Below are 92,110 nucleotides of genomic sequence, written 5' to 3' on the forward strand. Positions count from 1 at the left end.
ACCAGACAGCACGCGTTATCGTTGACGACCATCGCCAGCAAGCCGGCTCCTACAAGGGTCAGTGTCAACGGTGCGGATCAAGGGAGGGATATGCCGGACCTGGTGCAGGCACAGCGACCGTTCCCGATCATGGGCACCTGTAGCTGAAGCAAAACCTGTAGGAGCCGGCTTGCTGGCGATGGGCGCAAGGGCGCTACGTTGAACCAGACAGCACGCGTTATCGTTGACGACCATCGCCAGCAAGCCGGCTCCTACAAGGGTCAGTGTCAACGGTGCGGATCAAGGGAGGGATATGCCGGATTTTTCTAAAATCATGGCACTTTGGTTTGATTGAACTACCGTCAAACAATAAGAAGTCATAACGGCTCCAGTTTCCAAGTTAGCTTCAGTGATCAGATTGGCAAAAGGAGTTAGCTCACTATGATCATGGCAGGCGTATTCCGGCTCTGTACCTGCATGGCCGTTTATTTTTCGGGGGGGGGCAGGTTGGCGGACAGTACCGTCCGTAACTGCCAGCATCACTCTGCCGGGCACTCCAGATAACCGCCTCACTAAAAACCGTTTTAGCAAAGGTCGCTCGCTGTCCAGCCAGATCAGCGAACTGCGCCCGCTCGTGTGTTGCCCGCAAGGAATAACGCCAAAGCCACGGATAAGTGGTCTGGCGCATTGGGGGGGATAGTCCGATCCCCGTGAAGTGATCAGAGACAACTTAGTCTGCCTATAGATGGCCTATCCAGTGAGGATGCACTAAATGAGCCTTCGTCCCGCGCCCGCTTTCAAGCAAATTATCCATGGCCTGTTCTGGACGGGTCTCAGCGTGAATGCGGCTCAGGCCGCACCTGCCAATTGTTCGCAACTGGACAGTTGGTCGACTACGTTCGAGGTCGGTCAGGGGCTGCAGAATGAAATGCGAAGCCCCGTTCCGATAACGCAACTGGCGGTGGGTGACCCGAAAATTGCCGACGTGCAACCCAGCGGCAGCAACGCGTTCATACTAACGGGCATGACACCGGGGACCACCAGCCTGATGGTCTGGACTGCCTGTTCGAAAACGCCGCGCCAAAGCATGGTGTTCGTCAAGGGTAAAGCCACATCGGCACTGACCAGCGCGCCGTCGGTGCCCTCCGACGACCCGCTGCTGCCGAGCCAGGTGCAGACCGATATCCGTTTCGTCGAAGTCAGCCGGACCAAGCTCAAGGAAGCCTCCGCCTCGATTTTCGGCACCCGTGGCAACTTCCTGTTCGGCTCGCCGAGAACCTTGCCCACCATCGGCGGCATTGTCACGCCGGCGATTCCGGTGAATAACAACAACTTCAACCTCACATTTGCTACCGGCAATACCCTGGTGGCGCTAAATGCGCTGGAAGGCAGTGGTTTCGCCTACACCCTGGCTCGGCCAAGCCTGGTAGCGCTCAGCGGGCAGAGTGCGAGCTTCCTGGCCGGCGGTGAAATACCGATTCCGGTGCCCAGTTCAGGCAGCGATAACGTGTCCATCGAGTACAAGGAATTCGGTATCCGCCTGACTCTGACGCCAACCATCATCGGGAAAAATCGTATCGCGCTGAAGGTGGCGCCGGAAGTCAGTGAACTGGACTTCACCAACGCCGTGAGCGTCGCCGGCACGATAGTCCCGGCCCTGAGCGTGCGCCGTACCGATACCAGCATCTCCCTGGCCGACGGCGAAAGCTTCGTCATCAGCGGCCTGATCAGCTCCCGCAACAACTCCCAGGTGAACAAGTTTCCGGGGCTGGGCGATATCCCGGTTCTGGGCGCATTTTTCCGCGACAACACCATCAACCGTGAAGAGCGCGAACTGCTGATGATCGTCACCCCCCATCTGGTCCAGCCACTGGCTGCCAATGCACAACTACCGTCATTGCCCGGTGAACAGCTGCGCAATTACGACCCGAACTTCTACCGCATGTTTTTCCTGGAAAATGGCGACTTCGACAGTCTCAGCGGGCTCTCGCAATGATCAGAAGCCTGAACCGGACTTGCCTCACCCTCACTCGTAACGGTGACGTTGAACGCCTGCCGGGCCAGTTTCATAGCCATTGGCCGGGCGTTCAACCTGTCGTAGCCAGAGGACATTCGATGAAAGCAGTCATTGCAATAGCGGCGACATTAATGCTCGCAGGCTGTGCCAGTAATGGCCTGTCTTCGCGACCGGCCAGCTGTGCCAAGCCCGGTTCGGAGCAGGAACTGGCCCTGAACCTGGCCGACAACATGGCCGACGAAGGCCGTTTGTATGCCAGCCTGGCGAACCTGGAAGGTCTGCCCGACAACCTGGTCCAGGTTCGCCTGCGCAAGGCTCGGGTGCTGCGCATGATGGGGCGTAGCGGCGACGCGCAGCCGTTGTACGAAAGCTTGCTCGGCACCTGTCTGACGGCTGAAGGGGAACATGGCCTGGGCCAGTTGGCCGCCGCCAAAAATGATAACGCCACCGCTGCCACTCACCTTGAGCGTGCGGTGAAGATGGCCCCCACCGACGACAGGATGCGAAATGACCTGGGGGTCGTCTACCTCAATCAGCGACGGATCCCTGAAGCACGCTTTGAGTTCATGACCGCCATGGAGCTCAAGCAGGCAAACACACTGGCGGCACTCAATATGGTGACGCTGCTGATCTACCAGGATAACTGGAAGGCGGCTGCTGACCTCGTGACCCGCGCCGACTTGAGCCCCAAGCAAGTCGCCGAGGCTCAAACCCGCGCGGAAAAACTCAAGGCCTCCGCCAAAAAAGTGGTGGCTTCCGAGGGGAATCGCAGGACAGAGGTAGCCGATGCCTCTTCCAGTGCGAACCAGTAAAACGTACGAGGAGTCGAGATGAATACCAAAAGGCTGTTGATCGTGTGCATGGCTTGCCTGTCCACCACTGCCTGGGCTATTGAGCCGGGCCCCTCTTCGCCGTATCAACAAGGCACCGAACAGTGGCTGCAGTTGCAGATTCGAGGTGTGGTTGCCTCCCCTGAACTGCAAACCGCTTCGGCCGCCGAACGTGACCTGGCCATGCAGCGCTGGCTGAATAGCTTCAACTACCCGATTCCGGAGTTTTATGACCAGGATACTGGGGGAGAGATCACTAGCGGCAACTGAGGCATGTCGATGGGTGATCAGCCTCTGGCGTAGTCCAGAGTAGCCTGGCTGCAAAGCCGGGCTTGATGTCGTGTGCAGGAAAACGATGGTCTCTACACATCAGGATTACCCTGCTGCGGGAAATGTGTGGATCCATGACAGGAAAGTGCAGATCAGCCTCGGGGGGCAAGGCCATCGCACTCGATAGCCTCTGCCCGTTTTTACCTCACCCGAATACTTTGAGTACCCCGATCAAGGCCGGGCCGATAGCGACCAGAAAGAAGCTCGGCCACAGACAGAAAATCAGTGGAAATATCAGCTTGGTACCAATTTTCGCCCCCATCTCTTCGGCGGCCTGAGTACGCCGATCACGGAATTCATCGGCATAGATGCGCAGGGTATCGGCCACGCTGGTACCAAAGCGGATACTCTGCGCCAACAGGCTGACCAGCCCTTGTACGTCATCCAGGCCAGTGCGCACAGCCAGTTGTTTGAGCGCCGCTGTACTGGAAATGCCCGCGCGGATTTGCGCATTGACCAAGGCCAGTTCTTCAGCCAGTTCGACCTGGCTGACTGACATCTCCTCCGCCACCCGTTCGATCGTGGTGGGCAAGGCAAGGCCCGACTCCACGCAGACGACCATCAGATCCAGCGCATCCGGAAACGCGGCACGCAACCGACCTTGTCGCAACTGCTTGCGCTTGGCGACATACAGCGCTGGCAGCAACCATCCGATACCTGCAGCCAAGACCACCGCCAGCAGCCCCATGGCGAGGGAAACCCTGGGAATCATCGGCAATAGCAGCAACGCAATACCGACTAATAACAGCGGCGTCATCAAGCGCACAGCCCAGTACATCTGCACCGCCGAAGAGGACCGGTACCCTGCATGCGTCAACAATGTCTGGGTGACGGATGTCTGAGCCGATTCGGCCGAGGCAAAACGCTGGCCGACCCGCTCCAGTAACAGTTGCAGATTACCCGGGGCTTCTTGCCCGGCGGTGTTGCCTGAATGACCACGCTTGATCAGCGCCAGACGACGCTGTACCGGATCCTGAAGCCCCATCACCAGCAAGCTCACGGCGACAACCGCAAGCACCGTACTCAAACCGATCGCGCCGAGGAACAACAGGCGCCCCACCTCCTCGCTCCCCGTGACCCGACTGAACAACCCGAGCAAAAAGTCCATGACCTGTACCTCCCGGTAGCGAATACCGCTTAAACCTGAATCCGAATGATTTTGCGTATCCAGAAAATCCCGACCAGCATGGCGCAAAACGCCCCGATGATCAGTTTGTGGCCGATGGGATCATTGAGCAGCACAGGCATGTAGGTGGGGCTTGTGAAAACGATCGCAATCGCCAGCACGAACGGAATCGACACCAGCACCCAGGCTGACATCCGCCCTTCGGCCGACAGGGTCCTGATCTTGCGCTGGAAGCGAAAACGCCCGCGGATCAGGCGACTCAAACGCTCCAGCACCTCGGTCAGATTGCCGCCGGTCTCGCGATGGATGAGGATTGAGGTCACCAGCATCATCACCGTCATGCTCGGCATCCGCTCCAGCAGGCCGAGCATGGCCCGACGTACATCGTTGCCGTAGTTGATATCAGCGAAAGTCAGGCCAAACTCCTGAGCGACCGGCCCCTTATGCTCCTCGGCGACCAAGCGCAGGGTTTCGTTGAACGGGTGCCCGGCGCGCAGGGCACGGCAGATGGCATCCAGTGCATCCGGCAGGCCTTCCTCAAACCCGGCGAAGCGTTTGCTACGGTCACGAGAAATTTTCAGCAGTGGTAGCCAGAACGCTCCGAAGCCCGCCAGCAACGCCATCCACCAGACTGACGAGATCATCCAGATCGAGAGGCTTGCACAGGCGCCCAGGAACAGCCCGAGCAACAACACCCGATAAGCACGGTATTCATGACCGGACTGCTCGATCATCTGGGTCAGGCTCGCCATAAAGGGCAACTGCTCGAGCATGGCCTCCAGTGGCGTCAAGCGCGTCAGGTATTTCTGTCGCAACACCGTCTGCATATTGGGCAGATTGTTGGCTTTCTCCAGAACGTGCAAACGGCCGCGGATACGCTTGCGCATCTTGCCGGCCTCGCCGAACACCGGCACCACCACCCCCTGAGACAGGAGGAACACAGCGATAAACACCATGCCGAGGAACATCAGAATGAATTCACCAGGAATATTGCTCATGACTGCCGTGCCTCCATCCATTCAGGCCTGAACATCGTAAGCGGCAACTCGATGCCGCGCTTGGCCAGCACATCGCGGAACGCGGGGATCATGCCGCTGGGACGATAATCACCCAGCACTTCGCCGTTTTCGCCCATGCCATGGCGCACGAAGGAAAAGATTTCGGTCATGGTGATGATTTCGCCCTCCATGCCGTTGATTTCCTGCACGCTGACCAGTCTGCGCTTACCATCCTCTTGGCGTTCCAATTGGATCACCACATCAATGGCCGAAGCGATCTGCTGCCGCATGGCCTTGATCGGAAAGGTCGCCCCGGTCATCGACACCATGTTCTCGACTCGCCCCAACGCATCGCGTGCAGTGTTGGCGTGGATCGTGGTCAACGAGCCGTCGTGGCCGGTGTTCATCGCAGTCAGCATGTCCAGCGCCTCTACGCCGCGAACCTCGCCGATCACTATGCGGTCCGGACGCATCCGCAGGCTGTTGCGCACCAACTCCCGCTGGCTCACTTCGCCACGGCCCTCGATGTTCGAAGGCCGGGTTTCCAGGCGCACCACATGGGGTTGCTGCAGTTGCAGTTCGGCCGAATCTTCGATGGTGACAATCCGCTCGTTTTGCGGAATGAAACTGGACAGCACATTGAGCATGGTGGTCTTGCCGCTGCCGGTACCGCCGGAAATCAGCACGTTCAAGCGCCCACGGACAATCGCCTTGAGCAGCAGGGCAATGGCCGGGGTCAACGTCCCCACCTGGATCAGACTGTCGGTATTGAGCAGGTCCACCGCAAAGCGCCGAATCGACATGCTCGGGCCATCGATGGCCAGCGGCGGGATAATCGCGTTGACCCGCGAACCGTCCTTGAGCCGGGCATCCACCAACGGCGAGGACTCGTCGATACGCCGCCCCAGGTTGGAGACGATACGGTCGATGATGTTCAACAAATGCTGATCATCGCGAAAACGCACATCAGTCCGTTGCAGTTTGCCGAAGCGCTCGACATAGACCGAGGCAAAGCCGTTGACCAGAATGTCGGACACGCTGTGATCGGCCAGCAACGGTTCCAGAGGCCCCAGGCCGAGCACCTCGTCGGTGATCTGCTTTATGATCAACTGGCGGCTGACGGAACTCACCGGTGCCGAATGCTCATCGAGCAGGCGCTGGCAAATATCGCGAATCTGCCGAGCAGCCTCGGCCTGCTCAAGGGAGTCCAGCAAGGACAGGTCCATGACCTTGAGCAACTGCTGGTAGATCTTTTCCCGCCACTCGGACTCCACCGGGGTGACCTGGCTTTTGGTTTCGTATAGAACGTCTGGTGTCACACGTTCCCACGCCATTATTTCCTCTGGCGGATCCAGCAGATCGTCGTGCGATTGGGCAGCGACGGGTTTACCGGACTGTTTGCGCAAGCGGTTACGAAAGTCGCTGATCATGGGTCATCCCCCGAAAAAACGGTTGAAGGTGCGTTTGAGCAAGCCTTTGTTGCCGGCCACCTGTTGACCGACCAGGTCCTCGGTCATGTCGCGCAGTGCAGCAGTAATCGCTGCCCTCGGCGCATGCAGCCCCAACGGCACACCAGTGTTCTGACTCTGGCTGACCAGATTGAAGTCGTTGGGTAATTTCGACAGATTGGTGCAACGTAGCGCCTCGCCAACATCTTTCAGGCTGATCGCTGCGGCCTTGTCATAACGGTTGACCACTATCTGCAATTGATCCCCGCGCACGCCCAGGTCATCGCGAAGAATCCGCACCAGAGAGCTGGCATCGCGCAGATGGCTGACGCTCTGTTGCACCACCACGTACACCCGATCCACCTGCTCCAGCACAGAACCGGTGAGGTGATCGATTTGCCGCGGCAGGTCGACCACCACCCAGCCATAACTGGCGCGGGCCAACTGCAAGAGGGCGTCAAGTTGCTCGGGCTGGGCATCCTGCGGCAAACACAGCTCACCAGCCCGACCACCCAGCACATGCAAGGTCGGGCTGAAGTGACTGCAAAAACCGCGTAACGCGACGCTGTCCATGCCGTCGATCTGATGTAACACCTCCAGTTGGCTGTGCGTCTGCGCCACATCCAGACAATGCGTCACGCTGCCAAATTGCAGGTCCATATCCAGCAACAGGGTGCTGCCGCCTTTCATGCTGAGCTGTTGTGCCAGGTTGCAGGCCACCATGGTTCCGCCGGAACCGCCCTTTGCGCTCATCACGGCGATCAATTTCCCGTCAGCCCCACTGCCGCTCCGAACCTCCGTGAGCAGCCGATTCATGGCGGCGACCAGTTCGGTCTCGGCGATGGGCTCCGGCAGCACGTCCCGCGCACCGGCCTGCATCGCCAGGCGCATGGCTTCCTGTTCGCTCAGCAGTCCGCACACCAACATCGGCGGACGCTCGTGGGCCGGGCGTTGCAACAGCGCCGACAACTCCTCGCGCCACAGGTGGCTGACGCGCAACAGCAACAGATCGGGCATACGGTCCAGGCTGTAGAGCGGGTCAACATGCCCATTGCTCACCAGGCGAGTGCTGACCTCAAGGCCAGGCATGCGCTGACAGACACTCTGCAGATCGCGCAAAGAGGTGGCATCACGGCTACTGATCAGCAACCGCAAACCGGTTTTGCCAGTCGAACTGGATATCGGCGTTTCCTTCATATTCAGCATGGTGTGATCTCCCCGGAATCGGAATGACGCCCGAGACTTTCGCGTGGCAACGTTGCCCTGAATGCAGGCAAGGTAATGGGCACGCCTAACCCGGGAATAAACAGATTGAAAACGAAGTTTTGCAGACTCAACTGGACATAGCGGATGGCACGAAAGCCGTTGACGCTGACCAGGTCAGCGGGGTTGGCCACCAGAGCGCCATTTGCGTCCAGATAGGTCAACGTCAGATTAGTGGTGGCCAGATTGCTGATCAGCTGGCTCGTACCTGCATCGGTCGCGGCATTGAAGATTGCCCGCCGCAACACCACCGGATCGCTGATATCGCAGACAGCTGCCAGGCGCGCACCACGGCGCGCGGCCTCATCCAATGCATTGACCGTGAAGTACAGGCGGCCCATTTCCAACACGCCAAACAACAGCGTGAACACCAGCAGACCAACGAAGGCGAACTCCACCGTATAGGTTCCGCGCATGTGTTTTCTATTCATCACAGTGCCCTCATCACGGTAGTGGCAACCAGCGGAATGCTCAGCGCAATCTGATTGCCAAACAAACCCGGAATCGAGCCGCCACAATTGCCACTGCCAATCACCGGGCAGAACGTATAGGTGATGGTGACTCGCACATGGTCGGTGCCCACCGCGGCGACGACCACGTTGTCAGGCGTCAACCCGGACAACACAGCGGTGCCGGTGTTGGCAGGCACGCCATACACCGCAACGTTTTTCGTCTGGGCCTGTAGCGCATTGCTCAGAGAGACCGCACCCAGCGTCGAGTTCCAGGCGTGGCCTGCGACAAAACGGTCGGCATCCCGGCTGGCCTGCAGCAACACGTTGTACTGATAGAGCATGCGGCCGATCTCACCGAGGCTCAGTAACAGCAGCAGCAACACCGGCAGGACGAGGGTGAATTCCACCATGGCCAGGCCTTGCTGGCGCTGCGGAGGTTTAAACGCGTGAAGTCTCATGACGCCTCCTATGAGTCAGTGCTCGGAGTACCGCTGCCGTTGAGATAGGTTTTGTAGAGCTGGATGATCTGTGGGCCGGAATCGGTTGACGGCGTAGGGCCGGCCACGTTGTCGCCTTCGCACTCCTTCACGAACTGCCCGAAGATCTGAGCGTCCCCGCCACCGCCATCCATGGGTTGCACCACGTAATAGCAGCCGAAACCGAGGACGGGGATCGAGGTTGAACCGCCTTGTTTGCCCGTGCAGTTGCCCACCACAATTTTCATCATCCGGCGCTCGAACACGCCATGACTCTCACAACCACTGCCAGCCCCTGCCACACACGCGGCAACGCTCGCACGCCAGTCGTTGTAGTCAAATATCGCGTCGCTGCCCGCCGTGAGATTGCCGTTGCTCGAGGTGACGGTTTGCCCCTTGTACTTCGCCTGTGCCGGTGTGACCGAGTCGTCGTAAGTGATCGCGGGGTTGCTGGACGCGGTCACCAGGTCCGGCGGATAGTCCGAGGCACTGACCGGGCCGTTGTAAATGCCGAAGCGTGTGTTCAAGCCCTGGGAGGTAGGGCCGACCTTGTTGCCAGGTGCGGTCTGGACGTTGTCCCCCACAGCGCGGCAGACCTTGCCGCCTCCGGCCAGGTCCTCCCTGACCGTACTGCCGCCCGAACCAAAATCGAGCAACTGAAAGTTGCCTGGACCAATGGGCGACGAATTGCCGGCAGCCGTCTTCAATACCTGCAAATCACCAAACTGGAATCCCCAGAACATGCCTGCGCCAGGGTTGTATTGAGTCGGGTCGCCACAGACCATCAAAGGCGAGAGATCACAAGGACTGGTAGGGCTGGGTCCGGCAGTGGCGATTGCCGCCACTGCTTTGGCCCCCAGGCCGCCAGAACCGAATACCTGGGCGAAATTCCAGAAAAATCCGGTCAGGTTATAGCTCGGTACCGATACCCGAACGTATTTGGCATTCGCTGGCCCGGGATAGGAGAACGGCCCATAGACACTGCTTGCCAGTTCCACCACCGCGAATGTGGCTGCGTTGCCACCAACCGCCGTTGCCAATTCTGTGTTGCCCGTGGCATTCGCATTTTGCGTCAGCGTATTGAGTGCGGCAGTCCGCGTCGTACTGGCAATATTGGCACCACCTTCCACCTGACTCAGGGTTTTGGCGCCACTCAGGGCCGCGGCGTCCACCGCATTCTGCAAGCGCGTTTTGTTCAGCATCATGTGCCCGCCGTCCAAAGCCAGTGCGGCCACCATGCCAATCGCCGCCAACGCGATCACCATCAATACACTCACCGATCCTTTCTGGCGCCTTGGCGTCGCAGTGAACGGCTGCTGAATACGACGATTCATCATCAAGCCCTCATTTGCCAATACTGATGCGGATCGGCTCCGCCAAGACCTGGTGTCCAGGACCTGTTACGCCCTGTCAGCGAATGTTGACGACTTTGGTTTCGACCCCGCGGATGACGGTGATAGCCCCACCACTTTCGCCGCTGCTGCGTTGCACCACGCGTTTTGGCACCGTGGCGGTGGCCACTGCCATGACCGGTGCGGCAGGTGCAACAGGTGCAACGGCCGCGATTTTTTTCTCGGTGTTCAGCGGATTGCGCAAGGTCAATTGCAACTTCCCTTCCGTTTGCGCCGTGACCAGGGTTTCAGCCTCTGCGGTCGTCATTTCCAGCGTCACTGCACGCACCACCACCGGTTGGGTCTTGTCGGTACCCGCCGTCTGGTCTACCGCCAATACCCGCAAGTTTTCGAGGATGGTCCTGGACACGGCGCTATTGCTGCCGGCACTGGTGGTTTTGGTCGCGAGTACATCGACCCGGTTACCCGGCAACAGGAACCCGCCCACACCGACCACATCGTCCACCCGTACCGAGATGGCACGCTTGTCTGTCGCAATCAGCGAAGCCAGGGTGCTGCCACCCAAGTGCTCACTCAGACGCGCACCGCGCACAATGTCGCCCTTCAGAATGTCGAACGTTGCGATCTTGCCCACAGCCTTTTCGCTCAAGTCGAAGGCGTCTTCCGGGATCGTATCCATGGGCATGCGTACGGTCGTGACCTGCTGAGCCTCGACCATCTGCCCGAATGGAATCTCTACCGTGGCGACCACTACGCTTCGAAGGTGATCATCCGGGCTGGCATTGAGCCGGGCGCTCAGCCAGGAGTCAGCCATCCATGCAGCACCAAGGCCCATGACCAGGGAAACGCCTATCAGGGAAAGAGTACGAGAGCTCATGTCAGTATCTCCGTATCAAAGAAAGTCGAGCTGGACGAAGTAGTTGTGCCAGGCCCATTCCAACTCTTGCGGTGACAGTGGTCCGGAACCGCCCATGTAACGTTGACGATCGAGCGCCATGCTCAGGAGATCTCGGGGATGGCAAGGCACCAGGGGCATGCCTTCACTTGCATAAAGCCTTTGCAGCACATAACGCACCAGCAACTGGTCATAAGGCACGCCCAGACGCTCGCTTTCCTGACGCCAGATCTTTTCGTACTCCTCGGGCTGCAGATAACCGAATTGCAGCTTGTAGCCAATCCGGCGAAGAAAGGCCTCATCGGCCAACTCCAGAGGATTGAGGTTGGTGGAAAACACCAGAATCAGATCGAACGGCAGCTCGCAATGCCGACCGCCGCCCAGGTTGAGATAATCGCGCTTCTCTTCCATCGGGACGATCCAGCGATTCAACAGCTCGGCGGGCGGCATGCGCTGGCGCCCCATGTCATCGATGATGAACAGGCCATTGCTGGCCTTGAGCTGCAAGGCAGCCTGGTATTGACGGGTGTAAGGGTCATAGCGAACGTCCAGTTGCTCCATGCTCAACTCACCGCCAGTGACGACGATCGGGCGTTTGCAGCACAGCAATCGACGGTCGATCCCTTCGTTGAGCATCAGGTTGTTCTGTTGAACGTTATCATCGAGCCGCTGATGCACTTGCGGGTCATAGATCTCGATCACGGATTCGTTGATGACGATGGCATGAGGCACCCAGATGGCCTCGTTGAACAGACGGATCAGCCGACGGCTGATATAGGTCTTGCCAGTACCCGCAGGGCCATAAATCATAATGGCGCGCCCGGAGTTCATCGCCACACCTAACTGATCGAGCATGCTGTCGGTGAGCACTACGCCAGCAAAGGCATTGCGCATATCGTTGGCGTTGATGCGACCATGGTGAATGGTTTGCAGTTTGATCAGGGACCGGTAGGTGCTCACCGGGAAGGGTGCCGCGCCGATGTAGCCACTGCGCGACAAGGCATCGCGGGCGGCGCTGCGCCCGCGTTCGGTCAGGCCATAACGCAGCATTTGCCCACTTGTCGTTTGCGACCCCAACTGGCCAAGCACCTCGACACGACCGTCCTTGCGCAGAAACGCCAGAACCTCATCCAGTACAGCGCCGGTCAGCGCCAGGCGCTCCACCAGCCGCGGCATGTCCAGCACGCCAGCGTCATACAAGTGTTTGCATACCAACTCGCCGAGGAAACTGTCTGTCAGACCAGTTTCGCGGATTGTGCACGGCTGGGGAGCCAGTCGTTGCACCGCGGCTCGAGCGCTGGGGTAGGCATCACTATCGACAATGATGTGCATGACTAACCTCCGAATCCACCGGCAACCAGTTGCCAGTAGACGCTGATTAAAGTGCCTATCAAGATTGCAACCGAATAAGGGAAAGGCTTGCCGGCTACTTCATCTGAAGTTGGCGCCAGATAGGCCTGCGCCCTCAGAATCAACCAATAACGTCCCAGGGTCTGAAGCAGTTGGCCGCGATACAGCACAATCAAAAAACCGCACACGCCACCCGCTATCAGGCTGAACAAGGCAGCCCACAATGCAAAATGGAAGGGTAGAAAACTGCCGACCATGGCCATTAACTTGACGTCGCCGGCGGCCATGCCACCCAAGGCGTACATCGGCAGAAACAGTGCAAAACAGACCAGGATGCCCAACAGGCTGTCAGCCAATCCGCTGACGCCACCTAAATACATTTGACCGCCCAGTCCCAGGGCAAGGCCCAACAGGACCAGCATGTTGGGGATACGGTGGCGACGCAGATCGCTCACCACCGCCACGCCCAATAGTCCTAGCAGTAAAACCGTCGTCACCAGCAATTCCATGGACATGGCGCATTCCCCCTACCGGGATTATCGTTAGCAGGCAGCACCTTTGACCGCCGCGCACAGTGCTGTAATCCTGGTGTTCACGGCGCCACCCAAAAGAATAAACATTGCGGCCACCGCTACCGTAACTAATCCACCGGCGACGGCGTATTCCACAATGGTCAGGCCATCTTCATCTTTGGCGAACTTGGCGATTGAAGTTCTGATGGTTAGCAGAGTCATTTTTGTATACCTCACTTCAACTGTGATACGGATCAGAAGTGCGTTGGCGGGGACACCATGAAGTCCATTGAGTTGCCCGATCTATCAGAGAGACTGTAAAACTGGTTGCTCTATGGATATCACCGCGCCCCACCACAGTAAGTGGCTGTCATCAGCAGGCGGCACCTTTGACCGCAGCGCACAGCGCTGTGATTCTGGTGTTCACGGCGCCACCCAAAAGAATAAACATTGCGGCCACCGCTACCGTAACTAATCCACCCGCTACCGCGTATTCCACAATGGTCAGGCCATCTTCATCTTTGGCGAACCGGGTGATTGAAGTTCTGATTGTTTGCAGATTCATTTTTTTGTACCTCACTTCATCGGTCATACGACTCAGAAAATACATTGGCGGGGACTGCGCGAAGTCCATTGAGTTGCCGGTCTATCAGAGAAACTGTAAAACCGGTTGCTCCATGAACATCACCGCGCACCACCACAACGGGTTACTGTCATCAGCAGGCAGCGCCTTTGACCGCAGCGCACAGCGCTGTGATTCTGGTGTTCACGGCACCGCCCAGAAGAGTGAACATTGCGGCAACAGCTACCGTGATTAATCCGCCGGCCACCGCGTATTCCACAATGGTCAGACCGTCTTCGTCTTTGGCGAACTTCACTACCGAAGCCTTGATTGTTTGCATGTTCATTTGGCCCACCTCACTCGAATGTTGTTTTTTCTGAGGCAGAACTTTCTGTGCTGCCTGATGCAACCCTAGTCAGTAAGCAGGCATAGGCGTTAGGAGGATTTTGCACATCATTAGGACTTTTTTGCGGAGCGGCCGGATACGGGGCATTGGCCTTTGCAGAAGTCACGAGAGGGGTAAACAGGGCATTGAAACGCAACGGCAATTGTCATTGATTCAGAAGCGACAAGTGGTTAAACCCGGGATCGTCGACAACACACCCGCAAACACTCGGCCCGGTCAGCCGCCCAGGAAACGCATATATCGAATAGATCTGTAACTCGTCGTTCCTATAAGGATTCAATCTGCAAAGTGATGGCGCATTGACAATACTCGAGAAAAGAGTCACCCAGACCTGCAGAGTAGAGACATGACGTCCAATTTGACCAAAAGGCCATCGCTCCTATGGTTCGATCTGACTCATGATCGATCCACGAAAGAACTGATCGCGCAGTTCGAGGGTACTTGCGACTGCAAACTGGCGAAAAACTCCATGCTGCCCATCGGGGAACAGGCGGACATGATCTGCATGCATTTCGATCGCCCCGACACCCCAGGCTTGAGGCTGTTGCTGGAGATCAAACGCAGCACACCGGCCATCCCGATCACCATGTTCACCGTGCAGCACTCAGAGGAACTGGCCGTCTGGGCCATGCGTTCCAGCGTCTGGGAATACATGGTGCTCCCGCTCTCGCTCACAGAGAAGAGTCGCTACCTGACTGCTGTAGTTCAGCTCTGCGAGCTGCGCCGAAATGTTACAGACCTGCGCAAGACGCTGCTGGTCGACCACTCCCCAACCCTGCCCGACAGCATCCGGCTGACCTCAGGGCACCAAAAACACCAGGCACTGAGCAATGTCATGCTGTACATCGAACAACACTTTCGAGACAGCATCGATCAAAGGGAATTGGCGCAGCGCTGTGGCATGACGACATTTCGCTTCAGCCGCCTGTTCAAGGAAGCCAATGGACTCGGCTTCACGGATTACATCTTGAACAAGCGCATGAACTTCGCCAAAGAACTGCTCGACAACAGCCAGATGCCTATTACCAGCATCGGCTATGAGGCCGGCTTCAAGGATCCGTCCTACTTCGCTCGTGCCTTCAAGCAGTTCGCAAACTGCACGCCCAGTGAATACCGCTTGGCGCGTCAAGAAAGAGCAACTGCAGCAGCGCAACTGGCGCAGGATGAAAATATCACTGAAGCGCTCGAAAGCCTGATAGAAAGCCTCAGCGGTTGATCGGCACCCGCAAGATTGCGCCCATGCCGGGCGTACATGAAAAAGGGGCAGACTTCACAGTCCGCCCCTCGGCTTCTTACTCAAAACCGCGAAACACTGCGCATCGCATCCACCAGATACCGCATCGCAATCCGGTCACTCTCCGACAACTCGCGATACCGCTCCACCAGTTTCAACTCCTCGGAATTAAGCCGACGCCTTCGCCGCCCGATGCCCAGGCAAGGGAAGATCCCCAACATTTCGGTGATGCCTTGTACTTTCGACATGGACGATGTCCCTCTTTACGTCAAAAAAGAAAACTTCAAAAACCGCATCGCCCTACCCTTTTTCAGCGGTCACCTCGTGCCAACTGAATCCCACCGGCCTGAGGGCGGAAACCGGTCATGCCCATAGAATAGAAACTATCCGGGTGCTGAAAAGCGGTTTTTAGAGTAATTAGTCGAAAAAAGCAGAAACGCCCTGTAAATCAGAAATCGCTGTGGGAAACGTTACCGGAAATGTCTTGTTTCACAGCCGAGCCATCGTCACGCCATCAATCATTTTTGCTCTGCCACCGAACGGTTTAAGCTATTTGGCATCTGTTTAAAGTCCGTTGCGTTTGGCCGAAGGCATGTCCGAACCTCCATTTTTGATCCAGCACGTGCCAGGAACGGCGCGGGATTGTTCACGACAGGTTGTACTTATGCATCGCAGGAATTTGCTCAAAGCGTCCATGGCCATCGCTGCCTACACCGGTTTGTCCGCCACAGGCCTGCTGGCCGCCCGGGCCTGGGCGGGTAATGGCACCGCTGATGGCGAGGCTCAGGCCTTTGATTTCGAAGCCCTGAAAATCCAGGCCAAGCAGCTCGCCGGCAACCGCTACCAGGACACCAAGCAGGTGCTGCCGCCGACCCTGGCGACCATGACCCCACAAAATTTCAACGCGATCCGCTACGACGGCAATCATTCCCTGTGGAAGGATTTGAAGGGTCAGCTGGATGTGCAGTTTTTCCATGTCGGCATGGGTTTCAAGCAGCCGGTGCGCATGTACAGCGTCGACCCCAAGACGCGTCAGGCGCGGGAGGTGCATTTCCGCCCTTCGCTGTTCAACTATGAAAACACCACGGTCGACACCAAGCAGCTCACGGGCGACCTGGGGTTTTCCGGGTTCAAGCTGTTCAAGGCGCCTGAGCTGGACCGGCATGACGTGTTGTCGTTCCTCGGCGCCAGTTATTTCCGCGCGGTAGACGCCACCGGCCAGTACGGTCTGTCGGCCCGTGGTCTGGCGGTCGATACCTATGCCAAGAAGCGCGAGGAATTCCCGGATTTCACCAAGTTCTGGTTCGAGACCCCGGACAAGGACAGCACCCGTTTCGTGGTGTATGCCCTGCTGGATTCGCCGAGCGCGACCGGTGCCTATCGATTTGACATCGATTGCCAGGCCAGTCAGGTCGTCATGGCAGTCGATGCCCACATCAACGCGCGCACCGCCATCGAGCAGCTCGGCATTGCGCCGATGACCAGCATGTTCAGCTGCGGCACCCACGAGCGCCGCATGTGCGACACCATTCACCCGCAGATCCACGACTCGGATCGCCTGGCGATGTGGCGTGGCAATGGTGAGTGGATCTGTCGTCCACTGAACAATCCGGCCACCCTGCAATTCAACGCGTTCGCCGACACCGACCCGAAAGGTTTCGGCCTCGTGCAGACCGATCACGAATTCGCCAATTATCAGGACACGGTCGACTGGTACAGCAAGCGTCCAAGCCTGTGGGTCGAACCTACGACCGCGTGGGGCGAAGGCTCTATCGATCTGTTGGAAATTCCTACGACCGGCGAAACCCTGGATAACATCGTCGCGTTCTGGACCCCGAAAAAACCGGTCGCGGCGGGCGATTCCCTGAACTACGGCTACAAGCTGTACTGGAGCGCTTTGCCGCCGGTCGGCACGCCGCTGGCGCGGGTCGCCGCGACCCGTTCGGGCATGGGCGGCTTCACTGAGGGCTGGGCGCCGGGCGAGCATTACCCGCAGGTCTGGGCACGCCGGTTTGCGGTGGACTTCACGGGCGGCGGGCTGGACCGCTTGCCTGAAGGCACGGGCATAGAACCGGTGGTGACATGCTCCAATGGCGAGGTCAAAGACTTCAACGTGCTGGTGCTGGATGACATCAAGGGCTACCGGATTACGTTTGACTGGTTCCCGACCAATGACAGTGTGGCCCCGGTGGAGCTGCGGTTGTTTATTCGCACCAATGACCGGACGCTGAGCGAGACCTGGTTGTATCAGTATTTCCCGCCGGCGCCGGAGAAGCGTAAGTACACCTGAGAGCAATTTGGTGTCTGAACGGGCCTCTTCGCGAGCAAGCCCGCTCCCACAGTGAATCTTCATGGGACACAAATTTTGTGTACGACAAAGATCAAATGTGGGAGCGGGCTTGCCCGCGATGACGGCCGAACAAACACCAAAAATCCAGAGCAGGAATGCAAAAAACCCCGGTCAACTGAACCGGGGCTTTTTGCTTTTACCGCATCACTCAGTCACGCAAATCCGACTCATGAATCGGCTGATCCCGATGCGTCGCGCGCTGATACTGCGCCGGCCAGATCGCCTTGCGCCCTCCCAGGTCGTCATCGGCATGCAACGGCCAGTACGGATCACGCAACAACTCACGGGCGAGGAAGATGATGTCCGCCTGACAGGTGCGCAGAATGTGCTCGGCCTGCGCCGGCTCTGTGATCATTCCTACAGTGCCGGTCGCAATGCCTGACTCCTTGCGCACACGTTCGGCGAAGCGGGTTTGATAACCGGGACCTGTAGGAATTTCCGCGTTGGCCGCCGTACCGCCCGAGGAGACGTCAATCAGGTCCACGCCCAAGTCTTTGAGGCGTCGCGCCAGTTCAACGGTTTCATCAGGGTTCCAGCCGTCTTCCACCCAATCGGTGGCCGACACACGGACGAACACCGGTAACTCCTCTGGCCACACCGCGCGGACCGCTTTGGTGACTTGCAGCACCAGCCGAATACGATTCTCGAACGAACCGCCATATTGATCGCGACGCTGATTGCTCAGGGGCGAAAGAAACTGGTGCAGCAGGTAACCGTGGGCGGCGTGGACTTCGACGACTTTGAAACCGGCGGTCAGTGCCCGTTTCGCCGAGTCGACGAACGCTTGGACAACCTCGGCGATCTGGCCCTCATCGAGCTGCTTCGGTGGTGTGTGTTGCGGATCGAAAGCGATTGGCGAAGGGCCGACCGGGGTCCAGCCGCCGTCTTCCGGTTTGACGCTGCCGTGCTTGCCGATCCACGGCCGATGGGTGCTGGCCTTGCGCCCGGCGTGGGCCAACTGAATGCCGGCGACGGCGCCTTGGGCGGCGATGAAGCGAGTGATGCGTTGCAGCGGCTCGATCTGTTGGTCATTCCACAAACCGAGGTCTTCGGCGGTGATGCGTCCATCGGCGGTGACGGCCGTGGCTTCGGTAAAAATCAGACCGGCGCCGCCGACAGCACGGCTGCCGAGGTGCACCAGGTGCCAGTCATTGGCCAGGCCATCGACGCTGGAATACTGGCACATCGGTGATACGGCGATGCGGTTTAGCAGGGTCAGTTGGCGAAGGGTATAGGGTTCAAGCAGCAGACTCATGGGGCACCTCTCGTCTCAGTGGGCAGGCTCCAGGGTTCTGTTTGAAAAGTCGACGAGTGACAGGAAAAAAGTGCAGCACCCGCCCCCGCGGGCAAAAAATTGACAAGACGTCACAAGGCCAATCAAGCAGTGCTTAGAGCCTAGTCGACAATGGGGGATGAGGGAGGGTTCCGAGAGATTCGGCGTGAGGGAAATCGCCATCGCTAGCAAGCCGGCTCCTACAGGATGTGCGCAAATCCTGTAGGAACCGGCTTGCCGGCGATGGGGTCAACGCGGTTCGATGTGGGCAATCATCAGCTGAACCGTCTCATTCCCGCGAAACTCGTTAAGGTCGAGTTTGTAGGCCAGTTCCACCCATTTGATCGTCGGATTCGGCCAGATATCGCGGTCAATACCGAACGCGATGCCGTCCAGCTTCACCGAGCCGCATTCGCTTTTCAGCACCACTTTGAGGTGCCGTTCGCCAACAACGCGCTGCTCGACCAACTGGAATACCCCATGAAACAACGGCTCCGGGAAGTGCTGTCCCCACGGACCGGCATGACGCAGGGCGCGGGCCAGTTCAAGGTGAAACTCCTCGACCGCCAACGTCCCGTCCGACAGCAGTCGCCCGGTCAGGTCTTCCTCGCGCAATTGCCTACGCACTTCAGCGTCAAAGGCTTCGGCAAACAGCGGAAAATTCGCTTCCGGCAACGTCAAACCTGCCGCCATGGCGTGGCCGCCGTACTTGCTGATCAGGTTTGGATGCTGCGCCGCCACCACGCTCAAGGCGTCGCGAATGTGGAAGCCCTGAACCGAACGCCCCGACCCCTTGAGCATGCCATCGCCCGCATCGGCAAAGGCAATCGTCGGACGGAAATAGCGCTCTTTCATACGCGAAGCGAGGATCCCGATGACGCCCTGGTGCCACTCGGGATCGAACAGGCACAGGCCGAACGGCATCGACTCAACCGGCAAGTCCTTGAGCTGGGCCAGCGCCTCGCGCTGCATGCCTTGCTCGATGGATTTGCGGTCCTGGTTCATGCCATCGAGCTGAACGGCCATTTCCCGGGCGAGCCCGGCATCGTCGGTGAGCAGGCATTCGATGCCCAGGCTCATGTCATCCAGCCGCCCCGCCGCGTTCAGGCGCGGGCCGACGATGAACCCGAGATCGGTCGAGGTAATGCGCGTGTGGTCGCGCTTGGCGACTTCAAGGATCGCCTTGATCCCCGGTCGTGCGCGTCCGGCGCGAATTCGCTCCAGGCCCTGGTGGACGAGAATCCGGTTGTTGGCGTCCAGCGGCACCACGTCGGCGACACTGCCGAGCGCCACCAGATCGAGCAACTCGCCGATGTTCGGCTGCGGTTTGCTCTCGTACCAGCCGAGGCTGCGCAGACGCGCGCGCAGGGCCATCAGCACATAGAAAATCACCCCGACACCGGCCAATGCCTTGCTCGGAAATCCGCAACCCGGCTGGTTGGGATTGACGATGGCATCGGCCAACGGCAGTTCATCACCGGGCAAGTGGTGGTCGGTGACCAACACGCGAAGACCCGCCTTTTTCGCCGCGGCCACCCCCTCAACGCTGGAGATGCCGTTGTCCACGGTGATCAACAGCTGCGGTGTGCGGGTCAGCGCCACTTCGACGATTTCGGGTGTCAGGCCGTAGCCATACTCGAAACGGTTCGGCACCAGATAGTCGACATGCGCCGCGCCCAGCAGGCGCAAGCCCAACATGCCGACGGAACTGGCCGTCGCGCCGTCAGCGTCGAAGTCGCCGACGATCAGAATCCGCTGCCGCTGCTCCAGGGCTGTCACCAGCAAATCCACCGCGGCATCAATGCCTTTAAGCTGCTGGAACGGAATCAGCCGCGCCAGGCTCTTGTCCAGTTCAGCCTCGGACAACACGCCCCGAGCCGCATACAGGCGGGTCAGCAGCGGCGGCAGATCACCGAGAAATGGCAGGGTGTCGGGCAACAGGCGAGGTTCGATGCGCATGGGGTGACAGATGCTTCTCTTGAATACGTAGGATAAAACCGGATGACGCGGTGAAAAATCAGCCGCGTTCGCCGCTCAGCCACTGCAACTGGACTTCGTGCTGACCACGGTCGTCGGTGACGAAAATCGTCCCTTCGCTGATCATCACGTCCCACTTGATAACGCGCGGCATGTCTTTGGCCAGGGTTTCCAGGACTTCCTGCGGCACAGCAGCGATGTGTACGTTTTTCAGGTTCTTGATCGCCGGGATCACTTTGGTTTCCCAGACGCGCAGGCTGCCGTAGGCCAGCAGACTGGTGCGCTCGGTGCGGCGGGAGCACCAGGTCAGGCGATCAGCGTCTGGCTGGCCGACTTCGATCCAGTGCAGGACACGGTCGTCGAGGCTCTTTTCCCACAGGGCGGGTTCATCCACGTCTGACAGACCACGGCCAAACGACAGCTGCTCGTTGTACCAGAAGGCGTAGGCCAGCAGTCGCACAGTCATGCGCTCTTCGGTTTCCGACGGGTGACGGGCGATGGTCTGCTTCACCGTCTCGTAAATGCTGCGATCGAGGTCGGTGAGGTTCAGTTCAAACTTGTAGGTCGTGGACGGCTGGGCCATGAACGGGCTTCTTGATACGTGGAAAGGCGGCAAGTCTAACCGATGCGGCAGACAATCAACGAATTCGCGACCATCAACCGTGAGCGACTGACAGCGGGCTGTGCTAAAACGCTGTATCAGCCAAGTCCTTGTCCTACAGGATCCACCAGTATGCCGTTCACCGCCAAACCACTCTCAGGCCTGAAAGTCATCGAATTGGGCACGTTGATCGCCGGGCCGTTTGCCTCGCGCATCTGCGGCGAATTCGGTGCCGAAGTGATCAAGATCGAATCCCCCGACGGCGGTGATCCGCTGCGCAAATGGCGCAAGTTGTATGAAGGCACGTCACTGTGGTGGTTCGTTCAGGCACGCAACAAGAAGTCCCTGACCTTGAACCTGAAACACCCGGACGGCCTGGCGATCCTGAAAAAGCTGCTCGGTGAAGCAGACATCCTGATCGAGAATTTTCGCCCCGGCGTGTTGGAAAAGCTCGGTCTGGGTTGGGACGTCTTGCACGCACTGAACCCAAAACTGGTGATGGTGCGCCTTTCGGGTTTCGGCCAGACCGGGCCGATGAAGGATCAACCGGGTTTTGGCGCCGTCGGTGAATCCATGGGCGGCTTGCGCTACATCACCGGTTTCGAGGATCGGCCACCGGTGCGCACCGGGATTTCCATCGGCGACTCGATTGCCGCGCTCTGGGGCGTGATCGGTGCGTTGATGGCTTTGCGTCATCGCGAGGTCAACGGCGGTCTCGGTCAAGTGGTGGATGTGGCGCTGTACGAAGCGATCTTCGCCATGATGGAAAGCATGGTCCCGGAGTTCGACGTGTTCGGCTTCATTCGCGAACGCACCGGCAACATCATGCCCGGCATCACCCCCTCCTCGATCCACACCAGCGCCGATGGCAAACATGTGCAGATCGGCGCCAACGGCGATGCGATTTTCAAACGTTTCATGCTGATCATCGGCCGTGAAGACCTGGCCAATGACCCGGCGCTGGCCAGCAACGACGGGCGTGACAGCCGGCGCGACGAGATTTATGGAGTGATTGATCGCTGGGTCAATTCGCTGCCGCTGGACACCATCATCGAGCAGTTGAATCAGGCCGACGTTCCCGCCAGCCGGATCTTCAGTGCCGAAGACATGTTCAATGATCCGCAGTACCTGGCGCGGGAAATGTTCCTGAAAGCGAAGCTGCCGGACGGCAAAGATTTCAAGATGCCGGGAATCGTGCCGAAACTCTCAGAGACACCCGGCAGTTCGCAATGGGTCGGGCCGCAGTTGGGCGAACACAATACGCAGGTACTCAACGATCTTGGCTATGACAAGGAACAGATCGCAAAGCTGCGTGAAGACGGGGCCATCTAGTCTGAAGTGCCTGCTTTCGCTGCTTATCACTCACCACCGCGCGAGGGCGGTATACGCGCTCGCGGCCGTGTTGATGCTCGTTGTTCCAACGCCATCAGCGATGGCACAACCCAAGGAAACCATGGTCTGGCTGTTGCGGGATCTCCCCCCGCTGACGATTTTCGAAGGACCGAAAAAAGGCCAGGGCGTCATCGATCAACTGTTACCGCTGTTGATCGCCGGCATGCCGCAATACGAACACACCTTGATGCGGGTCAATCGCGCTCGCGCCTTGCAAATGCTCCACGAGCCTTCCCTTACGTGTGATGCAGCGTTGAACCGGAGCAAGGAACGCGAGCGCTGGATCGCATTTTCCATTCCGGTGTTTCGGGCGATGAGTAACGGCGTGGCTGTGCGGCGCGTTGACCGCGAGACCCTTGCGCCCTTCATCCAGGACGGTGAACTGGACCTGACTGCCTTCCTGGCGAGCGGCGGCGAGAAGCTGGGCATTATTGCCGAGCGCAACTACGGTGAGTACCTCGACGCGCTGCTCAAACAGGCACCGGCTGACTCGCTCACCCCGCACTACGGCAACGACGCCTTGGGTAGCCTGTTGCAAATGCAACGTCTGGGGCGCTTGCGGCTCTTGCTGGGGTACCGCCCGGAAATCCGCTACCAGGCTCAGCAGCAAGGGATCGCCGAGGATGAATTGCTGTTTTACCCGATTCGCGGCGCGGAGAAATTCCTGTCCGGTTACATCGGCTGCACCGACACGCCCAAAGGCCGGCAGGCGATTGTCGAGATCAATCAATTGCTGCGAAAACTGCCCCATGAGTGCTTAAGTGAGGCGTACGCCGCGTGGCTCGACCCGGAAAGTCGCGGCGCCTATCTGGAAGAATCCAGGCAGTATTTCGAGCAACAGGCGCAGCCATGACAAATCGCGGGCAAAAAGAAACCCCGAGAAGTGGGGAGACATCTCGGGGTTAAACGTGGTCTACAAAAAGACCAGTAGCAGCAGGGTTACAAGCACCGGAGCACAATGCTTGATCCTGCTGTTACATGCTCTGACTGACCTTGGGCCCGTAAGGTTCCCGTAAAAAATAATTCACTTACGGCCGGCCCAGGACCTTGTCCTGTGCCGCATTGCGCAATGCCGCGATTACGCAGGGTTCCAGGCGTCCTTCGGCAATCATCAGATCGCGATGCAACCCGTCGACGACATCCGTGAGCAGACGTTTGTCGCTCAACTGAGCCTGATTGAATGCCCGTTCGACCACGATGGCGCCGGTCGAGCTCTTCAGTGTCACCAGGCATTCGCCGTGGGTGCCTGATGGGGTCAACGTTACCTGATACGGGCTCAGAGCCTCACCGAGCAATAGACTGATACTTTCCATCTCGATCACCACTCAATAGTCCGAAAACGAAGTGCCTGGGGCGTGTTCACAATAAGTGACCATTGGCCCGAGAAGAAAGTTCTGGATTTCAGTTGCAGACGCATCGGCGTCTCTGGTTGATGGAGCATGCATGGGGGAGATGACAGGTTTGTGTATGGCCTGGGTTTTGGTGGTTGATCGGGATCGGGTGGATATCCGTTTCTTCGGTGAGGGCGGCTATTGAGCCCCTTGGAGGAGCGCCAAGCGTGGGGAAAAGCAAAAGCGTACGCGATGTCCTGTAGGAGCCGGCTTGCTGGCGAAAAGCGTCCGGACGACGCGTTCATTCAGGCAGCCCGCGTTATCGTTGACGTCCATCGCCAGCAAGCTGGCGCCTACAAGGGGAATGCAGATGTGTTTGGATAAATACGCTCCCCCGTAGGAGCCGGCTTGCTGGCGATAGCGGTGGATCAGGCAATGAGTGCGTGACGGAACGGACGCCATCGCCAGCAAGCCGGCTCCTACAGGGGAGCGGTGTGTATATCCGGAGGGAGTGGCCGTAGCAGAGAAGGAAAACGCGTACGCAAAATGAGCCAGGTCGGCTTTCAGGCCGCCTCGGCGGCTGTCGCGGTAGCCGCCCACGGCCATGGATGGCCGATGGCGGCGGGCCTGCGGAGCAGGACCGAAGCGAGGCACCGGGGGCAAGAGCCCTTTGGTTACTTTGGGCTGGGCCGGCATTCCGGCTTTTCCAAAGTGACTCGCTGTAAAAGCGAAACCAATAGCCGCCGTTACCGCAGCAACGGATATGCCCCCAATCAATCCATCCGATTACAACGGCTTGCCACGATTCCCATGCTGACTGACAAACGCCTGAACAGCCTTCAAGTCATTCGGCAACACCGTGCAACGCTCATCCCGCTCAAACAGATCAGCCAAATGCGCCGGCAATTCCAACGCCTTGCCGACACCCGCCTTCTCCACCGCATCCGGGAATTTGACCGGGTGCGCAGTGCCAAGGATCACCATCGGAATATCCAGACTACGACGGCATTCACGCGCAGCCTTCACGCCAATGGCCGTGTGCGGATCCAGCAACTCACCCGTCTGCTCGTAAACCTCAGCAATGGTTTCGCAAGTTTGCGCATCATCCACAGCCAGCGAATCAAACAGCTTGCGCGCTTCAGTCCAACGCTCCTGTTCAACGCTGAAACCACCGCCCTGCTTGAACGAATCCATCAGCCCGGCGATCGCCGCACCGTTACGACCGTGCAGGTCGAACAGCAAGCGTTCGAAGTTCGACGACACCATGATGTCCATCGACGGCGACAACGTGGCGTGCAGGGTTTCCTTGACGTACTGATTGCCGCTCATGAAGCGGTGCAGGATGTCGTTGCGGTTGGTGGCAACAATCAACTGGTTGATCGGCAGCCCCATGTTGCGCGCCAGGTAACCGGCGAAGATGTCGCCGAAGTTGCCGGTCGGCACCGAGAACGACACCGAACGCGCCGGGCCGCCCAGTTGCAGGGCTGCGTGGAAGTAGTAAACGATCTGGGCCATGATCCGCGCCCAGTTGATCGAATTCACCGCCACCAGGCGCGTGCCTTTGAGGAAGCTCTGGTCGGCGAAGCTCGCCTTGACCATTTCCTGGCAGTCATCGAAGTTGCCTTCGATGGCGATGTTGTGGATGTTCTCGCCGAAGATGGTGGTCATCTGGCGACGTTGCACTTCGGACACCCGGTTGTGTGGGTGCAGGATGAAGATGTCGACGTTTTCGCAGTGCTTGCAGCCTTCGATGGCGGCCGAACCGGTGTCGCCGGACGTAGCGCCAACGATCACCACGCGCTCACCGCGTTTTTCCAGCACGTAGTCGAGCAAACGGCCGAGCAGTTGCAGGGCGAAGTCCTTGAACGCCAGGGTCGGGCCGTGGAACAGCTCCAGCACCCATTCGTTGCCGTTCAACTGACGAAGCGGCGCGACGGCGTTGTGCGAGAACACGCCGTAAGTCTCTTCAAGAATCTTTTTGAAATCGGCATCCGGGATGCTGCCGGTGACGAACGGGCGCATCACCCGGAAGGCCAGCTCGTGATAGGGCAGGCCGGCCCAGGAAGCGATTTCTTCCTGGGTGAAACGTGGCAGGTTTTCCGGGACGTACAGACCGCCGTCGGTGGCGAGACCGGCCAGCAGGACGTCTTCGAAATTCAGGGCCGGTGCCTGGCCGCGGGTACTGATATAACGCATGACTGGCTCCAATAGACAGTGTTCGCAAACCCGGGCCCGCACGCAGGCCCGGTGAACGATAACGGCTTAGTTCAGGTGCTCGACGCGGATCCGTACGACCGGACCGACCACGCCTGTCAGGGCTTCGAGGGCGGCGATCGCGTCGTTCATGTGCTGTTCCAGCACACGGTGAGTGAGCAGGATCATCGGCACCAGACCGTCATGCTCTTCGACTTCTTTCTGCATGATCGATTCGATGTTGATGCCGCGCTCCGACAGGATGCTCGCGACCTGAGCCAGCACGCCCGGATGGTCCTTGGCCTGAATGCGCAGGTAGTAGGCGCTTTCGCAGGCTTCGATCGGCAGGATCGGATGCGCCGACAGCGAGTCCGGCTGGAAGGCCAGATGCGGCACGCGGTTTTCCGGATCGGAGGTCATGGCGCGAACCACGTCCACCAGGTCGGCGATCACCGACGATGCGGTCGGCTCCATGCCGGCGCCGGCGCCGTAGAACAGTGTCGAACCGGCGGCGTCACCGTTGACCATCACCGCGTTCATCACACCGTTGACGTTGGCGATCAGGCGATCGGCCGGGATCAGCGTCGGGTGTACGCGCAACTCGATGCCAGCCGCCGTGCTGCGCGCCACGCCCAGGTGCTTGATGCGATAGCCCAGCGCTTCGGCGTAATTCACGTCAGCCGTGGTCAGCTTGGTGATGCCTTCGGTGTAAGCCTTGTCGAATTGCAGCGGGATGCCGAACGCGATGGACGCCAGGATCGTCAGCTTGTGGGCCGCGTCGATGCCTTCAACGTCGAAGGTCGGATCGGCTTCGGCGTAACCCAGGGCTTGCGCCTCGGCGAGTACGTCTTCGAAGGTGCGACCCTTCTCGCGCATCTCGGTGAGGATGAAGTTGCCGGTGCCGTTGATGATGCCGGCGACCCAGTTGATGCGGTTGGCCGACAGGCCTTCACGGATCGCCTTGATCACCGGAATGCCACCGGCCACAGCCGCTTCGAATGCCACGATCACGCCTTTCTCGCGAGCCTTGGCGAAAATTTCATTACCGTGAACGGCGATAAGCGCCTTGTTCGCGGTGACCACATGCTTGCCATTCTCGATGGCCTTGAGTACCAGCTCGCGGGCAACGGTGTAGCCGCCCATCAGCTCTATAACGATGTCGATCTCAGGGTTCGTGGCCACTTCGAAGACATCGTTGGTAATCGCAATACCGGTCGTTTGGAACTGAGGCTTTGGCGTGCGCATGGCAATTTGTGCCACTTCGATTCCACGCCCGGCACGACGAGCAATTTCCTCGGCGTTGCGCTGAAGTACGTTGAAGGTACCGCCACCGACGGTCCCTAACCCACAGATGCCTACTTTGACCGGTTTCACTGTGAACTCCCCATGAAACGGCCGACTCAAGGCCGGCCGTGAAAACAGCCGCATGCTCGCGGCTCTCTATTAATGGCCCGGCAAATGTTGCCGCCGGACCATGATCGTCAAAGGCTGGCCGTGACGATGCGAATTTACTTCGCGCCCAGCGCCAGTTTGGCGACTTGTGGCGCAGGCTGGTAGCCCGGAATGACCTGACCGTCGGCCAAAACGATGGCCGGTGTGCCGTTCACGCCAATCGACTGACCGAGGGCGAACTGTTTGGAAACCGGGTTATCGCACTTGGCGGCCTTGATTTCCTTGCCGTCGACCATTTTGTCCATGGCGGCTTTCTTGTCTTTGGAGCACCACACGGCTTGCAGTTGCTCGTCACCCGGCGAGCCCAGGCCCTGGCGCGGGAACGCGACGTAACGCACTTCGATGCCGCGCTTGTTCAGCTCAGGCACTTCGGCATGCAGTTTGTGGCAGTACGGGCAGGTGGTGTCGGTGAAGACGGTGATGTGCGATTTGGTTTCGCCGATGGCCGGGTAAACCACGGTTTCCGCAACAGGAATTGCGTTGACCAGCTTGGAAATGCCCAGGCGTTCGGCCTTCTCGGTGAGGTTGACCGGTTTGCCGTCCTTGAGCTGGAACATGTAGCCCTGAACCACGTACTGGCCGTCGGCGCTGGCATAGAGCACGCGGCTGCCCTTGAGTTTGACTTCGTACAGGCCAGGCAACGGGCTGGCGGAAATGCTTTCTACCGGCACTTCGAGCTGGAGGGTTTCCAGGCTTTTACGGATGGCTTTGTCGGCCGCGTCATCGGCGACGGCAAAGGTGCTGACCAACGCAATGGCTGCGGCGGCGAAAATCTGGGTCAGACGCATGAGAACTCCTGAAGGCGGACAAATGGGACGATCAGAACGCCCGTGCCGAAACACCGGGTCATAACCGCCCATCGTGCAAACCGGCAAAGCCTACCACATAAGGCCCCTGTGGCCGAATGCGCCTGTCGCACGACATTCTGGTCTACGCAGATTCAAATGTGGGAGCGGGCTTGCTCGCGAATGTGGTGTGCCAGTCAAAGAAGATGTCGACTGATACACCACATTCGCGAGCAAGCCCGGTCCCACAAGGGATTGTGATCAACCGCGGGGGTGATGTTTGGCGTGCAGATCCTGCAAACGCGCCCGGGCGACGTGGGTGTAGATCTGAGTCGTGGACAGATCGCTGTGGCCGAGCAGCATTTGCACCACCCGCAAATCGGCGCCATGGTTGAGCAAATGCGTGGCGAAGGCATGACGCAAGGTGTGTGGAGACAGCGATTTACCGATTCCGGCGACTTTGGCCTGATGCTTGATCCGGTGCCAGAAGGTCTGGCGCGTCATCTGCTCGCCGCGCTGGCTGGGAAACAGTACATCGCTGGGACGTCCACCGAGCAGCTCGCCACGGGCGTCACGCATGTAGCGCTCGACCCAGACAATCGCCTCTTCGCCCATCGGCACCAGCCGCTCCTTGCTGCCCTTGCCCATCACTCGCAGCACGCCCTGGCGCAGGTTGACCTGCTCCAGCGTCAGGCTGATCAGCTCCGTCACCCGCAGGCCGCAGGCGTAAAGCACTTCAAGCATGGCGCGGTCTCGTTGGCCGATCGCTTCGCTCAAGTCCGGAGCCTTCAGCAGTGCTTCTACGTCTGCTTCCGACAGGGATTTGGGCAACGGCCTACCGAGTTGAGGCATATCGACGCGTAACGTCGGATCGACCGCGATCAATTTTTCCCGCAGCAGATAGCGATAAAAGCCACGAACACCCGAGAGAAATCGCGCAGTGGAACGGGGTTTGTAGTTCTGTTCCAGGCGCCAGGCCAAGTGATCGAGGATCAATTCGCGGCCAGCGTTGATCAACTCCAGCCCTTTGTCCTGCAGCCAGCCGTTGAACAGGGCCAGGTCGCTGCGATAGGCATCGCGGGTGTTATCGGAGAGACCTTTCTCCAGCCACAGCGCGTCGAGAAACTGGTCTATCAAGGGATGATCGATGGCAGGCATAAAGGCTCAGGCAAGACCGACAGTACGGTCAGGGAAGATAAATCGCAGGCAACAAAAAAGCAGCCCGTAGGCTGCTTTTTTCTGCATCGGAAGCTGGACTTAAGCCAGTTTTTCCTTGATGCGAGCTGCTTTACCGGACAGGTCACGCAGGTAGTACAGCTTGGCTTTACGTACGTCACCGCGACGTTTAACGGCCATGCTGTCGATTTGCGGGCTGTAGGTCTGGAAAGTACGCTCTACGCCAACACCGTTGGAGATTTTACGAACGGTGAAAGCACTGTTTACGCCGCGGTTACGCTTGGCGATAACAACACCTTCGAACGCTTGCAGACGCGAACGGTCGCCTTCCTTCACTTTCACCTGAACGACAATGGTGTCGCCCGGGGCAAAGGTAGGGATCTCTTTGGTCATCTGCTCTGCTTCGAGTGCAAGGATGATTTTGTTAGTCATGCTGTGCTCCTAAGGTAAATCGTCGGATCTACCATCGATACGTTGTTAACTATCGTCCCGCTCGCGGATGTATTCCTCGAGCAGCTTCTTCTCTTCTCCAGAAAGCGAGCGGCTTTCCAGAAGATCGGCGCGTCGTTCAAAGGTCCTACCAAGGGACTGCTGTAAACGCCAACGCCGGATGTGCGCGTGATTGCCACTTAGCAATACGTCGGGAACACGCTGATCCGCATACACCTCCGGTCGGGTGTAGTGCGGGCAATCCAGCAAACCATCCGTAAAGGAATCTTCCTCGGCGGAGTCCGCATGCCCTAAAGCTCCAGGCAGCAGTCGTGTAACCGCATCGATCAGGACCATCGCCGGCAGCTCGCCGCCAGACAGTACATAGTCGCCAATCGACCACTCTTCATCGACATGAGCATCAATAAAACGCTCGTCAATGCCTTCATAGCGGCCGGCAATCAGGATCAATGCATCCAGATTCGCCAACTCGCGTACCGCCGACTGAGTCAGTTGACGGCCTTGGGGGGACAGGTAAATCACCTTCGCCGCCTCCCCGGCTGCTGCCTTGGCCTGAACCAGAGCATCTTCCAGGGGCTTGATCTTCATCACCATGCCCGGGCCACCGCCAAATGGGCGATCGTCCACAGTGTGATGTCGATCCGTCGTGTAGTCTCGCGGATTCCAACAGGTGAGCTGCAAGAGCCCCTGTTTCACCGCCCGACTGGTGATGCCGTACTCGCTGATGGCGGAGAACATCTCGGGAAACAAACTGATCACTTCTACGCGCAAGTTAGCCACGTTTAGAAGTCCGCGTCCCAATCCACCTTCATCTCGCCTGCTGCCAGGTCGATGGCCAACACGCATTGCTCCGTATAGGGCAACAGGCGTTCGCGATCATCCAGGCTGCCAGCGCAAGGCTTGACCACCATGACATCGTTCGAGCCAGTCTCCAGCAGGTGATCGATCTTCCCGAACAGTTGCCCGAGGGTGTCGATAACCTTGAGACCTTCCAGCTGGTACCAGTAGTACTCGCCGTCGGTCAGTTCCGGGAACAGGTTGCGCGGCACGCAGATCTCATAACCGGCCAGAAGACGAGCTTCTTCACGATCATCGAGGTCCTTGAGCTTTGCGACCAGGAACTTGTCATTCCCGCGTCCGCTGACCAGCTCTACCTGCTTTACATTGCCGTCACGCTTGAGCGTCCAGGTTTTGTAGTCCAGCAGGTTCTTGATTGGATCAGTAAAGGAATACACCTTCACTTCGCCGCGAACGCCATGAACAGAATAAATTTTGCCGATAACGATCAAATCATCAGCAACAGCTGGCGTCGCGTTCATATTGCTCAGGCCGCAGCCTTAGCAGATTCCTTCAACAACTGAGCAACGCGCTCAGAAGGCTGTGCACCAACGCTCAGCCAGTAGGCTACGCGCTCTTGGTTCACGGACAGACGAACTTCTTGACCACGAGCAACAGGGTTGAAGAAACCAACCTGTTCCTTGTGCGAACCGTCGCGCGGGTTGCGGCTGTCGGTTACGGTCAAGTGGTAAAACGGGCGCTTTTTGGAGCCGCCAAGGGCAAGACGGATTGTTAGCATGTGAACATCGTTCCTGTAGTCGGTGCTGCAAATCTAAAGGCACAGCGGGCATAGGTGCCCGAAAGGCCGCATATTCTAAGGAATATCCGGACTTTTGCAAATGACTTTTTCCGGCGGTCTATCGGCCGCCATCCAGATTTGCTATAGAGCCGTCGTTGAAAACGGCCAGTCAGCTCCCGCCAAGCGCGGGTTTGCTGGAGATCCCGCATCCCTGCGGGTCTGCGCCGACATGACTGCCGGCGCGGATTCTTTACATTTTCGGCATGCCGCCGCCGGGCAACATACCGCCCATGCCGCGCATCATTTTGGCCATTCCGCCTTTCGCGGAGAACTTCTTCATCATCTTTTGCATCTGCTTGTGCTGCTTGATCAAGCGACCGATGTCCTGCACCTGGGTGCCGGACCCCATGGCGATCCGGCGCTTGCGCGAACCGCTGATCATCTCAGGGTCGCGGCGCTCGGCCGGGGTCATGGAATTGATGATGGCTTCCATCTGCTTGAATTGTTTCTCTGCCGCGCCCTGGGCATTGCCCATTTGCGCCAGGTTTACGCCGCCGATGTTCGGCAGTTTGTCCATGAGACCGCCAAGGCCGCCCATGTTCTTCATCTGTTGCAGCTGATCGCGGAAGTCTTCGAGGTCGAAGCCCTTACCCTTTTTCAGCTTCTTGGCCAGTTTGTCGGCCTTGTCCTTGTCGAGGGTCGCTTCTGCCTGCTCGATCAGGCTGAGCACGTCGCCCATGCCGAGGATGCGTGACGCGATACGCTCAGGGTGGAACGGTTCGAGCGCTTCGCTCTTCTCGCCCATACCGATGAACTTGATCGGCTTGCCGGTGATGGCGCGAACCGACAGCGCGGCACCGCCACGGGCATCACCGTCGACCTTGGTCAGGATCACACCGGTCAGCGGCAGTGCATCACCGAAGGCCTTGGCCGTGTTGGCGGCGTCCTGACCGGTCATGGCGTCGACCACGAACAGCGTTTCGACCGGGTTGATCGCGGCGTGCAGCGCCTTGATCTCGCCCATCATCTCTTCGTCGATGTGCAGGCGACCGGCGGTATCGACGATGACCACATCAATAAACTTGAGCTTTGCTTCTTTAATAGCCGCTTGCGCGATCTCGACCGGCTTCTGGCTCAGGTCGGACGGGAAGAAGGTAACGCCCACTTCACCCGCGAGCATTTCCAGCTGCTTGATCGCCGCAGGACGGTAAACGTCCGCGGACACGACCATGACCGACTTCTTCTTGCGCTCTTTAAGGAAGCGCGCAAGTTTGCCGGCGGTGGTGGTTTTACCCGCGCCCTGCAAACCGGCCATCAATACGACGGCAGGCGGGACGGCGCTCAGGTTCAGGTCTTCGTTTGCCGCGCCCATCAGGCTTTCGAGTTCGGCCTGGACGATCTTAACGAAGGCCTGGCCCGGCGTCAGGCTGCGCGACACCTCGGTGCCGACGGCGCGTTCCTTGACCGAGTTGACGAAGTCTTTGACGACCGGCAAGGCGACGTCGGCTTCGAGCAACGCCATGCGCACTTCGCGCAGGGTGTCTTTGATGTTGTCCTCGGTCAGCTTGGCCTTGCCGGTGACATGGCGCAGCGTCTGCGAGAGACGGTCGGTTAAGTTTTCAAACATTGCGCGATCCTTTCAGGCCCTGTGTAGACCGGGATAATGGCGGCCCAGACCGGAATCAACATGTGCTCGGCGAGCCTGCGGCGTGGGCAGGTCGCGGATTATAGCGAAGACTGTGACTGGCGGACACCTCGCACTTTCGTGGTGTGTGGGTTCTATGCCAAACTCAGCGCCTTTCGGGCTTGCCTAACAGGATTTATGCTCCCCTTGTCACCCAGTTTGCTGACTACCCTCGCCGCCGCCTTCTTATACGCCGCTGCGACTATCTATCAGGGCACTCGCCTGGCCACCGGCGCCAAGGCGAACAAACGCCTGCTGGTCACGCTCGGCGTGTTGGCCGTGCTGGCTCACAGCGCCAGCCTGTTCACCCATCTGCTGACGCCCATCGGCCTGGGCCTGGATTTCTTCAGTGCCGCCAGCCTGATCGCCGCTGCGGTCATCGCCCTGACCCTGCTGGCCTGCTCGCGGATTCCGGTGGAAAACCTGCTGATATTACTGTTCCCGCTGGGTGCCGCGACCGTGCTACTGGCGCAGTTCGCCCCGGCCGGCACGGTGCAGATCATCGATGAAGAGCCGGGCATCCTTGCGCACATCCTGCTGTCGATCCTCGCGTATGGCATGTTCACCATCGCGGTGTTCCAGGCCTTGCTGCTGCTGGTTCAGGACCATCAACTCAAGCACAAGCATCCGTCCGGGCTGATCAAGAACTTCCCGCCGCTGCAAACCATGGAAAGCCTGCTGTTCGGTTTCCTCTGGGCCGGCTGGACGCTGTTGTCGCTGTCACTGATTTCTGGCTGGCTGTTTGTCGACAACCTGTTCGCCCAGCACCTGGTGCACAAAACCCTGCTGGCGTGCCTGGCCTGGATCGTCTTCAGCGTGCTGCTCTGGGGTCGTAACCGCCTCGGCTGGCGCGGACACAAGGCCATTCGCTGGACCCTCGCCGGTTTCTGCCTGCTGATGCTGGCGTATTTCGGCAGCAAGCTGGTCCGTGAATACATCCTGCACATCTGACGGGCGGCATTAATGGACGACTTGCCCATAGGGCCGATGCTCGCTGTAGTGGCCCTGTTGATTTTATGGTCGGGGCTGTTTACCGCCATCGAGGCGGCGCAGCAGCACTTGCTGGCCCAACGCACGGCCTCGCGCTCCAGCGACAAGCCGGTGGCGAAGCTGAGTTTTCCGCTCAACAGCCTGATTCTCTGTAACACCCTGTGCCGCGCACTGGTGGTAGTCATCAGCACTTTGCTGGCGATTTTCACCTGGGCCGAAAATGGTCCATGGGCGGCTTGCCTCGGCGCCGGCGTGATTCTGCTGGTGTTCGCCGACTATCTGCCGCGCACCCTCGCCGCTCGCTACCCTGACGCGATCCTGTCCCTGGGCAACACCCTGCTTGGCGCCCCCCTGAAAATCATTTACCCGGCCGCCTGGCTGCTCAACGGCATCAGCCAGTTGCTGATGCGACCGTTTGCCCGCAAGGCCAATGTGGTGCAGCAGAGCGAAGACGAGACGCCGAATGATCGGCGCGACGACCTTGAACAGTCTGTCTGTCGCCCGCATCCGGTGTCGGGCATCCACGCGCTGGACAACATCACAGTCAACGACATTCTGGTGCCGCGCAGTGATGTCGACGGGATCAACCTCGACGACTCGATCGAAGAAATCCTCGAACAGCTTCGCGCCAATCGGCGCACGCGCCTGCCAGTTTTCCACAGCGACATCAATCAGGTCGAAGCAGTGCTCAACACCCGGCAGATCCGCCATCTGCTGCCCGATGGCCAGCTGACCCGCGAAGCGCTGCTGGCCGCATGTCACGATCCGTACTTCGTACCGGAAAGCACCCCGCTGCAACTGCAATTGCTGAATTTCCACAAGCAGCAGCGGCGCCTGGGCATGGTGGTCGACGAGTACGGCGAAGTGCTGGGCATCGTGACCCTGGAAGACATTCTTGAAGAAATCGTCGGCGAATTCGAAAGCCAGCACAGCCTGGACAACCCGCACATCCATCCGCAGGCCGATGGACGCCTGGTGATCGATGGGGCAGCGTCGATACGCGACCTGAACAAAAGCCTCGGCTGGCACTTGCCCAGCGATGGCCCGAAAACCCTTAACGGGCTGGTGACCGAGGCGCTGGAGACGATTCCGGACAGCGCGGTGTGCCTGAAGATCGGGCGTTATCGGCTGGAAATCCTGGAGACGGAAGACAATCGCGTTACTCGCGTGTTGATCTGGCATACAGCTGCGACACACACAACTGTCTGACCACCCCATTCTGCAGGAGCCGCCCGCAGCAAGCCGGCTCCTACAAAAAGCCGCATCGACCATGGCATAATCGATCCCGCTTACCCAAGCCCCGCCCCACCCCCGTGCTACCCGCACTCCGCTTCAAACCCACATCCCTGGGTGTTCAACCATAATAATTCGCTCCACTGGGGCACATGACTGTCAGGGATAACCGCATGACGACCAGCACGACTTATACCGAAACCATGCCCGCGCAACCGACGAACTCCGCCACCCGAGTGGCCACCGCGAGTTTCATCGGCACCGCCATCGAGTTCTACGACTTCTACGTGTATGCCACTGCCGCTGCGCTGGTGATCGGCCCGGTGTTCTTTCCGCAGACCTCCGGCACCGCCCAGATGCTGTCGGCATTTCTCACCTTCGGCATCGCCTTCCTCGCTCGGCCGCTGGGCTCGGCGCTGTTCGGCCATTTCGGTGACCGCATCGGGCGCAAATCGACTCTGGTCGCCTCCTTGCTGCTGATGGGCGTGTGCACCACGCTGATCGGCGTGCTGCCGGGTTATGACAGCATCGGGGCCTGGGCGCCGATCCTGCTGTGCGTGCTGCGCTTCGGCCAGGGTTTGGGCCTGGGCGGCGAATGGGGCGGTGCGGCATTGCTGGCGACGGAGAATGCGCCCAAGGGCAAGCGCGCCTGGTTCGGCATGTTTCCGCAACTCGGCCCTTCGATTGGCTTTCTCGCCGCCAATGGTTTGTTCCTGACGCTGGCGATGACGCTGGACGACGAACAGTTCCGTTCGTGGGGCTGGCGGATTCCGTTCCTGCTCAGCGCCGCGCTGGTGATGGTCGGCCTGTACGTGCGCCTCAAGCTGCACGAAACTCCGGTGTTCGCCAATGCCATGGCCCGTCAGGAACGGGTGAAGATCCCGCTGGTCGAGCTGTTCAGCCAGTATTGGGCGCCGATGCTGCTGGGCGCCGGTTCGATGGTGGTGTGCTATGCGCTGTTCTACATCTCGACGGTGTTTTCACTGAGTTATGGCGTGTCGACGCTGGGCTACACCCGCGAAACCTTCCTCGCGCTGCTGTGCTTCGCCGTGCTGTTCATGGCCGCCGCGACGCCGTTGTCGGCCTGGGCCAGTGACCGTTATGGGCGCAAACCGGTGCTGATCATCGGTGGCGTGCTGGCGATTCTGTCCGGGTTCTTGATGGAGCCGCTGCTGACCCAGGGTTCGACCTGGGGCGTGGCGCTGTTCCTGTGCATCGAGTTGTTTCTGATGGGCGTGACGTTCGCACCGATGGGTGCGCTGCTGCCGGAGCTGTTTCCGACACACGTGCGCTATACCGGCGCATCAGCAGCCTACAACCTGGGCGGAATTGTCGGAGCCTCGGCGGCGCCGTTCTTCGCGCAGAAGCTGGTGGCGATGGGCGGCTTGAGTTATGTCGGCGGGTATGTGTCCGGGGCGGCGGTGCTGAGTCTGATTGCGGTGCTGTGCCTGAAGGAGACGCGGCATAACGATTTGAATCGGGTTGGCTGATAGATCGAATCGCCAGCAAGCCGGCTCCTACAAGGTTGATGCGTGACCTGGAAATCATGCGGACCTGTAGGAGCCGGCTTGCTGGCGATGCTTTTAAAGCTCTACAACGACAGCCTGAGAAGCACGGGTTGCTTTAGCCCGGGCAGCCTCGATCGACTCATCCCGCGCCAGCGCCACACCCATCCGGCGCTGACCATTCACCTCAGGCTTGCCAAACAGACGCAATGCCGTATCCGGCTCGCTCAACGCAGCGCCCAGATTCGCGAAAGCCGTCTGGGTCGACTGCCCTTCCACCAGAATCACCGCCGAAGCCGAAGGCCCGAACTGACGGATCAACGGAATCGGCAGGCCCAGAATGGCCCGCGCGTGCAGTGCGAATTGTGACAGGTCCTGAGAAATCAGGGTCACCAGGCCGGTGTCATGCGGACGCGGCGAGACTTCGCTGAACCACACCTGATCGCCTTTGATGAACAGCTCGACCCCAAACAGACCACGACCGCCCAAGGCTTCAGTGACCGCTTTGGCCACGCGCTCGGATTCCGCCAAGGCAACCGGGCTCATGGCTTGAGGCTGCCAGGATTCCTGGTAGTCGCCCTTCTCCTGACGGTGACCGACCGGCGCGCAGAATGTGGTGCCGCCGACGTGACGCACGGTCAGCAGGGTGATTTCGTAGTCGAAGTCGATGAAACCTTCGATGATTACGCGACCTTTACCGGCGCGACCGCCTTCTTGTGCATAATCCCACGCGGTTTTCACATCATCGACGCTGCGCAGCAGGCTCTGGCCCTTGCCCGACGAACTCATGACCGGCTTGACCACGCATGGGAATCCCAGGTCCTGAACGGCCTTGCTGTAATCCTCGAACGTATCGGCGAAGTGATACGGCGAGGTCGGCAGGTCCAGCTCTTCAGCGGCCAGACGCCGGATGCCTTCACGGTTCATGGTCAGCTGCGCGGCACGCGCGGTCGGGATCACGGTGAAACCTTCGGCTTCCAGTTCGACCAGGGTCGCGGTGGCGATGGCTTCGATTTCCGGCACGATGAAATGCGGCTTCTCGGCTTCGATCACCGCACGCAGGGCGGCGCCGTCGAGCATGTTGATCACGTGGCTGCGGTGGGCCACTTGCATGGCCGGTGCGTTGGCGTAACGGTCGACGGCAATCACTTCAACGCCCAGGCGTTGCAGCTCGATCACCACTTCCTTGCCCAACTCACCACAGCCACACATCAATACGCGGGTCGCGGTTGGCGACAATGGAGTTCCGATACGGGTCATCTCAGGTCCTCAAAGGAGCGGATCATCGAGGGATGCGACGCCGTGCGCGCTTCCCATGGGGAGAAAGCGCGGCATTTTACATGAACCTGAGGGTTTGGCTTCAGCCGGCGACAGCCTGTTTGCGCAAGCGCCACGCCATGATCAACCACACAGCCGTTACGCCGGCGAACTTCGAGCCTATGGCGGTGAGGATCACGGCCGGAGTGAAAGCGTCGATCATGCCGAAGAAGATGAAGGTATCGAGGGGAATGCTCAGGGCCGAACTTATCCACAGGCGGTCGTGCAGCGGACGTTTGGTGATACTGAACACCAGCCAGTCGATGCACTCGGACACCGCGAACGCCGTGGCGCTGGCCAGCGCGATGGAAGGATCGGACGTGACGTAGGACAACACCAGCGCTGCCAGCATGGCCGCGATCGCGCCATGGCCGAAGCGGGTTTGCACCATGTCGCGCAAAACGAACACCAAACCGCCCCAGGCGGACCAGATGACGTCCAGGTGCGGTGCGGTGGAGAAGGCGTAGTTGATCAGCACGACGCTGCTGATGTAGGCGATCAGGAAGAGCATGGGGCGGGGGGATACCTGGCAATTTGGTGTGCAGGGTACTTTAGAGAAAGCCGTGGTGTCAGTGCTGACGCCTTCGCGAGCAAGCCCGCTCCCACATTAGATTGATGCTGCTCACCTATTTGGTGATCGACACTGAGCCAATGTGGGAGCGGGCTTGCTCGCGAAGGCCGCACCTCAATTATCCGATTTTGCCCCAATCATCCAGAGCAACCCGCTGGACTTGGCCCTTTCATGACACAACCCCAGCACCTTGCGGCGCTCTTCGTTATCCATCCGGCTCCAGCGCGTGATCTCTTCCACTGTGCGCTGACACCCGGTGCAAATGTCATCGTCGTCCAGCGCACAGATATTCACACAGGGCGATAGGACCGGGCGTTCTGGCGTGCTCATGCTTCCTGCTCGACCAGATCGCGGGCATAACGCTGCGAGTTATGCACATAGTGCGCGGCGCTGGCCTCCAGCATTTTCTTTTGCGGTTCGGTCAACTCACGGACCACCTTGCCCGGCGAACCCATGACCAGCGAACCGTCCGGAATTTCCTTGCCCTCACCGATCAGCGAGTTGGCGCCGATGATGCAGTTCTTGCCGATCTTCGCGCCGTTGAGGATCACCGCGTTAATGCCGATCAGGCTGTAATCACCGACGGTACAGCCGTGAAGCATGGCGTTGTGGCCGATGGTCACGCCAGTGCCGATGGTCAGCGGGTAGCCCATGTCGGTGTGCATCACGGTGCCGTCCTGGACGTTGCTGTTCTTGCCGATCAGGATCAGCTCGTTGTCGCCACGCAGCACCGCGTTGAACCAGACGTTGGCACCCTCTTCCAGTTTGACCTTGCCCACCAGCACGGCATTGGGGGCGACCCAGCTCTGCGGATGGGTCTCGACACGGGCGTCGCCCAGGCGGTATTTCATCGTGTAGTCCTCAAGGCCAGGCAGGCTCACTGGTAAAAAAGCGGCTCTCACGCCATACGAACGATGGCTTCAGGTGTTGATAAAACTCTTGGGGGGCTGGTGCAGGCTGATCTCGGCGTCATAGAGCAGGTTGATCAACTCGACGATCATGATCGCCGTCAGGCCCCAGATCTTGTATTCGCCATAACGATAACTCGGTACATACCAACTGCGCCCCTGATAATCGATGCGATGGGTATGTTCGCGTGGGTCCATGCGGAAGAACTCCAAGGGAACGCTAAACACCGCAGCGATCTCGGCGTCGTTGGCCAGATACTCGACGAAATCCGGAATCACACCGACATATGGCGTGACCTTGATGCCGTGCAGGGAGATCAGCGGGCTCAACGGGCCGATCACTTCGACCAGCCCGGGCGGCAGGCCGATTTCTTCCTCGGCTTCGCGCAAGGCGGTAAAAATCAGGTCCGGGTCTTCAGGATCCCGTCGTCCGCCAGGGAAGGCGACTTCACCGCCATGGGTCGAGAGCCCGCTGGCGCGCAGGGTCAAAACCAGTTCCGGTTCATCACTGCGGGTGATGGGCACCAGTACCGCGGCCTCTGGGAAACGCTTGTCGGTTTCCAGTGTGCGTGGGGTGTGGTTGCTTACTCGATGCAGTAGCTCGTCCAGCATGAGTCTTCTCGATTTATTCTCTACCTCGCATCATGCACCAATCACACCGACCGCCCAACCCCCGAACTGCCGCGTGTCGCGAAACGACAACTTGCCGACAGACACCGACGCACGCCAAGATAGGTGCAGCATTCAGGAACCCAAGCATGAAATTTTGCAGTCAGTGCGGCAACCCGGTGACCCAACGTATTCCGGAAGGCGATTCGCGTCTGCGTTTTGTCTGTGACAGCTGTCACGCGATCCACTATCAGAACCCCAATATCGTCGCCGGCTGCGTGGCGACCTGGGGCTCGAAAGTGTTGCTGTGTCGACGCGCCATCGAGCCACGGCTCGGTTACTGGACCCTGCCCGCCGGCTTCATGGAGAACGGCGAAACCATCGAGCAGGCGGCCATTCGCGAAACGGCTGAAGAAGCCTGTGCGCGGGTGCGCAACCTGAGCATCTATACGCTGATCGACGTGCCGCACATCAGTCAGGTGCATGTCTTCTTTCGCGCGGAGCTGGTGGACCTGGATTTTTCCGCCGGCCCCGAGAGCCTGGAAGTGGCACTTTTCGACGAAGCCGACATCCCGTGGTCCGACCTGGCTTTCCGCACGGTGGGCCGTACCTTAGAATGCTTCTTCGCTGACCGGCGGATCGAGGTCTACCCCGTGCGGTCCGAGTCGATCCCGCCGCTTGCTCAGCCTGCCATTACTTGATTTCAGTTTCGGAATTTTCGCAGACGTTAAAAGATCGCAGCCTGCGGCAGCTCCTACAATAAAATAGCCGCGACACCTTTCAGGGATATCGTTTCAATGCGCTGGTTGCTTGCCGTGTTTTGCTTGTCGTTCGTTGCCCTGTCACAGGCTTCCGTTGCGGAGACCCTGGACGGCAAAGTCATCGAAAAAGTCCTGGTTCTCAAATCCACCCACCAATTGCAATTGATCAAGGACGGCAAGCCGCTCAAGACCTATCGCATTTCCCTGGGCAAACGTCCCAAGGGGCCGAAACTGATGGAGGGGGACAAACGCACGCCGGAAGGTTTCTACTGGATAGACTGGCGCAAGACCAGCGACCGTTTCAACCTGGCGATGCACATTTCCTACCCGAACATCAGCGACTCCGCCCGCGCCCGCCGTGAAGGCGTCGAGCCTGGCAGCATGATCATGATCCACGGTACGCCGGACACCGAAGACACCCCTGAAGACCTGTTCCACACCCTGGACTGGACCGACGGCTGCATCGCCATGCGCAATATGGACATGCGTGAAATCTGGAACCTGGTGCCGGACGGCACGATGATCGAGATTCGCCCGTAAGCCTGTAGCGAGGGAGCAAGCTCCCTCGCTACAAAAGTTATGTGCCGCTCTCTGGCTTCGTGTCTGACCGCTACCTTCGGTCGCCTTCGAAAAATAAATTCAAAAGATCGCAGCCTTCGGCAGCTCCTACAGGGTAGATACCATTCCCCCCCACAGGAGCTGCCGAAGGCTGCGATCTTTGCTTTAAAAATCCTCGCCACTAATACCACTTCAAACCGAAGAGCGTTTACGCCGCACAACAGGGCAGGCTTTCCCACGCCTTCAGCAAAGTACTGGCATTGACATGGTATTTAAGTGGTATTAGTTTTCGCTGCACCACCGGGCGACAACACTCCAATATCCGCATCGGACATCCCACATGAACGACCTCCAGGCCCTACGTCCTGACGACACCCAGCCCACGCCGTTGTACCTGCAACTGGCGCGCAATCTGGAAGCGGCGATCCATGCCGGCCAGTGGAAAGCCGAGCAGGCCATGCCGTCCGAGCGCAATCTGAGCGAACAGCTGGGCATCTCCCGCGTCACCGCTCGCAAGGCGCTGGAAGTGCTGTTCGAACAAGGGCTGATCCGCCGCAACCAAGGGTCCGGCACGTTCATCACCCCACGCCTGGAACAACCGCTGTCGCGCCTCTCGGGTTTCAGCGAAATGTTGCGGCTCAAGGGCTTCATCCCCGGCTCGCAATGGCTGGAGCGTGAAATCACCCCGCCGACCCACGAAGAACTGATCCGCCTCGGCCTGTCACCGAATGACAAGGTCGCCCGGCTCAAACGCCTGCGCAAAGCCGACGACACGGTGATGGCCATCGAGATGAGCACCCTGCCCGCCTCGATCATTCCCAGGCCGCAAGCAGTGGGCGACTCCCTTTACGAATACCTCGACGGCATCGGCAAACCGATCGTTCGCGCCTTGCAGCACATTCAGGCGATCAACGCCTCGGACGAATTCGCCGCGCTGGTGGGCATCGCCCCCGGCACCGCCATGTTGCTGATGACCCGGGTCGGCTACCTCGAAGACAACACACCGATCGAAGTCACCGACACCTATTGCCGCAACGACTACTACGACTTTGTCGCAGAGCTCCGAAGATAAAAGCTTCGTAGATAAAGCTTCGCGGCTAAAACCGAGACCCCATCATGTCCGAAGACAACATCCTCACCGCCGGCGGCTGGATACGCGGCCGGCTGATTCACGAACACGGCAAGGTCGTGTCGATCGAAGGCGTGCCTTGTGATCCGGCAGACAACGACCTGCCTTATCTGCTGCCAGGTTTCATCGACCTGCACGTTCACGGCGGCGGCGGCAAAGACATCATGGAAGGCGCGACCGCCTTCGAAACCATCACCCGAACCCACGTGCGTTTCGGCACGACTTCGTTGCTGGCCACCACCATGACCGCGCCGAGCGAAGAGATTTCGAGCGTGCTCAAAGCCGTCGGCGAATTCTGTGAGCGACGCCCCGGCGGCAGCGCCCGGGTACTCGGCGTGCACCTGGAAGGCCCCTACATCAACCCCGGAAAACTCGGTGCCCAACCGAATTTCGCCCACACCGCATTGATGGCCGAAGTCGAAGAATACCTGGCGCTGGCACCGATCCGAGTCATCACCATTGCCCCGGAAATCGCCGGTCATGACGCCTTGATCCGCGCCCTCAGTGCTCGTGGCGTGCGCATGCAAATCGGCCACACCCTCGGCAGTTATGAGGAAGGCGTGGCGGCGCTGAATGCCGGCGCGACCAGCTTCACCCACCTCTACAACGCCATGAGCCCGTTGCACCACCGCGAACCCGGCATCGTCGGCGCGGCGCTGGCCCATGCCAAATATGCGGAACTGATTCCGGATTTGCTACACGTGCACCCCGGTGCGATGCGTGTGGCCCTGCGGTCGATCCCGTGCCTGTATTGCGTCACCGATTCCACCGCCGCCGCCGGCATGCCCGACGGTGAATACAAGCTCGGCAGCCACACCGTGACCAAATGCCTGGGCGGCGTGCGCTTGCCCGACGGCACGCTGGCCGGCAGCACGCTGACCATGGATCAAGCCCTGCGTAATCTGGTGAAGATCGGTTTGCCGATCAGCGAGGCCTCACAACGTCTTTCGCAATTCCCCGCCGACTACCTCGGCCTCACTGAACGCGGACGCCTGCAACCCGGCGCCTGGGCCGACTGCGTGCGGCTTGATCGCTCACTCACACTGACCGCCGTCATGGTCGAAGGAGAAGACATTGACTTCAAAAATGCTTGATGAGGCGCTGTCCTCGTTCGAAGCCGTGCACGCGCAATTGCAGCAGCTCGACCCGCAGATGATTGAGATCGCCGGACGCCTGCGCCGTCAGCCGCCGCAAGTGGCGATGACTGTGGCTCGCGGCAGCTCCGACCATGCCGCCAGTTATTTCGCCTACCTGACCATGCAGCAACTCGGGATTCCCGTGGCGTCGATGCCGATGTCGGTGGTGACCATGCAGCAAGCGCCCTTGAAGGTCAGCGGGCAGGTGGCGTTCGCATTCTCGCAATCCGGGCAGAGTCCGGACCTGGTCAACAGCCTGCGTTTGCTGCGCAAGCGCGGCGCCTTGAGCATTGCCATGGTCAACGCCGAGAGCTCGCCGCTGGAAGCCGCGTGTGAGTTCAGCCTGCCGCTGTGCGCGGGGACGGAAAGCAGCGTCGCCGCGACCAAGAGTTTTATCGCCACCCTCAGTGCCAGTGCCCGCCTGATTGCGCACTGGAAACAGGACGAGGCATTGCTGGAAGCCGGCCTTGCGCTGCCGGAAGGTCTGCGCGATGCCGCCCGACAGGACTGGAGCCTGGCCATTGATGCACTGCGCGATTGCCAACGGTTGATGGTGATCGGCCGTGGCGCCGGTTTTGCCATCGCCCAGGAAGCGGCACTCAAGTTCAAGGAAACCTCGGCGATCCAGGCTGAAGCCTTCAGCAGTGCCGAAGTCCGTCATGGGCCGATGGCGTTGATCAACGAAAACTATCCGCTGCTGGTGTTCGCCCCGCGCGGCGCCGAACAGGCGGGTTTGCTCAGCCTCGCCGCCGACATGCGCCAACGCGGCGCCCGTGTGTTGCTGGCCGCACCGGATGACATCGCCGAACGCGACCTCACCCTGACTCGCGCCGAGCACCCGGCCCTTGACCCGATTCTGGCGATCCAGAGTTTCTATGTCATGGCCGCCGGTTTGGCAGTCGCTCGAGGCATGGACCCGGATCAACCACGGCATTTGAGCAAAGTGACCCGCACGCACTAAGCCCATAGCCACTGCCTACGGCGTTGATACGAACTGTTGTTTTTTAATGAGACCGAGCCATGCACAACAATAATAAAGAGCTGACCCTCAGCGCCCCGCTCAGCGGCCCGGTGCTCACGCTCGCCAAAGTCCCGGACCCGGTGTTCGCCAGCGGCGCCATGGGCGACGGCATCGCCATCGATCCGCTGAACGACACCCTTCATGCGCCATGCGCCGGTGTGGTGGTGCACGTCGCCCGCACCGGCCACGCCATCACCTTGCGCGCCGACAACGGTGCCGAACTGCTGCTGCACCTGGGCCTCGACACCGTCGAGTTGCAGGGCGAAGGCTTCTCGATGCTGGTCAAGGAAGGCGCGCGGGTCAGCAATGGCCAACCGCTGTTGCGCTATGACCTGGACAGGGTCGCGCAGCGGTGCAAAAGCCTGGTCAGCCTGATGATCCTGACCAACAGCCAGGACTTCCAGGCCCGGCCGATCACGCTGAAATCAGTGAAAGTCGGCGAGCCGTTGCTGCACATCATTCGTCGGCAGGCGTCGGGGGCGCAGGCTGAGGCGGACCTGTCCGGGGAAGCGATTGTCGGGCACATTCGTATCGCTCATCGCGGCGGGCTTCATGCTCGCCCGGCAGCGCTGATTCGCCAGACCGCTCAGGGTTTCAAAAGCAAATCGCAGCTGCACTTCGCCGGTAAATCGGCGACCTGCGACAGCCTGATCGGGCTGATGGGCCTGGCCGTCGGCGAGCAGGATGAAGTGCAGGTCAGTTGCCAGGGCTCGGACGCCGAAGCGGCGCTGCAAGCCTTGTTGATCGCGTTATCCACGGCGCTGGCCGAAGCCCCTCACGCGGTCGCGCCAGCACCGGTTACCCGCTTCAACCGGACGGCTGAAGCGGGTGTGCTGCACGGTGTCTGCGCCGCGCCCGGGCTGGTCAGCGGGCCATTGTTTCGCTTGAACGCCATCAGCCTGCCGGCGGATGCCGGCAGCCACGACCCCGCACAACAACTGCACGCCCTCGATACCGCGCTGGCCGTCGTGCGCAGCGAAATCGGCAGCACCCTGGCCCAGGCCAAAAAGCACAAGCACACTGACGAAGAAGCGATCTTTGCCGCCCACCTCGCGCTGCTCGAAGACCCGGCGTTGCTGGATGCGGCGAACGCGTCCATCGACCGGAGAATGGCCGCGACGCACGCCTGGAGCCAGTCGATCGACCTGCAATGCGAGGTGCTTGCGCAACTCGGCAGCCCGCTGCTGGCCGAACGAGCCAACGACCTGCGCGACCTCAAGCAACGGGTGCTGCGCGCCTTGCTCGGCGAGACCTGGCACTACGACGTACCGGCCGGCGCCATCGTCGCTGCCCATGAACTGACCCCGTCCGATCTGCTGCAACTCAGTCAGCAAGGCGTCGCCGGGTTGTGCATGGCCGTGGGCGGCGCGACGTCCCACGTGGCGATTCTCGCTCGCGGCAAAGGCTTGCCGTGCATGGTCGCGCTGGGTTCGACACTGCTGGATCAGCAACAGGGGCAAGCGGTGGTGCTGGATGCCGACAGCGATCGCCTGGAACTGCTGCCGACTGCCGAACGTTTGTCGCAAGTGCGCCAGGCACAACTCGACCATCAGCAGCGCCGCGCCGAACAACAAACCCAGGCACATCATCCGGCACTGACCCTCGACGGTTTGCACATTGAAGTCGCCGCCAATGTCGCTTCCAGCGCTGAAGCCGCCGATGCGTTGGCCCATGGCGCCGATGGCGTCGGCCTGCTGCGTACCGAGTTTCTGTTTGTGGATCGCAACACCGCACCGGACGAAGAAGAACAGCGCAGCGCCTATCAGGCCGTGCTCGACGCCATGGGCGACAAGTCGGTGATCATCCGCACCATCGACGTGGGTGGCGACAAGCAACTCGACTACTTGCCGCTCCCCGTCGAAGCCAATCCGGTGCTCGGTCTGCGCGGTATTCGCCTGGCGCAGGTCCGCCCGGAAATCCTCGATGAGCAACTGCGCGCGCTGCTGCACGTCAACCCGCTGTCGCGCTGCCGGATCCTGCTGCCGATGATCACCGAAGTCGACGAGCTGCTGCACATCCGCCAGCGCCTCGACGCCTTGTGTTCTGAACTTGGTGTGAGTGAACGCCCGGAGCTGGGGGTGATGATCGAAGTCCCGGCCGCCGCGTTGCTGGCCGAGCAACTGGCCGAGCATGCGGACTTCCTGTCCATCGGCACCAATGACTTGTCGCAATACACCCTGGCCATGGACCGCGACCACGCCGGCCTCGCGTCTCGCGTCGATGCGATGCACCCGGCGCTGCTGCGCTTGATTGCCCAGACTTGCGCCGGTGCGACCACGCATAAGCGTTGGGTCGGCGTGTGTGGCGCGCTTGCCTCCGATCCGCTGGCCACGCCGGTCCTGATTGGCCTGGGCGTCAGCGAGCTGTCGGTCAGCCCGGTGCAGGTCGGCGAAATCAAGGACCGCGTCCGTCACCTCGACGCCGCCGAATGCCGACGCATCAGCCAAAACCTGCTCAAGCTGAGCAGCGCCGCGGCGGTGCGTCATGCCTGTCACCAGCAATGGCCTCTGAGCTGAACAACAACAAAAAGAATCCAGGGAGATCCGCCATGTACCAATATTTCATCGAAGGCCTGCAACGCCTCGGCCGCGCGCTGATGCTGCCGATCGCGATCCTGCCGATTGCCGGCCTGCTGCTGCGCCTGGGTGACACCGACCTGCTGAACATCGCGATCATCCACGACGCCGGCCAGGTCATTTTCGCTAACCTGGCGATGATCTTTGCCATTGGCATCGCAGTCGGTTTCGCCAAGGACAACAACGGCACTGCCGGCCTCGCCGGGGTGATTGGCTACCTGGTGATGATCTCCACCCTCAAGGTGCTCGACGCGAGCATCAACATGGGCATGCTCGCCGGGATCGTCAGCGGCCTGATGGCCGGCGCGCTGTACAACCGTTTCAAGGACATCAAGCTCCCGGAATACCTGGCGTTCTTCGGCGGTCGGCGTTTCGTGCCGATTGTCACCGGGTTCGCCGCTGTCGGCCTGGGCGTGGTGTTCGGGTTGATCTGGCCACCGATCCAGCACGGCATCAACAGCTTCGGCACCTTGATGATGGAGAGCGGCAGCTTCGGCGCCTTTATCTTCGGCGTGTTCAACCGCCTGCTGATCGTCACCGGGCTTCACCACATCCTCAACAACATGGCGTGGTTCGTCTTCGGTAACTTCACCGACCCGACCACGGGCGCGGTCATCACCGGCGACTTGTCGCGCTACTTCGCCGGCGACCCGAAAGGCGGCCAGTTCATGACCGGCATGTTCCCGATGATGATCTTCGGCCTGCCCGCCGCATGCCTGGCGATGTACCGCAACGCCCTGCCGGAACGGCGCAAGGTCATGGGCGGGATCTTCCTGTCGATGGCGCTGACCTCCTTTCTGACCGGCGTGACTGAACCGATCGAATTCGCCTTCATGTTTCTCGCGCCGCTGTTGTATCTGCTGCATGCGCTGCTGACGGGCCTGTCGATGGCGATCACCAACCTGCTGAACATCCACCTCGGCTTTACCTTCTCCGGCGGCTTCATCGACATGATTCTCGGTTGGGGCAAATCCACCAATGGCTGGCTGGTGGTGCCGGTCGGGCTGGCGTATGCCGTGATCTATTACGCGGTGTTTGATTTCTGCATCCGTCGGTTCAATTTGAAAACGCCGGGCCGTGAAGAGGTCGCCACGGCCAAGAAAGCGGTGGTGCCTGAAAACGAACGGGCCGGGGCGTACATCAAGGCGCTCGGTGGCGCACAGAACCTGATTACCGTGGGCGCTTGCACCACGCGGCTGCGACTGGACATGGTGGATCGCAACAAGGCCAACGATGCCGAGCTTAAAGCGCTGGGGGCGATGGCCGTGGTGCGTCCCGGCAAGGGCGGAAGTTTGCAGGTGGTCGTCGGGCCGATGGCCGACAGCATTGCCGACGAGATCCGCTTGGCGATGCCGGCGCTGGGCCGCGCGCTGGTGTCCACACCACCGGCCACCATCGACACGGTTGCACCGGCCGCAGTGGCGACGCCGGAAGCACAGCAATGGCTGAATGCGTTGGGTGGCGGCGAAAATGTGTTGCAGATGGATTGCGTGGCCATGACCCGGATTCGTTTGCACCTGGCCGATGGCAAAGCGTTGTCGGAGTGTGATTTGAAAGCACTGGGTTGCCAGGGGGTCAGTCAGTTGGAGGGTGGCGTCTGGCACCTTTTGGTTGGCGGCAAGGCAGCGAGTCTGAGTGACGCGCTGGAGGCGCTGGTCAATCGCAGTGAGGTGAGTGCCAAGGTTTAGGCCTTGGCTGCCTGAAAGGCCGTCATCGCCGGCAGCCGGTCTCGCTCCCACAGAGGCCGGGGGCGTCAGCGGAAATCGGGGCGATTGGCAGGGCGTCATCGCCAGCAAGCCGGCGCCTGCGAGGTCTGCGTATTTCCGCGAGGATAGGTGGGCTGGCAGGCCGTCTTCGCCAGCAAGCCGGCTCCTACGAGGGCAGCGTATATTGGCGAGGATAGGTTGGCTGGCAGGCCGCCATCGCCAGCAAGCCGGCTCCTACAAGGTCAGCGTATTTCCGCGAGAACAGGTTGGTTGGCAGGACGCCATCGCCAGCAAGCCGGCTCCTACTAGGTCTGCGTATAGCCGCGAGAACAGGTCGGCTGGCAGGGCGCCATCGCCAGCAAGCCGGCTCCTACGAGGTCAGCGTATTTCCGCGAGAACAGGTTGGTTGGCAGGGCGTCATCGCCAGCAAGCCGGCTCCTACGAGGTCTGCGTATAGCCGCGAGAACAGGCCGGCTGTCAGGCCGCCATCGCCAGCAAGCCGGCTCCTACAAAAGCAGATCGGCATACACCCGCTTCTCACCACTCATCAGGCCGAGCGTTAGCTCGCCTGCAGCTCTTGATCTTGATCCACCCGCCCCTTCGGGAGGCTGAGTGGAGGTGTTCATCCGGGGAGTGGCGCGCAGCGCCGTTCGACGCAGTCGAACTCATCGCATGTAGGTGCCAGCGAAGCCAACCGGAGGGCGATGCCCCCGGATGAATGCCGGAGCGAAGGAACGCCGAGCCTTAGCGAGGGGCCGGACGCTCGGGGCGAGACCTTTTGGTTCCTTTTGGGGCGTTTGCCAAAAGGGACTCGCCGTAAGGGCGAAACCGCCAGCCGCCATTACCGCAGAAATGGATATGCACCACCCAGTCAACAAAAGCCTGGTCGGCCCAAAGGCCGCCACTACCTGTCCAAACCCTGAACACATACCTTGAATTACCCGCGACCATTGAAACCACCCCCCACCTGCCCCATCTAAGACCCATACCCCATTGCGCAGGTGCCCCATGAGCGACCAGCAAGAATTCCCCGAAGACCCGAGCGAATACGCCGACCCCGAGAACGCCGAACACCACTCCACCGGCAAAGGCCTGGCCCTGCCCGGCCACAACCTGCCGGACAAGGTCTACATCATCCCGATCCACAACCGCCCGTTCTTCCCGGCCCAAGTGCTGCCGGTCATCGTCAATGAAGAACCGTGGGCTGAAACGCTGGATCTGGTCAGCAAATCCGATCACCACTCCCTGGCCCTGTTCTACATGGACACGCCCCAGGAAGACCCGCGCCATTTCGATACCTCGGCCCTGCCGCTCTACGGCACGCTGGTCAAGGTGCATCACGCCAGCCGCGAAAACGGCAAACTGCAGTTCGTCGCCCAGGGCCTGACCCGCGTGCGCATCCGCACCTGGCTCAAACACCATCGCCCGCCGTACCTGGTGGAAGTCGAATACCCGCACCAGCCCACCGAGCCTACCGACGAGGTCAAGGCCTACGGCATGGCGCTGATCAACGCGATCAAGGAACTGCTGCCGCTCAACCCGCTGTACAGCGAAGAGCTGAAAAACTACCTCAACCGCTTCAGCCCCAACGATCCGTCGCCCCTGACCGACTTCGCCGCCGCCCTGACCTCGGCCACCGGCAGCGAACTGCAGGAAGTGCTCGACTGCGTGCCGATGCTCAAGCGCATGGAAAAAGTCCTGCCGATGCTGCGCAAGGAAGTCGAAGTCGCGCGCCTGCAGAAAGAAATTTCCGCCGAAGTTAACCGCAAAATCGGCGAGCATCAGCGCGAGTTCTTCCTTAAAGAGCAGTTAAAAGTCATCCAGCAAGAGCTGGGCCTGACGAAGGACGACCGCAGCGCCGACATCGAGCAGTTCGAGCAGCGCCTGGAAGGCAAGGTCTTGTCGGCGCAGGCGCAGAAGCGCATCGAAGAGGAAATGAACAAACTGTCGATCCTCGAAACCGGGTCGCCGGAGTACGCAGTCACCCGCAACTACCTCGACTGGGCCACCTCGGTGCCGTGGGGCGTGTACGGCGAGGACAAACTCGACCTCAAGCACGCCCGCAAGGTGCTGGACAAACACCACGCCGGCCTCGATGACATCAAGGATCGCATCCTCGAATTCCTCGCCGTCGGCGCCTATAAAGGCGAGATCAGTGGCTCCATCGTGCTGCTGGTGGGTCCGCCCGGCGTGGGCAAGACCAGCGTCGGCAAATCCATCGCCGAATCCCTTGGCCGGCCGTTCTATCGCTTCAGCCTCGGCGGCATGCGCGACGAAGCCGAGATCAAGGGCCATCGCCGAACGTACATTGGTGCGATGCCGGGCAAACTCGTGCAAGCGCTGAAAGACGTCGAAGTGATGAACCCGGTGATCATGCTCGACGAAATCGACAAGATGGGCCAGAGCTACCAGGGCGACCCGGCCTCGGCGCTGCTGGAAACGCTGGACCCGGAGCAGAACGTCGAATTCCTCGACCACTATCTGGACCTGCGTCTGGACCTGTCGAAAGTGCTGTTCGTCTGCACCGCCAACACCCTCGATTCAATCCCCGGCCCGTTGCTGGACCGGATGGAAGTGATCCGCCTGTCGGGTTACATCACCGAAGAAAAAATCGCCATCGCCAAGCGTCACCTGTGGCCGAAACAGCTTGAGAAAGCGGGTGTGTCGAAAGGCAGCCTGAGCATCAGCGACAGCGCGTTGAAGGCGTTGATCGACGGTTACGCCCGTGAAGCCGGGGTGCGGCAGTTGGAAAAACAACTGGGCAAACTGGTGCGCAAAGCCGTGGTGAAGTTGATCGAAGAGCCGAAAGCCGTGATCAAAATTGCTCCCAAGGACCTGGAGGCCTCACTGGGCCATCCAGTGTTCCGCAACGAACAAGTGCTGTCCGGCACTGGGGTGATCACGGGCCTGGCCTGGACCAGCATGGGCGGCGCAACCCTGCCGATCGAAGCGACGCGGATTCACACGCTCAATCGGGGTTTCAAACTCACCGGGCAACTGGGTGACGTGATGAAGGAGTCGGCAGAAATCGCCTACAGCTACGTCAGCTCGAATCTGAAGTCGTTTGGTGGTGATCCGAAGTTCTTCGACGAAGCGTTCGTCCACCTGCACGTGCCGGAAGGCGCCACCCCGAAAGACGGCCCGAGCGCCGGCGTGACCATGGCCAGCGCTTTGCTGTCCCTGGCCCGCAACCAGCCGCCGAAAAAAGGCGTGGCGATGACTGGCGAGCTGACCCTGACCGGGCATGTCCTGCCGATTGGCGGGGTGCGCGAGAAGGTGATTGCAGCGCGGCGACAGAAGATCTTCGAATTGATTTTGCCCGAGCCTAACCGCGGCAGTTTCGATGAGTTGCCGGATTATCTGAAGGAAGGGATTACCGTGCATTTCGCCAAACGTTTTGCGGATGTGGCGAAGGTGTTGTTCTGATAGTCATGTAGCGCCTGTTCGATAGCTTTCGCGAGCAAGCCCGCTCCCACATTTGACCGCGTGACTAGCTACAAATACGGTCGAATGTGGGAGCGGGCTTGCTCGCGAAGGCGTCTGCCCTGACGCCCAACATTCCCGCTGCCGTCACAATTTGTCTCATCTTCAGTTATGCTCGCCGTTCGTCGTGAATGCCGGAGCCACTGACCCTATGTCCCTCACCCGCCTGTTTGTCCCCCTCGCCCTCGCCTTGCTCACCGCGTGCGCCACGCAACCGAAACAGAACGTGACCGTGGAAAAACAAAGCGAATGCCCGGTGCAAATGAACAGTGGGCAAAACCTCATCCTGACCCTGCCAAGTAACCCGACCACGGGTTATCGCTGGGCGATCCAGGATTCGGCCGGTGGCGTGTTGCGCGCACTGGGGCCAGAGGTTTATCGAAACCCGGAAGATGCCGGCGTCGTGGGCGCGGCCGGCATGTCGACCTGGCGCTTTCAGGCGTTCGGTGCCGGTTCGGGGCGCTTGCGCCTGACTTCGCAACAACCTTGGGCCCCGGAAGTGCCGGCGGTGGAAACCTTCGACTGCGCGATTTCGGTTAACTGATCGTGGGCTGGCTGATTCTGGCGCTGATGGGCGCGGTGACTTTTCTCTACGGCCTGAGCGTGCACGCTGCGCTGCTTTGCCTGTTGGTGAAACCGTTGCCCGTGCTGGCGTTGCTCGGGTGGCTGCACGACGCGCCGCCCAGCGAGTATCGACGCTGGATCAGCCTGGGCCTGATTTTTTCCCTGCTGGGCGACGTGCTGTTGGCGTGGCCGGGGGATTTGTTCGTATTCGGCCTCGGGGCGTTTCTGGTGGCCCACCTGGCGTATCTGAAAGCGTATTTGAGTGATTGCCGGCGATTGGCGGTGTTGCCGTTGATCCTCGCGCTGGGCGTCGGCGCGATGCTGCTGGGGATTTTGATTGCCAATGGTCTGGGCCCGCTGCTGATCCCGGTGATTGTTTACGGCCTGGCCATCAGCGCCATGCTCTGGCGGGCGCTGGCTCGACTGGGAACCGATGTGCCCAAACGCTCGGCGCTGCTGGCGGCGGGTGGTGCGCTGGCGTTTGTGTTTTCCGACAGCGTGATTGGCATCAATCGGTTTGTCGCGCCATTTCATGCCGCGCCCTACGTGATCATCCTCAGCTATTGGCTGGGGCAATGGGGGATTGCGGCATCGGCGTTCGGTCCGAAACCGCATTCCACCTGAGAAAAAGATCGCAGCCTTCGGCAGCTCCTACAAGGGATCGCATTTCAATGTAGGAGCTGCCGAAGGCTGCGATCTTTTGATTTGGCGGTTTATCAGACAACCCGCGCATCCCCGCGCCAAGTTGGCTAAAATGCCGGCCTTTTCCACCTACGCCGCTGGAACCGCCGTGAGCAAAGAACCCGATCGCCTTTTCGCCCAGCCTTTGGCCCAGGTGCCCGACTTCGCCTTTAACGAGGACGTGGTGCGGGTGTTCCCGGACATGATCAAGCGCTCGGTGCCAGGCTATCCGACCATCGTTGAAAACCTCGGAGTGCTCGCCGCGCAATTCGCCCAGCCCAATAGCGTGCTTTACGACCTCGGCTCGTCCCTCGGCGCCGTGACCCAAGCCTTGCGCCGTCACGTGCGCACCGACGGCTGCCGGGTCATCGCTGTGGATAACTCCGCCGCCATGGTCGAACGCTGCCGCGAATACCTCAACGGTCAGGATTCAATGTTCCAGGAGTTGCTGCCGGTCGAAGTCATCGAAGGCGACATCCTCGCCCTCGACTTCCAGCCTGCTTCTGTCGTGGCGCTGAACTTCACCCTGCAATTCATCGCCCCCGACCAGCGCACCGCATTGCTCTCGCGCATCCGCCAGTCGCTGTTGCCCGGTGGTGCGTTGATCCTCTCGGAAAAGCTGCGTTTCAACGACCCCGAAGAACACGCGCTGCTCACCGACCTGCACGTCGCCTTCAAACGCGCCAACGGCTACAGCGAGCTGGAAATCGCCCAGAAGCGCAGCGCCATCGAAAACGTCATGAAGCCCGACAGCCTCGAAGAACACCGCGAGCGCCTGCTGGCCGCCGGGTTCTCGAAAGTCGTGCCGTGGTTCCAGTGTCTTAACTTTGCCTCGTTGATTGCCTTGCCATGATTGATCTGTCCCCTCTCGCCCGCCGTCTGGCCGGCACGCCGCTGGCCGAATGGGCCAACACCCTGCAGGCGCAACTCGACAAGAAAATGGAAAAGGGTCACGGCGATCTGGAGCGCTGGCAGAGTGCGCTGGACGCCTTGCCGAAGATCCAGCCGAGCGAGGTCGATCTGCTCAACGGTCTGACCCTGGACACGGCTTGCGACGACGCAACCCGCGCGCAGATGCGCACGGCGCTGATGGGGTTGTCGCCATGGCGCAAGGGCCCGTTCGACTTGTTCGGCGTGCACGTCGATACCGAATGGCGTTCGGACTGGAAATGGTCGCGCGTCGCTCCGCATCTGGACCTGAAGGGCAAACGCATCCTCGATGTCGGCTGCAGCAATGGCTACTACATGTGGCGCATGCTCGGCGCCGGTGCCGACAGCGTGATCGGCGTCGATCCGAACTGGCTGTTCTTCTGCCAGTTCCAGGCGGTTCAGCGCTACTTGTCCGAGCCCAACGCCTGGCACCTGCCGTTCCCTTTCGAGGATCTGCCGCCGAACCTCGAAGGTTTCGACACCGTGTTTTCCATGGGTGTGTTCTACCACCGTCGCTCGCCGATCGAGCATTTGCTGGCGCTGAAGGATTGCCTGGTCAAGGGCGGCGAACTGGTGCTGGAAACGCTGGTGATTGAAGGCGATCAGCAGCAGGTGCTGGTGCCGGAAGATCGTTATGCGCAGATGCGCAACGTGTGGTTTTTGCCGTCGGTGCCGGCGCTTATGCTCTGGTTGCGGCGCGCCGGTTTCACGGACGTGAAGTGCGTGGATGTCAGCGTGACGACCGTCGAGGAACAGCGCGGGACGGAATGGATGAAGTATCAGTCGTTGAGCGACTTCCTCGATCCGGAAGATCACAGCAAGACGATTGAAGGGCTGCCGGCGCCGATGCGGGCCGTCATCGTCGCCCGCAAGTAAACACCATCTCCCTACCGCTGGAGATCAAAATGTGGGAGCGGGCTTGCTCGCGAAAGCGGTGGATCAGTCAACACGTCTGTTGAATGTTAATCCGCATTCGCGAGCAAGCCCGCTCCCACATTAGTTTTGTGTTCAGTCTGAAGGCTTGGCTCTTCGGGCCTTGAAGAACTCGCTCAAAACAGCCCCACACTCCTCCGCCAACACCCCGCCTTCATACAACACCCGATGATTCAAAAAGCCTTGGGTAAAGAACTGCCCCTGACTCTGCACAATCCCTGCCTTCGGCTCTAAAGCGCCATACACCACCCGCGCAATCCGCGAATGCACGATCAAGCCGGCGCACATGCTGCACGGCTCCAGCGTCACGTACAGCGTACTGCCCGGCAGGCGATAATTGCTGGCCGCCAGCGCCGCGGCGCGGATGGCGACCATCTCGGCATGGGCACTCGGGTCGTTGCCGCTGATCGGGCAGTTGAAGCCGCGACCGATGATTTCACCGTCCTGTACCAGCACTGCACCGACGGGCACTTCGCCGAGCGCCGCACCTTGTGCGGCCAGCGCCAGGGCTTCGCGCATGAAGTCGCGATCACGACTGCGATCGATGATCGCGGCGGGACGAATCTGACGCATCATGCCACCTCGATGGCGGCCATCAGGCCGGTTTCCATGTGGTCGATCACATGGCAATGGAACATCCATACCCCAGGGTTATCCGCCACCAGCGCTACTTGTGCACGTTCGTTCTTGCCCAGCAAATACGTGTCGGTGAAATACGGAATCACCTTGTGCCGGTTCGACGCGATCACCTTGAAGCTCATGCCGTGCAAGTGAATCGGGTGCTGATATTGAGTCATGTTTTTCAATTCGAAAATGTAGCTCTTGCCCTTCTCGAGCTTGGCAATCGGGCGGTCGGCGCAGGTCTTGTCGGTGATGTCCCAGGCCTTGCCGTTGATCTGCCACAGGCTTGGCGGCTTGCCGTTGTCGACGTTCACCGACACCGAGCCGACCCATTCGAAATTGAAGTTGAGTTTCTCGGCATTGGCCAGGTCCGGCTCGGCCACTGGATTGGCGGGCAGCGCGGGCGGCCATTCGGTGGGTGCCTCAGTATTGGCCACGGAGCGGAATGTGCCCAGGCGAACCGGGCCATTGCGCAGGGACAACTCTTCACCGGCGGACGGCGCCTTGATCGCCAGGCAAATGCGCATGCCCGGACCGAGCCAGTATTCCTTGCCCAACGGGCGCGGATCGATGGGGTTGCCGTCCAGCGCGTAGATCTGCGCTTCGACGCCGGGAATGTTGAGGCGATACGTCAGCGTGTTGTCGAGGTTGAGCACGCGCACCCGGGTGATCTGCCCGGCAGGCAAGTCGATCACCGCTTGCGAGACACCATTGATGGTCGACAGGCGCCCTGCCGTGCCCCCTCGGGCCGCTTCGCGAGGAATGCTGAACGCGACGAACGCACCTTCTTCATCAACGTGCCAGCTCTTGAGGCTCAGGGTCTTTTCGTACTTGAAACCGGTCGGCTCGCGTTCCTCGACGATCAACGGGCCAACCAGTCCGCGACCGAGTTCTTCGCTGCTGTTCACGTGCGGGTGATACCAATAGCTGCCGGCATCCGGCACGCGGAATTTGTAATCGAAGTATTCACCCGGCAACACCGGCAGTTGCGAGACGTAAGGCACGCCATCCATTTCCAGCGGCAGGCGGATGCCGTGCCAGTGAATGGTGGTCGCCACCGGCAGGTGGTTGATGAAACGCACCCGCAGCCATTCGCCCTGACGCACGCGCAACTCGGTGCCCGGCGCCGACGGGCCGAACGCCCAGGCTTCGGTCTTGTGCCCGGCCACCAGTTCGACGTCCAGTGGCGCGGCGATCAGCTCATAGTCGTGGCCCGCATCGGCGTCGGCCATCTTGCCCAGCCAGTACCGCGACGCGCCCCCCGCTCCGACACCAACGACAACAAGACCGGCCAGGCCACCGAGGATTTGGCGACGGGTAAAGGACATGAACTCAACTACCTCACGTATCAGCGACAGGCACGGGAGCCTGTAAAAGGCGAATACGATACACCTGCGGTTGAGAAACAGTAAGGGCGGCGCGGCGACAGGTCACACCCGGATCCGGACTGGCCATACCTCAGGCATATATATGTAGTGCACCGCTTGCGAGGAAACGGGCAATTATCTCTGTCTGTTTGTGAATACCCGGGATTCCTGTCCCAATTTCTCAAGGAGCGAGAAATGAACACACCTGAAACAATATCCCCGTCCCTCCTCCCGAATCCGGCCGACGAGCGATCTCTTAAAGCGCTGGTGCTGCCTTTTACCGAAGCCTGCCCCGACATGCATGCGATGGCCCATGAAGTCGCACAGGGCATACTCGATAAACATGGAATCAACGGCATCGACCCGGACAAAGTCTGGTGGCACCGCTTCGACAACGTATCGGTCAGCAGCACCAAGGCTTTTCTGGGCTGGGAACGTTATCCAAAACCCTGCAAATCGCTGACCCTGCCGCAACTCGTCGCCCAGCGATTCCGCCTCAGTGATCAGGAAGATCCGGGCATGCCGGATGGTGATGGTGGCTTTTACAGCGAAGGCCCACACGCGTCTGTTTTTAACGAAACCAACGAAATACGGATGTACCCCAGAGACGTTCTGAAGGACTTCTGGGCCCTCAACTTCAGCCAGAGCTACCGAGAAAAAATGGAGCGCTTCTGGCCACTCCATTCGGACGACTTTCGTACCCTGGCCAAACTCAACTTCCTGGTGCAGGCGCTCGACGAACACGACGGGGCTCGACTGAACAACGAAAACCTCAAGACCGTGATCAAAGCCGTCGCTGGCAATGTGTCCTGGCCGGTCAGCCTCGACATGCTGCAAAAGCAGGCGACGACCGTGGATGGATTACGCGTGTGTGCACTGAATATCGGGGGTTATCAGGCCACTGACATCCTGTGCATCACCGACCGCAACGGCGTGAGCATTCTTTACACACCCGGTGAAACCCGAACCTTCCACATCTTTAACACCCCGCTGGATTTCCATTGGTGGTTGCTGCTGCAAAACAACTTTGCAGACAACCGCGCGCGATTCATGAGTCATTTCCCGCTGTCTGCGCAACAGCAGGACGACGGCAAAATCGGGCTGAATGCCACGATCGATCTGCTCTACACCACGTGGGGCGCCTACGATCACCACCTGATCAATCAAAACGCCGAGCCGATCACCGGCGATGTGTTCAGCTGGTTGCGAGACTCGGTGAAGGCGCGCATGTACAGCGATGCGGACCTGTCCCTGCATTCCAACGGACAAATGCGAAAAAAGATGTGGATCGGTTATCTGAACGCATTTGCTCACGTCTTCGGCTCGATGGCCGGTCTTGGATGGCCTGTGGCACTGGCTGCCGTTGGCGCGGGTATTGCCGATATGGGCTTGAACATTGACCAGGCGATCAACGGCAGCACCAAGGCCGAGCGCAAGGCGGGCGTCGGGGGCGCCATTTCCAGTGGTATCGAAACCCTGTTCAACCTGCCTTTCCTGCGCGGGGCAACCGAGCTTGCCGAAGTGAGTGAAGCCAGCGAAACCTTCAGCCCACAGGAAAACGTCATCGAACCGGTCAGTGAAGGACGGGGCGACCCTTCGGGCATTCCCCCCATCGCCCGACTCGCCCCCGGCCCGGCTTATGCCGAGCAAGGCGTGGAATTGCTGTCATCCTTCGAAACCAATGAAGTGCTGGACGGCTTGTCGCCCATCAGCGAGGAAGGCAAGTTCGCGGGCATCTATCAGCCACCCAGCGGTGGCAACTACGTCATGATCAACGACAGTTACTACCTCGTACGCTACGTCGAGGCATTGAAAACCTGGGTCATCATTGACCCGACCAACCCGTACTCGTTTTATCGCAGCCTGCCCGTTCGACTGGACGCGGCGGGAGAATGGCAACCCATCAACCGTCCGGGCCTGTTCGGTGGTGGCAAATTTGACGGGTTATGGCCGTGGGGCCATGACAGCACCGCACTGCCGGACATCGACAGCCCGCCCAGCGCCTACGATATGCCGCAGGCCTCGCGTGAACAGCTCAAAGAGCTCGCCCGAGGGGGAGGAAGCAAATACGACCTAAAAGACTACACCGCCAACCTGCCCAAGCCTGACGGCAGCAATCCGGTTGCCGATTTCAAGGCCATGCGCAAGACCCTCTACCGGGACGCCATGGCTTTCTTCGAATCCAATACTCTGCCCGCCAGGCCCGAGATCCCTTCCCTGCCAGCCCGTCTGCCCAACAAGGACCTCATCAAGAAGCTGTATCGCCTGATCTCAGGGCTGGTGGTGGGTGAGAGCCATTCAAGCGTTGCCAGCAAACAGTTCCTGATCGAAAACATGGAGGTGCTGAGCAAGCAAAAGGTCAAGACGCTCTACATGGAGCACTTGCTGACCGACTTTCATCAGGCCGATCTGGATGCCTTCAACCGGACGGGGACGATGTCCGAAGATCTCGAGCGCTACCTGAAAACTCTGGATCAAGGGCACGGCACCGACCCCAGTGGCCAATTCACGTTTCTGGAAGTGGTCAAGGCTGCCCGCAGAAGCCATATCCGGATACAGGCCATTGATTGCATGGCCAGCTACAGGAGCACCGGAATGACCGGTGTCGAACCTGACTTTCGGCAAAAAATGATGAATTTTTTTGCCCACGAAGTGATCAGCGCCGATCAGACTGCCCGAGGTGCTCATCGCTGGGGCCGCTGGCCAGTGTCAAAGGTGATCTGCGCTTGCAACTGGATACACCGCCCAGTGTTGCGCTGGCTGAAACCCTGGATAAAGCGCTGCTCAATACAGGTGATTGCGCGGTGATGAACGTCGATCACAAACCCACGCTGATTCATCGCAGCAGTGACCGCTCGATCGTTCACACACTGATCCAGCGCGACCATGGCTCCTTCTACATTGACCGCCCCAAATGGCCGACCATCAGCGGTCGGCGCTACCCCAGCCTCTCGGAGTTCTCCGCAGCGCTGAGGCTCATGGGTCTCAAACCCGTCCAGGTCGCAGGTTCCTGATACGCAAAAGGCCCCGTGAACTCACATTCACGGGGCCTTTCAGGTGTTACGAACGATCAGTCAGACAGACAGGGATCATTCCCACTCAATCGTCGCTGGCGGCTTGCTCGACACGTCGTAAGTGACGCGGGAGATGCCTTCGATTTCATTGATGATGCGGCCGCTGACGGTTTCCAGCAGTTCGTAAGGCAGGTGAGCCCAACGCGCGGTCATGAAGTCGATGGTTTCCACGGCACGCAGGGCCACGACCCAGGCGTAACGACGGCCATCGCCGACAACGCCAACCGATTTCACCGGCTGGAACACCACGAAGGCCTGGCTGACTTTGTGGTACCAGTCGGCCTTGCGCAGCTCTTCGATGAAGATGTGGTCGGCGCGACGCAGCAGGTCGGCATATTCCTTCTTCACTTCACCGAGGATGCGCACGCCCAGGCCCGGGCCCGGGAACGGGTGACGGTAGACCATGTCGTACGGCAGGCCGAGTTCCAGGCCCAGACGACGGACTTCGTCCTTGAACAGCTCGCGCAGGGGTTCAACCAGCTTGAGGTTCATTTCTTCCGGCAGGCCGCCCACGTTGTGGTGCGACTTGATCACGTGAGCCTTGCCGCTTTTCGCACCAGCCGACTCGATCACGTCCGGGTAGATGGTGCCTTGGGCGAGGTACTTGATGTTGTCCAGTTTGTTGGACTGGGCATCGAAGACGTCGATGAAGGTACGGCCGATGATCTTGCGCTTCTTCTCTGGATCGCTTTCGCCAGCCAGGTTGTTCAGGAACTGGTCTTCGGCGTTGGCGCGGATGACCTTGACGCCCATGTTCTCGGCGAACATGGCCATCACTTGCTCGCCTTCGTGCAGACGCAGCAGACCGTTGTCGACGAAGACGCAGGTCAGCTGGTCGCCGATGGCCTTGTGCAACAGCGCGGCAACCACCGAGGAGTCAACGCCGCCGGACAGGCCGAGCAGTACGTTGTCGGTGCCGACCTGGGCGCGAACCTGAGCGATGGCGTCTTCAGCAATCTTCGACGGCGTCCACAGCGCTTCGCAGCCGCAGATGTCGAGGATGAAGCGCGACAGGATGCGTCCGCCCTGCTTGGTGTGGGTCACTTCCGGGTGGAACTGCACGCCGTAGTAGCCGCGAGCATCGTCGAACATGCCGGCGATCGGGCAGCTTGGGGTGCTGGCCAGGATGTGGAATTCCTGTGGCATCTTGGTGACTTTGTCACCGTGGCTCATCCATACGTCGAGGCCGAACAGGCCATCGGCGTCGATGTGGTCTTCGATGCCATCGAGCAGGCGGCTCTTGCCGACTACGTCAACGCGGGCGTAACCGAACTCACGCAGTTCGGAACCTTCAACCTTGCCACCCAGCTGTTCAGCCATGGTCTGCATGCCGTAGCAGATGCCGAAGACCGGTACGCCCAGGTCAAAAACGGCTTGCGGGCAGCGAGGGCTGTTGGCTTCGTGCACAGACTCGGGGCCGCCGGCGAGAATGACGCCTTTTGGAGCGAATTCGCGAATCGCTTCTTCATCCATGTCGAAAGGATGCAGTTCGCAGTACACGCCGATTTCACGCACGCGGCGGGCAATCAGCTGGGTGTACTGGGAACCGAAATCGAGGATCAGGATGCGGTGAGCGTGAATGTCGAGGGCCATGATTCAGTCTCGTCTAAGTAATTCAGAAACAGTCGTGATTCAGAAACAACTCGGGGCTGAATAGAACAGCCCCGGGTTACTTAACGTTTTGCTTGAAGCCTCAACCTACGCGGTAGTTTGGCGCTTCTTTGGTGATCTGTACGTCGTGGACGTGGGACTCGGCCATGCCTGCGCCGGTGATCCGCACGAACTCAGGCTTGGTGCGCATTTCTTCGATGTCGGCACTGCCGGTGTAGCCCATCGAGGAACGCAGGCCGCCCATCAGCTGATGGATGATGGCGCTCAGGGTGCCCTTGTACGGCACACGTCCTTCGATACCTTCCGGTACCAGCTTCTCGGCACCCGCGGAGGAGTCCTGGAAGTAACGGTCGGAGGAACCTTGAGCCTGGGACATGGCGCCCAGCGAACCCATGCCACGGTAAGCCTTGTACGAACGACCCTGGAACAGTTCGATCTCGCCTGGCGCTTCTTCAGTACCGGCGAACATCGAGCCCATCATCACGCAGGAAGCACCGGCAACGATGGCCTTGGACAGGTCACCAGAGAAACGGATACCGCCGTCGGCGATCAACGGAACACCGGTGCCTTCAAGGGCAGCGGCAACGTTGGCGATGGCACTGATTTGCGGGACGCCGACACCGGCGACGATGCGGGTGGTGCAGATCGAGCCAGGGCCGATACCGACCTTGACGGCGTCAGCGCCGGCTTCGGCCAGCGCCTTGGCCGCTGCGCCAGTGGCGATGTTGCCGCCGATCACCTGCACTTCAGGGAAATTCTGTTTGACCCAGCGAACGCGGTCGATCACGCCTTTGGAGTGACCGTGTGCGGTGTCGACCACCACCACGTCAACGCCGGCATTGACCAGGGCAGCGACGCGGTCACCGGTGTCTTTACCGGTACCGACGGCAGCGCCAACGCGCAGACGACCTTGATCGTCCTTGCTGGCCAGCGGGTAAGCCTTGGCTTTTTCGATGTCGTTGACGGTCATCATGCCTTTGAGGGCAAATTTGTCGTCGACGATCAGCACGCGTTCGATGCGGTGTTTGTGCAACAGCTCGCGAACGTCGTTCTTGTCGGCGCCTTCCTTGACAGTGACCAGACGCTCTTTAGGCGTCATCACTTCGCGGACGGTGGCTTCCAGACGATTTTCGAAACGCACGTCACGGGAAGTGACGATGCCGACCAGATCGCCATTGTGCAAAACCGGAACGCCGGAAATATTGTGCATGCGGGTCAGTTCGAACAGATCACGAACCGTGGCGTCAGCCTCGATGGTGATCGGATCCTTGACCACGCCGGCTTCGAACTTCTTGACCTTGCGCACTTCGGCAGCTTGCTGCTCGATGGTCATGTTCTTGTGGATAATGCCGATGCCACCTTCCTGAGCCATGGCAATTGCCAGACGGGCTTCAGTAACGGTGTCCATGGCGGCAGAAACCAGAGGAATATTCAGCTCGATGCCACGGGTAAGGCGGGTCTTGAGACTGACTTCGTTAGGAAGCACCTCGGAATAACCAGGCACTAGGAGAATGTCGTCGAATGTCAGAGCTTCTTGGCTGATACGCAGCATCGCGGGGGCTCCCGAGCGGGAAAATGGAAGCGCGCCATTATAGTCAGACACCCCCTCGGGTTCAATGTAAAACTCTGTCTATTATCGATGCGGTGATCGACGGGTGATTTGAAGAGCATCGCCAGCAAGCCGGCTCCAACATATCCGGCGTGATTGTAGGAACCGGCTTGCTGCGGGCGGCGCTCCGACGATCAACGATAACGTGGTCTATCAGATGTATCACAACTCGACCTTCACCCAACTGACGGGCTGATCCAGCCAGTCGGCGAACTCATCGATAAAGCTCTGCTTGAACCCGGCCTCGGCCCAGTTGTTGAAGATGAACCCCAGGTTGGAAAACCCGCACTCCTGCAAGAAAAGAAAGCCGTTGATGTCATCTTCATGCCCGCATTCCGGGCAGATGAAGTTATCGGTGCGCCCCGGCATCCAGTCTTCGAGGCTTTCGAACAACGCTTCGCCGATTTCCTTGCGGCACTCGGGACAGCCTGCTTCGCCAAGGAAACCCTTGGCCGGCGTGTAGATGCAACGCTTGGTAATGATCTCGAGGCCATTGATCGGCTCGCCGAACGGCAGTGCTTCCGGGTGCAATACCACGGCACGGGCACCGTCGGCGATCGCGTGCCCCATGCGGTTGCCGGTACGGCCGCAAGTGGTCAGCTCTTCCTTGACGATGTTCTTGCGCACCAGCCACCGCACGACCGCCCTTGCCCGGGGTTCGTGCGCAGGCAGCGTAGAGATTTTCGGGACGATGATGCTTTGGGAATTCATGGGTGCAAGCCTGCTACGTCAATGGAAAGTTCTGCGGCGTACCGTTTGACGCTTTCGCGGGCAAGCCCGCTCCCACAAGGATTGGTGGTGTACATAAAAATCATGTTCACCCCGGTCACTGTGGGAGCGGGCTTGCCCGCGAAGGCGTCCGAGCGGGCGGCAGCTTAATCCCTGACACTCTGAGGTCAAGTACTCAAATACCGCCCGATCAACGCAATCCCGCTGGCCAGCACCAACCACGTCACCAGCCGCACGAACGCCTCGCGGGACAACTTCTTGGTCAGCCGCCGGCCGGCCCACAGCCCCAACGCCATGGCCGGCAACAAACACAGCGCCAACATCAACAAGGGTAGCTCGGCATACACACCCGCGACAGCAAACAGGCTCAGGCGCACGACGGTGCTGCAACTGATCAGTGCGCTCTGGGTTGCCCGCGCCGCGTCTTTCGGTAACCGGCTGTTCAAATAGATCGCATATAAAAAGCCGCCACTGCCAAACAGCGCACCGAACATCCCGCCGACCGTGCCCATCGGCACCGCCCAACCTGCCGACAACTGCATCGGCCGGGTTTTGACCCACAGGCTGTAAACCGCATAGACGCTGATGAACAGCCCCATCAATAGCAGCAACAGGTCGGATTTCAGGCTCAGCAGAAAGATCACACCCAGCGTGCAACCCACCGCCATGCAGGGCAGCAGCCGCAGCAGTTCCGGCCTGGCGACATCCCGTCGCGAGGGCAACAGATTGCCGAACGCCGCGACAAAATCCAGCAGCACCAGCAACGGCACGATCTTCGACAGCGGCATGAACAGAATCAGAATCGGCCCGGCCACCAGTGCAGTGCCGAACCCGGCGATGCCAAACACGATATAAGCCAGCGCGATGCCTGATCCGATCACCAGCCAATCCGTCGCGCCGAATGGCCATTGGTGCAACAACTCAAGCACGTTCATCTGCACGCCTTCATTAAATACCTGTGATGACTTTAGCCAGCGCCGAGCCTTGCGACTAATATCTTCAAAGTGGCCCTCTCATCTCAAAAAGGCATACCTTGTGCTTTCAACCCGTCAATTGCGTTACTTCGTGGAAATCGCCGAGTGCGGGAGTTTCAGCGCCGCCGCCGAACGACTGTTCATTGCTCAATCGGCCCTGAGCCGGCAAATAAAGGACATGGAAACCCGCCTGCAAACGCCGTTGTTCGAGCGTACGGCACGCTTGCCTCGACTAACGGCCGCCGGTGAAGCCTTCCTGCCGCGGGCCAGAAACCTGTTGAACGAATTGACCAAAGCCAGTGAGATGGCCACCCAGGTCGGCAATGGAGAACTCGGCACCTTACGTCTTAGTCACTCAAGCACCGTGCCCATGAGTGGCCGCCTGCTGCGAGGCATCAGCGACTACCTGAGCCAGCATGCCGGCGTGTCCATGGACATCGCCAAGCTGTCCTCCGAAGCGCAACTTGAAGCGTTGGCCGACAACCGGCTGGATGTCGGACTGCTGCGCCTGCCGGTGTTGCGCCAACGTGAAGGCGTGCAGATTGTTCCTTTGTATAGCGAACGATTGCTGCTGGCCGTTCCGCCCCATCATCGGCTGGCTGTGGATAAGTCCACGCAGGGCATCGATCTGGCGCAACTCAAGGATGAGGCGTTTATCTCCATTCCTCATCCTCAGCGTGGAGGGTTGAGTTATCTGTCCGCCGAGCTGTGCATGCGTCAGGGTTTCTTTCCAAAAGCGGCCCGCGTGGTGTCGCGCAAAACCACGCAACTGCAATTGATTCAGGCCGGGTTCGGCATCGCCCTGCTGCCGGAGTCGATGCAGGACATCGCGCCGCCCGACATTCATTTCCTGCCCCTGGCCGACCCGGATTGCCACAGCACCGTCGCCCTCGCCTGCCGGCAGAATCCCACAGCATTGGTCGAACACTTCCTCAAAACCTGCACAAACTCCTGTGGGAACAGGCTTGCTCGCGATAGCGGTCGAACATTCAACATCAATGTCGACTGACACACCGCTATCGCGAGCAAGCCCGCTCCCACAAGGGATTTGCGTTGATTCATGGAGATTCAGCGACGAATGCCTTTATCATGCGCCCCATGATTAAAGATCCCTTTGCAAGACTTGGCCTGGACCGTGAAGTCCTGACTGTCAGCCAGCTCAACGGCCGCGCGCGGGTGTTGCTCGAAGACGTGTTCAGCAATATCTGGGTCGAAGGTGAAATCTCCAACCTCGCGCGCCCGGCGTCCGGCCATGTGTATTTCACGTTGAAAGACAGCGGCGCCCAAGTGCGTTGCGCATTATTCCGGCAGAACGCGGCGCGGGTTCGCCAGGCGCTGAAGGATGGTCTGGCGGTCAAGGTGCGCGGCAAGGTTTCGCTGTTCGAAGGGCGCGGCGACTATCAGCTGATCCTCGACACCGTCGAGCCGGCCGGTGACGGTGCACTGCGCCTGGCCTTCGATGCCTTGAAGGAAAAGCTCAGCGCCGAAGGCCTGTTCAGCGCCGAACGCAAAGTGCCGCTGCCGGCGCATCCGCAGCGCATTGGCATCATCAGTTCGCCGACCGGCGCAGTGATCCGCGACATCATCAGCGTATTCCGCCGCCGTGCGCCCCAGGTGCAACTGACACTGATCCCCACCGCCGTGCAGGGCCGCGAGGCCACCGTGCAGATTGTCCGCGCGCTGAAACTGGCGGACGCTCGTGGTTTCGATGCGTTGATCCTGGCCCGTGGCGGCGGCTCGCTGGAAGACCTGTGGTGTTTCAACGAAGAAGCCGTGGCCCGTGCCGTGGATGCTTGCGTGACGCCGATCGTCAGCGCCGTCGGCCATGAAACCGATGTATCGATCAGCGACTTCGTGGCCGACGTTCGCGCCCCGACACCGTCCGCCGCCGCTGAACTGCTGGCGCCGGACTCCAGCGACCTGGTGCGCCGGGTCGAGAGCCTGCATCGACGCCTGGTGATGCGCATGCGCGACCGCCTGATGCGTGATCGGTTGCGCCTTGAAGGCATCTCCCGCCGCTTGCGCCACCCCGGCGAACGTCTGCGTCAGCAGGCGCAACGGCTGGATGATCTGGACATGCGCATGCGCCGCGCGTTCGAACGCAGCCTCAATACCCGTCGCGAACGCTTGATCCGCCTGGAAACCCGCCTCGCCGGGCAACATCCGGGCCGGCAACTGGCGATGCTGCGCCAGCGCCTCGACAGCCTCGCCGAACGCCTGCCCCGGGCCATCCGCGAAGGCCTCAAATCCCGTCGTCTGCAACTGCAAAGTCAGGTGCAGACGCTGCACGTGGTCAGCCCATTGGCGACCCTCGGCCGTGGCTATAGCATTTTGCTGGACGAGCGCGGTAACGCGATCCGCAACGCCGCGCAAACCCATAACGGCCAGCGCCTGAAAGCCAAACTGGGTGAAGGCGAACTGCACGTGCGGGTCGAAGACAATCACCTGACGCCTGTCACCCTTTCTTTACTGGATTGATCCATGCCGCGTTTTTTAGCTCCACTGCTGTTGCTGTGCCTGACCTTTAACGCCCACGCCGACAGCTACATCACCCGCCTGTTGAACAAACCGGTGCCGGGCGGTGTGGCGGTGGTGGATCTGGGCAGTGCTGCCCAGGCGCCGAAAGCCAGTTATCAAGGCAAACCGGTGCTGGTGGTCAAGGAGCAGAACAATTGGCTGGCGATTGTCGGTGTGCCGTTGACCGTCAAACCGGGGGCGCAATCCATCAGCAGCGGTGGTCGTAACCTGGGTTTCACCGTCGGCAACAAGAAATACCCGGAACAGCGCATCACCTTGAAAAACACTCAACAGGTCAATCCAGACCCGGACAATCTCAAGCGCATCGAGCGCGAACTGGCCGAGCAAATCGCCGCCTACCGCACGTTCAGTCCCAATACCCCAAGCAACCTGCTGCTGGACAAACCGGTCAACGGGCCGCTGTCGAGCAAGTTCGGTGTGCGCCGGTTCTTCAATGGTGAAGAGCGCAATCCGCACTCGGGCCTGGATTTCGCCGTGGGCGCCGGCACACCGATCAAGACCCCGGCCGCGGGCAAGGTGATCCTGATCGGTAACTACTTCTTTAATGGCAACACGGTGTTTGTCGACCATGGGCAGGGCTTTATCAGCATGTTCTGCCACATGTCGAAGATTGATGTGCAGGTCGGGCAACAACTGGCCCGTGGCGGCGTGGTAGGGAAGGTTGGCGCCACCGGGCGCGCGACCGGGCCGCATATGCACTGGAATGTCAGCCTGAATGATGCGCGGGTGGATCCGGCAATTTTCATTGGCGCGTTTCAGCCTTAAGTAGTCGGTGAGGCGTCTGTCCTCTTCGCGAGCAAGCCCGCTCCCACATTAGAATTTCGGCGGGGCTCGCTCCGATCAAATGTGGGAGCGGGCTTGCTCGCGAAGACAACATCGAGGACGCGACCTATCTCAGCCCTGTACCCAGACTCCGCAATTGCGCATCCCTCAAACCTCGCGCAAACATCCACAACATCACTCCCTTTCACCGCAATAAAATCTCGATAAATCTCCCCATTCGAGTATTCCTCTCAATTTTTTTCGACTGCTTGCCATCCTTCACCCTCGCGGTTAGGGTTGAAGGCATGAAAACCTCTCACACCCTCATTCAGCTTCGCCAGCACCGCAGCCTGTGCCTCGTCAGCGCACGACTGCCGGGCTGAATCGCGACGCCTCGTCTTACGCTTTTCCCAAGAACATTTGATCTACCGGCAGGCCGCCTTTTTTCGGCCCACACAATAAGGATTTCCCGATGAGCATGCTCAAAGACCCGTCTTCGAAATACCGCGCGTTCCCGACCATCGACATCCCGGACCGCACCTGGCCGTCGAAGACCATTACCGCAGCGCCGATCTGGTGCAGCTCCGACCTTCGCGATGGCAACCAGTCGCTGATCGAGCCGATGGACGCGGTCAAGAAGCTGCGTTTCTGGAAAACCCTGGTGCAGGTCGGCGTGAAAGAAATCGAAGCCTCGTTCCCGGCTGCTTCGCAAACCGACTTCGACTTCGTGCGCACCCTGATCGAAGGCAACTACATCCCGGACGACACCACCATTCAGGTGCTGACACAGGGCCGTGAAGACCTGATCGCACGTACCTTCGAATCCTTGCGCGGGGCGAAGAAAGCCATCGTTCACCTGTACAACGCGACCTCCCCTTCCTTCCGCCGCATTGTCTTCAACCAGGACAAGGACGGGATCAAGGAAATCGCCGTGAGCGCGGCCAAGCTGTTCGTCAAATATGCCGCCCAGCAACCGGAAACCCAGTGGACCTTCGAGTACTCACCGGAAACCTTCAGCGCCACCGAACTGGAGTTCGCCAAGGAAGTCTGCGACGCGGTGATCGAAGTCTGGAACCCGACGCCCGAGCACAAGATGATCCTCAACCTGCCGGCCACCGTCGAATGCGCGACCCCGAACATTTATGCCGACCAGATCGAATGGTTCGGTCGTCACATCAACCGTCGTGACAGCGTGATCATCAGCCTGCACACCCACAACGACCGTGGCACCGGCGTGGCCGCCACCGAGCTGGGCCTGATGGCCGGCGCAGACCGTGTCGAAGGCTGCCTCTTCGGCAACGGCGAGCGTACCGGTAACGTCGATCTCGTGACCGTGGCACTGAACCTGTACACCCAGGGCATTCACCCTGAGCTGGACTTCTCCGACATCGACGGCGTGCGCAAAGTCGTCGAAGAATGCAACCAGATCCAGGTGCACCCGCGTCACCCGTACGTCGGCGACCTGGTTCACACCGCGTTCTCCGGCTCGCACCAGGACGCCATCCGCAAGGGCTTCGCCCAGCAGAAACCGGACGCCCTGTGGGAAGTGCCGTACTTGCCGATCGACCCGGCCGACATCGGCCGCAGCTACGAGGCGGTGATCCGCGTCAACAGCCAGTCGGGCAAGGGCGGTATCGCTTACCTGCTGGAACAGGAATACGGCATCAGCTTGCCGCGTCGCATGCAGATCGAGTTCAGCCAGGTCGTGCAGCGTGAAACCGATCGCCTGGGCCTCGAAATGACCGCCCAGCAGATCCACGCGTTGTTGCACAGCGAGTACTTGCAGGCCAACACCCCGTACGCGCTGGTCAGCCATCGCCTGCAGGAAGAGAACGGTCACAGCGCCGTCGAAGTGGAAGTCTCCGGCAAAGGCCAGGGCGAAACCAACCTGCACTGGCGCGGCAAGGGCAACGGCGCGCTGGAAGCGCTGGTGGCCGGTCTGCCGATTCCGGTGGAGATCATGGACTACAACGAACACGCGATCGGCGCGGGCACCAACGCCAAGGCAGCGGCCTACATCGAGCTGCGTGTGAACGGTGAACGTGCCGTGCATGGCGTCGGCATCGATGAAAACATCACCACCGCCAGCTTCAAGGCTCTGTTCAGTGCGCTGAACCGCTCGTTGAGCCAGCCGGAAGCGAAAGCGGCGTAAGCGTTCGCTGAAATGCAAAAGGCCCCAAGGTGCGAACCTCGGGGCCTTTTTGTTTGCCTGCTGTTTTTGTGCTGCCTGACAGGGCCTCTTCGCGAGCAAGCCCGCTCCCACATTTGACCGGTGTGAACACAACTCCAATGTGGGAGCGGGCTTGCTCGCGAAGAGGCCTTGTCAGGCAATACAGATTTCAGGCATGGTCACGGCAATCTGGACCTGGATTTCCATCACCTGCTGCGCCTTTTGCTCGTTGTCCTGGCTCTTCTGAGCACTGGCCAGTTGAGCTTGCTGTTCGGCGAGGACACGGCGTACGAGTTAATGGTGATGGTGCTCACGTTGATCATGGCTCACTACTCCTGGGCTGACCTTCCTATCGGCCTGCCTGGAAAAATCCGCACCCAGAATCGTTAACAGCCAGCCGATCAAGTGAACTCGAAGGTGTCAGCATCCAGATTCGCCGGGAAACGCGTGCGATAAGCCTGAAGGTCGGCGGCATTCAAAACCACCTGAAATACGCCATCGGCTTCGCCGGCACTGAGCAACGTCTCGCCCTGAAAATCCAGCACCTGACTGTCGCCGGTATACGCGAAACCTTTTCCGTCAGTCCCGATGCGATTCACCGCCGCCACATAACACAGGTTTTCGATCGCCCGTGCCGGCAGCAAACGGTTCCAGTGCTGACGCCGCGCACCCGGCCAATTCGCGGTGTACAGCAACAGGTCAGTGTCCTGGGCATCGCGGCTCCACACCGGGAAACGCAAGTCGTAGCAAATCAGCGGCCGCACACGCCAGCCTTTGAGCTCGAACTGCACCTGGCGCTCACCTGGCGTGTAGTGATTGTGCTCGCCCGCCATGCGGAACAGGTGACGCTTGTCGTAGTGCCAGACTTCACCGTCCGGCCGTGCCCACAACAGGCGATTGCGATGACTGCCGTCGGCGGCCTGAACGATGATGCTGCCGGTGATCACGGCATCGAGTTGCGCAGCCCGTGCGCGCAGCCATTTGCTGGTCGGACCATTTTCCGGTTCGGCGAGCGTCTCGGATTCCATGGAGAAACCCGTGGTGAACATCTCCGGCAGGATGATCAGGTCAGCGCCGCGAGCCTGTTCCAGCAGTTGCTCAAAATGCTCCAGATTGGCCTGGCGGTCGTGCCAGGCCAGGGTCGTCTGGACCAGCGCAATGTTCAGGTTGGGCAGTGCACTCAGATCACGCATAGTTTTGCCGCTGCTTCACGCAGGGTCTCCTCACGCTTGGCAAAGCACAGACGCACCAGGCGCTGGCCTTCGGGCGGTGTCTGGTAGAACACCGAGATCGGGATGCTCGCCACGCCGTGTTCGCGGGTCATCCACAGCGCCATCTCGACGTCGTTGAGGTCCGGTCGGATCTGCGAGTAATCGACCAACTGGAAATAGGTGCCGGTCACGCGGGTGAAACTGAAGCGCGATGGCGTCAGAAGGTCGCAGAACAGGTCGCGCTTGGCCTGATAAAAAGCCGGCAGCTCTTCGACATGCTCCGGGTGCTCAGCCATGAAATCGGCCAAGGCAAATTGCAGCGGCGTCACGCCGCAGAAACTGACGTACTGGTGAACCTTGCGCAATTCCGCCGTCAGGGCCGGCGGTGCGACCACATAACCGGTTTTCCAGCCGGTGACGTGATAGGTCTTGCCAAACGAACTGACCACAAAGGCACGCTGATACAGCTCTTCGTGATTCAGCACACTGACGTGAGGCACACCGTCGAACACCAGGTGTTCGTAGACTTCGTCGCTGACGAGGTAGATATCGCGATCACGAATCAGATCCGCCAACTGATCCAGCTCGGCACGGCTGATCAGTGCGCCACTCGGGTTGTGCGGGGTGTTCAGCACAATCATCCGCGTGCGCGGCGTAATGGCCTCCGCCAGTTTCTGGAAGTCGATGGAGAAGTCATTCAGCCCGAGCTGCACATGCACGCAACGACCACCGGCCAGTTCAACCGACGGCTCGTAACTGTCGTAGCACGGATCGAACACGATCACTTCGTCGCCGCTGTGGATAACCGCCTGAATCGCGCAGAAGATCGCCTGGGTGGCGCCGGGCGTGATGGTCACTTCGTTGTCGGCATCGACATTGATGCCGTAGCTGCGAGCGATCTTCGCCGCCACTTGCTGGCGCAGCGCCGGCAGGCCCGTCATCGGCGAATACTGGTTGTGGCCATTGGCAACATGCCGACCGACCGCATCGCACAGGGCCTGCGGTGCATCGAAATCGGGAAAACCCTGGGACAGGTTGATCGCCCCGGTTTGCGCCGCGAGCTGAGACATCTGCGTGAAGATAGTGATGCCGACATTCGGCAGCTTACTGGTGATCATCGGTGATTCCCTGCTCTACACCCGGCTCTAACGGCGGCGCGGGAGAGCCCGAGGATAGCCCAAACGGCGCCCATAAAAAAAGGGCGCTCTGGTGAGCGCCCTTTTTACTGCCGTCCCCCTGTAGGAGCCGGCTTGCTGGCGATGGCATCACTGCGGTATTTCATATAAACCGCGGTGATGCCATCGCCAGCAAGCCGGCTCCTACAAAAGCATCAACGCTTGTCGCGGCGCTTCTTGTCGGCTTTCTTGTGGTGCGACATCAAGCGACGCTTCTTGTTGACCTGACGGTCGGTGAGCGAGTTCTTGTTGCCTTCGTACGGGTTCTCGCCGCCCTTGAACTCGATGCGGATCGGCGTACCGACCAGTTTCAAGACACGACGGTAAGTGTTTTCCAGATAACGGACGTAAGACTTCGGCACCTTCTCGATCTGGTTACCGTGAATCACGATGATCGGCGGGTTCGCACCACCCAAGTGGGCATAACGCAGCTTGATCCGGCGGTTGTTGACCATCGGCGGCGCGTGTTCACCGACCGCATCTTCCAGGATCTGGGTCAGGCGGTTGGTCGGCCAGCGGGTGACCGCAGACTTGAACGAGTTCTGTACGGAGGCATACAGGTTGCCCACGCCAGTGCCGTGCAGGGCCGAGATGAAGTGGATGTCGGCGTAGTCAACGAAGAACAGTCGACGTTGCAGCTCGACCTTCACGAAGTCACGCTCGCTCGGCGTCATGCCGTCCCACTTGTTGATCGCGATGACCAGCGCACGACCCGATTCAATGGCGAAACCCAGCAGGTTCAGGTCGTGGTCCACCACGCCTTCGCGGGCGTCCATCACGAAGATCACCACGTTGGCGTCTTTGATCGCCTGCAGGGTTTTGACCACGGAGAACTTTTCGACTTCCTCGTGGATCTTGCCGCGCTTGCGCACACCGGCGGTGTCGATCAGCGTGTACTTCTCGTCGTTGCGCTCGAACGGGATGTAGATACTGTCGCGGGTAGTGCCGGGTTGGTCATACACGATTACGCGGTCTTCACCGAGCATGCGGTTGACCAGGGTCGACTTGCCGACGTTCGGGCGACCGATGATCGCGATCTTGATCCCGTCTTTTTCGCTCGGGCCAGGAATGCGCTTGGCTTCCTCGCCTTCGGCAACGATTTCTTCTTCGCCGTCTTCCGGTTCTTCTTCGTCTTTCGGGAAGTCGCTCAGGGCGATTTCCAGCATCTGGGTGATGCCACGACCATGAGCACCGGCGATAGGGATCGCGTGGCCCATGCCCAACGGGGCGAACTCGGCGCGGGCCATTTCAGGGTCGATGTTGTCGACCTTGTTGGCAACCACGTAGGAACGCTTGTTACGTTTGCGCAAATGCTCGGCGATCATCTGGTCGGCGGCGGTGAAACCGGCCTTGGCATCTACCAGGAACAGAACGACATCGGCTTCTTCAATGGCCAGCAGCGACTGCTCGGCCATTTTTTCGTCCATACCGTGCTCGTCACCGGAGATACCGCCGGTGTCGACCAGAATGTAGGAACGCCCTTGCCACTTGGCCTCACCGTATTGGCGATCACGGGTCAGACCGGACAAGTCGCCGACGATGGCGTCGCGAGTCCTGGTCAGGCGGTTGAACAAGGTGGACTTGCCGACGTTCGGTCGGCCCACCAGGGCGATTACGGGAACCATGCGGCTCTCCACTTCGTTATTTCAGAAAATACAAAAGCCGCTGCGAGGCAGCGGCTGGTGCTCGGGGCAATCACTGTGTGTGTTTCTGCAGGAGCGAGCTTGCTCGCGAAAAACGCAAAGACACCGCGTCTATTCAGGTTGCCAACGTAATCGTCGACGTCCATCGCGAGCAGGCTCGCTCCCACATTCATACCCACAAGTGAAGCAGCCTGGGGTGTTAACCCCAAGCATAGTTGTTACTTGATGGTCAGGGCTTCCAGTTTGCCGCTGTTGCCATACAGATAAATCGTGTCACCCACCACCAGCGGACGGGCACGCAGGCCGTCGCTGTCGATGCGCTCGCGGCCGACGAAGCGACCGTCCACCTGGCTCAGCAGGTGCACGTAACCTTCCATGTCACCGACTGCAACATAGCTGGAGAACACTTCCGGAGCCGACAGTTGACGGCGAGCCAGCGAATCGTTGCTCCACAAAGCCGTGGTGGAACGCTCGTCGACGCCTTCAACCGTGCCCGAAGACAGGCTCACATAAACAGTGCCGAAACCCTGGGCCACGCCCGCATAGCTGGAAGCATCACGCTGCCAGAGTTGACGACCGCTTTCCAGGTCCAGTGCCGCAACGCGACCCTGATAGCTGGCGACGTACAGCGTACCGCCGGACAGCAGCAAGCCACCGTCGATATCGACAACGCGTTCCAGTTCCGAACGACCTTGTGGAATCGCTACCCGCTGTTCCCACACCGGCACGCCGTTGGAGATATCGAGCGCAACCACTTTACCGGTCGACAGGCCAGCCACCGCGAGGCGGTTGGTGACGATCGGTGCACTGGTGCCGCGCAGCGTCAGGACCGCAGGCGTGCTGTCATACAACCAGCGCTGGTTGCCGGTGGCGGCATCCAGACCGATCAGACGGTCGTCCTGAGTCTGAACGACCACCACGTCACCGTTGTTGGCCGGCGGTGCGAGGACTTCGCTGGACACGCGAGCGCGCCATTTCTCTTCACCGTTGGTGGCGTCCATCGCAACGATTTCGCCCTTGGTCGTACCGATCACGAGCAAGCCGTAACCTACGCCAACGGCGCCGGAAACAGGCAGTTCGAGGTCTTTCTTCCATTTGACGTCGCCATTGCTGCGATCCATCGCCATCACCACACCAGTGACGTCGGCGGCATAGATGGTATCGCCATCGATCGCCGGAACCAGCATGTTGTAGGTTTCGCCCTGACCGTCACCGATCGAACGACTCCACTGCTTTTGCAGGACCACTTCTTCTTTGAAGTCGACCAGCTCGGCAGGCGGCAATTCTTTTTTGCTGTTGCTGCTGCAACCCGCGGCCAATACGGCCAGAGCCAGCAATGCTGCATGTTTCCAACGGATCACGTCACGCATCCCCTTTGGCCAGATCGTCCAGCTTGATTTGTAGGCCACCGACTGCCGCTTCATCCGACAGTGCCGCCTTGGCTTTTTGATACGCAGCGTTCGCTTCATCAGTACGACCCAACTGCACCAGCAGGTCGCCCTTGAGTTCTTCGCGAGTGGCGAGGAATGCTTTATCGGCATCGCCTTCGAGCAGTTTCAGGGCTTCATCGGCCTTGTTCTGCGCAGCCAGTACCTGCGCCAGGCGCTGACGGGCGATTTCGCCCAGTGCCGGGTTGGCCGGTTTGGCAACGATGGCTTTCAGTTCGGTGGCGGCGTCGTCCAGCTTGCCGCTGTCGACCGCGACTTTCGCCACGAACAGGCTGCCGTACTGCGCGTAGGCGGTGCCGCCGAACTCGCTGTTGAGCTTGCCGGCCAGGTCCGAAACACGGGCGGCGTCAGGCTTGCCGTCAGGCGTCAGCGTGGTTTCGAGCAATTGCTGATAGAGAATCGAGGCGCTTTGCGACTGATTGCTCTGATACTTGTGATAGGCCTGCCAGCCGAACACGATGACCAGCGCCAACAGGCCGCCAGTGACCAGGGGCTTGCCGTTGCGTGACCACCAGTCCTTAAAATCCGCCAGTTGTTCGTCTTCGGTACTCGACACCCCAATACTCCTTAATCGCTAAATCGGCTGTTTGACAGCTTCAACCCTGCACGACGCAGGTGGCCAGGTGTGCAGCAAGCGCATCCCAGGCAATGCTTTGTTGTTCGCCCTGGCCACGCAGGGGTTTGAAACCTACCACTTGCTGGGCCATTTCGTCGTCACCGAGGATCAGCGCGTACAGCGCACCGCTCTTGTCGGCCTTCTTGAACTGGCTTTTGAAGCTGCCGGCGCCGGCATTGATCTGCAGGCGCAGGTTGGGCAATTGATCGCGAACCTTCTCGCTCAACGTCAGCGCAGCCAACTCGGCAGCCTCGCCGAATGCGCAAAGATAAACGTCGACCTGGCGGGAGATCTCTTCCGGGATCTGCTCCAGGGTTTCCAGCAGCAGCACGAGGCGCTCGATGCCCATGGCGAAACCTACGCCCGGGGTCGGCTTGCCGCCCATCTGCTCCACCAGACCGTCGTAACGACCGCCGGCACACACGGTGCCTTGAGCGCCCAACTTGTCGGTGACCCATTCGAAAACGGTCTTGCTGTAGTAATCCAGCCCGCGGACCAGCTTCGGGTTGATCACATAGGGAATGCCGGCAGCGTCCAGGCGAGCCTTGAGGCCCTCGAAGTGCACGCGGGATTCGTCGTCGAGGTAGTCGGCCATTTTCGGCGCGTCGACCAGGATCGCTTGAGTGTCGGCGTTCTTGGTGTCCAGAACCCGTAGCGGGTTGGTCTTCAGACGACGCTGGCTGTCTTCGTCGAGCTTGTCCAGGTGAGCGGACAGGAACTCGACCAGCGCTTCGCGATAACGACCACGGGATTCGCTGGTGCCCAGGCTGTTGAGCTCGAGCTTGACCGCATCACGGATGCCCAGCTCGCCCCACAGGCGCCAGGTCAGCACGATCAGCTCGGCGTCGATGTCCGGACCGTCGAGGTTGAACACCTCGACACCGATCTGGTGGAACTGGCGATAACGGCCTTTCTGCGGACGTTCATGGCGGAACATCGGGCCGATGTACCAGAGTTTCTGCACCTGGCCACCGCCGGTGATGCCGTGCTCGAGCACCGCACGCACGCAGGCCGCCGTGCCTTCTGGGCGCAGGGTCAGCGAATCGCCGTTGCGGTCTTCGAAGGTGTACATCTCTTTTTCGACGATGTCGGTCACTTCGCCGATCGAGCGCTTGAACAGCTCGGTGAACTCGACGATCGGCATGCGGATCTGCTTGTAACCGTAGTTATCCAGCAGACGCGAAACGGTGCCCTCGAAATGACGCCACAGGGGAGTCTGTTCGGGCAGGATGTCGTTCATGCCACGTATGGCTTGCAGAGACTTGCTCACTATCAATCCTTAAATTCGTTCGACTCAACCGCGGGCGATGACTGCCGCGTCGGCTTCGACCTTTTCGGCCGCTTTCTGGCGGATCAAGCGTTCGAGCTCATCCACCAGATTGTCATTCGTCAGTTTCTGCGACGGCTTGCCGTCGATGTAAATCAGGTTTGGCGTGCCGCCGGTCAAGCCGATATGGGCTTCCTTGGCTTCGCCCGGCCCGTTGACCACACAACCGATCACCGCGACATCCAGCGGCACCAGCAGGTCTTCGAGGCGCCCTTCCAGCTCGTTCATGGTCTTGACCACATCGAAGTTCTGCCGCGAGCAGCTCGGGCAGGCGATGAAGTTGATGCCACGGGAACGCAGGTGCAGGGATTTGAGAATGTCGTAGCCGACTTTCACTTCCTCGACCGGGTCGGCCGCCAACGAGATGCGGATAGTATCGCCAATACCTTCGGCGAGCAGCATACCGAGGCCTACGGCAGATTTCACCGTGCCGGAACGCAAACCACCGGCTTCGGTAATCCCCAGATGCAGCGGCTGGACGATTTCCTTGGCCAGCAGGCGGTAAGCGGCGACGGCCATGAACACGTCGGAGGCTTTCACGCTGACCTTGAAGTCCTGGAAGTTCAGGCGTTCAAGGTGCTCGACGTGACGCAGGGCAGACTCGACCAGCGCGGCCGGGGTCGGCTCGCCGTATTTCTTTTGCAGGTCTTTTTCCAGGGAGCCGGCGTTGACGCCGATGCGGATCGGAATCCCGCGATCACGGGCGGCATCGACCACCGCGCGCACGCGGTCTTCACGACCGATGTTGCCCGGGTTGATCCGCAGGCAGTCAACGCCCAGTTCGGCGACGCGCAGCGCGATCTTGTAGTCGAAGTGAATGTCGGCCACCAGCGGCACTTTGACCAGTTGCTTGATCTTGCCGAAGGCTTCGGCGGCGTCCATGTCCGGCACCGAAACCCGCACGATATCGACACCAGCGGCTTCCAGACGATTGATCTGGGCCACGGTGGCGGCGACGTCATTGGTGTCGCTGTTGGTCATGCTCTGCACAGCGATGGGCGCATCGCCGCCAACAGGCACGTTACCGACCCAGATTTTCCGGGATTCGCGACGCTTGATTGGAGATTCGCCGTGCATGACTTATTGACCCAACTTCAGGCGAGCAGTCTCGCCACTGGTGAACGGAGCGACATCGACCACCTGCCCGTTGTAGCTGACCTGCGCGCCACGGGCGAAGCCCAGACGCACGGCAAACGGCGGCTTGCCGCTGACGGTAACGTTTTCGCCTTTACGCTTGAGACCACTCAGCAGCACTTTGCCAGTGCCGTCGGTAACCTGGGTCCAGCAATCAGCAGTGAATTGCAATTGAACCTGACCCTGGCCGGCAGCTGGAGCAGCCGCTGCCGGTGCGGGAATGGTCGGCGTGACCGAAGCGCTCGCTGGCGGGGTCGCTACCACAGGTGCCGTCGGGGCTGGCGCTACCGGCGTCGCGACAACCGGCGCGGCGCTGTGTGTCGGTGCGGCAGGCGCTGGGGCCGCCGGTGCAGCTGGAGCGGCAGCAGGCGCAGTGGTTTCGGCTTCGGCCGGTTCTTCAGTCGAGCTTTCGGCTTGCGGCAATGCCAGCGACGTCGTGCCTTCTGCCTGACCTTCCGCGACAGCCTGGTCTTCCGGCTCGTCCAGCGGATGGATCTGGGTGGTGCCATCGGCGCCTTCGACTTCAACGTGTTCCGGGCTCAGGCTGACCTGGTCTTTGGTGCGCAAAGAGGTCTGATCCTGCCACCAGACAAAACCACCGCCGATCACCGCGATCAGCAGCAACAGGCTGACGATTCGCAAAATGGTGTGGGAAACCCGAACCGGTTCTTCGATGCGACCCAGGCTGTGGACATTGCTACCCTGGGAGTCGGTGCCGGTGGATTGGTCGAACTGCTGAACCAGAACGGTCTGGTCCATGCCCAGCAATTTGGCGTACGCGCGAATATAACCGCGGGCAAAAGTATGCCCAGGCAGCTTGTCGAAAGCGCCGGCTTCAAGATTGCTAAGGGAGTTAACGGTGAGGTTGAGCTTGAGGGCCACTTCGGCCAGCGACCAGCCATTGCTTTCGCGGGCCTGGCGCAAAGTCTCACCGGGGTTAACGCGATTCGCCGCTACAACTTCAGGATGCGCCGCTTTCATCATTGCTCCGACAGGTATTGCTGATATTCCGGCGTACCGGGATAGAGTCGTTTTAGTTGCAGGCCAAAACTGGCGGCCTTGTCGCGATCTTCGAACACTTTTGCCAGACGAACGCCGAGCAATAGACTACGTGCATTTTGCTCGGTGAGCAGGCTAAAACGGTCGTAATAGTCACGTGCGGGCACATAATGCCTGTCTTCGTAAGACAACTCAGCCATTTCCAGCAATGCACGGGGTTGTTGACGGTTCAAACGCAGGGCTTTTTCCAGTTGCTGCCGGGCCAGATCACGCTGGCCAAGCTTGGAAGCGGTCATGCCCAGGTTCTCGAACACCCGTGAACGCTCAGGATACAGGGTATCGGCGGCAGCTTGTTCGAAGCGCTCGTACGCCTCTTTGTAACGTTTCTGCTCGAAAAGAAAACTGCCGTAGTTATTCAGGATGCGTGCATCGTTGGACCGGGAGGACAGCGCCTTGCGAAAGTGCTCGTCCGCCAGCTCCGGCTCCATCTCCGCCTGAAACACCAGCCCCAAAGCGGCGTTGGCGTCGGGGTCCGAGCTGTCCAGTTCCAAGGCCTTTTTCAACGGGACCTTGGCGCGTTCGGTCATGCCCTGCTGCAAGTAGCCCAAACCCAGTTGCACATAGGCGACACGCGCTTCATCGCGGCCCTTGCTGGTCTTCATCGGGTTGAAATCGCCCGACAGAACGCAGCCAGTACAAAGACTGGCCAACAGCACAAGCAGCGCGAAGCGCAGGGACATAGAGATCCTCTCTTGATTTATTTCGCGGCGTTTTGCGCCATATCGTTGTCGGCGCTCAACTCGCGCACGGCGATATAACGTTCGCTGCGACGGGTGCGATCCAGCACCTGCCCTACCAATTGGCCACACGCGGCATCGATGTCTTCACCGCGGGTGGTGCGTACGGTGACATTGAAGCCTGCATGGTGAAGCTGATCCTGGAACCGGCGAATCGCGTTGTTGCTCGGGCGCTCGTAACCGGAATGCGGGAACGGGTTGAACGGAATCAGGTTGATCTTGCACGGGATGTTCTTGAGCAACTCGATCATCTCAACGGCATGTTCGACCTTGTCGTTGATGTCCTTGAGCAAGGTGTACTCGATGGTCAGCACGCGTTTTTCGCCCAGGGACGACATGTAGCGCTGGCACGACTCGAGCAGCATCTTAAGCGGATACTTCTTGTTGATCGGCACCAATTGGTTACGCAATGCGTCGTTCGGTGCGTGCAGGGACAACGCCAGGGAGACGTCGATGTGCTTGGACAGCTCATCGATCATCGGCACCACGCCGGAGGTCGACAGGGTCACACGGCGCTTGGAAATGCCGTAGCCCAGGTCGTCCATCATCAGATGCATGGCCGCAACGACGTTGTCGAAGTTCAGCAGCGGCTCGCCCATACCCATCATCACCACGTTGGTGATGGCACGGTCGGCGGTCGCCGGGATGCTGCCGAACGATTTATTGGCAATCCACACCTGACCGATAACTTCGGCGGCGGTGAGGTTGCTGTTGAAACCTTGCTTGCCGGTGGAGCAGAAACTGCAATCCAGGGCACAGCCTGCCTGGGACGAAACGCACAGAGTGCCGCGTTTGCCCTGGGGAATGTAAACGGTCTCGACGCAGCTGCCGGACGCCACGCGCACCACCCACTTACGGGTGCCGTCGGTGGAAATGTCCTCGCTGACGACCTCAGGACCGCGAACTTCGGCAATAGCCTTGAGCTTGTCGCGCAAGGCCTTGCTGACATTCGTCATGGCGTCGAAATCATCGACGCCAAGGTGGTGAATCCATTTCATTACCTGACCGGCACGGAAACGCTTCTCCCCGATTGAGTCGAAGAATTTTTCCATTTCCTGTTGAGTCAGACCCAGCAGGTTGGTTTTTACAGTCGATGTAGTCATGGATTCACCTTCACTCTTAAGCCAATGCTTAGCGAGTGGTTACTTCAGTAGCTGCGAAGAAGTACGAGATTTCGCGAGCAGCAGCGGCTTCGGAGTCCGAGCCGTGTACAGCGTTGGCGTCGATGGAATCAGCGAAGTCAGCACGGATGGTGCCGGCAGCAGCTTCTTTAGGGTTGGTAGCGCCCATCAGCTCACGGTTCAGAGCGATAGCGTTTTCGCCTTCCAGAACCTGAACGACAACCGGACCGGAGATCATGAAAGCAACCAGGTCGTTGAAGAAACCACGAGCGCTGTGCTCAGCGTAGAAGCCTTCAGCTTCGGCTTTGGACAGTTGCTTCAGTTTCGAAGCTACAACGCGCAGGCCTGCTTTTTCGAAACGAGTGGTGATCTCGCCGATGACGTTTTTTGCAACAGCGTCAGGCTTGATGATGGAGAAAGTACGTTGAACAGCCATGGTGTAACTCCAGAAACGGTAATTTGTGAAAAATTAAACCCGCGAATTATACGCGGGTTCTTGGGTATTGCCTAACTGCGTACGGTGCAGAATCAGTCTGCTTCTTCGATCCAGGCGGCCTGAATGGCTTCAAGCACCTTCTCGCCACCGCGTGTCGGATCATCGCTGAACTCCGGCAACGCCAGCACCCATTGGTGCAGATCGACGAAGTTCACGTAACGCGGGTCTACATCGGGCTTTGACTCAGCCAGCTGGATCGCGATTTCCAGCACATCAACCCATTTCAGGCTCATGACAGTTCCCTTGAATCAGTGCGGCGCTTCGGCGGCGTGGTTGAGCGAGTATTTCGGAATCTCGATGGTCAGGTCTTCGGTCCCGACGATCGCCTGGCAGGCCAGACGCGATTGAGCTTCCAGACCCCAGGCACGATCGAGGAAATCTTCTTCCAGCTCGTCCGCTTCTTCCAGCGAATCAAACCCTTCTCGAACGATGCAGTGACAAGTGGTGCAGGCGCAAACGCCGCCACAGGCACTTTCCATCTCGATGTGGTGCTCATGGGCCAGCTCGAGAATGGAGATGCCGGGCTCAGCCTCGACAACCATGCCTTCCGGGCAGAACTTCTCGTGGGGCAGAAAAATGACCTGCGGCATCAGTTATCCTCGATTTCATTCAGGTTGCGCCCTGCCAGCGCGGCTTTCACCGTCGAGTCCAGGCGGCGGGCAGCAAAGGCATCGGTCACTTGCGACAGACGCTTGGTCTGCTGCTCGATGGCGTAACCATCGGTACCTTTCATCAGTTCGGTCAGTTCCTGCATCTGCAGCTCGATAACCATGCGCTCTTCGGCGTCGAGCAAACGCTCGCCGTCAGCCTCGAGGGCGGCTTGCACCGCCTCGATCAGGCGCTGGGCATCGACCTGCTGCTCACGCAGTACGCGGGCGACCTTGTCGTCATTGGCGTGCTGGAACGAATCCTTGAGCATCTTGGCGATTTCGCCGTCGGTCAGGCCGTAGGACGGCTTGACCTGAATGCTGGCTTCAACGCCCGAACCCAATTCACGGGCCGACACGCTGAGCAAGCCGTCGGCGTCGACCTGGAAGGTCACACGAATCTTCGCTGCACCCGCCACCATCGACGGGATGCCGCGCAACTCGAAGCGCGCCAGGGAGCGGCAGTCGCTGATCAGCTCACGCTCACCCTGCAACACGTGAATCGCCATGGCCGACTGACCATCTTTATAAGTGGTGAAGTCCTGGGCACGAGCGACGGGGATGGTGGTGTTGCGCGGAATCACCTTCTCCATCAGGCCGCCCATGGTTTCCAGCCCCAGGGACAACGGAATCACATCAAGCAACAGCAACTCATCGCCATCGCGCTTGTTGCCGGCCAGGGTATCGGCCTGGATCGCGGCACCGATGGCCACCACTTGATCCGGGTCGATTTCAGTCAATGGCTCACGACCAAAGGCTTCAGCGACCGCTTCGCGAACGCGAGGGACACGGGTCGAACCGCCGACCATGACCACGGCGTGCACTTCTTCCAGCTCGACGCCGGAATCGCGCACTGCGCGGCGGCAGGCTTTCAGGCTGCGAGCCACCATCGGTTCGATCAGTGCATTGAAGGCTTCACGGGTCAGCTGGGCTTTCCAGTCGCCATAAGCGACTTCAACAGCCGCGGCATTGGTCAGCGCTTCTTTGGCCGCGCAGGCGGTTTGCAGCAGATTGCGTTGCGCACCTGGATCGAGGTCGGCGGACAAACCGGCGCTCTCGATGATCCAGCCAGCAATGGCGTGGTCAAAGTCATCGCCGCCCAGGGCACTGTCGCCACCGGTCGCCAAAACTTCAAACACACCGCCGGTCAGACGCAGAATCGAAATATCGAAGGTGCCGCCGCCCAGGTCATAAATCGCGACCAGGCCTTCAGCGTGCTGATCCAGGCCGTAAGCCACAGCGGCAGCGGTCGGCTCATTGAGCAAACGCAGCACGTTCAGGCCGGCCAGCTTGGCCGCGTCCTTGGTGGCTTGACGCTGAGCATCGTCGAAATAGGCCGGAACGGTGATCACCGCACCCACCAGCTCGCCACCCAACGTCGCTTCGGCGCGCTGACGCAGCACTTTCAGGATATCGGCGGAGACTTCAACCGGACTTTTCGGCCCCTGGATGGTGTCGATGAACGGCATGTGCGACTCGCCGCCGACAAAGCGGTACGGCAGTTGCTCGCCCAATTGCTTGACGTCGGACAGACCACGACCCATCAAGCGCTTGACCGACAGCACGGTGTTCAAAGGATCGGTAGCGGCAGCCAGTTTGGCTGATTCGCCGACTTCGACGCGGTCGGCGTGATAGCGCACGGCAGACGGCAGGATGACCTGCCCGTCAGCGTCGGCCAGAGGCTCGGAAAGACCACTGCGCAATGCAGCGACCAACGAATTGGTAGTGCCCAAGTCGATCCCCACAGCCAGACGACGCTGGTGCGGTTGAGGACTTTGGCCGGGTTCGGCGATCTGCAGTAGGGCCATCGTGATCAGGACTTATCTGTATATCAGGCGTGCGACCGGAGCGGCACTGGGTTAATCGTCGAGGCGCTCTTCTAACTGGCGCACTTCGTAGGTGAGCTTGTCGAGGAACTGCATGCGCCGCATCAGGCGTTCGGCCTGCTCACGTTGCGCAGCGTCATTCCAACAGGCTGCGAAGCTTTGGTTCAGTTCATCCTGCGCGGTTTTCAGGCGACGCTTGAACGCTGCAATACCGGCCATGTCGGCGCTGTCTTGCAGGTCTTCGAGCTCTTCACGCAACTCCATCTGCTGCAGGAGAAACGCCGGATCATGCACCGTGACCTCCAGTGGCAGCTCGCCACCATTCAAAGCGAGCAGGTATCGTGCGCGCTTCGGGGGACTTTTGAGCGTCTGGTAGGCCTCGTTGAGGCTCGCGGATTGCTCTAGCGCCAGACGCTGCTCGCGCTCGGAAGCGTCCGCAAAACGGTCCGGATGAACACTGCGCGCCAACTCACGGTAGCGCGTAGCCAGCTGATCGAGGTCCAGATTGAAACTCGGTTGCAGCTCGAATAAAGCGAAATGACAAGGAGTACCCACAAGTAGCCTCAGATATTGAAGCTTTCGCCGCAGCCACATTCACCGCGTACGTTGGGGTTGTTGAACTTGAAGCCTTCGTTCAACCCTTCCTTGACGAAATCGAGCTCGGTGCCGTCCAGGTAGGCCAGGCTTTTCGGGTCGATGATCACTTTTTCGCCGTGACTTTCGAACACCTGGTCCTCTGCAACCACCTCGTCGACAAACTCCAGCACGTAGGCAAGGCCAGAACAGCCCGTGGTGCGAACACCCAGACGTATCCCTTCACCTTTGCCGCGCCCGTTGAGGGAGCGTCGCACGTGTTGAGCAGCCGCTTCTGTCATGCTGATAGCCATCGGTGACTCCTTACTCGTCGCCAAAAATCAGATCAAGCCTTTCTTCTGCTTGTAGTCGCGAACGGCCGCTTTGATAGCGTCTTCAGCAAGTACGGAGCAGTGAATTTTCACTGGCGGCAAGGCCAGTTCTTCGGCCAGCTGAGTGTTTTTGATGGTCTCTGCTTCATCCAGAGTCTTGCCTTTCATCCACTCGGTCGCCAGGGAGCTGGAAGCGATAGCAGAACCGCAACCGTAAGTCTTGAACTTGGCGTCTTCGATGATGCCTTGCTCGTTGACCTTGATCTGCAGGCGCATCACGTCGCCGCACGCCGGGGCGCCGACCATGCCGGTGCCGACATCCGGGTCTTCCGCGTCCATCTTGCCGACGTTACGCGGGTTTTCGTAGTGGTCGATGACCTTTTCGCTGTAAGCCATGATTCTTAATCCTCACTCATCAGAGAGTCGCTCTTGAAGCCCTGCGAACCTGGGTTCGACAGGGCTGGTTTGCGGCGACTTGAAATCAGTGTGCCGCCCACTCGATTTTCGAAATGTCGACACCGTCTTTGTACATGTCCCACAGCGGCGACAGAGCGCGCAGCTTGGTAACGGCCTCGCAGACTTTCTGCGCGGCGTAGTCGATTTCTTCTTCGGTGGTGAAACGACCGAAGGTGAAGCGGATCGAGCTGTGTGCCAGTTCGTCGTTGCGGCCCAGTGCGCGCAGTACGTACGAAGGCTCCAGCGAAGCCGAGGTGCAAGCCGAGCCGGACGAAACCGCCAGATCCTTGAGCGCCATGATCAGCGACTCGCCTTCAACGTAGTTGAAGCTCAGGTTCAGGTTGTGCGGAACGCGAGCGGTCATGCTGCCGTTGACGTACAGCTCTTCCAGGTCTTCGACCTGCTTGAAGAAACGGTCGCTCAGGGCTTTGATGCGTACGTTCTCGGCAGCCATGTCTTCCTTGGCTACGCGGAAGGCTTCGCCCATGCCGACGATCTGGTGGGTCGCCAGGGTGCCGGAACGCATGCCGCGCTCGTGACCGCCGCCGTGCATGGTCGCTTCAATGCGAACACGCGGCTTGCGGCTGACGTACAGCGCGCCGATGCCTTTAGGGCCGTAAGTTTTGTGGGCGGAGAACGACATCATGTCGACTTTCAGCTTCTGCAGGTCGATCTCGACCTTGCCAGTGGACTGAGCGGCGTCGACGTGGAACAGGATGCCCTTGGAGCGGGTCAGTTCGCCGATGGCCGCGATGTCGTTGATGGTGCCGATTTCGTTGTTCACGTGCATGACCGAAACCAGAATGGTGTCGTCACGCAGGGCTGCTTCGATCATTTCAGGCGTAACCAGACCATCGGTGCGAGGCTCGATGTAGGTCACTTCGAAGCCTTCACGCTCCAGTTGGCGCATGGTGTCGAGGACAGCCTTGTGCTCAATCTTGGTGGTGATCAGGTGTTTGCCTTTGGTCGCATAGAAATGCGCCGCACCCTTGATTGCCAGGTTGTCGGATTCGGTGGCACCGGAGGTCCAGACGATTTCACGCGGGTCGGCGTTGACCAGGTCTGCGACCTGACGACGAGCGTTTTCGACGGACTCCTCAGCTTTCCAGCCGAACACGTGGGAACGGGACGCCGGGTTACCGAAGTTTCCGTCGACCAGCAGGCATTCACTCATTTTTTGCGCAACACGCGGATCAACCGGGGTGGTCGCAGAGTAATCAAGGTAAATCGGCAATTTCATGGACTATCTCCTAAATCAGGCTGGCTGGCGTGCCGCTAGCTCTTTGGCTGTCATTCGACGGCGGACGCTTCAATCTTGTCCAGGCGTGGCGCCTTGCTGTTGCAACGGCGCTGGTCCTGACGCTGGGCTACTTCTTGTACCTCACGGCGAGTGACAAGGTCAGCCAAGCTGATACCGCTCAGAAACTCGTGAATCTGCAGGCTCAGATCGCACCACAAGTGGTGAGTCAGGCAGGTGTCGCCTTGATGGCAATCGCCCTGGCCCTGGCACTTGGTGGCATCGACCGATTCGTTTACCGCATCGATCACCTGGGCAACCTGAATGCCCTGCATGTCGCGGGACAGCTGGTAGCCGCCGCCCGGACCACGGACGCTCGATACCAGATTGCTGCGGCGCAACTTGGCGAAAAGCTGTTCGAGGTAGGACAGGGAGATGCCTTGGCGCTCGGAGATATCGGCCAGGGACACCGGCCCGTGCTGCGCGTGCAACGCCAGATCGAGCATGGCGGTCACGGCGTATCGGCCTTTTGTAGTCAGTCGCATGGACAATTACCACGGAGTTCGGAATGGGGCGAGTATGCAATTCCCGAGTATTTAAGTCAACTATAAGACCTAGTACTTTAGTCAGGATTACCCGCAAAAGAGCGGCAGCATCATAGCAAAGGCGGGGCGGTTACAGCCAGCGAATGCGCGTTGCCGTTCTTCGCGAGCAAGCCCGCCCCCACATGGGATCTTCGTCGCACACAAAATCTATGGCCACTGGAGATTCAATGTGGGAGCGGGCTTGCTCGCGAAGGGACCAACTCGGTTTAGCTGGCCTGACTCTGATCCTTGTCCTTCACACAGGCGAAATCTTCTTCGCGCAGCTCAGGCAGATCTTTCGCACAGTAATTGCTGCCCAGATCCTTCAGCGCCCCGCACATCCCCTCCAGACGACCATCAACTGCCTGCAGATGATCAAGCAACTGATTGATGGCGCGCGCCACCGGGTCCGGCATGTCTTCGCCAACACCGTAGGCATCGAAGCCAATCTTCTCGGCCATTGCCTTGCGCCTGGCATCCTGCTCTTCGTCGGATTTGACGATGATCCGCCCTGGAATGCCGACGACAGTCGCGCCGGCCGGCACAGCCTTGGTCACCACGGCGTTGGAACCAACCTTGGCACCCGCGCCAACGGTGAACGGGCCGAGCACCTTGGCACCAGCACCTACCACAACCCCATCTTCCAGAGTCGGGTGACGCTTGCCTTTATTCCAGCTGGTGCCACCGAGAGTCACACCTTGATAAAGGGTGACATCGTTGCCGATCTCTGCAGTTTCACCGATGACAATGCCCATGCCATGGTCAATAAAGAAGCGCCGACCCACCTTGGCACCCGGATGAATCTCGATCCCGGTCAACCAGCGACCGAAGTTCGACACCAGCCGCGCCAGCCATTTCAGCTCGGCACGCCACAAGGCTGCCGACAGGCGATGGATCCAGATGGCGTGCATGCCCGGGTAGCAAGTCAGGACTTCAAAAGCGTTACGCGCCGCCGGGTCACGATGGAAAACACTCTGGATATCTTCACGCAAACGCTCGAACATCATTAATCCTTCCGCTTTAGAAGCTCACCACGGGCCGCTTTCTGGGTTTCCGTGAGGATGCCACGCAATATATTCATTTCCGCCCGGCTGACCGAGCTTCGTCCGTACAACCGACGCAGGCGCGCCATCAAGTGCCGTGGCTTTTCCGGATCGAGGAATTCAATGGCCACCAGGGTTTGTTCCAGGTGTTCATAGAACCGCTCCAGCTCATCCATGGTCGCCAGCTCAGCGCTTTTGACGGAGGCCACTTCTTCCTTCTCGACCTTGCTCGGCTGACCTTCGGCCGCCAGCCAGGACATGCGAACTTCATAGCTCAACACCTGCACCGCTGCCCCAAGGTTCAGCGAGCTGAACTCAGGGTCTGATGGGATGTGCACGTGATAATGACATCGCTGCAGCTCTTCATTGGTCAAACCGGAATCTTCGCGACCGAATACCAGTGCGATTTCCGCGCCCTGCCCCGCCTCCTCGACCACTTTCGTCCCGCATTCGCGTGGATCGAGCAACGGCCAGGGAATGCGACGATCACGGGCGCTGGTGCCCAGCACCAGATTGCAGCCGACCAAGGCATCTTCCAAGGTGGCGACGACTTGCGCGTTTTCAAGGATGTCCCCGGCGCCGGAGGCACGCGCATCGGCTTCGTGGTGCGGGAACAAACGCGGTTCGACCAGCACCAGCCGCGACAGGCCCATGTTCTTCATGGCACGCGCAGCCCCGCCGATATTGCCGGGGTGGCTGGTATTGACCAGGACGACACGAATGTTATGCAGCACGGGAGGCGTTCTCGAACACAATTTTGGGAGCAGAATCTTACAGTTCATCCTACCGTTAAGCTATGAAAGCGAACACCAACCTTCACCTGTAGAAAAGTTCTGATAGAATGCCCGGCTTTCTTTAACAACCTTAGGTGACACATCCATGCAGCCCATGCTGAATATCGCGCTGCGCGCCGCCCGCAGCGCCAGTGAATTGATCTTCCGCTCCATCGAGCGCCTGGATACCATCAAGGTCGACGAAAAAGACGCCAAGGATTACGTATCCGAGGTGGATCGCGCCGCTGAACAGAAAATCATCGACGCGCTGCGCAAGGCTTACCCGAACCACTCGATCATGGGTGAAGAAACCGGCATGCACGCCGGCACCGGGATCGAAGGCGAAGAATACCTGTGGATCATCGATCCGCTGGACGGCACCACCAACTTCCTGCGCGGCATTCCTCACTTCGCAGTCAGCATCGCCTGCAAATACCGCGGTCGCCTGGAACACGCTGTTGTTCTGGACCCGGTTCGCCAGGAAGAATTCACCGCCAGCCGTGGTCGCGGCGCTCAACTGAACGGCCGTCGCCTGCGCGTCAGCGGCCGCACCAGCCTGGACGGCGCCCTGCTGGGTACTGGCTTCCCGTTCCGTGACGATCAGATGGACAACCTCGACAACTACCTGGGCATGTTCCGCGCCCTGGTTGGCCAGACTGCCGGCATCCGCCGTGCTGGCTCGGCGAGCCTGGACCTGGCTTACGTAGCAGCCGGTCGTTTCGATGCATTCTGGGAGTCGGGCCTGTCCGAGTGGGACATGGCTGCAGGCGCCCTGCTGATCCAGGAAGCCGGCGGTTTGGTGAGCGACTTCACCGGCAGTCACGATTTCCTCGAGAAAGGCCACATCGTTGCCGGTAACACCAAGTGCTTCAAGGCAGTGCTGACGGCGATCCAGCCGCACCTGCCGGCCTCGCTGAAGCGCTAAGCTCGCAGCGACAAAAAAGCACCCTTCGGGGTGCTTTTTTTATGCCTGGAAATCCATCCCTAGAACACCATCGCCCCCTTGTAGGAGCCGGGGTGGGGGGGGTGGGGGGGGGGGGGGGTTAACCCCTATACCCCGCCCGCCCGGGCCGACAGGGCGTTTGGGTGTGTCCAGTAATGCCGGCCCACAAAAAACCCCCCCCAGCGGGGGTGTT

Annotated in this window: 90 protein-coding genes; 30 read left to right on the top strand and 60 right to left on the bottom strand. The window is 59.8% G+C overall.

The window, feature by feature from the left end; translation table 11 throughout:
- Positions 1-279: 279 nt before the first annotated feature.
- On the bottom strand, positions 280-522 hold the full coding sequence (locus FBY04_RS32305) for a hypothetical protein (RefSeq protein WP_178118256.1): 243 nt from the start codon (positions 520-522) through the stop codon (positions 280-282).
- A gap of 229 nt (positions 523-751) precedes the next feature.
- Here FBY04_RS32305 and FBY04_RS05020 point away from each other — a divergent pair, with 229 nt between their 5' ends.
- From FBY04_RS05020 to FBY04_RS05030, 3 genes are all read left to right on the top strand, one after another.
- The gene (locus tag FBY04_RS05020) at positions 752-1,975 is read left to right on the top strand and encodes a type II and III secretion system protein family protein (protein ID WP_145314697.1); all 1,224 of its coding nucleotides are present in this window, start codon (positions 752-754) and stop codon (positions 1,973-1,975) included.
- A gap of 119 nt (positions 1,976-2,094) precedes the next feature.
- Positions 2,095-2,808: a tetratricopeptide repeat protein gene (locus FBY04_RS05025; protein WP_084321906.1), complete on the top strand. Its 714-nt coding sequence runs from the start codon at positions 2,095-2,097 to the stop codon at positions 2,806-2,808.
- Between the two features lie 18 nt (positions 2,809-2,826).
- Positions 2,827-3,096 (top strand): DUF3613 domain-containing protein, encoded by a 270-nt coding sequence (locus tag FBY04_RS05030; protein WP_084321905.1) that lies wholly within the window; start codon positions 2,827-2,829, stop codon positions 3,094-3,096.
- 205 nt (positions 3,097-3,301) lie between these two features.
- Here the strand turns inward: FBY04_RS05030 and FBY04_RS05035 are convergent, their stop codons facing one another.
- The 13 genes from FBY04_RS05035 to FBY04_RS05095 all read right to left on the bottom strand — a co-directional run bounded on the left by FBY04_RS05035 (position 3,302) and on the right by FBY04_RS05095 (position 13,936).
- Entirely contained in the window at positions 3,302-4,264 is a 963-nt protein-coding gene (locus tag FBY04_RS05035; RefSeq protein WP_145314698.1) for a type II secretion system F family protein, read from the bottom strand.
- A 29-nt stretch (positions 4,265-4,293) separates the two neighbouring features.
- Positions 4,294-5,280: a type II secretion system F family protein gene (locus FBY04_RS05040; protein WP_084321903.1), complete on the bottom strand. Its 987-nt coding sequence runs from the start codon at positions 5,278-5,280 to the stop codon at positions 4,294-4,296.
- Complete coding sequence (locus FBY04_RS05045) at positions 5,277-6,710, bottom strand: CpaF family protein (RefSeq protein ID WP_084321902.1); 1,434 nt, start codon at positions 6,708-6,710, stop codon at positions 5,277-5,279. The genes FBY04_RS05040 and FBY04_RS05045 overlap by 4 nt, the downstream gene beginning before the upstream one ends.
- Before the next feature lie 3 nt (positions 6,711-6,713).
- On the bottom strand, positions 6,714-7,934 hold the full coding sequence (locus FBY04_RS05050; protein WP_084321901.1) for an AAA family ATPase: 1,221 nt from the start codon (positions 7,932-7,934) through the stop codon (positions 6,714-6,716).
- Positions 7,928-8,422, bottom strand: coding sequence for a TadE/TadG family type IV pilus assembly protein (locus FBY04_RS05055; protein ID WP_084321900.1), 495 nt, complete (start codon positions 8,420-8,422; stop codon positions 7,928-7,930). Before FBY04_RS05055 ends, FBY04_RS05050 begins: the two co-directional genes overlap by 7 nt.
- A complete protein-coding gene (locus tag FBY04_RS05060; RefSeq protein WP_145314699.1) occupies positions 8,422-8,901 on the bottom strand; it encodes a TadE/TadG family type IV pilus assembly protein in 480 nt (159 codons plus the stop codon). The genes FBY04_RS05055 and FBY04_RS05060 overlap by 1 nt, the downstream gene beginning before the upstream one ends.
- Before the next feature lie 8 nt (positions 8,902-8,909).
- Positions 8,910-10,256, bottom strand: coding sequence for a TadE/TadG family type IV pilus assembly protein (locus tag FBY04_RS05065; protein ID WP_145314700.1), 1,347 nt, complete (start codon positions 10,254-10,256; stop codon positions 8,910-8,912).
- Positions 10,257-10,329: 73 nt separating this feature from the next.
- Positions 10,330-11,148 carry a Flp pilus assembly protein CpaB gene (gene cpaB, locus FBY04_RS05070; protein WP_145314701.1) on the bottom strand — a complete coding sequence of 273 codons (819 nt, stop codon included), beginning with the start codon at positions 11,146-11,148 and terminating at the stop codon, positions 10,330-10,332.
- 15 nt (positions 11,149-11,163) lie between these two features.
- Positions 11,164-12,498, bottom strand: coding sequence for an AAA family ATPase (locus tag FBY04_RS05075; RefSeq protein ID WP_145314702.1), 1,335 nt, complete (start codon positions 12,496-12,498; stop codon positions 11,164-11,166).
- A gap of 2 nt (positions 12,499-12,500) precedes the next feature.
- Positions 12,501-13,031: a prepilin peptidase gene (locus FBY04_RS05080; RefSeq protein ID WP_084321895.1), complete on the bottom strand. Its 531-nt coding sequence runs from the start codon at positions 13,029-13,031 to the stop codon at positions 12,501-12,503.
- Between the two features lie 27 nt (positions 13,032-13,058).
- Entirely contained in the window at positions 13,059-13,250 is a 192-nt protein-coding gene (locus tag FBY04_RS05085; RefSeq protein WP_084321894.1) for a Flp family type IVb pilin, read from the bottom strand.
- 151 nt (positions 13,251-13,401) lie between these two features.
- Positions 13,402-13,593, bottom strand: a complete 192-nt coding sequence (locus tag FBY04_RS05090) for a Flp family type IVb pilin (RefSeq protein WP_084321946.1) — start codon at positions 13,591-13,593, stop codon at positions 13,402-13,404.
- 151 nt (positions 13,594-13,744) lie between these two features.
- Positions 13,745-13,936 (bottom strand): Flp family type IVb pilin, encoded by a 192-nt coding sequence (locus FBY04_RS05095; RefSeq protein WP_084321893.1) that lies wholly within the window; start codon positions 13,934-13,936, stop codon positions 13,745-13,747.
- Between the two features lie 406 nt (positions 13,937-14,342).
- Between FBY04_RS05095 and FBY04_RS05100 the strand changes: the two genes are divergently transcribed.
- The gene (locus FBY04_RS05100; protein ID WP_084321892.1) at positions 14,343-15,212 is read left to right on the top strand and encodes a DNA-binding response regulator; all 870 of its coding nucleotides are present in this window, start codon (positions 14,343-14,345) and stop codon (positions 15,210-15,212) included.
- Between the two features lie 80 nt (positions 15,213-15,292).
- Here FBY04_RS05100 and FBY04_RS05105 read toward each other — a convergent pair whose 3' ends face one another.
- Positions 15,293-15,478, bottom strand: coding sequence for a hypothetical protein (locus FBY04_RS05105; protein ID WP_017340256.1), 186 nt, complete (start codon positions 15,476-15,478; stop codon positions 15,293-15,295).
- Between the two features lie 416 nt (positions 15,479-15,894).
- Here FBY04_RS05105 and FBY04_RS05110 point away from each other — a divergent pair, with 416 nt between their 5' ends.
- Positions 15,895-17,520, top strand: coding sequence for a glucan biosynthesis protein D (locus FBY04_RS05110; protein WP_145314703.1), 1,626 nt, complete (start codon positions 15,895-15,897; stop codon positions 17,518-17,520).
- 208 nt (positions 17,521-17,728) lie between these two features.
- On the opposite strand, the gene FBY04_RS05115 is transcribed toward FBY04_RS05110, so the two are convergent.
- The 3 genes from FBY04_RS05115 to FBY04_RS05125 form a co-directional block, all read right to left on the bottom strand.
- Positions 17,729-18,835, bottom strand: a complete 1,107-nt coding sequence (locus tag FBY04_RS05115; RefSeq protein ID WP_084321890.1) for an NADH:flavin oxidoreductase/NADH oxidase — start codon at positions 18,833-18,835, stop codon at positions 17,729-17,731.
- 267 nt (positions 18,836-19,102) lie between these two features.
- Positions 19,103-20,812 carry a single-stranded-DNA-specific exonuclease RecJ gene (recJ, locus tag FBY04_RS05120; protein WP_145314704.1) on the bottom strand — a complete coding sequence of 570 codons (1,710 nt, stop codon included), beginning with the start codon at positions 20,810-20,812 and terminating at the stop codon, positions 19,103-19,105.
- Positions 20,813-20,870: 58 nt separating this feature from the next.
- Complete coding sequence (locus FBY04_RS05125; RefSeq protein WP_084321888.1) at positions 20,871-21,413, bottom strand: YaeQ family protein; 543 nt, start codon at positions 21,411-21,413, stop codon at positions 20,871-20,873.
- Positions 21,414-21,563: 150 nt separating this feature from the next.
- Here FBY04_RS05125 and FBY04_RS05130 point away from each other — a divergent pair, with 150 nt between their 5' ends.
- Complete coding sequence (locus FBY04_RS05130; protein ID WP_145314705.1) at positions 21,564-22,763, top strand: CaiB/BaiF CoA-transferase family protein; 1,200 nt, start codon at positions 21,564-21,566, stop codon at positions 22,761-22,763.
- On the top strand, positions 22,717-23,676 hold the full coding sequence (locus tag FBY04_RS05135) for a TIGR02285 family protein (protein ID WP_145314706.1): 960 nt from the start codon (positions 22,717-22,719) through the stop codon (positions 23,674-23,676). The genes FBY04_RS05130 and FBY04_RS05135 overlap by 47 nt, the downstream gene beginning before the upstream one ends.
- 175 nt (positions 23,677-23,851) lie before the next feature.
- Here the strand turns inward: FBY04_RS05135 and FBY04_RS05140 are convergent, their stop codons facing one another.
- From FBY04_RS05140 to ffh, 10 genes are all read right to left on the bottom strand, one after another.
- On the bottom strand, positions 23,852-24,136 hold the full coding sequence (locus tag FBY04_RS05140; protein WP_084321885.1) for a DUF3509 domain-containing protein: 285 nt from the start codon (positions 24,134-24,136) through the stop codon (positions 23,852-23,854).
- Between the two features lie 804 nt (positions 24,137-24,940).
- Positions 24,941-26,350, bottom strand: coding sequence for a threonine synthase (gene thrC / locus FBY04_RS05150; RefSeq protein WP_084321883.1), 1,410 nt, complete (start codon positions 26,348-26,350; stop codon positions 24,941-24,943).
- A gap of 66 nt (positions 26,351-26,416) precedes the next feature.
- Positions 26,417-27,721: a homoserine dehydrogenase gene (locus tag FBY04_RS05155; RefSeq protein ID WP_027924910.1), complete on the bottom strand. Its 1,305-nt coding sequence runs from the start codon at positions 27,719-27,721 to the stop codon at positions 26,417-26,419.
- 134 nt (positions 27,722-27,855) lie between these two features.
- Positions 27,856-28,587, bottom strand: a complete 732-nt coding sequence (gene dsbC / locus FBY04_RS05160; RefSeq protein ID WP_084321882.1) for a bifunctional protein-disulfide isomerase/oxidoreductase DsbC — start codon at positions 28,585-28,587, stop codon at positions 27,856-27,858.
- A 258-nt stretch (positions 28,588-28,845) separates the two neighbouring features.
- Positions 28,846-29,742 carry a site-specific tyrosine recombinase XerD gene (gene xerD / locus FBY04_RS05165; RefSeq protein WP_084321881.1) on the bottom strand — a complete coding sequence of 299 codons (897 nt, stop codon included), beginning with the start codon at positions 29,740-29,742 and terminating at the stop codon, positions 28,846-28,848.
- Between the two features lie 99 nt (positions 29,743-29,841).
- On the bottom strand, positions 29,842-30,192 hold the full coding sequence (rplS, locus tag FBY04_RS05170) for a 50S ribosomal protein L19 (protein WP_003175895.1): 351 nt from the start codon (positions 30,190-30,192) through the stop codon (positions 29,842-29,844).
- 45 nt (positions 30,193-30,237) lie between these two features.
- Positions 30,238-30,990 carry a tRNA (guanosine(37)-N1)-methyltransferase TrmD gene (gene trmD, locus FBY04_RS05175; RefSeq protein WP_007897583.1) on the bottom strand — a complete coding sequence of 251 codons (753 nt, stop codon included), beginning with the start codon at positions 30,988-30,990 and terminating at the stop codon, positions 30,238-30,240.
- A 2-nt stretch (positions 30,991-30,992) separates the two neighbouring features.
- Positions 30,993-31,529 (bottom strand): ribosome maturation factor RimM, encoded by a 537-nt coding sequence (rimM, locus tag FBY04_RS05180; RefSeq protein WP_017340266.1) that lies wholly within the window; start codon positions 31,527-31,529, stop codon positions 30,993-30,995.
- Between the two features lie 5 nt (positions 31,530-31,534).
- Positions 31,535-31,786, bottom strand: a complete 252-nt coding sequence (rpsP, locus tag FBY04_RS05185) for a 30S ribosomal protein S16 (RefSeq protein WP_003198088.1) — start codon at positions 31,784-31,786, stop codon at positions 31,535-31,537.
- A gap of 250 nt (positions 31,787-32,036) precedes the next feature.
- On the bottom strand, positions 32,037-33,413 hold the full coding sequence (gene ffh / locus FBY04_RS05190) for a signal recognition particle protein (protein WP_084321880.1): 1,377 nt from the start codon (positions 33,411-33,413) through the stop codon (positions 32,037-32,039).
- Positions 33,414-33,608: 195 nt separating this feature from the next.
- Here ffh and FBY04_RS05195 point away from each other — a divergent pair, with 195 nt between their 5' ends.
- The 3 genes from FBY04_RS05195 to FBY04_RS05205 all read left to right on the top strand — a co-directional run bounded on the left by FBY04_RS05195 (position 33,609) and on the right by FBY04_RS05205 (position 37,183).
- Entirely contained in the window at positions 33,609-34,421 is an 813-nt protein-coding gene (locus FBY04_RS05195; RefSeq protein ID WP_084321879.1) for an inner membrane protein YpjD, read from the top strand.
- Between the two features lie 12 nt (positions 34,422-34,433).
- On the top strand, positions 34,434-35,669 hold the full coding sequence (locus FBY04_RS05200; RefSeq protein ID WP_084321878.1) for an HlyC/CorC family transporter: 1,236 nt from the start codon (positions 34,434-34,436) through the stop codon (positions 35,667-35,669).
- Between the two features lie 197 nt (positions 35,670-35,866).
- Positions 35,867-37,183 carry an MFS transporter gene (locus tag FBY04_RS05205; protein ID WP_145314708.1) on the top strand — a complete coding sequence of 439 codons (1,317 nt, stop codon included), beginning with the start codon at positions 35,867-35,869 and terminating at the stop codon, positions 37,181-37,183.
- A 93-nt stretch (positions 37,184-37,276) separates the two neighbouring features.
- On the opposite strand, the gene purT is transcribed toward FBY04_RS05205, so the two are convergent.
- The 5 genes from purT to FBY04_RS05230 form a co-directional block, all read right to left on the bottom strand.
- Positions 37,277-38,458 carry a formate-dependent phosphoribosylglycinamide formyltransferase gene (gene purT / locus FBY04_RS05210; RefSeq protein ID WP_084321876.1) on the bottom strand — a complete coding sequence of 394 codons (1,182 nt, stop codon included), beginning with the start codon at positions 38,456-38,458 and terminating at the stop codon, positions 37,277-37,279.
- 100 nt (positions 38,459-38,558) lie between these two features.
- Positions 38,559-39,026: a VUT family protein gene (locus FBY04_RS05215; protein WP_145314709.1), complete on the bottom strand. Its 468-nt coding sequence runs from the start codon at positions 39,024-39,026 to the stop codon at positions 38,559-38,561.
- Between the two features lie 174 nt (positions 39,027-39,200).
- Complete coding sequence (locus tag FBY04_RS05220; protein WP_084321874.1) at positions 39,201-39,416, bottom strand: DUF1289 domain-containing protein; 216 nt, start codon at positions 39,414-39,416, stop codon at positions 39,201-39,203.
- Positions 39,413-39,937 carry a gamma carbonic anhydrase family protein gene (locus FBY04_RS05225; RefSeq protein WP_084321873.1) on the bottom strand — a complete coding sequence of 175 codons (525 nt, stop codon included), beginning with the start codon at positions 39,935-39,937 and terminating at the stop codon, positions 39,413-39,415. The genes FBY04_RS05220 and FBY04_RS05225 overlap by 4 nt, the downstream gene beginning before the upstream one ends.
- 69 nt (positions 39,938-40,006) lie before the next feature.
- On the bottom strand, positions 40,007-40,606 hold the full coding sequence (locus FBY04_RS05230) for a CoA pyrophosphatase (protein WP_145314710.1): 600 nt from the start codon (positions 40,604-40,606) through the stop codon (positions 40,007-40,009).
- A 146-nt stretch (positions 40,607-40,752) separates the two neighbouring features.
- Between FBY04_RS05230 and FBY04_RS05235 the strand changes: the two genes are divergently transcribed.
- From FBY04_RS05235 to cmoB, 12 genes are all read left to right on the top strand, one after another.
- Positions 40,753-41,304: an NUDIX hydrolase gene (locus FBY04_RS05235; RefSeq protein WP_084321871.1), complete on the top strand. Its 552-nt coding sequence runs from the start codon at positions 40,753-40,755 to the stop codon at positions 41,302-41,304.
- A 96-nt stretch (positions 41,305-41,400) separates the two neighbouring features.
- Positions 41,401-41,904, top strand: coding sequence for a murein L,D-transpeptidase family protein (locus FBY04_RS05240; protein ID WP_084321870.1), 504 nt, complete (start codon positions 41,401-41,403; stop codon positions 41,902-41,904).
- A 358-nt stretch (positions 41,905-42,262) separates the two neighbouring features.
- Positions 42,263-42,994 carry a GntR family transcriptional regulator gene (locus tag FBY04_RS05245; RefSeq protein ID WP_084321869.1) on the top strand — a complete coding sequence of 244 codons (732 nt, stop codon included), beginning with the start codon at positions 42,263-42,265 and terminating at the stop codon, positions 42,992-42,994.
- Between the two features lie 44 nt (positions 42,995-43,038).
- Positions 43,039-44,145 (top strand): N-acetylglucosamine-6-phosphate deacetylase, encoded by a 1,107-nt coding sequence (nagA, locus tag FBY04_RS05250; RefSeq protein ID WP_084321868.1) that lies wholly within the window; start codon positions 43,039-43,041, stop codon positions 44,143-44,145.
- The gene (locus FBY04_RS05255) at positions 44,138-45,148 is read left to right on the top strand and encodes an SIS domain-containing protein (RefSeq protein ID WP_084321867.1); all 1,011 of its coding nucleotides are present in this window, start codon (positions 44,138-44,140) and stop codon (positions 45,146-45,148) included. Before nagA ends, FBY04_RS05255 begins: the two co-directional genes overlap by 8 nt.
- A gap of 59 nt (positions 45,149-45,207) precedes the next feature.
- Positions 45,208-47,724, top strand: coding sequence for a phosphoenolpyruvate--protein phosphotransferase (gene ptsP / locus FBY04_RS05260; RefSeq protein WP_145314711.1), 2,517 nt, complete (start codon positions 45,208-45,210; stop codon positions 47,722-47,724).
- 32 nt (positions 47,725-47,756) lie between these two features.
- Positions 47,757-49,472: an N-acetylglucosamine-specific PTS transporter subunit IIBC gene (gene nagE, locus FBY04_RS05265; protein WP_145314712.1), complete on the top strand. Its 1,716-nt coding sequence runs from the start codon at positions 47,757-47,759 to the stop codon at positions 49,470-49,472.
- Positions 49,473-50,498: 1,026 nt separating this feature from the next.
- Positions 50,499-52,916: an endopeptidase La gene (gene lon / locus FBY04_RS05275; RefSeq protein WP_084320804.1), complete on the top strand. Its 2,418-nt coding sequence runs from the start codon at positions 50,499-50,501 to the stop codon at positions 52,914-52,916.
- 208 nt (positions 52,917-53,124) lie between these two features.
- On the top strand, positions 53,125-53,517 hold the full coding sequence (locus FBY04_RS05280; RefSeq protein WP_084320803.1) for a protease inhibitor I42 family protein: 393 nt from the start codon (positions 53,125-53,127) through the stop codon (positions 53,515-53,517).
- Positions 53,518-53,519: 2 nt separating this feature from the next.
- On the top strand, positions 53,520-54,161 hold the full coding sequence (locus tag FBY04_RS05285; RefSeq protein WP_178118257.1) for a lysoplasmalogenase: 642 nt from the start codon (positions 53,520-53,522) through the stop codon (positions 54,159-54,161).
- A gap of 130 nt (positions 54,162-54,291) precedes the next feature.
- Entirely contained in the window at positions 54,292-55,071 is a 780-nt protein-coding gene (cmoA, locus tag FBY04_RS05290; RefSeq protein WP_174602671.1) for a carboxy-S-adenosyl-L-methionine synthase CmoA, read from the top strand.
- The gene (gene cmoB, locus FBY04_RS05295; RefSeq protein ID WP_145314715.1) at positions 55,068-56,024 is read left to right on the top strand and encodes a tRNA 5-methoxyuridine(34)/uridine 5-oxyacetic acid(34) synthase CmoB; all 957 of its coding nucleotides are present in this window, start codon (positions 55,068-55,070) and stop codon (positions 56,022-56,024) included. Before cmoA ends, cmoB begins: the two co-directional genes overlap by 4 nt.
- Before the next feature lie 132 nt (positions 56,025-56,156).
- Here cmoB and tadA read toward each other — a convergent pair whose 3' ends face one another.
- A complete protein-coding gene (tadA, locus tag FBY04_RS05300; protein WP_084320809.1) occupies positions 56,157-56,654 on the bottom strand; it encodes a tRNA adenosine(34) deaminase TadA in 498 nt (165 codons plus the stop codon).
- Positions 56,654-58,030 carry a multicopper oxidase family protein gene (locus tag FBY04_RS05305; RefSeq protein ID WP_145314716.1) on the bottom strand — a complete coding sequence of 459 codons (1,377 nt, stop codon included), beginning with the start codon at positions 58,028-58,030 and terminating at the stop codon, positions 56,654-56,656. Before FBY04_RS05305 ends, tadA begins: the two co-directional genes overlap by 1 nt.
- 234 nt (positions 58,031-58,264) lie before the next feature.
- Between FBY04_RS05305 and FBY04_RS05310 the strand changes: the two genes are divergently transcribed.
- The gene (locus FBY04_RS05310; RefSeq protein ID WP_256666763.1) at positions 58,265-60,877 is read left to right on the top strand and encodes a membrane-targeted effector domain-containing toxin; all 2,613 of its coding nucleotides are present in this window, start codon (positions 58,265-58,267) and stop codon (positions 60,875-60,877) included.
- Positions 60,877-61,083, top strand: coding sequence for a hypothetical protein (locus FBY04_RS32620; RefSeq protein WP_256666764.1), 207 nt, complete (start codon positions 60,877-60,879; stop codon positions 61,081-61,083). The genes FBY04_RS05310 and FBY04_RS32620 overlap by 1 nt, the downstream gene beginning before the upstream one ends.
- A 75-nt stretch (positions 61,084-61,158) precedes the next feature.
- Here the strand turns inward: FBY04_RS32620 and guaA are convergent, their stop codons facing one another.
- The 4 genes from guaA to FBY04_RS05330 form a co-directional block, all read right to left on the bottom strand.
- Positions 61,159-62,736, bottom strand: coding sequence for a glutamine-hydrolyzing GMP synthase (gene guaA, locus FBY04_RS05315; protein ID WP_145314717.1), 1,578 nt, complete (start codon positions 62,734-62,736; stop codon positions 61,159-61,161).
- Positions 62,737-62,836: 100 nt separating this feature from the next.
- Positions 62,837-64,306, bottom strand: a complete 1,470-nt coding sequence (gene guaB / locus FBY04_RS05320) for an IMP dehydrogenase (RefSeq protein WP_084320793.1) — start codon at positions 64,304-64,306, stop codon at positions 62,837-62,839.
- Positions 64,307-64,525: 219 nt separating this feature from the next.
- Positions 64,526-65,074: a sugar ABC transporter ATPase gene (locus FBY04_RS05325; protein WP_084320792.1), complete on the bottom strand. Its 549-nt coding sequence runs from the start codon at positions 65,072-65,074 to the stop codon at positions 64,526-64,528.
- A gap of 185 nt (positions 65,075-65,259) precedes the next feature.
- Complete coding sequence (locus FBY04_RS05330) at positions 65,260-66,027, bottom strand: sulfite exporter TauE/SafE family protein (RefSeq protein WP_145314718.1); 768 nt, start codon at positions 66,025-66,027, stop codon at positions 65,260-65,262.
- A 100-nt stretch (positions 66,028-66,127) separates the two neighbouring features.
- On the opposite strand from FBY04_RS05330, the gene FBY04_RS05335 reads away from it, so the two are divergent.
- The 5 genes from FBY04_RS05335 (at position 66,128) to FBY04_RS05355 (ending at position 71,926) form a co-directional block, all read left to right on the top strand.
- A complete protein-coding gene (locus FBY04_RS05335) occupies positions 66,128-67,075 on the top strand; it encodes a LysR family transcriptional regulator (RefSeq protein WP_145314719.1) in 948 nt (315 codons plus the stop codon).
- Between the two features lie 89 nt (positions 67,076-67,164).
- Complete coding sequence (xseA, locus tag FBY04_RS05340) at positions 67,165-68,544, top strand: exodeoxyribonuclease VII large subunit (protein WP_145314859.1); 1,380 nt, start codon at positions 67,165-67,167, stop codon at positions 68,542-68,544.
- A 3-nt stretch (positions 68,545-68,547) separates the two neighbouring features.
- The gene (locus FBY04_RS05345; protein ID WP_145314720.1) at positions 68,548-69,369 is read left to right on the top strand and encodes a M23 family metallopeptidase; all 822 of its coding nucleotides are present in this window, start codon (positions 68,548-68,550) and stop codon (positions 69,367-69,369) included.
- Positions 69,370-69,838: 469 nt separating this feature from the next.
- Positions 69,839-71,518 (top strand): 2-isopropylmalate synthase, encoded by a 1,680-nt coding sequence (leuA, locus tag FBY04_RS05350; RefSeq protein WP_145314721.1) that lies wholly within the window; start codon positions 69,839-69,841, stop codon positions 71,516-71,518.
- 168 nt (positions 71,519-71,686) lie between these two features.
- Positions 71,687-71,926 (top strand): hypothetical protein, encoded by a 240-nt coding sequence (locus FBY04_RS05355; RefSeq protein ID WP_145314722.1) that lies wholly within the window; start codon positions 71,687-71,689, stop codon positions 71,924-71,926.
- Between the two features lie 11 nt (positions 71,927-71,937).
- Here the strand turns inward: FBY04_RS05355 and FBY04_RS05360 are convergent, their stop codons facing one another.
- The 21 genes from FBY04_RS05360 to trmJ all read right to left on the bottom strand — a co-directional run bounded on the left by FBY04_RS05360 (position 71,938) and on the right by trmJ (position 90,935).
- Positions 71,938-72,729, bottom strand: coding sequence for an amidohydrolase (locus FBY04_RS05360; protein ID WP_084320786.1), 792 nt, complete (start codon positions 72,727-72,729; stop codon positions 71,938-71,940).
- Complete coding sequence (locus FBY04_RS05365; protein WP_084320785.1) at positions 72,717-73,865, bottom strand: pyridoxal phosphate-dependent aminotransferase; 1,149 nt, start codon at positions 73,863-73,865, stop codon at positions 72,717-72,719. Before FBY04_RS05365 ends, FBY04_RS05360 begins: the two co-directional genes overlap by 13 nt.
- Positions 73,866-74,077: 212 nt before the next feature.
- The gene (gene der / locus FBY04_RS05370; RefSeq protein ID WP_017340309.1) at positions 74,078-75,547 is read right to left on the bottom strand and encodes a ribosome biogenesis GTPase Der; all 1,470 of its coding nucleotides are present in this window, start codon (positions 75,545-75,547) and stop codon (positions 74,078-74,080) included.
- 236 nt (positions 75,548-75,783) lie between these two features.
- The gene (bamB, locus tag FBY04_RS05380; protein WP_017340310.1) at positions 75,784-76,935 is read right to left on the bottom strand and encodes an outer membrane protein assembly factor BamB; all 1,152 of its coding nucleotides are present in this window, start codon (positions 76,933-76,935) and stop codon (positions 75,784-75,786) included.
- On the bottom strand, positions 76,928-77,569 hold the full coding sequence (locus tag FBY04_RS05385) for a tetratricopeptide repeat protein (protein ID WP_017340311.1): 642 nt from the start codon (positions 77,567-77,569) through the stop codon (positions 76,928-76,930). The genes bamB and FBY04_RS05385 overlap by 8 nt, the downstream gene beginning before the upstream one ends.
- 40 nt (positions 77,570-77,609) lie before the next feature.
- A complete protein-coding gene (hisS, locus tag FBY04_RS05390; RefSeq protein ID WP_008042422.1) occupies positions 77,610-78,899 on the bottom strand; it encodes a histidine--tRNA ligase in 1,290 nt (429 codons plus the stop codon).
- A gap of 24 nt (positions 78,900-78,923) precedes the next feature.
- A complete protein-coding gene (gene ispG / locus FBY04_RS05395; RefSeq protein WP_007903603.1) occupies positions 78,924-80,033 on the bottom strand; it encodes a flavodoxin-dependent (E)-4-hydroxy-3-methylbut-2-enyl-diphosphate synthase in 1,110 nt (369 codons plus the stop codon).
- 3 nt (positions 80,034-80,036) lie between these two features.
- Positions 80,037-81,071 (bottom strand): RodZ family helix-turn-helix domain-containing protein, encoded by a 1,035-nt coding sequence (locus FBY04_RS05400; RefSeq protein ID WP_145314724.1) that lies wholly within the window; start codon positions 81,069-81,071, stop codon positions 80,037-80,039.
- The gene (gene pilW, locus FBY04_RS05405; RefSeq protein WP_084320782.1) at positions 81,071-81,829 is read right to left on the bottom strand and encodes a type IV pilus biogenesis/stability protein PilW; all 759 of its coding nucleotides are present in this window, start codon (positions 81,827-81,829) and stop codon (positions 81,071-81,073) included. The genes FBY04_RS05400 and pilW overlap by 1 nt, the downstream gene beginning before the upstream one ends.
- Before the next feature lie 17 nt (positions 81,830-81,846).
- Positions 81,847-82,989 (bottom strand): 23S rRNA (adenine(2503)-C(2))-methyltransferase RlmN, encoded by a 1,143-nt coding sequence (rlmN, locus tag FBY04_RS05410; protein WP_084320781.1) that lies wholly within the window; start codon positions 82,987-82,989, stop codon positions 81,847-81,849.
- Positions 82,990-83,017: 28 nt separating this feature from the next.
- Positions 83,018-83,443 carry a nucleoside-diphosphate kinase gene (gene ndk, locus FBY04_RS05415; RefSeq protein ID WP_007903599.1) on the bottom strand — a complete coding sequence of 142 codons (426 nt, stop codon included), beginning with the start codon at positions 83,441-83,443 and terminating at the stop codon, positions 83,018-83,020.
- A gap of 92 nt (positions 83,444-83,535) precedes the next feature.
- On the bottom strand, positions 83,536-83,736 hold the full coding sequence (gene iscX / locus FBY04_RS05420) for a Fe-S cluster assembly protein IscX (protein WP_007941386.1): 201 nt from the start codon (positions 83,734-83,736) through the stop codon (positions 83,536-83,538).
- 15 nt (positions 83,737-83,751) lie between these two features.
- Complete coding sequence (fdx, locus tag FBY04_RS05425; protein WP_007903596.1) at positions 83,752-84,093, bottom strand: ISC system 2Fe-2S type ferredoxin; 342 nt, start codon at positions 84,091-84,093, stop codon at positions 83,752-83,754.
- Complete coding sequence (hscA, locus tag FBY04_RS05430) at positions 84,093-85,958, bottom strand: Fe-S protein assembly chaperone HscA (RefSeq protein ID WP_145314725.1); 1,866 nt, start codon at positions 85,956-85,958, stop codon at positions 84,093-84,095. Before hscA ends, fdx begins: the two co-directional genes overlap by 1 nt.
- Before the next feature lie 51 nt (positions 85,959-86,009).
- The gene (hscB, locus tag FBY04_RS05435; protein WP_084320778.1) at positions 86,010-86,531 is read right to left on the bottom strand and encodes a co-chaperone HscB; all 522 of its coding nucleotides are present in this window, start codon (positions 86,529-86,531) and stop codon (positions 86,010-86,012) included.
- 8 nt (positions 86,532-86,539) lie between these two features.
- On the bottom strand, positions 86,540-86,863 hold the full coding sequence (iscA, locus tag FBY04_RS05440; RefSeq protein WP_007903589.1) for an iron-sulfur cluster assembly protein IscA: 324 nt from the start codon (positions 86,861-86,863) through the stop codon (positions 86,540-86,542).
- 27 nt (positions 86,864-86,890) lie between these two features.
- Positions 86,891-87,277 carry a Fe-S cluster assembly scaffold IscU gene (iscU, locus tag FBY04_RS05445; RefSeq protein WP_003443374.1) on the bottom strand — a complete coding sequence of 129 codons (387 nt, stop codon included), beginning with the start codon at positions 87,275-87,277 and terminating at the stop codon, positions 86,891-86,893.
- Between the two features lie 85 nt (positions 87,278-87,362).
- Positions 87,363-88,577, bottom strand: a complete 1,215-nt coding sequence (locus tag FBY04_RS05450; RefSeq protein ID WP_084320777.1) for an IscS subfamily cysteine desulfurase — start codon at positions 88,575-88,577, stop codon at positions 87,363-87,365.
- 50 nt (positions 88,578-88,627) lie between these two features.
- Entirely contained in the window at positions 88,628-89,119 is a 492-nt protein-coding gene (iscR, locus tag FBY04_RS05455) for a Fe-S cluster assembly transcriptional regulator IscR (protein WP_007903581.1), read from the bottom strand.
- 266 nt (positions 89,120-89,385) lie between these two features.
- The gene (cysE, locus tag FBY04_RS05460; RefSeq protein WP_084320776.1) at positions 89,386-90,162 is read right to left on the bottom strand and encodes a serine O-acetyltransferase; all 777 of its coding nucleotides are present in this window, start codon (positions 90,160-90,162) and stop codon (positions 89,386-89,388) included.
- 2 nt (positions 90,163-90,164) lie between these two features.
- The gene (trmJ, locus tag FBY04_RS05465) at positions 90,165-90,935 is read right to left on the bottom strand and encodes a tRNA (cytosine(32)/uridine(32)-2'-O)-methyltransferase TrmJ (protein ID WP_084320775.1); all 771 of its coding nucleotides are present in this window, start codon (positions 90,933-90,935) and stop codon (positions 90,165-90,167) included.
- A gap of 145 nt (positions 90,936-91,080) precedes the next feature.
- On the opposite strand from trmJ, the gene suhB reads away from it, so the two are divergent.
- Complete coding sequence (suhB, locus tag FBY04_RS05470) at positions 91,081-91,899, top strand: inositol-phosphate phosphatase (protein ID WP_084320774.1); 819 nt, start codon at positions 91,081-91,083, stop codon at positions 91,897-91,899.
- The last annotated feature ends 211 nt before the right edge of the window (positions 91,900-92,110 follow it).

Source organism: Pseudomonas sp. SJZ080 (assembly GCF_007828295.1).
Lineage (GTDB): Bacteria > Pseudomonadota > Gammaproteobacteria > Pseudomonadales > Pseudomonadaceae > Aquipseudomonas > Aquipseudomonas migulae_A.

Coding starts and splice junctions, on each gene's coding strand:
- suhB (WP_084320774.1), top strand. CDS start 91,081: ATGCAGCCCATGCTGAATATCGCGCTGCGCGCCGCCCGCAGCGCCAGT.
- FBY04_RS05280 (WP_084320803.1), top strand. CDS start 53,125: ATGTCCCTCACCCGCCTGTTTGTCCCCCTCGCCCTCGCCTTGCTCACC.
- bamB (WP_017340310.1), bottom strand. CDS start 76,935: ATGCGTGACGTGATCCGTTGGAAACATGCAGCATTGCTGGCTCTGGCC.
- FBY04_RS05065 (WP_145314700.1), bottom strand. CDS start 10,256: ATGATGAATCGTCGTATTCAGCAGCCGTTCACTGCGACGCCAAGGCGC.
- FBY04_RS05050 (WP_084321901.1), bottom strand. CDS start 7,934: ATGCTGAATATGAAGGAAACGCCGATATCCAGTTCGACTGGCAAAACC.
- cysE (WP_084320776.1), bottom strand. CDS start 90,162: ATGTTCGAGCGTTTGCGTGAAGATATCCAGAGTGTTTTCCATCGTGAC.
- nagA (WP_084321868.1), top strand. CDS start 43,039: ATGTCCGAAGACAACATCCTCACCGCCGGCGGCTGGATACGCGGCCGG.
- cpaB (WP_145314701.1), bottom strand. CDS start 11,148: ATGAGCTCTCGTACTCTTTCCCTGATAGGCGTTTCCCTGGTCATGGGC.
- FBY04_RS05195 (WP_084321879.1), top strand. CDS start 33,609: ATGCTCCCCTTGTCACCCAGTTTGCTGACTACCCTCGCCGCCGCCTTC.
- FBY04_RS05055 (WP_084321900.1), bottom strand. CDS start 8,422: ATGAATAGAAAACACATGCGCGGAACCTATACGGTGGAGTTCGCCTTC.
- FBY04_RS05100 (WP_084321892.1), top strand. CDS start 14,343: ATGACGTCCAATTTGACCAAAAGGCCATCGCTCCTATGGTTCGATCTG.
- FBY04_RS05220 (WP_084321874.1), bottom strand. CDS start 39,416: ATGAGCACGCCAGAACGCCCGGTCCTATCGCCCTGTGTGAATATCTGT.
- pilW (WP_084320782.1), bottom strand. CDS start 81,829: ATGTCCCTGCGCTTCGCGCTGCTTGTGCTGTTGGCCAGTCTTTGTACT.
- ffh (WP_084321880.1), bottom strand. CDS start 33,413: ATGTTTGAAAACTTAACCGACCGTCTCTCGCAGACGCTGCGCCATGTC.
- FBY04_RS05045 (WP_084321902.1), bottom strand. CDS start 6,710: ATGATCAGCGACTTTCGTAACCGCTTGCGCAAACAGTCCGGTAAACCC.
- FBY04_RS05105 (WP_017340256.1), bottom strand. CDS start 15,478: ATGTCGAAAGTACAAGGCATCACCGAAATGTTGGGGATCTTCCCTTGC.
- FBY04_RS05095 (WP_084321893.1), bottom strand. CDS start 13,936: ATGAACATGCAAACAATCAAGGCTTCGGTAGTGAAGTTCGCCAAAGAC.
- FBY04_RS05215 (WP_145314709.1), bottom strand. CDS start 39,026: ATGCTCTTCCTGATCGCCTACATCAGCAGCGTCGTGCTGATCAACTAC.
- thrC (WP_084321883.1), bottom strand. CDS start 26,350: ATGCGTTATATCAGTACCCGCGGCCAGGCACCGGCCCTGAATTTCGAA.
- lon (WP_084320804.1), top strand. CDS start 50,499: ATGAGCGACCAGCAAGAATTCCCCGAAGACCCGAGCGAATACGCCGAC.
- guaA (WP_145314717.1), bottom strand. CDS start 62,736: ATGGCCCTCGACATTCACGCTCACCGCATCCTGATCCTCGATTTCGGT.
- iscR (WP_007903581.1), bottom strand. CDS start 89,119: ATGCGACTGACTACAAAAGGCCGATACGCCGTGACCGCCATGCTCGAT.
- ispG (WP_007903603.1), bottom strand. CDS start 80,033: ATGCACGGCGAATCTCCAATCAAGCGTCGCGAATCCCGGAAAATCTGG.
- FBY04_RS05080 (WP_084321895.1), bottom strand. CDS start 13,031: ATGTCCATGGAATTGCTGGTGACGACGGTTTTACTGCTAGGACTATTG.
- xseA (WP_145314859.1), top strand. CDS start 67,165: ATGATTAAAGATCCCTTTGCAAGACTTGGCCTGGACCGTGAAGTCCTG.
- FBY04_RS05035 (WP_145314698.1), bottom strand. CDS start 4,264: ATGGACTTTTTGCTCGGGTTGTTCAGTCGGGTCACGGGGAGCGAGGAG.
- FBY04_RS05060 (WP_145314699.1), bottom strand. CDS start 8,901: ATGAGACTTCACGCGTTTAAACCTCCGCAGCGCCAGCAAGGCCTGGCC.
- FBY04_RS05125 (WP_084321888.1), bottom strand. CDS start 21,413: ATGGCCCAGCCGTCCACGACCTACAAGTTTGAACTGAACCTCACCGAC.
- FBY04_RS05020 (WP_145314697.1), top strand. CDS start 752: ATGAGCCTTCGTCCCGCGCCCGCTTTCAAGCAAATTATCCATGGCCTG.
- nagE (WP_145314712.1), top strand. CDS start 47,757: ATGTACCAATATTTCATCGAAGGCCTGCAACGCCTCGGCCGCGCGCTG.
- iscX (WP_007941386.1), bottom strand. CDS start 83,736: ATGAGCCTGAAATGGGTTGATGTGCTGGAAATCGCGATCCAGCTGGCT.
- FBY04_RS05075 (WP_145314702.1), bottom strand. CDS start 12,498: ATGCACATCATTGTCGATAGTGATGCCTACCCCAGCGCTCGAGCCGCG.
- purT (WP_084321876.1), bottom strand. CDS start 38,458: ATGACCCGTATCGGAACTCCATTGTCGCCAACCGCGACCCGCGTATTG.
- FBY04_RS05025 (WP_084321906.1), top strand. CDS start 2,095: ATGAAAGCAGTCATTGCAATAGCGGCGACATTAATGCTCGCAGGCTGT.
- FBY04_RS05400 (WP_145314724.1), bottom strand. CDS start 81,071: ATGAAAGCGGCGCATCCTGAAGTTGTAGCGGCGAATCGCGTTAACCCC.
- dsbC (WP_084321882.1), bottom strand. CDS start 28,587: ATGCGTCTGACCCAGATTTTCGCCGCCGCAGCCATTGCGTTGGTCAGC.
- FBY04_RS05040 (WP_084321903.1), bottom strand. CDS start 5,280: ATGAGCAATATTCCTGGTGAATTCATTCTGATGTTCCTCGGCATGGTG.
- FBY04_RS05310 (WP_256666763.1), top strand. CDS start 58,265: ATGAACACACCTGAAACAATATCCCCGTCCCTCCTCCCGAATCCGGCC.
- iscA (WP_007903589.1), bottom strand. CDS start 86,863: ATGGCTATCAGCATGACAGAAGCGGCTGCTCAACACGTGCGACGCTCC.
- leuA (WP_145314721.1), top strand. CDS start 69,839: ATGAGCATGCTCAAAGACCCGTCTTCGAAATACCGCGCGTTCCCGACC.
- FBY04_RS05115 (WP_084321890.1), bottom strand. CDS start 18,835: ATGAGTCTGCTGCTTGAACCCTATACCCTTCGCCAACTGACCCTGCTA.
- FBY04_RS05110 (WP_145314703.1), top strand. CDS start 15,895: ATGCATCGCAGGAATTTGCTCAAAGCGTCCATGGCCATCGCTGCCTAC.
- der (WP_017340309.1), bottom strand. CDS start 75,547: ATGGTTCCCGTAATCGCCCTGGTGGGCCGACCGAACGTCGGCAAGTCC.
- guaB (WP_084320793.1), bottom strand. CDS start 64,306: ATGCTGCGTATCAGCCAAGAAGCTCTGACATTCGACGACATTCTCCTA.
- FBY04_RS05245 (WP_084321869.1), top strand. CDS start 42,263: ATGAACGACCTCCAGGCCCTACGTCCTGACGACACCCAGCCCACGCCG.
- FBY04_RS05345 (WP_145314720.1), top strand. CDS start 68,548: ATGCCGCGTTTTTTAGCTCCACTGCTGTTGCTGTGCCTGACCTTTAAC.
- FBY04_RS05305 (WP_145314716.1), bottom strand. CDS start 58,030: ATGTCCTTTACCCGTCGCCAAATCCTCGGTGGCCTGGCCGGTCTTGTT.
- FBY04_RS05325 (WP_084320792.1), bottom strand. CDS start 65,074: ATGAATTCCCAAAGCATCATCGTCCCGAAAATCTCTACGCTGCCTGCG.
- FBY04_RS05330 (WP_145314718.1), bottom strand. CDS start 66,027: ATGAACGTGCTTGAGTTGTTGCACCAATGGCCATTCGGCGCGACGGAT.
- cmoB (WP_145314715.1), top strand. CDS start 55,068: ATGATTGATCTGTCCCCTCTCGCCCGCCGTCTGGCCGGCACGCCGCTG.
- rplS (WP_003175895.1), bottom strand. CDS start 30,192: ATGACTAACAAAATCATCCTTGCACTCGAAGCAGAGCAGATGACCAAA.
- FBY04_RS05030 (WP_084321905.1), top strand. CDS start 2,827: ATGAATACCAAAAGGCTGTTGATCGTGTGCATGGCTTGCCTGTCCACC.
- rlmN (WP_084320781.1), bottom strand. CDS start 82,989: ATGACTACATCGACTGTAAAAACCAACCTGCTGGGTCTGACTCAACAG.
- ndk (WP_007903599.1), bottom strand. CDS start 83,443: ATGGCTGTTCAACGTACTTTCTCCATCATCAAGCCTGACGCTGTTGCA.
- ptsP (WP_145314711.1), top strand. CDS start 45,208: ATGCACAACAATAATAAAGAGCTGACCCTCAGCGCCCCGCTCAGCGGC.
- FBY04_RS05235 (WP_084321871.1), top strand. CDS start 40,753: ATGAAATTTTGCAGTCAGTGCGGCAACCCGGTGACCCAACGTATTCCG.
- FBY04_RS05360 (WP_084320786.1), bottom strand. CDS start 72,729: ATGCGTGATCTGAGTGCACTGCCCAACCTGAACATTGCGCTGGTCCAG.
- FBY04_RS05200 (WP_084321878.1), top strand. CDS start 34,434: ATGGACGACTTGCCCATAGGGCCGATGCTCGCTGTAGTGGCCCTGTTG.
- rpsP (WP_003198088.1), bottom strand. CDS start 31,786: ATGCTAACAATCCGTCTTGCCCTTGGCGGCTCCAAAAAGCGCCCGTTT.
- FBY04_RS05130 (WP_145314705.1), top strand. CDS start 21,564: ATGCCGTTCACCGCCAAACCACTCTCAGGCCTGAAAGTCATCGAATTG.
- FBY04_RS05240 (WP_084321870.1), top strand. CDS start 41,401: ATGCGCTGGTTGCTTGCCGTGTTTTGCTTGTCGTTCGTTGCCCTGTCA.
- FBY04_RS05090 (WP_084321946.1), bottom strand. CDS start 13,593: ATGAATCTGCAAACAATCAGAACTTCAATCACCCGGTTCGCCAAAGAT.
- cmoA (WP_174602671.1), top strand. CDS start 54,292: ATGCCGGCCTTTTCCACCTACGCCGCTGGAACCGCCGTGAGCAAAGAA.
- rimM (WP_017340266.1), bottom strand. CDS start 31,529: ATGAACGCGACGCCAGCTGTTGCTGATGATTTGATCGTTATCGGCAAA.
- FBY04_RS05230 (WP_145314710.1), bottom strand. CDS start 40,606: ATGCTGGACGAGCTACTGCATCGAGTAAGCAACCACACCCCACGCACA.
- FBY04_RS05450 (WP_084320777.1), bottom strand. CDS start 88,577: ATGAAATTGCCGATTTACCTTGATTACTCTGCGACCACCCCGGTTGAT.
- fdx (WP_007903596.1), bottom strand. CDS start 84,093: ATGCCGCAGGTCATTTTTCTGCCCCACGAGAAGTTCTGCCCGGAAGGC.
- FBY04_RS05205 (WP_145314708.1), top strand. CDS start 35,867: ATGACGACCAGCACGACTTATACCGAAACCATGCCCGCGCAACCGACG.
- recJ (WP_145314704.1), bottom strand. CDS start 20,812: ATGCGCATCGAACCTCGCCTGTTGCCCGACACCCTGCCATTTCTCGGT.
- FBY04_RS05225 (WP_084321873.1), bottom strand. CDS start 39,937: ATGAAATACCGCCTGGGCGACGCCCGTGTCGAGACCCATCCGCAGAGC.
- FBY04_RS32620 (WP_256666764.1), top strand. CDS start 60,877: ATGAACGTCGATCACAAACCCACGCTGATTCATCGCAGCAGTGACCGC.
- hscA (WP_145314725.1), bottom strand. CDS start 85,958: ATGGCCCTACTGCAGATCGCCGAACCCGGCCAAAGTCCTCAACCGCAC.
- FBY04_RS05365 (WP_084320785.1), bottom strand. CDS start 73,865: ATGATCACCAGTAAGCTGCCGAATGTCGGCATCACTATCTTCACGCAG.
- FBY04_RS05085 (WP_084321894.1), bottom strand. CDS start 13,250: ATGACTCTGCTAACCATCAGAACTTCAATCGCCAAGTTCGCCAAAGAT.
- tadA (WP_084320809.1), bottom strand. CDS start 56,654: ATGCGTCAGATTCGTCCCGCCGCGATCATCGATCGCAGTCGTGATCGC.
- FBY04_RS05135 (WP_145314706.1), top strand. CDS start 22,717: ATGACAAGGAACAGATCGCAAAGCTGCGTGAAGACGGGGCCATCTAGT.
- FBY04_RS05140 (WP_084321885.1), bottom strand. CDS start 24,136: ATGGAAAGTATCAGTCTATTGCTCGGTGAGGCTCTGAGCCCGTATCAG.
- xerD (WP_084321881.1), bottom strand. CDS start 29,742: ATGCCTGCCATCGATCATCCCTTGATAGACCAGTTTCTCGACGCGCTG.
- FBY04_RS05255 (WP_084321867.1), top strand. CDS start 44,138: ATGCTTGATGAGGCGCTGTCCTCGTTCGAAGCCGTGCACGCGCAATTG.
- iscU (WP_003443374.1), bottom strand. CDS start 87,277: ATGGCTTACAGCGAAAAGGTCATCGACCACTACGAAAACCCGCGTAAC.